Source organism: Brachybacterium sp. 107, from assembly GCF_052379725.1.
GTDB lineage: Bacteria > Actinomycetota > Actinomycetes > Actinomycetales > Dermabacteraceae > Brachybacterium.
Window position 1 is genome coordinate 171,607 of sequence record NZ_JBQSYW010000002.1, and the last position, 113,300, is coordinate 284,906.

Consider the following 113,300-nt stretch of genomic DNA (forward strand, 5'->3'; position numbering starts at 1 on the left):
CTCATGACGCACGACTTCACGATCCGCACCACGGACGGGGTCTACTACCGGGCCGCGGTCCGCACCGCCTCCACCCCCTCGAAGGGCGTGAAGGTGCTGTCCACACCGACGGTGACACCGCTGCCGCCGAGCGCCGTCACCGACTGGGAACCGGTCGAGCCAGTAGACGGCTGGGAGTCCACTACCGCGACCGCCTCCACAACAGACGCGATCACCTCATGGGCGCAGGCCCTGGCAGGCTCGCCGAACGAGCTCAAGCTCGCCACCCGCGACGAAGACCCTGGCCACGTGTACTCGACCCTCACCGGCGTCGACGTGGCCAGCGTGTCGGTGATCCAGGCGTTCTCGCCCGCCGGCCAGGACGGGGAGATGGATGCTTCGACCGTAGTCGCGACCGTCTCGGTCGAGCTGACCAATGCGGACGCGGCAGCTGAGGCGGGGGATGGGTCGACGACGGTGCAGTACGAAGTGCTCGTGCGCGGCGCCGACACTGCAGCCCCCTACGTCACCGCCTGGGGACCCACCGGGACCGGCACCACCCTCACCGATTACGAGAACGCGGTGGCTCTGAACGGCGAAGTCGACGCACCTGCCGCCGGGACACCTGGGGCGTCCGATGGTGGGGGAGAGACCGCGCAGCCGAGCACCGAGGGGGAGGAGTGACATGGGGACCGCAACTGTGAAGGATGTCCGGCTAGAGGACCATCGGGTGCCGAAGATGCCGACCGCCACGAAGATCCGCTACGGCGACGGCCGCGTGCTCCCCGTCGGCGGCGGACTGTGGCTGTACCGGAAGGCTCCGCTCGCCCCGGTGAAGGACGCGAAGACCCACGGCAAGGCCCTCGAGGTCGGGGACCCCATCGCCGCCGCGATCGAAGAGCTCGCCGCCGAAACCTCGTACACGACCGCGCGGCGCTCTATGGCACGGGCCCGCTACCGTCCCTTCCACCTGCTGCTGGTGAACCTGCCCCGAAGGTACTCGCCGCCAGAGGGTTCCCGCCACGGCGACACCCTGCAGAACTGGTTCGGGGACGAGCGCACCCAGGACCGGCTCCTGCTGATGGGCACGAAGCTCAACGATGTCGTCGGCGGTGCAGACCGGAGCATCGGGGACGTCATCGACTCAGTCGCGACCTCGATGACTACGTACGAGGTTCCGATGGGCGACTACCAGCAGGACCTCGAGGACGTCGGCGACATGCTGACCCGCTCCGGGTTCACGATCCCCACCCCGAGGGACTTTCACCTGGCCGAGTCCTGGTGGGCTGCCGGCGGATCCACCGGCGCGTCCCTCCTGCCCCACGCCGACCATCTCCACGTGTTCCGCACCGTCGCCGGATCCCAGACCGCCGCCCGCCACGACGTCGAGAACTGCGTCACCTGGCCCACCGGCATCGAAGGCCACCACGTCCTCCGCATGGGCTCCATCTACGGACTCGACCTCCCCTTCCAAAGTGCCGCGAACTCCCACAGCACCTGGGCATCAACCCTCCTGGACCGCGGAGCGGTGATGGTGTCGATCCGGGGTCTCATCGAGCCGAGCCCCATCACGCGGAAGGAGCTGCGCCGACAGCGAGACCGCTACCTCCGCGATATCCGCAACGCCAAAGCCCAGGGGAAGCTCGACGATCAGCAGCAGGAGGAGATGGTCCAGACCCTCGAGTCCGTTGAGGGTGCCTATTCGACGGGGAAGGCATTCCCGACCCTGGTGGAGACGAGCGTCGTCGCGGCGTTCACCGGCCAGGGGAAGAAGCGCCTCGACACTCTCGGGAACGGGGCGGCGTTCGAGGTCGCACCGATGGACAACCGCCAACCGCTCGCCCTCGCCGAGTCCTGGATGGGATCGCCGGTACGAGCGAACCCGAACCTGATGGATCTGCCGTCCTCGAGCGTGGCCTACTCGGGGTTCGCCTCGCTCGCAACGGTAGGCGACGCTACTGGTGCCAACGTCGGCTTCACCGTGAGCGACCGCCAAGAAGCACTGATGAGCGCGACAAAGTCCTCTGACCACGACATCTACCCGATCGGGGCCGTCGTCGGAAGCTCCGGCAGCGGGAAGACGATCAGCATGGCGTACCTGGCGCACCAGTACGCGCTCGAAGGCCGGCCCGTCATCCTCATCGACCCCAAGAAGGGCAGCGACCTCTCTGAGTCGTTCGGCGAACATGGCACGACGTTCTCGCTGGACTCCTTCGCCGGAGGTTCCGGGGGACTGGGTGGTGCCGGCGGTACGGGCGTGTTCGACCCGCTGCGGTTCTCGAAGACGCCCGGCGACGGGATCAACACCGCCGTCTCGATGCTTCACGCCGTGAACCTCTGGCCCCATTCGGCGCAGAACTTCGAAGCGGACCTGCAGGAGGCGCTCAAGTACGGCGTGACCCGGGGCGCGAAAGCCATCGGCACGGCGCTCGAGCTCGCGAAGAAGGATGGCAAGGCGACGCCGGAGCTCGTTGACCCGATCCTTCGCCAGTCCAGGAACGACCCCCTGTTCGGTGCCATGGTCGGCCTGCAGGACGATGGCGAGGTTCTCAGTGCTGCCGAGGGCATCACCTACATCAAGGTCGGCAACGCCAACCTCGAACTCCCGCCCATGGGCGTCGACCAGAGCACCCTGGGGCTCACGCAACGCCTGTCCGCGGCTCTGATCCGCATGATGGTGTTCGGATCCGCTGAAGCGCTCCGGGGCCGCCGCGGTGTACTGATGCTCGACGAGGCGTGGGTGTTCCTCGGCGCCGGTGCCGAAGAGATGGAGCGCCTCGGTCGGCTCGCCCGTTCCCTCGAGGTGTTCCCGATCCTGTTCACCCAGCGGATCCTGGATCTGATCCTGGCGAACCTGACCAACCACATAGCCCGCGGGATCATCCTTCACATGAAGGATCCCAAGGAGGCGGAGGCAGCGTTTCGACTGTTCGGTGTCGAGCCGACCCCGGAACGGCTCCGGTTCACGACCGCCCCGGAACGTATCGGGAAGGGCGGTGCGAACTTCGGCAGCCGCAAGCCGCTGTTCGAGTACGACGACAAGGACAACCGTGTCCGCCTGATCCGCGGAGCGATTGGCCTGTACTGCGACCTCGACGACCGCGCCGTGGACGTCGAGATCAAGATCCCGCCCGACTTCCTCGCCAAGTCCTCAACCAACGCCCTGGACCGCGCGCGTCGCGAGGGGCGCACTGTGATCTGAGGCGCTTACCGATCGAGCTCCATCGCCAGACGAGGATGTCGAGCAGCCGCACGTCGGTCAGCTGAGTCATGTCCCGGACGCACTTCTGGACCGCTGACTCACTGCTCTTGTACTTCGTCATGGCTATGCGAAGCTCTTCGATCGCGCCAGACGCGCGGGCCGCAAGGAGGTCGTCCCGCACGGCGAGCCATCGGAGCTGGCTCTGCCGGAGATCCGGATACTGGGTGGCGAGGGCTCGGGCACCGGGCTTGTACGACCTCCAGAGGCGGGAGTCGAGCAATGGGAACAGTGCCGGGTACTTCACGTGCAAGACCTTGTGGCGCTTCGCGAAGGCGATCCCTTTCGGAGCGCTCTCTGCGAAGTGCCAGTACAGGTCCGACATGTCGTCGAAGAGCTCGCCACGGACGTCTGGGTCCGCATCGGCAAGATCAGCATCCGCTGGGATCCACGGAGCGTCCGCAGCCTTCGCAATGAACCAGTCGCCATGGGCGTACGAGATTCGTGAGCTCACGTATCGGGTCCGCCTGATCTCCTCCAAAGTGATCGTTCCGAAGTCGCCCCGGGGCGGGTAGTCGAAGTTGAGTGGCGTTTTGCGCGGATAGCGGGAAAAGCGCTCGAGTGCCTGATCGAGGGTGAACTCGACGCCTGCGACCGTGAAAACAACGTTGGAGGCCATGCCTCGAATCGTAGCGACCAAACGGCTGGCTTATGACTGTTGAATCAGGTCGAGAGTCGCAGTTGATGAGGAGCCTTCGACGATCCGAGATTTCCAGCCCCCGAAATTCGGCCCGGGTAACACGATGCAGCGTGTGACGCTCGATGACGGAAGATTTCGTAGCTCTTGGCGCCCACCACAGCCGCTTCTATCGTCAGGATCATGACCACCACAGCGAGCATCCAGTCCGTCATCCCTGAAATCTCTGCCCAGGATCGCGCTACTCGCCTTACCGATGCCGGGGCTGCGTGGGCAGAGCGCATCGATGCCGATCGCTCGAAGGCACACCTGAACTACGCAGTCGATGCTGCTGGCGTCGGTTCCGTGGCAACAACGGTGCGCGCCGGAAAGCATTCCTTCATCGTCGACGAGCCCGCTGCGCTGGCCGGAGATGATGCCGGGACCAGCCCAGTCGAGTATGCCCTCGGCGCGCTGGTCGGTTGCCAGGTCGTTGTCTACCGCCTCTACGCCCAGCAGCTCGGCATCCCCTTCGACGACATCGTGATCAGGGCAGAAGCCGACCTCGACGCTGCGCGACTGTTCGGCGCCGATGAATCCGTCCGGGCCGGGTTCTCCGAGGTACGGCTCGACATCCAGCTGTCGGGACCTGAGTCGAACGAGCGGTACGACGAGCTCCGTGCGGCCGTCGACGCCCATTGCCCGGTGCTCGACATCTTCCAGAACCCGACCCCGGTCAAGACCACCGTCACCCGCGCCTGAACACCTTCTTGCCGGTCTGACCGCGGCGCCCGGGCGAGAGCTCGCGGTTCCGCGGCCGGGCCGGTGAAGGATCCAGCCGATCGGGGCCCCATCCATCTGGGCACGGCGGACCCTGCGCGAACGTCTTAGAAGGTCTCGGAGCTCTACTTGCGATCTGGGGCCCATCCCGTCCCATGAGGCAAATGGGTCGCCCACTACGGCGGCATGTCCCAGCGTGCCCAGGTTCTCGAGGCGGCCTCCAATCTTCTCGACGCGAGCGCCCGCCTGCTCGGGCATCAGCTCGAGGCCGGGACGCTGACGTGCGACGAAGCTGCAGCAAGGATCCTCTCGGCCGCCGTCGACAACGGAGTGATCTCGCTGATGTGCAGGCGGCACCATCGGCGGTTGGCTGCCGCGTGGGGGAGTGACGAGGTCACCAGCGCGGTCACGTCCATGGTGGTCCGCTACGCGCTCGGCGATGCGGAGAGTGACGGGCGCCTGGATCCGGGGCGCTTCGCCGGTGGTAGCGCATCGGCAGCGGGGTGGGTCGGTAAGGTCATCGGGTCGATGCGCACGACTCGGATACTGCGCGAGATGTCGATTGAGACTCGGGAACTCGCTGTCCCACTGGTGCTGGAGCAGGTGGCCGTCCCCAGCGCCGAGGACGACGTGATGGCCGCGGCCGCGCCCGTCGTCGAGGACTCCACGCGTGGTCTGCCGGCGACCAGCGCGACCATTCGAGTCGTGCATGCGTCCGCGCTCCACCAGCTCCTCGGAGTCCCGCCGCTGCGACGCTGGAATCTCGATCATGACCAGTCGCACGACCTGCGAAAGCTGCTTCAGCGCCAACCAGATGTGCTACGCCAGGTTCTCGTGGGGGAGATCGAGGGTGTGGATCCATCGGTGCGCGAGGCGATCAAGCTGCTTTGGGATGGGTGGAGCAGGGATGACGTGTCGGCGATGCTCGCGCTGTCGACACCTGACCGGGATGTTCCGCGCGTGCTGGCCAGCGCCGCGCTGCGACCCCTGCCGCGTCCGACTGCGTGCTCCCGCGAGATCGAGGGACTCCGTGCACGAGCCCGAGGTGGGGTCTCGGAGCCGGCGGTCGCCGCCGTGAGTGCAGTCTTCGAGTCGTTCCTGGACTGCGAGGTGGAGCGCTACACGGACTATGACCGGATTCGCCGCCGACCCACCGAAGCCGAGAGTGCCAGGCGTGAGGTCTCCCGTGAGAGGTTCCCCGCCTTGCTGCACGCAGCCGCGGAACGGCTAAGGGTCAGGGACTTGGATCTGCTGTCGGGGCTGATCGCACTGTTCATCGAGCCACTGCCCGTGGCTGATCCCGTCTACTTCACCCCGACCACCTGGAGGTTCCCCGCATGAGCGCAATACGAACTCCGGCCCGGCGTGCGGGATCGGTCGTGGCGACCACGCGTGAATACCTGCTGCCGTTCGCAGCCAGTGCTGGCGCGGCGGCCCTGTGGCTCACCGTGATCTCAGCGGTCACCGCAGCGACCGGAAGTTCCGTAATCGTGCTGGCCCTCGCGATCCTGCCCGGAGCACTGCTCATGGGCATCTCGAGCCGCGAACGGGCGCACTGGTTCGAGTACGTGCTTGTGTGGATCGGGTTCTTCACCGCTGTGCCCCTGTACGGGATCGGCCTCCTGATCGGCGGGTACGGGATCGTCGTGGCGCGGGCGTGGCGACGCCGTTGGCCCGCCAATCTCCAGAGCGTCGAGGGCTGACGTGCGCTTCGCAGCACTCGTCGGCGACCGGCACCGGCTTCGCCTGGAGTTCACAGTGCCTGTTGGGGGAGGTCTCGCGGCAAGTCTTGGGAATGTGGCTGGTATCGACGTCGACCAGAGCACTGGTCGATGCGACGCGACAGCGCCGACGACCGGGCTGCTCGAGGAGCTCGCGGAGCACGACATCGCGGTGGATGCCTTCGAATTCCCGGAGACTCTCGCCTCCCTGCAGCACCCGCTCATGGAAGCTGCGGGTGACGGGACGGTGCGCGTGTTCCCGCGCCTCGCCGACCGCGCCGAGGTCGCATACGAGCTCGGAGACGACGCGACCTTCGACCCCGATCGTGGTGCGTTCAGCGCCCCCGCATCGGCTGTCGCGGACTGGCCCGAACACCTGATCCCAGACGTCCTTCGAGGCCGCAGCGCCGACCACAGCGCCGAGGGCCTTGATGCGGCGCAACCCGAGCTCGACCTCCGCACCACTGGACTCATCGAGGACCCGCAGACGGTCGCCGACGCCGCGCACAACCTCGCTGGGGCACCTGGCACCGATGGCCGCGAGCGGGAGATCAAGCTACTCACGGACGCCGTTGGCGATGTGCCTGAGTGGTTCGGCATGACCCCGTACCCGTACCAGCGCATCGGTGCGCTATGCGTTGCCGCCGGCCGTCGACTCCTCGCGGACGTGCCGGGCCTCGGGAAGTCCGTCCAGGCCATCCTCGCCAGCGTGCTCCTCGGCGCCAGGCGATGGATCGTGGTGTGCCCACCCGTCGCGCAGACGAACTGGGCCACCGAGATCCAGCGCTGCCATGTACCAGAACACCTCGACGACGCACCGATCGAGCTGATCCGACCAGGCCGCAAGGCCCCTGATCTTCCGAAGACCGGGATCGTCATCGTCACCGACTCTCTGCTCGCCGCACCCACCAGGCGCCCCTTGCTCGAGGATCTGAAGGCTTGGGGCGCGGATGTGCTGATCTACGACGAAGGACACCGAGCGAAGAACTGGCACTCCCGACGCGCAAAGGCCATGCGAGAACTCGCCGCCACCGTCACGGATCGCATGGTCCTCACCGGCACCCCCGTCATGTCGAACCCCGCCGACCTCCCCTCGCTCCTCGCGATCACCGGCCAACTACAACCGATCTTCGGGTCGCGCACAGCGTTCATGAATCGCTACACCCGCACCTATGAGATCCCCGTCGGCCGGCAGACCATCGAGAAGGTCGTCCCGCACAAGAAGCTCCTGCCTGAGCTGGGACGGATCCTGCCTGAGCGAGTGTGGGTGCGGCGCACGAAGGATCAGGTGCTGTCGGACCTTCCGGAGAAGCAGTACTCGACCATGATCGTCGACGTCCCCACCACCGAATACCGCACCGCGACCCGCGACGTCCAGGCGAGAATCTCGGCCTACCTGGGTGAACGCACACGGGAGCTCGGAGAGGCACCATCGGAGAATGAGGTGCGTGCCTGGTGCTCGGACCAGATGGGCTGCGTATCGATGCTGCGCCGCGCCGCCGGGCTGGCGAAAATCCCCGCCGCCGCCGAATACATCGCCGACTGGGTTGAATCCACCAGCTCCTATGACGGAGATGAGGTGGTGTTCGACCGTCCGCTGATCGTCTGGGGGATCCACCAAGTCGTCATGGACACCCTCGATGCGCACCTCGACCAGCTCGGCGTCCCGCACGCGGTCATCAACGGCAGCACCTCCCTCACCCAGCGAGACCGCATCACCCGCGACTACCAAGACGGCAAGATCGCCGTGATCCTCGCGAACATCGTCGCCGCCGGCGTCGCCATCACCCTCACCCGCGGCTCCGATGCGCTCTTCGTCGAAACCGAATGGCTGCCCGACCTCGTCTCCCAAGCCGTGGACCGCCAGCACCGCATCGGCCAGAAACGCACCGTCATGGTCACAACCATGGTCGCCCCCGGCACCCTCGACCACACCATCCAGAAAGTGCAACGCTCCACCATCGACGTGCTCGACCAGCTCGTCGGCGGCACCGGACACCACGTCTCAGTCGAGGAGGATGACATGACCTCTCTCGCCATCGGGGACGTGATGTGGGAGCTCGCCGAACCACTTTGGCGTAGATGCCTTCGAAGCACAGGCAACAGGCACCGCACGGCGGCATGAGTTCAGGGTCAGCGGTCCTCGAGCAAGATGACGTGCTCGGCGAACCCCGGGGCAGTGAACGACAGCAACCCGTGACCGGCGATCTGGACGATTCCCTTGTCCAAGAGTGACTGCCGCACGGTACCCAGTGCCCCGCTCGTCACGCCGAGGGCCTTGGCGATGTCGGCTCGGACGACGTCCACGCTCCCGAGGTGGGCCATCGCCGAGAGAACCTCCCGCTCACGGGGTGACGCCTTCGACCATCGGGCGCGGTGCAGCGCTGACATGTCCTGGTTCACCGAGTTCTGGGCCTCATCGAGAAACTCGGCACCGATGACGCCCCCTCGATCTGGAGAGCCCGCAGCCTGCCACATCGCATCGCCCCACAGCTGCACTGCGTACGGGTAGCCCTGGGAGCGCCGTACGACTTCCTGGAGAGCGGGTGTCTCCCAGCGGATGCCAAGATCTGTCGCGGGCTGGGTGAGTGCCTCACGCACTTCGTGATCCTCCAGGTCGCGCATGGTGCGGAACTGGAAGCGTTCGGCGCTGGTGACTGCTGCCGTGACGACGTCGGCAGTGTGACTGAGCCCCGCGGCGACGAACACTGCTGGCGTCTTGCTGCCCTGGAGTTCCTGCCATGCATAGGCGATCGTGCGCAGGCTCTCTTCGTCGGCGTCCTGGAGCTCGTCGACGAGGACTGCGATGCCCTTCAAGCCCTGGTTCAGTGCTTCCTTCGACGTCTTCTCGAGGAGCTTGCGGAATGCTCTCGTCGCCTGGGGAGAGGACACACCTGGGCTGGTTTCCGCGGTGACTTGTGCGATCCCGGGTACGCCGAGGGTGACCGAGAGCCTGTCCAGCCAGTCGCTCGTGGCGCTCGGTGCTCCCCACTCGCCCACGAGCGTGCGGGCTTCATCGGCGATCACTGCGACCAGTGGGCCATTTCCGGCAGTGACGTAGAGCGGTGCGAGGCCGAGCAGGATGGCGTCTTCTTGGACGCGTCTCAGAAGGCTGGTCTTTCCGACGCCGCGGGGGCCGACGTCGACCCGGATTCGGCCGGAAAACCTTCCGTGCAGTGCGGGAAGGGTCAGCATTCCGCCGATCTGCTGCAGCTGTGCCTCACGGCCGGGGACCTCTCGGGCGACCTCGCCGGGGGTGTACGGACTCAGCTGCATCTCGACTCCTACATATGCCTACAGATAGCTTCAAGTGTAGGGAAGTGTCTGACGAGCGAAGAGCTCCCGGGATCTCTGTGGATACCCGGCAGTTACACGACCCTTGCGCAGCCTTCGCGGATGTCCCGCGGGCGCGGCGCCTCGCCCACTGGCTGCTCATGAGGACGAAAGCCGAGAAGGGCCGGGCCCGCCACCGCGACATCGTCTCGCGTTACGAGCGCAACGAGCCTGCCTGCCCGAGCGCTCGCCGAGCACCGAACGCCCTCGTGGTCCTGGTGCATCCCGAGCCGGAGGCGATCCGGTTTCGGGAGGTGAAGCAGGAGCGGGTTCATGATCGCGAGACGCTGCTGGGGGCGTGCCGGCGCGTGTTCGATCTGCAGGCCCGGGCGTGGGCGTACTCGAGCCGCCACCGCGAGGACCTCGTCCAGGACTCGTGCGTGATCGCGATGTCGAAGATCGTGCGCGCCGAAGCCGAATGCCCCGGGGCGGAGGCGCTGGTGCCGGAGGGCCTGGTGTACAACATCGTGCGTGGCGCGATGAGGCACCGTTCCGAGGGTGATGGCCGGTACATGGCTACCGAGTCCGGGCAGGGCCGCGAGATCCTGATGGGCCGGTGGGAGGATCACGTGAAGGCCGGCGGGATCGAGTCGATGAAGCGGTTCGAGGAGATGGCCGACCAGGTCCGGTCCGCCTTCCCGATCGGGCGCCGGCCGACCCGCGGCTACCACCTGGGCCGCCTCGAGCAAGCCCACGAGTACGCACGGGAGCTGGCCGAACTTCAAGCCCGCCGCGACCAGGACCCCGACCCCACCGCCACGGCCGCGTTCGCCCGCGACCCGGAGACCTGCCCGATCGACCTCACCGAGTCGATCGCACGGCTCGTCGAGAAGCGCGCCGCACGGGGACAGTCCGTCGGCCAGCTGGTGACGTTCGCGTACCGGCTGCCGACACCGCGCGGCAGGGCTGCGATCCGGCGTGCCCGCGAGGTCGCGGAATTCGTCCTCGAGCAGTACGGCGACCACGTGGACGCCCACGCAGCAGCCGCGCTATGGCGACACCGAAGCTGGTCACCCCTGGAGACCGTGTTCGCCATTCGCACCATCGAAGACCGAGACCTCGTGCTCACCGTGCTCGAGCGACTCGACAGCGACCAAGCCGATGCCTTCCTCCGCTCTGTGCTCGAGGACCTGTCTGCCGGGGTGACGTACCTGCGCCGTCCCTCTGCCGCGTGAGGAGTGAGGCCCCGCCCACTTGACGGGGACAGACCAGGGCGAGAACAGCGGATGGAGACAGGACGATGACGATCGCCAAGAAGGACACAGAGACGGCCGGGGCTTTACGAAAGGCCTCGGGTTCCGCACGGTACCGATCGGAGGGAGGAGGGCTGCGGAAGGATTCGAGTTTCGGGGGGAGCCGACCGGAGGGAGGAGCCCTCCGGAAGAAGGACACGGGGGAGCGGGGCAACGGCGGTCAGTTCGGTTCGCTGGCGCGGTCGGACGCCCACATCGCAGTGCTGACGCCCGATCCCGTCGAGGGGATGCGGTCGCAGGGCCGGTCCGGGAAGCTCATCGCCAACCTGTGCGACGAGATCGACACGGAACGGGACGGGTATGCCGGCGCGCTCGAGGTCGCGGCCGCGGACGGGCCCCGTGAGTACTACCTGCGCCCGGACGGGCCCGACAAGATCCACGTCGAATACCTCCACAACCAGGACAGCAACGACGGCACTCTGTCCCAGGCCTCGTTCGATCTGCGCACAGGGAAGGCCAACTTCATCTACGACTTCGAGCAGACCTACCCGGGCATCGGGAACGACGCCAGCACCGAGGCACGATTCGATCCCGACGGGGATCCCAAGCAGATCTCGCAGCTCATCCAGGAGTTCTCGATTGATGATGGGGGAGCCGAGGACCAGATCAAAGAGTCGTTCGAGGACCCCGATGAAGCGGCTCGCGACGCTTACCTCCGCGGCATCGGCGTGCGCCGGCACAGCTACGTGACCGCGCCTCGTCCGCTGCACTGGTGACCGGCCGGAACACCGCCACATCGCAGATCGGATCGGCCCCCGCGCACTGGGAAGGGGTATGACGACTTCAACGCCTCATCCTGTCCACATCGGCGACAACCTCGACGTCCTGCCGATACTGGAGGGCTCCTTCGATTTGATCTACCTCGACCCGCCCTACAACACCGGCGGACGGGTCGTCACCGGCTATACCGACCGGTTCGAGGACTGGAGCGGCTTCATGGCACCCCGCCTGGCCCACCTCCCGCGCCTGCTCGCCGAGCACGGGATCGTGATCGCCTCTATCGATGACCGGGAGACCCACCACCTCCGCGTACTCCTCGACGACGTCCTCGGCGCTCACAATCACGTCGGGACCGTCGTGTGGGACGGGTCGACCATCAACTCCTCCCACCTCCTCAGCGTCTCCCACGACTACCTCGTCATCTACGCGAAGAACCACGCCGCCCTCAAGGCCTCCGGGACGACGTGGCGCCAGCCCCGGGATGACGCCCAGGCCATGCTCGATGCCGCCGCGACAGCCTGGCGAACAGCCGCCGGCGACCGGGCCGTCGCGCAGCAGCGGTTCCGGGCCTGGCTGACACCACGACGCTCCAGCTTGCCCCGGGGCCTGACCGAGTACGACCGGATCGACGAGACCGGGGCGCTGTACCGAGTCGGCGACCCCGGCGCCCCCTCAGTACAGGCCAGCAGATCCTTCCGAGAGCTCACCCACCCGAGAACGGGGCGCCCATGTCCGGTGCCGAAGCGGGGGTGGCGGATGAACGACGCGTCGATGGACCGCATGCTCGAGGCCGGGCTGATCGAGTTCGGTCCCGACGACACCACCCAGCCGAAGCTCAAGCGGATGCTGGCCGACAACGCCACCGCTGTGCCCCGCTCCGTGTTCCGCCAGGAACGCGAAGGCGCCCGACACCTCGCCGGCATCGACGGCGTCGGCGCCTTCCCCTTCCCGAAGGACCGCGATGTGCTCGCCCGCTGGTTCGACACCGTCACCGGAACGGACGCACGGATCCTGGACCCGTTCCTCGGCTCCGGCACCAGCATCGAAGTTGCGATGGCGCTGAATGCCGCAGACGGCGGCACCCGGCAGGTCACCGGGATCGCCCTCGATGAGGGTGTGATCGTGACCGACGTGCTGGTCCCGCGCCTGCGCCACTGCGAAGCGACCTACGGCGAGCAGGTGGCACTGTCCCACGAGGTGATCGGCGCGCCCACTGCGGCCGCATGAACGATGTTCCTCCGAACGATGCCGTGTTCTCCATGAACGCGGCCCTGAACTCCGCCCTGCTCACCCTCCATGCCGGGCGGATCGACACCGCGCCAGGCCTTGAGCGGGACGGTGCCTACCTTTATGCCCGGGGCCTGCGACATGAGGTGCTGGCCAACAATCGCGGCATCTCCGAGCTCTTCGCGCCGTACCTGATCGCCGGGATTGTGTTCGCCGGACTCGAATCCCGCAGCATCCCCCACCACCCGCAGGAACTCCTGGCGACCATCGAGTTCGTCTGCCTCGAGGAGAACTCGTCCTGGCACCCGCGGCCCCTCTACGCCCGGATCCTCCAGCGCATGTCCGAGCCAGACCTGACCCGGGCCCTCGTGCTCGTGTGCGCGGGGATGCTGTCCGGGATCGCTGATGCCGTGCACACCACCCCAGAAGACCGTGCCCGCGAGCACCGGTGGGCCTTCAGCGAAGACATGGTCACCGGCGTCGACTGGGACGCGCTGCTCGGCAGGCAGCAGCCATGACCGGCTTCACCATCCAGTGGTCCCTCGAGGAGCACCTCACCGACCGTGCCCGCGCCGTCCAGCACGCCCTGATCATCCTGCAAGCAGCGAAGGTCGCTACCTGGGATGAGCTCGCCGAGATCCTCCGCACCGACCCAGCCCGTGCAGCCGAGATCCGGGCCGGCGTGAACCTACCGCTCCAGGACCTCGAGAACCTCGACGCCCACGAACAGACACTGCGGGGGCTCCGCCGACGAGTCGGCACCCGAGCCGCCGTCGTCACCACCATCCTCGAATGCGGCACCTGCCAGCGCTGGGCATACATCGCCGGGGGGTCCCCGCCCAAGAACTGCCCCTGGACCACCCGCTGTACCGGCAGCGTCGCGAAGATTGGCCCACCCGACTGTGTCCTGCGGGTCCGCTCCTGATCGCTCGAGCGTGAATTCGCCGCCCACTACCCCTCGTGACGGCACACGAGTGGGAGGGCGCGATGAGCAGCACCACGAACAGAGCACGCACCGACACGGGGCACCGGCCGAAGACCCCGCGGAAGGGTTCGGATCATCCAGGTGTCCTGCGGAAGAAGGACACGGGGGAGCGGGGCAACGGCGGCCAGTTCGGGACCCTCACCCGCGACGACGCCGACATCCGCGTCGTTTCGGACGATGGGCCGGAGATCCGCTACCTGACCGTCGGCTGGTACAACGAGAAGCTCGGCGACCACTTCGACGCCTCCGCACTCCTGACCCGTGCCGAAGTCGACGCCAACCGCGAACTGCTCGATGAAGAGGCCGTGTTCGAGCGGATCCGGCAGGACGCCGAGAAGCTGTGCCGGCGCCGCGGCGCGATCGAGCACACCGACGACGTCATCGGCGACACCGCCTACGACGTCATCAAGCGGATCCGCGACAGCGAAGACCGCGACGCCGGGATCCGGGCCGTCGCCACCGCCGCCCTGATCCGCCGCATCGTCCACGGCCACCTCGACCACCGCCTCAGCTCCGGCGAAGTCGAACGCTCCGAAGTCCGCTCCGGACAGGCACGGCTCGCCCGTCGCATCAGCCAGATGCAGCAGGAGAAGGGCCGCGAACTCTCCGGCCGGGAGATCGACCATCTCGCCGCCGAAGTCCGCGCAGGATTCCGGGCCAACAACCGTCCCCCGGAGGGCTTCCACATCTCCCGCAAGTCCCGCCACGTCCCGATCGACGCGCAGGAGAACCCCGGAAACCTGTTGTCCATCCCTGCTGACGAGACGGTCCTCGATGAGTCGAGGCGCAGCCCGTTCCCCGAAGCGATCGACCGCTCGAGGATGGACGCCGCCGAGATGCTCTACTTCGTCCACCACCGCGACCAGTCCCCGGTCCCGATCCACTCCCGCAGCACCGGCTCCACGATCTACAACACGATCGCCCAGTCCATGCGCGTCCCACCCGCGCAGCCGGACTCCATCTCCCACCGCCAGGCCCTGTCCGCCGGCCGCACCGTCCGCGCCCACGCTCGAGGCGTGCAAGGCGTGTGCGCCGACTACCTCAGCGGAATCCGGGACGAACGCACCGACGCCCTGTTCCTCCCCTTCGGCGACATCGACGAGGAGCGGCGTGAAGCGTTCGCGACCCGCTTCGAGGACAACGCCTACGCCGAAGAGATGTGGGGCTCAGCCCTGAAATGCGCCGACCCGCAGCTGAAGAACGTCGAATTCCCGACCCAACTGAACCAGCCGGCGTGAACACCCAAATGACTGTCGGCTTCAACGGTCCGTGGCGCGGAATCTTCAGCGCGCGGCGTGACGCATCGACAGGTCAGGCTCAGGCGGCGCAGCAGGAGAGTCTGGTGACGTCGGTGGTGAAGGACTGGGCGGTGAGCTTGAGGCCTTCAGCCATGGTCAGGTAGGGGCTCCAGAGGTTGGCGACCTGGTCGACGGTCATGCCGGCCTCAAGGATGTAGACACCGGCGGCGGCGAGGTCTCCGGCGTCCTGGGCGAGGGCGGTGATGCCGACGATAACGCCGGTGTCGGCGTCAGCGACGATCTTGATGAGCCCGCGGGTGCCCCTGTTCACGATCGCCCGCGGGACGTGCTCTAGGGGCAGGACGCGGCAGTCGCAGCGGATCCCGGCGGCGCGGGCCTGGTGGTCGGTCATCCCGACGGAGGCCAGGGCGGGACTGGTGAACACGACCCGGGGCAGGTGGCGGTAGTCGACCTCACGGCCGGCGCCGGTGAAGGCGTTATCGGCGACGAGGGTGCCGTGGGCGGCGGCGACGTACACGAACTGCGGGTGGGCGGTGACGTCTCCGGCCGCCCAGATGCGCGCGTTGGTGCTCCGCAGGTGGTCGTCGACGATCACCTCGCCGCGCTTACCGGCGCGCACGTCGACGGTGTCGAGACCGAGCGTGCCAGTGACCGGGCGGCGGCCGGTGGCGACGAGGACCTCGGCACCCCGGATCTCCTGTGAGCCGACGGCGGTGGTGGCGGTGACCGTGACCTCACCGCCGGCCGGGTCGCGGCGGACCGCGCTGGGCAACGCCCCGCGGATGATCTGGATGCCCTCATCGGCGAAGATTTCTTCCAGGGCGGTGGCGGCCTCAGGTTCCTCGTGCGAGGCCAGGCGTGAGCGGACCAGCATGGTGACCCGGGCACCGAGCCGGGCGAAGAGCTGGGCCTGCTCCATGGCGACGTAGCCACCGCCGATGACCAACAGCGATTCCGGGACGTAGTCCAGCTCCATCGCGGTCGTCGAGGTCAGGTAACCGGCCTCCTCGAGACCGGGGACCGGCGGCGCCCAGGGGGTGGAGCCGGTGGCGATGAGGAAGTGCGCGGCGCGGACCGTCTCCACCGTGCCGTCAGGGCCGGTGACGTGAAGTGCCGGCTCGGTCGGTGTGCCGACGAATGTGGCCTCCCCGGGGAGGAGGTCCCATCCGTACGCGGTAGCCAGGTCCAGGTACTTCTCGCGACGCAACGATCTGACGAGCTCATCCTTACCGGCGACCAGGACGGGCATGTCCACCGGTCCGACGTCGGGGAGCGCTAGGCCGGGGAACCGGGTGGCGTCGAGTGTGACGTGGCGGGCCTCGGCGGCCGCGAGTAGAGCCTTGGAGGGCACGCACCCGGTGTTCACGCAGGTACCGCCGACGGTGCCGCGCTCGATCATCACCACCCGCTTGCCCAGGTTGGAGGCGCGGATCGCGGCCGCGAACGCCGCCCCACCGGACCCGATCACCGCCAGGTCATACCACCTGCGCTTAGCCGCTGCACTCATGAGCTCCTCCTTCATCTCCCTCAGGATCGACCTTCCAGTGCACTGGAAGGTCAAGAGGGAGAATGAGTGGCATGCGGATCGGTGAGGTGGCCCAAGCGTCAGGCACGACAACCAAGACCCTGCGGTACTACGAGGAATTCGGACTGCTGCCGGCCGCGGACCGGACCCCGGCGGGTTACCGGGACTACGGCCCCGACGTGCTCGACCGGCTGGACTTCATTCGCCGGGGGCAAGCCGCCGGGCTGGCCCTGGCCCAGATCGGCCAGGTGCTGGGCATCCGTGACCGGGGGCAGGCCCCCTGCCAGCACGTCACCGACCTGCTCAACAGCCGCCTCGAGGTGATCGACCAGCAGATCACCCAACTCCAGCAACTGCGCACTACCGTCACCGCCCTGCGCGACGAGGCCGCATCTGCCGACCCGGCCACCTGCTCGCCCGGAGACGTCTGCCGCTACCTCTGACCCACTGACTCCCGATCCGGCTACGTGGCACCATCTCGGACATGACCGATGACAAGAGGTTGCGGTGCTCCTGCTGCGGACTGCTCCGGCCCCGCACGTCCCTTCACGCCCTCGGCAGTGAGCCCGCCTACATCTGCCGGCGCTGCGGACTCTGGGTCGCACTCCGGCTCCATAGCGACTACTGACAGCGCGTCACTTGCTCCGTGAACCGAACCAGGTCGGCTGCCGCTACCTTGCGGGCTCTCGATAGCCTGCTCCCTCGCGGCCTCGTCGAGCCGGTACCAAACAGGGGCACCCCAGCAAGCCAGTTACGTGCCGGTAGTTTACGGATGCCAATAGGGTGTGAATTCGTCTACCAAATGGCGGGGTTTTTCCACCGCTCCGTGGCGCCCTACCGCCGCGGTTCCGCGGAAAACAACTGAGTGCAAGCGTCGCGATCCGTACGGCAACGGGCGCGTCTGATCGAACCGTTGGCGCCCGTTGCTGCCCAATCAGAGACCGAAGGCTCCGCCGGTGACGAGGATGACGATGCCGAGGCCGATGAGAACGATGGGGAAGAGGATGTGCTCCCAGCGTTCGAGGACTTCGGCGATCGGTGGGCGGGTGGCGACGAACTTGGCCAGCACCACCAGGACCGCGACGAGTGCGAGGAAGACGATGCAGTATGCGACCACTGCGAGAGGCTCCACGCTCAGGAAGACCGGGGTGTAGACACCGATGTTGTCACCGCCGTTGGCGAGGGTGACGCCTGCGACTGTCCACACGCCGACCTTCTTGCCGGCAACCTTGGCCTCGTCATCATCGTCGTCATCGTCTCCGCGCCAGGCTTGCCACGCGGCCCAGAGACCGAGGCCCAGAGGGATGAGGCCGAAGTACGGGATGGCTGCCGATGGCAGGAACGCTCCGGCGCCGATGGTCACCAGAACAGCGGCACCGAGGATGCCGGCGAACCCGAGGTACTGCCCGGCGAGAATGCGGGCGGTGGTGCCGCGCTGGCCCGCGCCTCGGGCGAAGAAGAGGGAGAGCACGATGATGTCGTCGATGTTGGTCGCTACGAACAGGCCCACCGCCTGCAGGACCGAGGCGAGGATCACGCGCCCTCCCCAGCTGCGTCGCATCCGTAAACGGAGCAGGCAGGATCGATGCACGGGGCATCTTCGTCCACTGCCAGGGTGGCATCAACCAGCGCCGTCAGCGCCTGCGCCAGGTGCGAATCGGCGATCTCATACCGTGTCCGGCGACCCTCGGGCTCGGAGACGACGATCCCGCAATCGCGCAGGCATGCGAGATGGTTGGACACGTTGGGGCGCGTCAGATCCAGATCTCGGGCCAGTTCCGCCGGGTAAGCGGGCCCATCGAGCAGAGTCAGGATGATCCGGGACCGGGTCGGGTCGGCCAGTGCGCGACCCAGGCGGTTCATCACGTCGAGACGTGAAGCAATAGTCAGCATGCACTGAACTATACAGTGCGGCTTGAACAGTCGATGACCGGCGGCCTGGTGTTCTCGATCTCGTGACCCATTGCACGGCTATCGCAGCTGGAATCCTTCGGACAGTGAGGCGGCGACGTCGCCGGGGGTCAAGTATCGAGACGCTTCGGCAAAGCCCGTCCTCGGCGGCGCCCCATGATAAACGGGCTCGGGTGCGTCCCAAGAAGCTTCAGCTTTATGGGGCACGCGACTGGGCCCTTGTGGACTCGCCTCGAGCTGGGTCGATAGTGGGCCGGGATGTCTCGCGAAGCCGTCGCACCGTATTTCGTCTCAGATCTTCCGCGTGCTGGTGAGCCAGGCTGTCACTATCGGGTACACCCCAGCGCGACAGTCTGTGCCGAGGGGTGCCAGCCGTGTCAGTGAGGTCATGCTCGGCCCACTGCGACAGTTCTGCCCGAGGGTCTAAACACGGTGAAACCCTCCGGGCAGCGCGTGGCCCACGTATGTCGGCTTCAACGGTCCGGGGCGCGGAGTATTCGATGCTCCAGGGCCCGAGCTCTGGGCCGTGCGAGGCCTATCTGATCTATCCCTGGCACGTCCCATCGCCAGGGCCGCGCCCCGAGCGATCACCCCAATACTCGGCGACGAGTTGAGAAACCCCCGCCCACTACTCACGCCGAAAGGGCACCAGCCCGCAGCATCGACTTGTGAAGGAGGCAGCGGGAGACCGCGACTCGTATGGATGCAAGCTCCGTCGACCTCAGCGGCGCCTGGTCGCAGATCTGGGCCCGCATCGCCCCGGAACTGCAGGGCTTCGACCTGTTCCTCATCTTCCTCGCCGTGGCGGTCGCCGTCGTGGTGACCGTCAAGTACATCTACGACAGCCGACGCAAGGGCGGCGGTGACGTGCGCTCCGTGACCGTCGGACTGGTGATCGCCGCACTGCTCGCCGCACCCGGACTGATCATCCCGCTGCTGCTACTCATCGCGGATGGCCTCATCGCGATCTTCATCGCCATCATCGGCCTGATCGACATGTAGCCGAAAGGTCCAGGACAGCAGCAGAGGGAGGAGTCGCGGGTGAACGACGAGCAGACTGCCGACCGGGAGGTGTACCTGTACAACCTCACCGACATGACTGGCAAGAGCGCACAGGCCGAGCGCCGGTCCGTGCACTTCACTCTCGAGATGCGTCGCGGAACGCTGATCGCCAACGTCCTCGCCGTCCTCACCTCAGTCCTGGTCATGCTGATCGCATTCCCCGTCGTGCGCCTGCTCCCGCTCGTGCCGTTCTGGGCGGTCGTGATCCCGGGGTCGGCGGCTTACGTCGCGATCCTCGCCATCACGCTGCTCCGGCAGCGCCGGGGATTGCGGCTTTCGCAGTGGCGAGCGTTCTACGACAAGAAGCGCGCCCAGACTGGTGTGTTCATCCAGTGCGGCGCCGTCGTGGACCCGCTGTCCTCGACCGCCCTGCTGATCACGCCCTCGAGCACCTCGAACGAGCACCGCCCCGACTGGGACCCTGACCTGATCCTCGACGAGGTGAACGCCTGATGCCCACCACCACACACCGGCCACGGGCCTGGGCACGCATTCTCGCCCCACTGGCGATGATGATCGGAGCCTTCGCGCTCGTCCTCGGCCCCGCCTACGGTGACGACCTCACCGCGCCGGGAGAGACGATCACCTCGGCCCCGCAGACCGCGATCCTCCAGGCCGCCGGAGTCCAGCCTGCAGTACTGGACAGGGGCGCCCCGGTGGACAATATGCCCGCCTGTGCGAGCGTTGGTGGTGGCGAGGACCCCATCAAGTGCCTGCCCATCGTGCGCTGGGCGAACGCCATGCAGCTCGGCGACAGCGTCGAGTTCAACGTGACCCAGCCGCTGCGCAGCGTCGAGGTCAACATGATCGAGAAGACCAGCTTCACGGGAATCCTGGCCGTGGGGAACTTCGCCTGGCTCGCCGCAGCGCTGCTGGTCAACGCCGTCACCAACTTCGAAGTCAATGCACTGCTGGCCAAGCCCTTGAACGACTTCGCGGCCACGTTCGGCAGCTCGATCATTGAATCCGGAGCGATCTTCCTCATCCTCACCGTCGGCCTGCTCAGCCTGATCCTCGGAGCGGCCCGGGGCCAGTGCGGGCTGCGGCGCCTCGCGATGATGATCCTCAGCCTCGGCATCTTCACCGCCATGGTGATGGGGTCGATGAACGACCGCGGCCAAGGCACCACCTACGACCCCGGGACGTTCTCGCCCGCCTGGATGGTCCAAGAGCTCTCCGGAGCCTTCTCCGCAGCATCGGACACCATCGCGGCACCGATCTCGAACCGATCCTCCCAAGCCTCCACCGTCTTCTCCGCGGACGCCAAGGCCGACCCCACTTCGTGCAAGTCCTACATCGACACCCTGCACGCCCAGTACACCGGCTACTACGAGAAAACCGGCCAGACCGCCCCCGCCGCACTGGACGTCATGTCCCGCTGGTGGGAAGAGACCGCCTACCGCGCCTACGCAGACATCCAATACGGGGACCAGTCCAGCCTCGGCGCCGACTACTCCGCCTGCCAGCAACTGGAGACCAACACCAACATCGACCCCCACGACCGCGCGGCCATCCTGGAGGAGGCCTATTCCAGCGGCGAGGACGATTACTCCGCTGCCGTCCCGCCCGCCGGATCGCCCATGCTCAATGGCGGGTTCACCAATGAGGACCGCGCAGCCCGCCAGAACCAAGCCTGGGGCCTCTGCCAGGTCGACGCCTCCGGCAACTACACGCTCCGCTCCGACCTGCCCGCCGAAGGGATCAAGGGCGGCAAGATCGGCGGACCACTCACCCCCGAAGCCTGCGCCCAGATCTTCACCGGTGACGGCGTGAACAACGAGACCGGGGTCGTGTTCGCATTGCCCTTCGCCGACAAGGTCTCCCCGGACGTGACCGTCGGCAAGGTCAAGGACATCCAGTTCGCGGTCGTAGGCGACGCGAGCCTCCTGTCCAACCCCGAGAACGGGCTCGCCGAGCACCCCGAGGCGTACTCCTACGTCTCCAACTCCGCTGGCACGATCCGCACCTCGACCACGATGCTCGCCATCACCTACGCGATCAGCGCGCTCATCGGCGCCGCGGCCATGTCGATTCTCGCCGCAGTCTTGTTCATCATGAAGCTGCTCGCGCACGTAATGGCGTTCTTCCTCATCATCGCGGCACTGGCCGGTGTCATCTCCCAGGGGTTCGGCTCCGCCGCCAGCTTCTTCAAGGGCTGGATCGGCTACACCGCAATCACCTCCGTCACGACACTGCTGTTCGCCCTCGTCATGCTGATCGCCATGGCACTCATCCGCACCGGCGACGCGGTTCTGGGCGGCTGGGCCACGGCCATGATGCTGTGGATCGGGATCTGCCCCGCCATGTCGATCCTTCTGCTGAACTGGATGTTCAAGCGACTGTTCCGGACCCACAGCCCATTCACGCTCCGGGGGATGCAGGCCATGGCCGGTAATCCCCTGGCCGTCGCGGGCGCCGTCGGTGGCGGGGGAGCACTCACCAAGAACCTCCTTGAGCAAGGCCGCAGGAAGCTGACTGGTGCCGCCATGGACACCGCGAAGGGCCGACTCCTCGGACGCAAGGACACCGCCAACTCCAAGTCCGCCGCCGCCAACGAAGAACTCGTCGGCGACGCCACGAACACGCCCCAGGTCGACTCCGAGAAGTCGAAGCAGAAGGCGATCACCAGCGGCACCGAGGACGCCAAGGGCACCGTCACCGACGGAGCAAAGGACTCTGAGGATGCCCAGGCCGTCGAAGGTGACAGCGCCGCGAAGGTGACCGAGGGTTCGGACTCTTCGATCACCGATGCAGAGAGCGGGAATCGAGAGCAATCTGGAGTCGAGGTCAAGGGCGAAGTTGATAGCACGGGGCTGGTTGCCGATTCGCTCGACGGGCCCGACGATGAAGCGCAAGCTCCTATGTCCTTCGGCGCGCGCCTGGAGGCGTTCGAGGCCGACGGCCGCCACGATGACCGGATCGACGGCGCGACCAATCGCGCCGCCGGCATGGCGATTGCGGCCGGATCCGAGACGAAGTCCCTTGGCCGTCATGGTCGGCTCGCGATGCACCGGGTCCGCTCCGTCCCGGACAACGTGCGCCGACAGATCAGCGGCGGTGCCGGACTGCTCCAACAGAAGTGGACCGAGGGCAAGGCGACCCGCAGCGCGATCTGGAACAACAAGGCCCTGACCGCGCAGTACCTCGCCACCCGCGGCATCGGGGCAACCACCAAAGTCGTCGGCACCGCAGGCACCAAGCTCGCCGACGCCGCCACGAACCCCGCCACCTACAAGGCCGCAGTGAAGGGCGCCGCCCTGTACGGGGGTCTCGCGCTGGCCTCGGGCGGACTGGCCGTCCCTGCCGCAGTGATGGGCGGACGAGCCCTGCTGAAGCACCGCCGAAACATCGCCCACGGCACCGCCACGGCCGCCGGAACCGGAGTCGCAGCGCTGACCGGGCTGGCCAAGACCGCCTACCGGGCCGGCATCCCCGAGATGACGGCCTCTGACCGGCAGGAGGTGGTGGAGTCGATGGAGCTCGAGTCGCGTATCCGCGCCGACCAGTCCGAGAACACCCGCGCCCCGATCACCGAACTCGCCCACGGACTGCCCGTTGTTCAGGAGCGCCAGCTCGCCGCTGAGATGCGCGACGCCACGGCATCGTTCGATGCCTTCGAGGCCGAGAACGGTCGCACCCCGGACGCGAGTGAACGTGCCGCAATGGTCGACGGACTGCCGTTCTTCGAGTCGATGAACCAGGACGCCGAGTTGCGAGCACTGTTCGAGCAGAAGGTCGCCGCCGAGGCCGTGCAGGCGCAGGAGTTCTTCGACGACTACGCCGTTGAGCACGGCGCTGAGCTTCAGCCGGAGCGGATGCGGGAACTGACCAAGGAGCTGCCGTTCTATGCCCAGTCCATCCGGGGACTGGACCCGCGCCAGGGAACCCTCGAGCTCGCCGGCACGGGCAACGACTTCGCGCCCCGTCTTGACGCGGTGAACGAGCTCCGGTCGTATGACCCGCTGGCAGCATCAACGCCCGTCGCGGTGCCGATCCGTCAGGGGGCGTTCGACCTCGAGGGGAGCCGTGAGCAGCGATGACGACGCAACCTCGCGCCCCGTCCGGCAGCCCCGAGGGTGGCCGATTCGATACCATCTCCCGCCCCGATGCGCTGATGGATGCCACACTCGTGCCCATGAGCGAGAACGGAACGGACGGGTCGATCTACTTCCCCGAGCGCCTGCACAGCGCCGACGAGCACCTTTCGTGGTGGTCCACCGTGCCCGTTCCCGACGAAGTCCTCCAGTCCGTCATGGACGACTACACCAGTAGTCGTGCAGTCACTATCAACTCGATGGTTCCGGACTTCGAGAAGCCAGCGAAGCAACCCGGGTGGAGCCAGGCAGAACACGAGGCTCGCTCCCGCGATAAGGCTGAGGAGTACAACCAGAGCCTGCGTCGGTGGAAGGAGCACGTCCCCGAGAAGCTTGATCGGTTCGCCGTCCGCGACGCCGTTCGCACCCACCTTGCCTGGACCTACCGCTACACACTCCCCGCCGATGAGCAGACCAAGGTCGAACAGGCTCGGCTCACCGTCGGCGACTTCCGTGGCACACCGGCCGAGGTCTCCACGCACTTCGCGATGCCCGGGTTCGCCGCCCGGCACCCGGAAGCGTTCACGCGCCTGCCCGACGACAACACCGTTCTGCGCCGGCAGCTTGAGCAGCTCCGCGCCCAGGTCGACGCCGTCGACACGACCACCAAGAAAATGTACGTCAGCGACATGGTCGAGCAGGGCTACTCCTCCGACCAGATCGAAGCCGACCTGCGCGGTGAACGCCCCGGCGCCCCTGTCGGTGGCCGAAAGGCACTGAAGAGTTTCAAGAAGGACTGAGCTGGAGGTAGTCAGCCGTCGGTTCTGCTGACGTACGTGACACCTCGCCGATCGATCTCCACCTTAAAGATGCTTTCACCCTTGCCGGCGAAGATAACGCGCCAGCCTCCGTCGCGAAGCTCTTCCTCGCCAGTTTGCCGCAACGCAGAGCGTTCAATACTGTAGGTCGTGACGACGCGCGCGGAGGCCCTCTCGATTGCCTCCTTGCGGGTCAATAGGTCTTCGTCGTGTGACCCGAGTCGAGTTAAGATGCGCTCTATGTAGAAGCCGATGACAGCCGGAGTTATTACTTCGCTCACCTCAAGTATCAGCGCGATCGCATCGCCGGAAGCTCCCCAGTTGACGTGCGACTCTGTGATCTTGAGGTCGTGCATGTGAGGGACCGAAGGGTCCTCCTCACTCCGAATCATCTCCGAGAGCTCCGCGAGTAGAAGACTCTTGAATTCTTCGTCTGACTCGCCCGCATTCGGGGTGAACGAAAAGACTGATGCATCTATACGGGGTGAAATAGTGCTCGCTTTGCGTGCAATTGTCACCTCTGCCTGCATAAGGCGGCTGAGGCCTCGGGGGTTGAGGAAAACTTCATCGTGGGTTGGCACTATTTGTTATACCTGTGTTCTCTAATGTGACGATCTGCCATCCGGCAGCGTGAATGTCGGGTAGGAGTCAGGAAAAGGTTAGCGTCCGCGGGACTGAGCGTGCTGGCAGGACCGACCCGCTTTGGAGGCCTGCGCGGATCATCGCACGTGCCAGAGACAATAAAGGTCCAGGCAATGCAGCTGGAACCGAGAGGCGCTGACAAGCTTCAGCAACGAAGGGGCCGCAACGTCACGGTGCTCACGGTGAGCTCAGGTGCGGCCGCGCAGCTACGCAGCACCGGCCTCCCGGAAGGCTTCCAACATTTGCACCTTCTCCAGGGCCCTCATCTTCGCCTGCGCGGGCTCGCGGAGCTCGATGGGCTGGCCGGCGAGGCGCGAGACCATCGCGGCGATGACGACGGCGTCGGCGACGTCATTGCCGGTGATCTCGGCCTGCTTGTAGGTGGCGGCAGCGGTGACGAGAACGAGGTCCTTACCAGCGTTGCCCTTGCCTGTCGCGTACATCATTCGCGACGGGGGAGAGACCTCCACGACCGGGACGCTGCGGGCTTCGAGCTGCCCGACGATCCACCACCACAGCCCCGAGCGGTCATGGATCTTTCCGGCGTTCCGCATCCCGTAGGCCGGCGATTCGATCCCGACCACGTCGGCGTCATCGACGAGGTCCAGGATCTCCGCCGTGATCTTCTCCATGCGCTCGAAGCGGGTTCGGACGGTCTCCGTCCCCGGAGCGGGCGGCTTCGACGTCACGGTCGCGGTCTCTACACGTTCGGGAGAGCGGACCACGGCCACCCCCGTGCTGGTGAGGGACGGGTCGATTCCGGCGATGATCATGCCGCGTCCAGGTGCTCGTGGAGGCGCTGGCTGTGGGTGCGCAGGCGCCGGATCCCGCGCTGCAGGTCTGACTCCAGGTCGACAGCCTCGACATGGACGCCAGCGTGCCGGCAGGCGGTCTCGACCCGGGCGCGGAGCTCCTCGCCAACGGGGCTGAGGGTCTCATTGCCGTCGTACCGGTTGCGCATCATCGTGTCCGGGAGATTGCGAACGTTCACGCTCAGCGAGGGCCTGCCCTGGTCGATCGTGATGACGGGGATGTAGCTCGGGCCGGTCGGCAGCGACTGGTCCTGGCACTGCTCGGCGAAGGTCTGCAGGAGCTTGTCCTGTATCGCTCGCGCCTCATCGAGCGTCGCCGGCCTGGCACCAGTGCCGATGCGAGGGGTCGGGGGTTGTGGGTGTTGCTGCATCCATGCGCTCAGGGCGTGTTGCTGGGCTGCCGATTCGCACAGCGCCTCGGCCTCGTACAGGTCGTCATCGGCCATCCGATCGGCGATCGCGCGGGCGATCCGGCCGGCATTCGCGGGGTCGTGGGCGGCCAGGGCCGGGCTCAGTTCTGCGAGACGTGCCTCGGCTTCGGTGGGGGAGAGCTCGTGGGTCTCGTAGGCGAACTCCGCCAGGTGGCGATGGACGACGTAGGGGTGGTCCAGATCGCCGTTGATCAGAATCGTCGATCCGTCATCGAGGGTGACGTGCGTGAGGGTGCCGTCGTCGTCGTGGTGCTCGACCGTTCCATCGAGCAGGACCCGGTCGGCGATCGTCCCGTTCTCGTGGAACGTCGAGTCCGCATCGGAAGTCGGGTACTCCCAGGAGATCCCCGCATCCTCGTGATCCCAGTCCACCATCGGATCCAGCGGGTCCGCGGCGACGTCGATGTCGGCCTCTGCGCGGGTGGTGGTGGCGAACTCTCCCGGATTGCCCTGCTCGCCGGTGTCGCGCTTGCGGGGCTTCAGGGTGTGCTCCGACATGGTCCGCTCCTCGTCCTCGTCATCGGGTCTCACCGCGGGCAGTGGGCGAGCACGTTCCTTCGCGGGACGGCGGTTCAGCCCCACTTGTGCAGGAGCAGGTCATTGCGGAAGTCGCCGAGGGTGGCGCTGACCGTGGCGGAGAGGTCCTCGTCGGTGACGCCCTCGTAGCCGGTGTGGGTGAGTTCGAGTGTGCTCGAGGCCGAGTTCCACCTGGCCTCGCCGGGGAATCCCAGGTCGTCACCGAATGCTTCGGGGTCGTCGCTGTGCGTCTCGAGGTAGGCATCGACCTGATCGTCGGAGACCTCGTCGTCGCGGACTTCCCAGGGCACGAACCCTTCGCGGTACCCGGAGGTCGGCAGCTGATCTCGGTTGATCTGGATCGAGACGACGGTGCGCCCCTCGGCATCGAATCGAGCTTCGATGTGCTCGGTGAGGTGGCGGAGCGCGGAAGACACGACCACGTCCCGCCCAGGCGCCGGGGACTCGGGGAGCCGAACCGCGACGTCGTGCCGGGCAGTCACAGCGAACTGGCCGCCGTTGCCCTGCTCGCCGGTGTCGCGCTTGCGAAGCTTCGTCGTGGCCATGCCCGTGCCTCCTCGCTGAACGTCTCTTGCCCCGGGGAGTGGGCGAAGGCTCCACGTGGCGGGACGGCAGCCCGAGCAACGAAGGGCCCCTCGCCTACGCTGCGTGAGCGGGACGAGGGGCCGGCGGACGGTGACGTGCTGTCAGACAGCAGTAACCGTTCGGGTGCGGGTGCCGGCGAGGGTCTTCACCTTCTCGGGGCGAAAGCCCGACCAGTGATCCCTGTCGGTGACGACGACCGGGGCTTGGACGTAGCCCAGCGACTTGACCTTCGCCAGCGCCTCGGCATCCTCGGTGATGTCGACGACGTCGTAGGCGAGGCCCGCCTTGTTCAGCGCGCGCTTTGTCGCATCGCACTGCACACAGTGGGGTTTGGAGTACACAAGCGAGCAGAGATGCATTGGATGAATCAATGGTCTGGTTGTTGACTCGGCCTCACCGCGCACCGCGGGACCGGTTCGACGTGACTGAGCGGCTTCGCTGCCGCGTGGCTTTCGGCGGATCCAACCCTTTCTTTGCCTGGTCAAGAGCCCAATCGGGGCTTGCTGCATGCTGCGAACACCGCTCCGGAGGAAACCGTCCGATCGCAGACCTCTCGTTGCGCTGACAGACTCCATGATACGTTCACAGCATGTTTGATGCAGTAGAAGGAATCGTGAGGTGTGGGTGGTGACCCGTGAGGTCCGGTCCCTGGCTCCGGTGTTGCTGCTGGACCCGGCTCGCTCGACGTTCGATGAGATGCTGCGCCGGTACGCCGTGTCGATGCGTTCTCGCGGACTGTCAGAAGGCACGATCCGGGTGCATCAGTTTGGCGTGAAGCGGTTCTTCCGTTTCGCTGGGACCTATCCGTGGGAGTGGCGGCCGCAGGACGTCGAGGACTTCACCTCGTCGCTGCTGTCTCGCCCGGAGCCGTTGGCGCACTCCACGATCCGGGGCTACCACCAGATCTTGAAGGGCTTCTGCGGGTACGTCTCGCACCCGTCCTACGACTGGGCCGATGTCTGTCTAGAACGGTTCGGGGCCGCGCCAGCCCAGATCTGTCATCCGTGGAACACCTTCGCGCACCTGGCCGAGTTCGAAGCGCGGCCCACTCGACGGCCGTTCGGGTACGACGAGCTCGAGGCCTTCTTCGCTCAGGCCGATGAACGCGCCCACGACCTACTCGAGGGCCGCAAGAAGGGTGCGTTGCCCGCATTGCGTGACGCCCAGTTCTTCAAGACGGTCTACGCGTTCGGGCTCCGACGTCGCGAGGCGGTGATGCTCGATCTGAACGACCTCCGCCCCAATCCCTACGTTCCCGAGTGGGGCGCGTATGCGAAGGTGCAGGTTCGATACGGCAAGGCGATGAGGGGATCACCGCCTCGCCGCCGCACCGTGCTGGCGTGCCCGGAATTCGCGTGGGCGTCGGAAGGGCTTCGCTACTGGGTTGAGGAAGTCCGTCCGCGGCTCGCACCTGCGACTGATGCTCTGTGGGTCAGTGCGCGACGCACTCGCATGACAACCCGCACGGTGGACCACCGGTTCGCGCAGATCCGCGAGGCGGCGGGCTTGGATCCTGCGCTGACGTTGCACAGCCTCCGCCACTCCTACGTGACCCACCTGGTCGAGTTCGGCTACGCCGCCCAGTTCGTGCAGGAGCAGGTCGGACACAATCACTCGTCGACGACCGCGATTTACACGTCGGTCGGTGACGATTTCAAGAATCGGATCTTCCAAGAAGCGCTGCGGCGCGTGCTCGGAGAAGGAGAAACCGCATGACCCGGCAGTTCGATTGGCATCTTCGCCGCAAGCTTGCCGAGCGCGGCATCTACAAGACCACCGAGCTGGTGCCGCTGCTCGCCGAGCAGGGCGTGAAACTCTCACGCGAGCAGGTCTACCGCCTGGTGACATCCAACCCGCAACGACTGAATATCGAAGTCCTCGACGCGCTCTGCGTGATCCTCGACTGCACACCGAACGACCTGATCAGCTTCACCGTTGCGGCACGTGCGCAGCCAAAAGCCGCCGATGGCGGCACGGTCACCGACATCGGCACACTCAAGACTGTCCCGGCACGGATCACCCGGCCCGACAAATCGTGACCTCTCGATCATCTACCGCTCTTCTCGACAACACCGCCGCACTGCTCGCTCACGGTGATCCGTGGACGGCGGTCGGCGAGGCGGGGGTGCGTGCACTGCTCGAGCAGCTTGCCCCCACGCCACAGGGGCAGGCACATTTTCGACGTTTCCTTGCCAGGGTGGACGCGACCTGGATCAGCGACGCCGATCCGCACCTTCCCCGTCAGGCGCAACGTTTGCTGCGGATGCTCCGAGCCAGCGGGTTCCCGGTCGTACTGCCAGCATGCGGCGAATGCGGCGGGGGACAGCTACTCACGCAAACGCTCGAGGATGGGCGTAGAGTCTGCAACACGTGCCGGAAAGCTCGATACACCCGTCGCTGCGATGAGTGCGACAAGACCAGAGTGATCTCGCACCGCATCGAGGGGAAGAGCGTGTGCGGCACGTGCCGCCGCCGGCAGCCGGAGGCGAAGGAGGCGTGCATCCGATGCGGGCACGACCGGCTCGTCCAGAACAGAACAGCGGATGGCCCGATCTGCCCCCAGTGCGCGCCCGGCAAGATCGAGCCTTGCGTCCACTGCGGCAGGGAGCGGCGAGTCCGGGTCAAGTTCCTCGGCGGCGCGACTTGTGACCCCTGCTTCAGCATCATCCGCGGCACACGCCGCCCCTGCCCGCGCTGCGGCACGGTCGGCCTGGTCGCGTCGGTCGCCGACGACGGTACTCTGGCGTGCTCGGCATGCACCGGGGTGCGATCGCGGTTCATCTGCGCCGAGTGTGGCGTCGAGGACATCCGCAACGGGAAACGCTGCTACCCGTGCCTTGCACGCATCGCCATAGACGACCTGTTCGCCGCCGGAACGCCCGCCCGCCGTCGGGCGCTCGAACCGCTCCGGCAACGCCTCTTCGAACACCCTGAACCCAAGAGCATGGCACGCTGGCCCGGCCGCAGTGCATCCGCAGCGATCCTGTGTGAAATTCTCACCGAGGACATCGAGCTCACCCACGAAGCGTTGGACCGCCACCCCACGGTCCAGGCGGCGAGCCTGCTACGGCATTCGCTCGTCGACGTGGGCGCGCTCGAACCGCGGGACACCGCATCCGTGCAGTTCATGGCCTGGATCGACACGTTCCTCCAGGGCCGCCCCGAACACATCACGCGCACCCTCGGCCCGTTCTGCCGGTGGCACGTTCCTGCCCGCATCCGGCTATTCGTCCAACGCAACGGGATCACAGACGGCACGTTCGTTCGCGCCCGCCGCGTGTGCCGTATCGCCGCTGACTTTCTCGCCCACCTTGATACTGATGGGATCGAGCTGAAGACCGCCCCGCAAGACGCCGTGGAGTCTTATCTCGACCGGTACCCGCGCAACTTCGAACCGCTCGCTGTGTTCTTGCGCTGGGCGTCGCAGAGAGGCATCGCCGAACGGATCCACCCGGTCCCTTCTCCATATGCGATTCCCTATACCGCGTACCCAATCGATACCTACCGGGCGTGGATGCACCGATTCGCGACCGACGAAACAATCCGGCTCAGAACCCGCATCTGCGGGCTACTCGCCGGGATATCGGGCAGGCCAAGCACGACGATCGCAGGCCTGACCACCGCCAGCATCATCGATGACACCGACGGGATGCAGCTCCGGCTCGGGGCGACACCCTTCCAGCTGCCGCCGCCCTTGCCAGCGCTGATCCGACGGCAACTCGCCACCCCACGGCGATGGGACACGGAGTCAACGTGGATCTTCCCGTCGAAGCTGCGAGCTGGTGAACACGTGCACGCCAGCCGGTTCACCACCGAACTGCAACACCTCAACTGCGGCCTGGTCGAGCTCCGAGGAGCCGCACTGCTAAACCTCGCCGCCACCATGCCCGTCGCACCACTCTGCGACCTCACCGGAGCGTCACCGAACGTTGCTGCAAGATGGCAGACCGTCGCAGCATCCGCCTATGCGCAATACCCCGCGATCCGGCCTCGAGCCGAGCCCGACCACAGCATCTCTGTCCGAAGTCGCGCGAACGAGTAACCCGCGTGTTCGGGAACCTATGCAGGGGAGTAGGGACGCTCGGCGTACCGTACACATATCCACGCTCGCCCGTCACCGTCTTGTGACTCGGTACGCGCGCAGGTAGCGTGCCGCAGACGAACACTGTCGTTTATCAAATCACACTGAGGGGTAGATCACGATGGCGCGATCCACGCACGGGGGTAGAAGAGTATTCGGGGCGCTGACATCAGTCTTGCTCGCGGGAGCAATGGTTCTTGCGGGAACCGGTGTCGCTGTCGCGGAACAGCCAGCGTCAGAGACCGTTTCAGCGGAACGAGTCGAGGAATCTCTGCAGAACGTAGAGACGCATGATTCCGACTTGTTGGTCGCGCCGGTTTCGCCGGACGCCTATGGGGCTGATGGCTTGGGATACTCGGTTCCTATTGGTGGTGGGAGCGTTGGAGTTCCTAGCGACGCCTCGCAGGGCGTGACGTTCCAAGAAGCCGGAGGTGAAACCCTAGCCATTCAATTGCCGAATTCTGAAAAGGCTGACTCCGTGGAGTTGCTTGAGGACGGCACTTTTACATATCCAGATACGAGCAGCGCTAACGCCGTCGTGGTGACGGAGCGTGGCGTGCAGATGCTGACTGCCATCGCGAATGAGGAAGCCTCGACGAGCTACACCTACGAGCTCGACCTCGCTGAGGAGCAGAGTATCCAAGTGACTCCTAGCGGGGCAGCCATGGTGGTTGATGCTGCTGGTAATACGGTGCTGGTGTTCGGAGAGCCGTGGGCCTCGGATGCGGAGGGCAAGCCCGTCGATACCTGGTTCGAGGTAGACGGGCCGACTTTGACTCAGGTCGTGGACCACCAGGACACCGAGAACGTCGCTTACCCCGTCGTGTCTGATCCGATCTTCCTTGCACCGTGGATGGTCAAGTGCCTGGTTGGCATTGGCCTCAAGGGCCCCGACATCACGCGCATCGCACAGCTGGGTACTCCCTACTCAATCTTGGCCGCCTTCGGCCGTGGGGCCGTAGCTTGCATCTTCATGAAGTGATGTCGATGTTCAGACGCCGAAGCAGATCCGAGCTCGAAGCAGATCTCCTAGAAGTTGAGAGGCAGATCGGCGATAACCCTCTCGCATCAGAAAGAGTGGTGGCGGCTCAGAGCGTGGTGGAGCGCAACGAAGGGGAGGGTAAGGAGAAGATCTCTTCGATTCTGGCTGAGCGGGGGCTTCCCAGCCTCGAGGAACTAGGTCGAGTCCAGTTGCGAAACACGACGCGCTGGTGGCGGCTCCATCGCCAGAAGAAGCGCCTAACGCGGCAACTGGAGCGGTAACAACTATCAGCTAGCCTTCCATGAAGATCACGGAGGGCTGGCTGGCGTCTTGGACTTCGCGACTTTGCGAACCATTGATATGACCACACCGGGGTCAGTTAGTAGCTCGCGGCTCTCCGGATTGCGTATGAACTGATTCAGCATTCCTTGAGTGCTCAAGAGGCTCCGATACCAGTAGCCGCCGAAATGGTGTCGGCTAACCGGGAGAGAGATAGTAACGCCATCGACGTCCGTAATTGCAGTGCTTCCGTCTTTTGGGACGAAGCCTGGATCGTCGTACACTGCAGCGATCAGCGCTGCGTATGAGATCTGCGTTATCCATCCTGCAAGTGCGTGCCTGGAACTCTTCAAGTCTAGGTTAAGTAAGACAATCTCGGACCAATCGAACGCCGATCGCCATTCGTTCTGGACGAGGTGAACGACTCCCGGGGGTGTGAGCAGCAGAGCGTGGCGACGGGGGTCGCCGACAGCGAGGCCTTCCGCCACTTCTTCCAGCGGGCCGAATCGCTCCAATACTCCCACCTCCTAGCTATCGAAGTTCGACGGCCGTTTAACGGCTTCATGATCGGTGCCGCTGAGCTGCCGAGTGATCACAGCATGATACTCGTCTAATACGACGTGGGGCGCGACCATGCTCGTTCTCCCAATTTCCCCGGCAACCGCGCGCGGAGCCGCTTGGGCTCTCAGTTCCTAGCATCGGCAAAGGTGAAGGTGAACCAACATCGGCGCTGCCGGCCGTTGGGTGACCGTTCGCGGCGAGTTTCGTCTGCGGCGCGCGCGTCGCTACAGGGACTGTTGCTCAGGCCGAAGCTAATCGGGCTCGCCGTCACTATCTCAAAGATGGAGGGCATCGTCGGCGTGATCGTCGCGACGGCAACGAGTCGCCATGGGACGGCTGGACCGCGACCTCAACAGGAAGGGCAATCACACCGCAACTGCGAAGTCATTCGAGAGTTGCTCACTGCGATAGAGCACTTGCACCAGACGGTGATGGCCATCGGGGGAGTCCTCACTTTCGGCTGGGGCGGCACGCCGGTCTTTCCGGGGCCGCAGGTATGCGCCAGGTGAAGTGGGCGGAGGATTCTCGAGTCAGTGGCCCCGGGACTTGGCCGGGCGGCTCGGACCCGGGCATGTGCAGGAGGGCACCGAGGTCAGCCAAGGCCCTCCGTCAGCTGATGAGGTTCCGACGCACCTGGGTCATGGTGGCGGCATCTTCGACGCCTTCCTGGGCCTCGATCAAGCTGTGCCAGTCGCTGCCATGTACCCAGGTCAGATGGGTCATGTGGCGGGATGCCATCACGCACAGCCTGCCGAGGGCGAGGTGATGGTCGGAGACGGTCGTGGCCGACGCCAGGGGATCCAGGGCGATCACGGCGTGCCACTGCCCGCCTTGCAGGCGATCCGCAGTTCCGACGGTGATCCCGGGGTACGTGCCCATGGCGGAGAGGAAGCCGGCGATGCCGTTGACGGCTATGTTGTCGCCGGCCACGACGCAGACGTCGCTCGGGGTCAGCGGGCGGCTTCCGTCGTCGGTGACGACCTCCTGCCCGACATAGGCGGCAGCCAAGCGTGCGACCTCCGCGTACAGGTCCACCGGATATGCGCGGTCTACGCGGATGCTCTCGATCTCGTCGTGGCCGACGATGCGACGGTCCGGCCGGGAGGAGTCGAAAGGGAAGTCGTACAGCGGGGCGATCGCATCTACGGTGCGCTGCCCGAGCCGGAAAGAGGTCGGCAGATGCGCGACCATCGCGGACGGGTGATTGCGGAGCACGTCGGGGGCGCGGCCGTGCGGCGGGTAGGGGCTGTCCTCGAACACGGACGTGTCGGCGGTGATCACGGGTCCGATCTGGCCGGGGTCCCCGACCATCAGCACCTGCTCGGAACCCTTCGTCGCAGCCGTTAGGGACGCGAACGTGGACTGGTAGGCCTCGTCCACGATCAGCAGATCGCAGGTGGTGGACGTGCTCATCGCCATCGACGCCATGGTCCGCACGACGATATCCCCAGCCTGACCTTGGAATGCGCCGCTGCCGGGAGTGTGGATCGCAGAGGTCGAGGCCCTTTCCACACCATTCAGGGCCAGGACGACGGATGCCTGTTCGTGCACGTCGGCCAGTCGCTCAGCAACCGAGGTGGCCGCGGCGCGGGTCGGTGCGGCCACCGTGACGGTCAGGTCCGTGTTCGCACCGAGCCACAGGGCGGCGTTGACCAGCAGGGTGGTCTTCCCGGAGCCTGGCGGGGAATCGATGATCGTCACCCGCCGCCCCGACACGGTCTCGTACAGCGCCTGCGACAGCACTGACCCCGGCACCAGCGACTGCCACGACGGCACCTGCCGGGCAGAGGTGATCTCCTCGGGCGACGGCTCCACGCGGGGTGCCTTCGACGTGTCGATCCCCAGGGTGTTCAGGTCCGCCGCGCTCAGGGCCACGTCTCCTCCTCCATCAGGTGCTGCCGTCCCTCACCAAGTGGGCGAACCGGAGTACCTGCGGGACGCTCCGGCAGGTGTCACGGCTACCGATTCCGTTGGCGTCGCGGCTCCCGTGCCGCCCGTAAGGTGTCTGAGTCAGGCCGGCGCCCCAGCGACGGACACCGAGGGCATCCAGTCGGGCGTCGTGTCCGTGCCGTCGGAGGTGATCAGCGCGATCGTCGGGAACGCCGTCGCGGTCTCCGGCCAGTTCGTGCCGCCGTCGGTCGCGACGATCACCAGCTCAAGCTCCTTCTCGAACGTCTCCGGGATCGCGGCCAGTCCCAGGCGCATGTCCGTCCCGCCGCCGCCGGAGGCAGAGCGCAGCACGTCCTTCACGGATAGCGCGCGCGCTTTGTAGACCGCGGCGTCCACGTCCATGACGAGCACGCGGTCCGGATGCACACCGCAGCGTTGGGCGATCTCGAGGACTTCGCGACCGACCTCGCCGAGTTCCTGGTCGCTCACCGACCCGGACGTGTCGCGGATGACCACGATGGTGGGATCGGGGCGGAACGTGCCCGGCAGGATGATCTTGCGGCCCTTGGACCCATCCGGCATCCGCACCCGAACGCTCTGGCGGCGCGAAGCACGAGAAAACGTCTTGAACGTCCCCCGCGGCTTCCGGCGCACCGCCCGTCGCAAGTACCCGCCGATCACCGTCTGCCACGGGATCACGCTCGGCGCGGTCACTTCGACCGCCCAGCGGCCCAGCCGACCGGCATCGGCTCCCTTGTCCTTGAGAATCGCTGCGGCGACGTTCTGCACGGCGGCGACAACCTCGAAGTCCTCCGCCGGGGGAGCCAGCAGATCCAGGTCCTCCCAAGCGCGGGTGAGGAATGCCAGCGAGGCACGGTCCGCCAGGTCGGTCCCGAGCGTCACGGCCCCGTCGAACAGGTCCCCGGCCAGGTCGTCGAGAGAGAACACGTGCTCCATGTCGGAGGCGTGGGCGCGGCGGGCGAGATCGTCGTAGTACTCGATGACGCTCAGCCCCCGGTCCATGTCGATCTTCTCCGCCGTGGTGGAGACGGTCGAGGGGAAGGCGAGGCCTGCGTCCTCGAGGTCGTCGTTCACGGCGGCATCGGCGGCCATACGCCACAGGTCGGGGGAGAGGGTGCCATCAGCCTCGAGCTTCGTTACCGACAGCGCGTGATGGTCGAACATGACGTGGAACATGAGGTGGACCAGGACCTGTCCGCTCTCGTCGTCGCTAAAGTCGCGATCCATTGCGTCCACGTCGAGGAACACCCGCAGGTGGGGATCGACGGCGCCGAGGGTCTCGATGCCCGGCACGTTCACGTACCGGGAGGCGTACAGCAGCGCGGCGATGTACGGGGCGCGCTTCTCGGCGATCGCACGCCACACCGACAGTCGATCCTCCTGGTCGGTGGTGAGCTTCCGGGCGTGACCGGACATGATGTCCTCCTCGTGCTGGGGTACCCGTGAAGTGGGCGAACACCAGCCCCGAGAGGACGAGAGGACCCCGGAGCGCGCTGCTCTACCGGCGGCACTTCAGCACTGCCGGCGCGTCGTGATCCTGGCCGACTGTCACCCCGGCGCGTAGGCTGGTTCCATGACGTCGAGGCTGGAGAACTACATCGCCGAGGGCAGGACCCTCGATGCTGACGAGCGCGAAATCGCCGCCCTCTCCCTTCAGCAGATCGACGAGGATCGGCAGGCCGAGGTCGACGCCGCCTGGGTCGAGACCATCACCCGCCGACTCGATGAGCTGATGAGCGGGAAGGTCGAGCCAGTCAGCGGCCGTGCGACCCGAGCCAAGGCGCGCGAACTCCTCGCTCAGCGACGCAAGTGACCCTGGACTGGCACGAACACCCCGAAGCGAGCTCCGAGTATCTCGATGCTGTCGGCAAGTACGCGGACATCGACGACGGCAGGCTTGGTGACGAGTTCGCCGACGTGGCTGATGCCGCCTCCAACCTGATCCTGCAGTGGCCGGATTCGCCGCCCCCGTACATGGGGCGTCGACATGATCCCGTAGTGCGAAGCTGGCAGCTCGGCAAGTTCCCCTACCGCCTCATCTACGTTGTCCGTGCCGGCGAGATCGTCGTCCTGGCCTACGCCCACGAGTCGCGGGAGCCCGGATACTGGACGGACCGTCTCAACCGCTGATATTCGCACGGTTGAACTTCCCGGCGTGGATCCCGGAGCTCACCGCCACGCGCCGATACTTCGCAGCATCGGACCGAACGTCTCCTCCGCCGACGCAGGGATCTTCGCCCCCTTCGGCGCGCGGGACAGCAGCAGCCGGGCCGAGCGCAGGCAGACGTCCTTGCGTCCGGTGACCTCGGCGCAGTGCATCAGAACGGCGAGGGCGTCGCGCCAAACCTCCAGTGACCCCTGCTCGACGGCGAAGGTCGAGACCGCGCCGAGCACCGTGAGGGTCTTGCTCGGGTGGTGGTCGCTCCAGTCCTCGATGGTCGGATCGTCCAGGACGGCGCGGAGGTCAAAGTCTGCCGCCTCGATCCGCCACCGCATGAAGGCCTCCGCCGCCGCACGATCCACCAGGCCCCGCAGGGCAGCGGTCTGCACGTCGGTGGCGTCCTCGTCGATTCGGGAGAGGACGCGGATCGCGTTGTCCCATGAGCGCGGCGACGGCCAGGCTCCGCCCTCGCGTGCCGGGTCCGTCGGCTGGTCGTGAATGTAGGGACGGTGTGCGTCGAGGAAGGCGAGCACCAGAGACTTCTCCCGTGCGCTTCGGTCAGTCCGGGCATCGCCGTCATCGACGATCCGCTCGGTCGCCGTCGGCCAACCGGAGGCCATGCCGTCCAGCCACGCCTGCCGGTCCAGCTCCCAGTCCAGGTGAAGCAGCCGGTTGGCGATCTGGCTGGGCAGATCGCTCGAAGTCGCGTACCGCTCGGGCGGGTTGCCGTCCAGCACGATCGCGACCGATTCGGGCAGGTAGGTGTTCTCGCCGACCTGACGCTCCTGCAGCACGTTCATGCACGCCTGCTGGACATCGACCTCGCCCATGTTGAACTCGCTGAGCAACAGCAGCCCTTTGTCCGCTTCGACCAGGCGATGCCCCCAGCCGGGGACGGCGAACTCGGTCGTGGTGATCGTGCCCTCACAGATGGTGGGGATGCCGCCGATGTCGGACTTCTCCTTGTGGGCGAGCACGACCGATTCGAGGTGACGCTTCGAGGCGGTGGCATAGTCGTGGATGAAGGCGCTCTTGCCGATGCCGGAGTCGCCCTTCAGGAAGACGGGGACGTTCGCCGCGATGCTCGCGCGGAAGACTGCTTCTTGGGTGCTGACCATGCCTTCGAAGTGGGCGAGGCGCACCGTCCACGGGACGATCAGGCTGGTGCTGTGGCCATCGCTGCGTAGAGACACACCGAGCTTGAGCTGTTGGACGCCACCGGCTCGTGACAAGCTCAAGACCCGTGGCGCTGAGGATACCGAAACTCGTCATTCCGCTGGGCGTGCCGGCCGCGTGGTCTGCGCTGAACCAGCAGGCAGAGACACTGTGCTGGAATGCCTAGTGCGAGGCATCGAGCCCCCTACACCCCCGACAGCGATTCGCCGCCGGAGAGGAATCGTTCGATCACCTCATCCAGCACGGCCCATTCCGCCTCCGCATCGAACCCGCGCCCACCACCGACCTGCCCCGCGAATCCGTCGATCAACACCATGATCCATCGGGCGATGCGCTCGGGCGAGAGATCGCGACGAATCTGACCGTCGCGCTGAGCCGCACCGGTCCAGACTGTCACGGCACCATGCGCCTCTTGGTCGAGCCGCTGGAGCACGGCGACGACCTCGTCCCCCATCGCGGGACCGGCAACTGCGGCGATGAATCCCGCCGCCCGCGGATCCCGCAGATCGGACACCGCATGCGCGACGTAGTCACGTAGCACCGCCCGGGCATCGGTCCGACCCTCCTGGGCCTCGAAGAATTCACGAGTTTCCGCCTCGCCCTCACGCAGGATGGCGACCAGCAGTTGATCCTTGGTCGGGAAGTAGTGGAAGAAGGTTCCCGACCCGATTCCCGCTTCGCGGCAGATCGCGGCAGTGGTCGCCCCTGTATATCCGTGCCGGGCAAACGCGGTCAGTCCCGCATCGATGATCTGGAGTCTTCGAGCACGGTTCCGCTCGGGGTCAACGGGTCTTGCCATGCCCCTAGTCTAGTTTATGGAGTAGCCACTCTGCTAATGTGCGGTACATGCTCCCCCTGCCTCGTCGCCTGCTTCCGATCGTCGCGGTCCTTCTAGGCGCACCGATCACAGCAGAGATGCTGCAGGCGTACCTTCCGCTCACCGGGCAGTTGGCACAATCCCTGATCGCAATGGTCTTCTTGGCACCGCTGTACGGCGGCGCGGCCCTGTTGATCAGGGAGGTCACGGTGCGCTCCGGTCAGGGCTGGACCTGCACACTGCTGCTTGCAGCGGCATTCGGGCTCGCGATGCAGGGACTGATCGACCTGGCGATGGGCGGCCAGGAGAACCCCGCCATTCCGTACTGGTCCTCACTGCGGGATCCGACCCTGATCCCCGGCCTTGGAGTGAGCGTGTTCCCGACCTTGGCGTGGACGACCGGGCACCTCATGATGAGCGTGGGTGCGCCGCTCGCGCTAGTCCACGCCCTTGCTCCGGCGCACCGTGGTAGACCCCTACTGGGCCGACTCGGAATTCCGGCTGTGCTCCTCGCTGGTACGGTCATCGGGGTTCAGGTCCATATCGACGGTCGCCGGATATTCGACTACGTCCCGTCCTTCGGTCAGGTCGTCGGGGTGCTGGCGGTGATCACAGTGCTTGCCGGACTCGCACTGTCGCCACTGGGTAAGACGACACGGCACGTGCAACGCTCCGAGCAGGTCACGGCCGCACTCCACGCTCCTGATCCCCCAGCGCGCACCGTTTCCGCCGCACTCGTCGTGACAGCTGGGGCGACGGCTAAAGTAGCGATCGATCTCCTGCCGCCCACCTGGCTGGGGGTGGCAATTCTCCTGACGGTCGTCGCCGCGATGTCATTCGCACTGCGATGGTGCTCCAGTACCCGGCGTTGGGGGCCCAGGGAGGTCGGCATGCTCGGAGCGGGCGTGATCATCGGCGCCATTCTGATCGGGTTCCTCAGCCCGCTCCCGGCAGGGGTCACCCTCACCGAGAAGATCGTTCAGGGCATGGTTCTGCTCGGCGCGGCAGTCGCGGCGATGACCCTCGTGCTTCGTCGAACAGCACCGTCGGAGCCTCCCGCCCAGGGAACTCCAACCGGACACGCCCCCTGAACCGGCGGTCGCGTGCCGGGTAGACCGGAGAAAGCGAGCGTTACGCACTAATTAACTAAGTGAGTCCTCTACGGTTGACGTCTGCCGTTGTCTCGAAGGACCAGCATGGACACGTTGGCCGCGCTCGCGTACATGGAACACCGGTTCCTGGGTGCTGACCATGTCTTTGAAGTGGGCGAGGCTCCCCGTCCACGGGACGATCAGGCAGGCGTGGTTGCCATTCCGGCCAGTGCCAGTTCGGCGGGCACGATCCGCTGCACCGGGTCTACCGGCGGTACCCCGCCGTCCCAGGCCGAGGGTTCTTTGCGGGAGAAGCGCGGCGAGGCCCCGAACGGTGCCTCAACTAGGAAGATCTGCCGCCCGTACGCGGCGCGGAACGACCAGGTGCCTTTGGCGTCCGGGGTGACCTCGAGGACGAACTGTCCGTGGTCATACCCGAATCCGGCGACCTTCCCGCCGCGCAGGTCGGAGTCCGGGCTGCTGGGGTCAACCACCCACACGGTGGACGAGTTCCGGAACGGGATGGACCCCTCGGGGATGACCAGGCGCTCGACCGAAGTCTCACGGCTGGGCCGCTCGGGGATCGCAGCGATGGTGCGGCGGGAGGCGAGGCTGTAGGGCCTCAGGGTCTCGTCCACGGCGCACAGGGTCTTCCACTGGTCGCCGAGGGCTTCCATCGCCACGAACGCCTGGGCGTCATTAAGCGCCCCGGGGAAGGTTCGGGCGCGGGTGATGCGGTCGGTCGCGGCGGTGATGCGGGTGCAGAGGCTGCCGTGCGTGCTCGAGCCCCGGATCGCGAGCCGGTACACGTCTGACAAGCCGGTGGTCGAGCGGGGATCGGGGGTGCCGAGGGTGCGGGCCCATGCGGTGAGGTCGTCGGTGTCTTCGAACGGTGCCCAAAAACGGGCCGTGAGTGCCCTGGTGACGATGGTGAGCGAGGAGAACCACGGGGTCACCAGGGCGACGTCGAGGACGCGCCGCGCGGCGAGGACGGCGTTTCGCTGGTCGATGGTGGTGAACCGGGCCTTGGAGAACGCCCGGATGAGCAGGCGCAGGTCGCGGTGGGTGGGCATGACGATCTCGCGACGCGAGGCGGATTCGTTGTCCGTGTTCAGGAGCACCGCCGCGATCTCGTGGCCCTTCATCGGCCCGTCGGAGGTGAGGACTCGGCCCTTGTCGACCCACACGAACAGCTTCTCGCGCACATGCAGGCTGGGGAGCGTCTCGGACATCCGCGGGAGCGGCCGTCCGGTCCGGGTGGCGTCCTGGCGGCGCTGTGCGGCGTACTCGGCGGCCTTCATCGAGCCGGTGGTGTTCACTCCGTCTCCTCCGGGTCGACCAGCCATCCATCCGGGGTCAGGCAAGCCCCCACGATCGTGACGAGGACGCCGACGAGCGCGAGCAGGAACGAGGGCAGGCCGCTGTCCCAGAAGAGTGCCAAAGCAGCGCAGAGCACACCGAGCATCACGGCCATCTGCGCCGGGCGCCGATTCCAGCGTGCACGGGGCTGCTCTGGTGCGGTGGTCATGTCCTCTGCGTCCATGACCAGGCAGTGGGCGCGCCGGTTCCCTGATGGGACGGTCAGGACACCCTCGCCCTGCAGACATGGTCGGTGGCAGAGCCGTAGTAGCGGCCGCAGTCTCCGCACTGCACGGCGACGTCGATGCTGGTGTTCCCGGCCCGGCGCACGTACGTGTTGTAGGCCTTGCCCACCGATGACGAAGACGCGACGTGGCCCCACGTGTCGGGGTCCATGTCGTACACGTACGCGCCGGTGGGGTTCGCCTTCGAAGGCTGCATGACGATGGTCGCCTGCTGCGCCTCGGAGTTGTAGCCCATTTCCTTGATCCACGTCGACGCAGCACGACGCGTATCCACTCCGGTCCCGGCAGCGCGGTGACGGTACGTTGCCACGAGCTGGGCAGTGTGCTCCCGGGTCAGGGTCGGCCGACGAGACTCAAGCGTCGCCCGGACCGACTCGGAGACCTGGGCCTTCCGCTCCGGATCGAAGTCCGAGGGCATGGTCACCTCATAGGACCGACCTCGCTTCGAGACGCGGACCACGCTCATCACGGAGTCACCGTCGGGGCCGGTGTACTCGATCGGCATCTCGAAGGGTCGCGACTGATCGCCGGTGTGCTCGGCGACCTGGCCGGCGAACCGCCGCACCGAGGCGTGCGACGGCATCGTGAGCGCGTAGTCGTCCCCGATATAGGTGCGACGCTGGGGACGCCCATCCTCCCGACCCATCGTCGGCACCATGCCAGACGCATCGGTGAGCTGCACGGCGCGATCCCACCACCGTGTCGCCGACTGCTCGGCCCCATCGGTCCTTACGAACCGGGACTGCGGGACCGCCACCTCAGCCTCACCACGGGTCAGAGTGCCGAACTGTCCCGGGTTGCCCTGCTCGCCGGTATCGCGCTTGCGGATCTTCCTGTCCAGGCTCATGCCGTCTCCTCCTGATCGGTGTGCTCACCAGGCAGAAGTGGGCGGGGCTAACACCCCCTCGCTCTCGAGCTCATCGAGGATCACCTGCATCTCGACGGAAGACTCGCGCGTGCGAGTCCGGATGGTCTCCTGGAATCGCAGCTGGGCGAGCCGGTGGGTGGCGGACAGGGCCGAGGCGTAGTACTCGTCCCGTGCTGCAAGGATCCAGAGGGCGGATCGCTCCTCGGGCCGAAGGGAGCTGGGGGAGTCCAGCAGCGTCCGGCGCAGCGCCTCCATCGCGGGCCCGCCGCTGAGCTCGTCGGCGCTCAAGTACCGGAGGTCAGATGTCGGCATGTCACGCAGGGCGACGGCAGGATCGACGGGATAGCTCGCAGCCAGCCGCAGGCCCGGGTGGAGGAGCCCGAACAGCACCTGGCCGAAGCGACGCGGGGAGATGTTGCGAACCGCGTACGCCTGCAGCTCAGCGATCAGCCGGGACCGGAACTCAGGCGCCCGATCACCCGGAGGCACCAGTACCAGCAGGTCGGGCCCGCGCCGCCGGATCCGCACGCAGCAGTCACCAACGGCGGCGTCGTCGATGCGGTAAGGGGGAGAGTTCGAGGCGAAAGAAACGTGGATGTTGTCGCGGTACGGGCTCGTCATAGCCCGATGAAGTGGGCGGGGCGGAGAGTCACCGCTGGTCCGCCAGGGCGCCGGGGGCGAGGACTCCACATCTTTCGCTCGTCCGCTTGCGGCCTCTCACGGGCCGAGGGTTCGGACGCGGCGGATGGAGCGCAGGGCGTCGAGCTGGCGGATCGAGTCGCGGATGTCGCCGAGAGCCCGATGCGCCTCCGACGGCTCGAACCGGTCCCGCCACGCGGCGATCTGCCGGTCGTAGCCGTCGCGGATCATCTCCTGTTCGATGCCGGAGACGTCGATGGAGCGGTAGTGCAGGCGGGTGAAGGTCTGCGGTGCGTGCCGGGCGAGGAAGCCGCGGTCGTGGGTGATCGAGTTGCCGCCGAGCAGGAACGGACCGGTGTGTTCGGCGGTGAAGCGGTCGATGGTGCCGGCCACGAGGTGGTCCGCCACGCGGGGATGGTGTGCGTCAGCGCCGCGCATCGCCTCGATCAGCCTGTTGCTGGTGTGCATCTCGCGCACGAAGTCATCCATGCGCTCGATAGACGCGTCCACGCCGGCGCTCGGGGCGATGACGATGTCGAACGCGCCGATCTCGGTGAGGTCGTTGCGGGTGACGGCGACGGCGATCTCCAGCAGGTCATCGGTGGCGGGGTCGAGTCCAGTGGACTCGGTGTCGATCCAGACGATCAGGTCGGGGTTCGCGGCGGGCATGGGTTCCTCCTCGGGTGTCGTGCCGCGCAAGTGGGCGCGGAGTGCCTCCGGTGGGACGTCCCGCGGCAGGGGAACGTCGCCCACTGGCTGGGGCATCACCCCTGAACGGAGTCGCCATGACCACCACTCAGCTGACCACTCACTCCGAATGCGCCATCTGCGGCACCCCAATGCGGCGCACCTGGACGGAGAACCTCACCGACTTCACCTGGCGAGCCGTCGACGGGACGATCGTCGGCACCGTCGAGGACGTGCCGGCCGGCGCCCCGACCAACACCCCAGAGCTGCTCGAGCTGCTAGCGGCCCAGGGGGACATGCACTCGTACTCGACTGTGCTCGCTCGCTACCAGTTGGGGCACCTCGAGCTGCCCTGGGAACACCTTCACCGAGCCGTCGAGCCCGCCTCGATGATCGACCCGCAGGACGTACCCGAGTGCCATGGATGGCCGATGCGCGCCGCCCCTGGGGCCTGGATCTGCCGCGTCGACGGCACCATCACTCGCCGGGAACTCGCGGCCGGCGGCCAGCATCCGCAGCAAGGGTCAGGGCGGCGAAGATGAGCGCGATCATGGACGCCGCGTTTGAGACGTACCGGATGATGCGCGTCGACTTCGAGCTGTATCGGCACAGCAGGTTCCTGCGCGCCCACACGGAGCTCCGCGGTGAGCTGCTGAACGCCGCTGGCCGCGCCGCCCGGATCGACCCTGGGACTCTGTTCATGGGGCCGCGGTCTCGCGTGGAGCGGTACGCCTCTGAGGAGCTCAAAGCATGGTTCGCCCAGCACGGACGGCTCACCGTCGATGAGTTCGAGACTCAGTGGTGGAACGGACGCGGTAGCACCGCCGAGATCCACGGCATCGCGGCTCTGGCCGATATCGCCTGATCCACTCGCGCGTCGGTGCCGGGTGACATCGTGCCTCCGTAACTCCGTGAACTCCGAGACGACCGAGCGTCACGCCGAACATCAAGCCGCCGAGAACGGGCAGTGCACTCGGTGACGATCGGATACCGCCTCACTCTGTCCGGGGCGCCCCCGGTGGAGGTGATCTCATGGCACCAGGACCCCACCCTTGAGCACTACACCGTCCGCATTCTCGCCGGGGATGACGAGCTCACGCTGACCGTCACGGACTGGGGGACACGTACCGACGAGATCGGCCCCTTCCTACGCCAATGGATCCTCGAGCGCGTCCACCTAGAGCAGTCGAAGCTGAGGTCGAGGTCGCGCCGCCCGGACGCGTACTGGGTAGGCGCCTGGCGACGGGCACTTCCGTGGGGCTGAGACGCCGGTACGAGACGTGAATAGCCCCGCCGGAAGCCGATGACGACCAGCTGGCGGGGCCAGATGGAGAGGCGGATGGGCCAGACCCTCTCCGGACGACGATCCGAGTCGCTACGGTTCGCCGAGACCTGAAGCCGAGGAGTACACACCCGGAACCAGATCGCCTTGCCTCAGCAGTGGGCAAGGCCGGGCTCGCGTTGTACGCACTTGATAGAGCGCAACACCAGACCGGTGCGAGACATCGCAACGATCCATGCGCGGTCTCGCCAAGCTACCGCCCTTGGTGCATTCGCACTCCCTGGTCCCTTTTAGAGAGAGTCGCCGCCGTCATGAGCAAGTTTCATGCCCGGAGCCCGCCAGGGGGCTTCAGACGCGAGTGACCTGTAATGCCCTGCGGGGTTGCTGTCCTGCAACAACTTCCGGTCTTTGGCCAAGTCTTGCCCGTGCACGCTGAGATACTGGGCTCATGACGGTAACGATCCATGAGCTGCTCGACGACCTCCGTGCGACCGCCCTCGATGAACGCGCGAAGGGCGACAGGTTCGAACGGCTGATCAAGGCCTACCTTTCGACCGAGCCAGAGTGGACCGCTCGCTTCGAGCGCGTCTGGCTGTGGTCCGAATGGCCGGACCGCGGCGGGCGGAGCGACACGGGCATCGACCTGGTTGCTGAGCGCCGCGACGGCACGGGCTTAGCTGCGATCCAATGCAAGTTCTACGCAGCCGGGCACAAGGTAGCGAAGGCGGACATCGACTCATTCATCTCCGCCTCGGCCCGCAGCAAGTGGACCGAGCGCTACGTATTCGACACAGCCGCGGGGTGGACCGGAAACGCCGAGGAGACGCTTGAGGGCGTCGCCCAACGCATCGACATCGGTTTCCTCGACGACGCGCGCGTCGACTGGTCGAAGTACTCCTGGTCGAGGCCTGAGCAAATCGAACTCGCCTCGGCCCATCGGCCGCGTCGGCACCAGATGGCGGCTATCGACGATGTCCGTAACGGGCTCGCTGAGAACGACCGCGGTAAGCTCATTATGGCGTGCGGCACAGGCAAGACTTTTACCTCGCTGAAGATCGCCGAGGACCTTGTCGGAGTGGACGGCACAGTGCTGTTCCTCGTGCCTTCGCTCCAACTTCTGTCGCAGTCACTGCGGGAGTGGATGGCGCAATCAGAGGTGGACATCCGACCGTTCGCCGTGTGCTCTGACGTACGCGTGGGCCGGCGTATGGACGATTCCGGCGACCTGTCGACGATCGACCTCACAGAGAGCCCGACTACCGACCCACAGACGCTATTGAGGCAGATGAGCGTGGGTCGACGCGCCAAAGGCCGGATGACCGTGGTTTTCTCGACGTACCAGTCCATCGACGTCATCTCGCAAGCCCAGCAACTCGGCCTCGGTGGGTTCGACCTTGTCGTCTGCGATGAGGCGCACCGAACCACGGGCGTCACCCTAGCTAACCAAGACGAGTCGCATTTCCAGAAGGTCCATGACAACAGCTTCATTAAGGCCTCGAAGCGCCTGTATATGACCGCCACCCCACGGGTGTTTGACGATGCCGTGACGAAGAAGGCGATCGAAAACGACGCCGAGCTGGCCAGCATGAGCGACGAGACGAAGTACGGCCCCGAGCTCCACCGCCTCGGCTTCGGTCAGGCGGTGGAGCAAAACCTGCTCACCGACTACAAGGTCATCGTGCTGACCATTGACGAGTCCTACGTGGCCAGCCACTTCCAACGCACAATGGCGGAGAATGGGGAGATCCAGCTCAACGACGCCGCGAAGCTGCTGGGCTGCTGGCAGGGGTTGGCAAAGAACTACGGCAGCGACGGACGCGCCGACGACAACACCCCGATGCGGCGCGCCGTCGCGTTCGCGAAGGACATCAAATCCTCGAAGGCAGCAGCCACAGCCTTCCCGGCTCTGATTGAGCGTGCTCTGCAGGACGACTCCCGCATGGTCAACAATGACTTGCGCGTCAACGCTGTTCACGTTGACGGGACGATGGGCATCCATGAGCGCAACAAGCATCTGGACTGGTTGAAGCAGGACCACGGCGACGACAGGTGTCGGGTGCTCACGAATGCTCGCTGCCTTTCCGAGGGCGTCGACGTGCCTGCGCTCGATGCCGTCATGTTCTTGACCCCTCGCAGCTCACAGGTCGACGTCGTGCAGTCGGTGGGACGCGTGATGCGCAAGGACCCCGCGGGCGTGAAGAAGCTTGGCTACATAATTCTTCCTGTCGTCATCCCCTCGGATGTAAAGCCATCGGAGGCACTCAATGACAACCAGCGGTTCAAGGTCGTCTGGCAGGTCCTGCAGGCGCTTCGATCCCATGACGACCGGTTCAATGCGACGGTCAACCAGATCAATTTGAACAAGAAAAAGGATGAGGTCATCGATATCATCGATGGCACCCCTCCTCGCGAGGGCGACGGATCGGGCGACGGAGACGGAACGGATCCCCAGGGTCCGGAATCTGACCATGAGCAGCTCACCATCGACTTTGGATTCGAGAGCTTCCGCGACGCAATGTACGCCCGCATCGTGAAGAAGGTGGGTGAGCGAACGTATTGGGCCGACTGGGCGTCCGACGTCGCCGATATCGCGCAGCGGCACATCACGCGCATCACGGGCCTGCTGCGGGAGTCAACGCAAGCCAGAGAACAGTTCGAAACCTTCCTCAGCGGGCTACGCGCCAACCTGAACGAGTCGATTACTGAGGACCAGGCGATCGAGATGCTTGCCCAGCACCTCATCACGAGGCCCGTCTTCGAGGCGCTGTTCGCCGGTTACGACTTCACGGCCAACAACCCCGTCGCGCAGACTATGGAGGGGATGCTCGCGGTTCTTGACGAGCACGCTCTGGAGTCCGAGAACGCCACGCTAGAGGCCTTCTACGACTCTGTGCGCCGGCGTGTCAATGGGGTTGACAACGCGGAGGGTCGACAGAAGATCCTAGTGGATCTGTACAACAACTTCTTCGCGAAGGCCTTTAGGAGAACCGTCGACAAGCTTGGCATCGTCTATACGCCAGTCGAGATCGTTGATTTCATCCTCCGATCGGCTGACGAGGTACTCAGAAGCGAGTTCGGGCAGTCGCTATCCGATGAAGGGGTGCACATCCTCGACGGGTTCACTGGCACCGGCACATTCATCGTTCGACTATTGCAGCTCGGCCTGATAGATCCGCACGACCTGGCGCGCAAGTATGCCGAGGAGATCCACGCTAACGAGATATTGTTACTCGCGTACTACATCGCAGCCGTCAACATTGAGACGACCTATGCCGACCTGGCTGCCGAGCATGGCCAAGGCCCGGCGCCATTCCCCGGCCTAGTGCTCACGGACACATTCCAGTCCTACGAGGACGGTGACCGTCAGGATCTGGACATATTTCCTGAAAACAACGATCGCATCACCCGGCAGCGTGAACTCCCGATCACGGTGATCGTGGGGAATCCGCCGTACTCGGTTGGCCAAGATTCAACCAACGACGATAATGCAAATGAGACGTACGAGACGCTCGATGAACAGATTCGCAGAACTTATGCAGCGCAGTCCGCGGCAAAGTCTACCTGGAAGCTCTACGACTCATATATCCGTGCTATAAAGTGGGCGACCCTTCGCATTGACCAGGGGGCGGGCCGAGGTCTACTGGCCTACGTGACAAATGGCGGCTGGCTTGATGCCAATAGCACTGACGGAATGCGCAAGGCCCTCTCGGACGAGTTCTCGTCTATCTATGTCTTTAATCTTCGAGGTAATCAGCGCACGGCTGGAGAGCTGTCCCGCAAGGAGGGCGGCAAGGTGTTCGGCGGTGGAAGTCGCGCCACGGTCGCGATCACGATTCTCGTTAAGGACCCGGATCGAACGGGACCCGCAGCGATTTACTACACGGATGTGGGCGAGTATCTAAGCGCTGACGAGAAGCTGAAGAAGGTAGCCTCCGCGAGGTCAGTGTTCGGGCTTGAGGGAGTAATTCAGATAGCGCCGAATGAACATGGAGACTGGTTGAGTCACCGGCGTGAAGATTTCCCTACGTTTGCGCCATTGGTAGGCGAAGGTGGCATATTCGCCATGCAGACGCGCGGCGTCACCACGGGCCGAGATGCATGGGTTTATAATTTCTCCGAGCATAGGGTCGTGGATAACGTCAATACGTCCATTAGGGCGTACGATGAGAGCCTTGCTTCGGGCAGTCGCGTAAATGACAAAAATCGGATAGCCTGGAGTGGCTCCCTGGGTTCAGCTGTAGATGCCGGTAGAGAGTTGACACTGCACGAAAACTCCATATATCGCGCCATGTACCGCCCGTTCTGTGCCCAGAATGTTTATTTGCATCGATCTCTAATTGAGCGCAGCTCTCACATGAATTCTGCCTTCCCAACACCAAGTCATAAAAATATCCTGATATCGATGTCGGCGCCTGGGTCTAGCGCCCCGTTCACTTCGCTTGCTATCGATTCGGTCGCAGATATAGTTATTCCTGGGGCTGGGAACCCGAGTCACTTTGCGCCCCGCTGGCGGTATGATCCTATTGGGGTCGAAGATGGAACTTTTGATTTCTCAACTGGCTCGCAAGCGGAAGAGGTGGACGGCTTTCGAAAAGTCGACAACATTACGGACCAAGCTTTAATTGGTTTCCGGGAGACGCTTGCAGACGAAGCTGTCACCAAGGATGACATATTCTTCTATGTTTACGGTCTGCTGCATTCCCCTGAGTACCGTGAGACCTACTCCGCTGATCTGAGCAAATCGTTGCCACGTGTTCCGGTCGTGCCGGAGTTCTACCGTTTTGTAGAGGCGGGCCGTATGCTCGTGCGGGTTCACTTGGATTACGAATCGATTGAGCCTTTTCCGCTTAAGGGCCTGGATACGCAGCCGGCCAGTGGAGTTGACCCCTATACGTTCTACGCCGTTGGCGACAAGAAGATGAGGTTCGGTAAGCCGACTGCCGAGCAGAAAGCGGCTGGCGAAAAAAGGGATCTCTCTACGATAATCTTCAATGAGCACATCACCGTCTCGGGCATCCCTGAAGATGCGTTCCAGTACCAGCTCGGAGCACGGTCCGCGATCGAATGGATTATTGATCGGTACTACATCAAGACCGACAAGTCTTCGGGCTTGGTCAACGACCCCAACGACTGGTCGCGTGAGGTAGGCAACCCTCGCTACATCCTTGATCTCCTCGCTCGGGTTGTGACGTTGTCGGTGGAGACGATGAAGATTGTTGACGCTCTGCCCCCTCTCAACATTATTGAGCCCAGCGATGATTCAACCCGCAGACTCTGAACAGGATGGCACTTCCTTGGTGGTGCAGCACCGCCCCCGGGATGAGTCGATACTCGACTTGGCACAGTTGAGGACTTCACCAGATACGGAATAACGGTGGAGAGCGGTCGATGACCGCCACTCCCCCCCCCGATGCGTTGTTCACGGCAGCGAACCCACCCTGGTCGCCCCGCTCGCTTGTGTCGCGCTTGCACACCCGGGCACTACGAGCGGCCGCCTGTACTGCTGTCCGGTTGCCGAGGAGACTTTCCGCTCTCTGCCGGTTCTCACCCTGTGAAGGGGTCGGGGCGCCTAATTGACTCAGAAGTCGTAGTCATCGGCCGGTCCCGAGTCCGCGTCGGGGGTATCGGAGCCGGTGCCCTCGCTGGACTCTCCAACGGAAGCGGCGTCCGGATCGGCTTCCTTCGACCCCGCGTTCGTGGGCTTGACGGGCTCCTCGTCGCGGCTCTCGTCGATCTCGAGGGACTCATTGAAGTCCTCGCCGACGTCGCGGCGGATCAGACCGATCACGGCATCGAGCCGTTCCATGCGCTCCTCAAGTTCTTCCCGCTGCACGACCAGGTGCTCGAGCCGCATACGCGTGGACTCATCCTTGCCTTCGGTCGCGGGCGTGCCAGCGACGACACGCGTGGGGCACGGGTAGGGAACGTGCGCGAGCTCGGCCGTGTGGACCCAGCCCTCGCTGTCCGAACTGGCCTGCTCCAGCGCTTCGGTGCGCAGGCGGGTGCATTCGGGGCATATGACGTCGACGTCGTAACCGTTGTCGTGCTCGACGAGCGTCGGGCCGTGCAGCTTGCGGACGGACTCGATCAGCGAGGCCATGGATCCTCCTCCACGTGGGGCATGTCCCCGCACAGTGGGCGAAGTGGAGCCCCCGTAGGACGCGGCCTATCGGTGCGACGGTCCGGCCTGCAGCTTTCCGGCGCGCAGCAGTTCCAGCCGGGCGGTCAGCAGCCATTCGAGCTCTGCTTCGGTGCGGCGCTCAGACAGGTGGGTCCAGTGGTCCTTGCGCTGGTACTGCTTTGGGGTGGCCGGCAGGCCGATCAGCTCGACGCCTTCGTCGGCCTCCTCTGTGCACTCGGCGCCCTCGCGGCAGATCCGGCACGGCCACAGCACGGGGATCGGTGCCTGCGGGTGCAGTCGGGCCTCGGTGGTGACCTCGCACTGTCCGCACAGGTACGCGACGAACTGCGGGACGAGCGGCACGACCCGATCCGGGTTCTCGGCCGTCCTCGCGCGATGGGGCACCGTGGCGGAGACCATGGCTGGGGGCATCAGGCCACCGCCAGTTCGCCGTGCTCGAGGAGCTCGATGACCCCCAGGCCCTGCAGGGACTCCAGCATGGAGACGTCGTCGGTGGGGTCGACCCAGGCGATGTTCCCGATCGGCTGGTCCATTTCCGCGTACGGAGCGAACAGACTCGTCACCAACACCAGCGGGACCCGGTGTTCCCAGCGCACCCCGGGATCGACGGTCTCCCGCTCCGCCAGCAGCGCAGTCCAGACATCCTCCTCCGTGGTCTCATCCAGTTCGCGGCGTTGCACGGCCGCTGCCACGATCGACTCCTGGACCGCGGTCGCGATCACGATCGCCTGCTCGAGGCGCATCAGGAACAACACCTCGGGGTCGGACTCCTCGATGTACTCAGATCCGATGACGGCTGCGAGCAGCTCGTCGTTGCGGTCCGCCCGTACGGTGCGGTCTCCGATGCGGAGGCACAACCCGCCGTCCCCATCCTCGGGAAAGGCGGAGGAGAGGGTCGTGTGGGGGCTGGAGGTGCTCATGGGTGCTTCCTCAGTCGCAGGGATGCCAGATACGCAGCCTCACCAGTGGGCGGCGATCTTGCGGGCTGCTATGAACAACGGACAGCGCTCGTCGAAATCATTAAGAGGACGTTCCTTGTGGCACTCCCGGCCATTACCGCCCCAAGGCACCTAAGCTCTTCTCATGGACTGGACCAACGCGGCCGTAGCAGCCCTTGTCAGCGCGGCTATCAGCGGAGCTGTCGGAGTCTTCTTCTCTTCTAGGACGGCAGTCGCCGAGATGCGGGCCCGAGAGCGCGAAGATGCGCGTCGACAGGTCGTCATCCTCGCTCAGGACCTGCAGCGCCGAATCCTCGCACACCAGGATTCGGGCAACCCACGAGGGCGCAGGATCGGGACGCGGATCGAGATTGACGACCTCTCGACAGCTTGGCAGGTCGTTCAACCTATCCGGACTCTTGGCCGGTTCCGGCGCAGGCACGCGATGAACCTCGCCCGACGCATTTTCGGCGTCTGGGTCGTCAACCGGGTGAGAGTCATGAAAGATGACTCTGGTGAGTCTGCGTTCTCCGCGTGGGTACGCGATGCGGTTCGGCTCGGTGACGCACCCATCGTGACGGGTTCATGGCACAAGGCGCTCTCGGCCCCTGCCAACTCACCGGAGCTCACGCTTTGTCTGAGGGATCTTCGACGACTGGAACGCGTGTGAAGTCGATGTTTATTCAGGTTCCGTCACTTGCCGATTCGTTGCCCAACAGACGCGCAGTCTGGGCAGGCTGCTCGTACAGCTGCTCGATGAACTGGCGCATGATCGCCAGTACCTGTTTCGCTTGTTTCTCGGTTGGATTTGTTTTTACGAAGTCCCCGTGCGCCATTTCGTTGCCAAGCTCCCGCACCGCATGTGCAGCCATCTGGAGAGCCTTCGTGATGTGGTCGGCGTCTTTCATGGCATCGATCTTGTGGAAGAGGCTTCCCGAGGAGATACCATGGTCCTTGCAGATCCCTTCCAGGACTGCGCGGGCCATGAGAATCGCCGCTCGGTACGCATCATGGTCCCAGGCGGTAAACGCTTCGAGCGCGGGCTCAGAGATCTCCGGAGGCGTATCGCCGAAACTTGGAGCCGAAGAGACCGGAGGGATCCATTTGATCTCCACTCGACCATTGGTCATCGCGTCGTAGGGGTCATGCCTATCGTCCCGTGTGATGAGTGAGTGGCCGATATTTACCGCTCCACAGTGACTGCACGCGAACGGCGCTCCGAATATCCAGTCCTGCGTGTGCGGGTAGGGCGTCGGTAGGTGGCTCCCGTCATCGGTGATCTTCTCCAACCGTGACGTACGCTCCAGGCCCCTCATCTCGGACCTCACACGACACCGCCAGCAAATTCTCGCAACCATGAGAAGATCGTACGCGTTGGCCTGGACAAATGAAGTGCGCGAGAAGAAATGGGTCGATCCTAAGACTGTTCCGTCTCGACGGCGGAAGAGCGGACGCTCCCCGGCGCCACTGCAGTGAAGTGTCGCCCGGCCGACAGCGCGAATTTCCACGAATCGATCAGGTTGATTGATCGTGCGACCGGTAGGCCCAATGGCTCCGCGCCATCCGGTAGCCCTGGTCACGTGCGGTTCCCCTCCAGAACCTGCACGACGGCGAGGGCCCGACAACACTGCACCATCGCGATTCGGCGGCGTACCCTGGCTCCTGCTCCGGACTGCTTCACACTCCGGCGTTCTTCGCGGCCCGCGCCGCCGCAGCCGCGCCCCGGAGTTCGGTCCCCTCCTCGCTGTAGACGCGATCTGTCTCAGCCTTGGGGACTCGGCGTCCGTTCCAGGGGTCGTCATCCCCGAGCTGGCCGGCGCCGTCGTCGAGGTCGTCCATGCCGGTGTGCTCGGCGATCTCCGCCCGGGTTGGCTCTGGACGATCGGTGCGGCGAACGGTGCTGGATTCGGCGAGGTGCTCGGCGAATGTGGCAGTCGGGGCGAAGTAGCCCTTGAACACTCTGGAGGGCTGGCCTTCGGTCTCGGTGACGCCGACGCCCTTGGACACCCCGGCGGTGGTCTTCACGTTCTCAGGAACCTCTGCAACGGAGTCCGGGGCGGAGAACGCGTTGGCGCGCTGATTGTCCGACGCGTTCGGGCCCATCAGGAACCTGTTGCCGCAGGCGGCCTTCAGCGCCGTGGACACGCCGGTCTTGGTGTTGCCGAGCTGGGTGGAGACGAACACGTGCACGCCCACGAACCGCATCTCCAGCGCGATCTTCTGGATGAACGTGGCGACCATGTCCTTGAACCCGTTGGTCGCCTCGGCCTCCACCCGCATCGGGTGATCCCTCGGCAGCGCTTTCGGGACGCGTTCGGGGGTCATGAGCCCGGTGTACTCGTCGGCAATCAGGACGATCGGGCGGAACGAGGGATCATCCGTGATGGAGAACCAGTTGTTGATCCCGCGGCGCTTGAGGACGGCGGCGCGGCGCTTGCCCTCGGCGTAGACCATCCCGCAGGTGGCGACCATCGCCTCGTAGCTCTCACACCCCCACCCGCCGTCGCGGACGAAGGGCTTGATCCATTCGAAGTCGACGGCCTTGTCGGGGGTGTCGACGATGGCGAGCTCGGCACCGACCTGGAGCATCCAGTACGCGAACGCGTTGATGTTCACGCTCTTGCCAGACATCGGCAGACCCTGCAGCAGCGTGTGAGAGGCGCTGGCGAGATCGACCCTGAACTCCGGCCCGGTGACGTCTCCTGGACGCCCCAGAGCACAGCCCAGCGGTGCCTGTGTCCAAGCGGTGTCGGCGGGGGACGTGAACGTGGGGATGTCGCGGTCGAACGGGTAGGGGATCATCGCCGGGAACGTCGGGGGCTGGGCGGGGATGATCTGCGCCGTGAGCGCTTTGGCGTCGATGTCGACGTACCAGCCGGGCCGGCCGATCACGTTCTCCGCGACCTCGGTGAGTTTCCCGTCATGCCGGGAGGGGACGTAGCTGGTCGGGAGGTCAAGGACGAACCCTCCACCGCGGCGGCGGGCGACTTGGACCTGCCAGGGCTTGACCGCGAGGACGACGGCAACTGCTCCTCGGCAGCGGATCGCGTCCTCCGGCAGCTTCTCGAGCACGGCATGGCTCAGGTGCGGTTCGAATCGGGTCATCGTGTAGCCGGGGTTCTGGTTCTCCAGCCGAATCGCCTCCCGCTCCCCGTCCGACGGCTTCGCGCCGGTGCGGAGGCTCGCGATCAGCCGGGTGGTGCCCTTCTCGGCGGCGACCTCGGTCACGGCCCTCGTGCGTTCGAACGTGACCATCTGCGTCTCGGGATCGAAGCCGACGACCCGGAACCCGGTGCCGGCCTCGTCGTTGAGCTTCGCCTCGACCGCGGCGACGTGGGCGTCGTTGTGCGGGTCGAACCCGGGCACCCGGTGGCGGGTCCGCTGCACCTGCGCTGTACTCGCGCTCATCGGCCCTCCGTCCCGGTGTCGGCGAGGTTGTCCTCGGTGAAGCTATCGAGGACCTCGACAAGCACAGACTCGTAGGCGGTCCAGAGGCCCTGCGCGATCTCGGACAGCTGCGGGATGATCTCGTCGACCAGCCGCGGCCCGTCGGCGCCGGGAGAGTCGCATTGAGCCTGGAGGTGGGCCAGCAACGCGGAGACGTCGCCGTTCGAGGTGAAGCGGGTGCGGGCGATGCGGACCAGGGAGCTGACAGCTCGGGCAGGGTCGCTGGTGCCGAGCGGGGTCAGGTCCCCGTCGGTGACGAGTTCGCACAGCGCGACGGTGTCCACGGCCGACAGCGCCATCGAGGCCTTGTCGAACGAGTCCACGAGCGCCAGGGACGCGATCGAGGCCCAGTCGGAATCCTCCTCGGTCTCCGGGACCAGAGCGCCGGATAGGTCGATGGCGTCGAGGGTTTCGTCGTCGGCGCCGTCCCACCACGCCTGGATGCGCTGCTGGGTTGCGGGGTCCTCGGCGTCGAGGTCGTACAGGGCGAGCACGTCGAGCCAGCCGGCGGTCTCGATGTCGTACAGGCGGCTGCCCCACATCTCGAACACGACCCTGAGTGCCCAGGCGTTGTCGCTCTCGAGCGAGATTGTTTCGCCGGTGTCGATCTCGAAACGTTCTCGCAGCGGGGCGGGGAGCCACATGAACGGGAACCGCAGCGCGTCCGGTCGGACACCGGGGGTGCCGCGCAGGGGGAGCCCGCCGGTGTATCGCGGCAGCGGGATCGCGACGGCGGGGGAGGTGAGGATCCGTGCGTCGTCGATGCCGAGGATGGTGCGGGCGAGTCCTAGGCGGAGGACTTGCGGGACGGTCCGCTCGGGCAGTGTGAGTGGCTCGCCGGGCTGCAGCAGGTACCGCACTCGTCGGGTGTGCATCGTGGGCCTCCAGGGTCGAAAAGTGCTCTCACCCAACCCATATGCGAAGGAGCTCGTTGCGACCCCGGGGTGCCAACGCTGAGGGGTAGCGCCAACATGCGCCAACGGAGCGTTCACGCAGGTCATCTACACTTTCGGCGATTTTCTCCACCCCAACGCCAACGCGCTCCACCCACGAAACCTGCAGGTCAGTCTGCGTTTACCCCCATATCCCACATCTCCCACTATAACCTTTATAGAGAAGTAGGTAGTAGTAGTAAGAGGAGATATGAAACCAGATCCCCTATACGTATGCAGTTTCCGGCGCGCAATGTGGGATTTGGTGTCAAACGGGGTCTGACCTGCACGAATACCGACCTTCGAGCGTTGGCACTCCGTTGGCACTGTTGGCAAACCCAGGCTGACCTGCAGTTTTGCAGGGACGCTCGTTGGCGCTGCGCCAACGTGCACACCTCGACAGGCAGGATCCCCGCCCAGTGAGCGGGTCGAGCCGCCTCAGGGTCATCAATCATCCGTGCAGGTCAATCCGGGTTTGCCAACGAGGTGCCAACATGTGTTGCGCTTGCCGGATCAGCTCGTTCGTGCAGGTCGGGACTCGTTTCCGCCGCTCTTCCAGCGAAGGCGGTGCCATCGTGGTGCCAACGCATAACGTGCTGGTCAGGCCGGGTTTGCGTACATATCCCACGCTCCCCGGTATGACCTTATAGGGGAAATGTCTATCGGCCCCCGAAAACTGCCCCTCACGGACGGGGCCGCCGTTCTCGCAGGTCATCCCACGTTCGCCAACGGAGTGCCACCATTTTCAGTTCGCGCGAGATTTGCATGTTTCAGCAGGTCGGAGCGCGCTTTCGTCGCTCTGCGCACGAGGTCAGTGCCACCGTGGTGCCAACGTAAAAAGCGCAGGTCAGGCCGGGTTCGCGTACATATCCCACGTTCCCCGGTATGACCTTATAAGGGAAATGTCTATCGGTTCCGGACCGGGGAGTGCCACGGCGCCGGATCTGTGAACTATCGACCTGCCGGGCTCGTCCCGCGAGGGGGCCGCCGCGCCCACTGCGTAGTGGCACGGGAACGGCGTCGAAAGGGATCTCGGTGAGCACTGCTGGCTTCGTCCACCTCCACACCCACTCGGAGTACTCCGACTTCGACGGCCTGTCCTCCGTGACCCGCCTCGTGGACGCCGCAGCCGCCGACGGACAGACCGCCCTGGCGATCACCGACCACGGCCGACTCGCCTCCCTCTGGGCACTGCGCACCGCCTGCACGAAGTCCGGCAAGGTCGCGCCGATCCCGGGGATCGAGGCGTACATCGTCGTTTCAGGCACCCGGCATGATCCGGGCACGATCCAGGTTGCCGCGGACTCCGACGACCTCGACTCAGGCGGCTCCTCAGCCTCGAGCACTCGGGCGGCGACGAAGACGAAGCGCTACGAGCACCTGACGATCCTCGCCTCCACCCGGGCCGGCCTGCAGTACCTGATCGAGATGTCCAACCGCTCCCAGGTGTCCAGGTCCGGCAAGTACCCGCTGATCGACTACGAGCTCCTCGCTGAGCACGCCGACGGTCTGATTGTGCTGACCGGATGCGTCGGCGGCCCCATCGCCGGACCCCTCTCTCGCATCACCGGCGCCGACCCCGCAGCCGACGCGGCAGAAGCTGACCGCGCCCAGGCGAACCTCGACCAGCTCATCGGCGCGGTCGGTCACGAGAACGTGTACGTCGAGCTCGCCGATCATGGTCAGGCAGCCCAGGAGCGAGCTCTCACCGGCCTGTACGAGATCGCGGCCCGTAATGATCTGCCGGTGGTGGTCACCAACGACTCGCACTACGTCGCAGAAGACGAGCAACCGGTCCACGAGGCCCACATTGCGCTCGGTCAGTCGGGCCGCACCATCAATGATCCTGACCGGTACCGGTTCAGCGGCTCCGGCCAGTTCTTCCGTACCGAGGGACAGATGCGCGCCCTGCGACCGGATGATGAGATCTGGCAGCGGGGCTGCGACGAGACCGTGCGCATCGCCGCCCGGATCGAGGCAGACATCTTCCCCGAGACGCGACTGCGGGTGCCGAGCTTCCCGATCCCGGCCTGGTTCACCACCGGACTCGAAAACGGCGCGTACAAGCGCTACTCGGTCCCGTCCTCGGCCGCCGACGGCACAGACCCCGTCACCTTCAGCTACTTCATGCACCGTGTCCACGCCGGCGCCAAGCAACGCTGGGGCGAAGACCTGCCCGCCGAGGTCTCTGCTCGGCTGAAGTTCGAGCTGTCGGTGATCTGTCGCCTCGGCGTCATGGACTACTTCCTGCTGGTCGAAGACCTCATCGCCTGGGCTCGCTCCGACTGGACCGCCGCCGACTGGGTGACACGCCACGACCAGGACATCGAGGACCCTGGGCGGGCACGGAAGGATCCGATCCACGTCGGCCCCGGCCGCGGATCAGCACCCGGCTCCGCCGTCTCGTACAGCCTGCAGATCGTAGGTATCGATCCGATCGAGGGTGGGCTGCTGTTCGAGCGGTTCCTGGACCTCGAGCGCACCGAGATGCCCGACATCGATGTCGACTTCGAGAAGGAACGCCGCGGTGAGGTGATCGAATACCTCTCCGTCCGCTACGGCCACGACAACGTGTGCCGCCTCGGCATGCACGGCACCAACAAGGCCAAGCGCGCCATCGACTCCGCCGGCCGCTACCTCGAGATCCCCGTCAGCACCGTCGCCGACGTCAAGAAGCAGCTCCCCACCGACTGCGCGGATCTCGCGATGCTCCTGCGCGAAAACCCGCCGGACACCACCGGAATGAGTGCGAAGGACGCCGCCGCACTGGGGGACCGCTACGAGACTGGCCAGACCCTCCGCGACCACCTCGCGTCGCAGGACGGCGATGACCTCCCGAACCCGGGTTCCAGGCGCCGGGCCCGCTACGGCGTGGCGACGATGATGGAGTACGCCGCCGTTCTTGAAGGAGTCGTCGTCAGCCCCGGCACGCATCCCTGCGGGGTCGTCGTCTCCGACGAGAACCTCACCCCACTGGTCCCGATGCGCCTGGCCGAGGGCGAGTGGATCACGGAATGGGACGGCGCCGACATCGCCGACTTCGGTTTGCTGAAGATGGATGTCCTCGGGCTGCGGAACCTCGACATCGTCAAGGCCACCGAACAAAACGTCCTTGCCACCCACGGTGAGATCGACTTCGACCTGCTCGAGCTGCGCACCGACGGTCCGCGCGCCCAGGCCGCCTGGGAACTGCTCGGCCGCGGCGACTCCACCGGCGTGTTCCAGCTCGAATCCGCCGGGATGCGTGACCTGCTGACCACCGCGCGCCCGCGCACGCTCGATGACCTCGCGGCGCTGATCGCCGCCTACCGGCCCGGCCCGATGAGCGCCGGCATGCACACCGAATGGGCAGAGCGCACCGGCGGCAAGGCACCCGTCTCCTACGACTCCCTGTCCACTGATCCCGCGGAGCAGGAGGTGATCGCTTCCGTGCTGGGCCAGTCCCAGGGCGTGATCCTGTTCCAGGAGCAGATGATGCGGCTCGGCAAGATCGTTGGGAAGTTCGACGCGGTACGGGCGAACAACCTGCGTCGCGCGATCTCGAAGAAGAAGCAGGACCTGATCGACTCGCTGAAGCCCGACTTCATCGCCGGAGCTCAGCGAGCGGGCGTCGCCGAGGACGGAGTGACCCCAGTCCCAGCGTTCTCGGCAGAGACCGCGGAGAGACTGTGGGTCGCGTTCGAGGGCTCGGGTCGATTCTCGTTCAATAAGTCGCACACCCTGGCTTATGGGGCGCTTGCGTTCCAGACTGCGTACTTGAAGGCGAACTGGCCGGCGGAGTTCGGGGCTGCCGTGCTGCGGTTCACGGGCTCCGGCAAGGACAAGGCCCACCTCAGGGTCGCGACGATCCGGTCCCTGCGCGCCGAGGGCGTCACAGTCCAGGCACCCGACATCAACACCTCCGACGAGCACACCATCGCCCGCGACGGCGCAGTCTGGCTCGGCCTGGGCGAGATCAAGGGCGTCGGAGCGATCGCAGCCGAGATCGTCGCCGAACGTGACCGGGGAGGGAAGTTCGCCTCGATGGCCGATGTCGCCACCCGCGTGATCGTGCCCGCCGCCGACGACGGGAAGAAGAAGTCCGTCACCAGCGCCCAGTTGGCTGCTCTTGCCCAGGCCGGAGCGTTCGATCACGTCGGCGACGGATACCGCCTCGGGCACGTGATCGCTTCCCGCGCTGTCGCGAAGGACGCCGATATCCGTGTTCCGCAGATGGAGTACTCGGTGCTGGAGAAAGCGTCTCGGCAGCGGGCCAGCATCCTCGCGATCACTGGCACCCATCCCACGAAGGCCCTCGCTCGTCAGATCGCAGGCCTCTACCAGGCAGGTGCAGGCGATGATGCGGCGCCGAAGCCACCCGTGGGGCTTCACCGGTTGCCGGGCTCGGACGGTGCCAGGGTCCACACCGGTGGGGTTGTCTCCGCGTTCACGGAGCGGCTCACCCGCAAGGGCACGTGGATGGTGACGATGGAGCTGGAGAACGCCCACACCTCGATCCAGACCGTCGGGTTCGCCGACGTCCACGCCGCCCTGAAAGAGATGGGGATGCCGGAGGTCGGGGACTTGGTCGAGATCCGCGGCGCGGTCCGCATCCGAGAGGTCGAGCGCGAGATCACTGACGAAGTGACGGGTGAGTCCAGCACCGAGACCACGCTCGAGCACTCGATCGTGCTGTGCCAGGTGGAGTTCATGGCCGTGTATGACCCCGATCGCGATGCCGAAGGGGACCCGGTGCTGGCCGTCGGGCGGACGCTCGCCGACAGGAACCCACGGCACCAGGCCACCTTGAGCTCAGCGCCCGAGTCCTCGAACGATGTCGAGGAGGACACCGCCCCGGGCGTGGAACTCGGACCGGGCGCCGAGGTCGCCGCCCCGCCGGTCGAACCCGTACCAGGGGAGAGGTCGACGGACGTCACGGAGCCGGCGCCAGATCCGGAGACGTCCGAGCCTGATGCCGCCGACGAGGACCTTGGAATCCAGGACATCGTCAGCACGTTCGAGTGGCGGCAGCTGCAGGAGGCCCTGACTGAGGTCAGTGGGGAGGGGTTCGAGCTTGCGATGCCCCGAGCTGGTCGAGGCATGGGAACTCATCTGCGGCTCGAGACGGGGACCGGCCCTGTGCGGGTCCCTGCGACCGCGCAGCGGCGGCTGACGGAGCTCCTCGCCGCGGGCAGACTCCCGGCCCTCGTGTCGACGCCGGCACTCTGCTGCGTCGTGATCGACAGCCGGGACTGGCGCGGCCAACTGCGGGCGATGTCCGATGCGATCAACTCCGGAGCGATCGACCCGGCAACGGTCTCGGTCGACGGACTCGGACCGTATGTCGCCGCACGCTCCAACTGACGCACGCCAGTTCCGGCACGTCCTGTGAGGTGTTGGCTTCGCCCACTGGTGCGGTGTGCGGGATCGTCCCGCCGCGGCCCCAAAGGGGTTGCAGCCATGTGGCAGAGCATCAGCGATGTCACGCATACCAAAGAGGAGAGTTCACATGGCTCTGGACAACATCGTCACGGTCGTCGGTCAGCTCACGGCCGACCCCGAGCTGCGCCACACCAAGAAGAACATCCCGGTCGCCTCGTTCTCCGTCGCGCACAACGACCGGACCTTCGACAAGGAGACCGAGGAATGGGTGGACGGCGAGCCGACGTTCGTGCGGGCTTCCTACTGGCGTGAGTCCGGTGAGAACTTCGCTGAGTCGCACGAGAAGGGCGACCGCGTGATCCTCGTCGGCAAGCTCAAGCAGAACGACTTCACCGACAAGGAAGGCAACGAGCGCTCCACCCTCGAGCTGAACGTCGAGGAGGCCGGCCCCTCGAACAAGTTCGCCACGACCACGGCCACCCGCCGCAAGGGCAACGGCAACCGGACCGCCTCGAAGCCAAAGGCGAAGGCCAGCGCCTCCGTCAAGGCCGACGCCGGCGACGGCGGCTCGGACGACGACTTCGACTTCTGACCCGACCCGGTCATTGCGGGCCGTCGACGCATCCCACTACGGGTGAGTCGGCGGCCCGCCCTACATTCAGCGAGGAGTGCCCTACGAGATGACCAGCGCATCGATGCTCCACGGTGCACTGCACGTGCTCGAGACAGTTCTTGGCGTGATCGTCCAGCACCCGTGGTTGCTGGCGCCCGTGGCCGTCGCACTAATCGCCTGCGCGGTGCTGGCATCCCCGGCCGGTAGAACCTGCACCTCACGAGACCCCCGCCGCGGCTTCACGGTCGCTGAGCGTCGGGCGGCATTCGAGCGCGCCGGGCACCGGTGTGAGCACAAGGCGATCCTGTGGCATCGCTGTACGAACACCCCCACCCAGGGTGACCACATCTTCCCGTGGTCACGCGGAGGCCGCACCGCCATGAGCAATCAGCAGGCCCTGTGCCCCTTCCACAACGGTCGAAAGTCCGGATCGGTGCCGACGCGGCTGTACATCTTGCGGCTGCTGCGGCGGCGTCGCCGGTACTTCCCTGATGGGGAGTCACCGCGGATCGAGTGGAGAGCCGGAGCTGCGTCGTGATCGCGGGTCGCGACGTGCCCTCGGGCAGGCGATAGTGCCGGCGGGGATCTGAATGAACTGGCTGTCGATGTCACCAGGTGTTTGTACAGTGCGTTCATACACACGGTGACGCGGCGATGCGCACCGACCACCCAGGAGGTCAGAATGATGGAAGCGCGTCAGAAGCCCTATCGAGCCACGCTGCACTGGGATCCCACGCGGGAAGGTGCGTGGACTGGGTTCGGTGTGGATCTCAATCCCGCCTGTGGGCAGAGCGAGTTCATTACCGTGACCAGTGTGGAGCTAGCGGTTGACTGCATGAAGTGTCGGAGCGCAATGGAGAATCAGAAGTCGTGATCCCAGACCACGCTGACATGTCCACCCCTGGGATGCTGACTCTTCTTCGTAAGCGCGAAGGCTGGGCCGATGCCGTTGTGAAGCTCAAGGGCCTCGCAGACGAGAAGGGCGACGAGGCGCGAGCTGCCGCCCGGACCTACGCAAACGTCTACAAGGGACGACGCGGGGCGATGGTGTTCGATGTCGTGGCGTCGCGCCAGCGCAAGTACGCGACAAGGGTTCGTCCTAGCGTCGCCCAGTGGGAAGGCGCCGTCTCAGCACCCACCCTCAGCGTGCTGGCCTCGACGCGGCTTGACCCGAAAGACTACGGTCTGAGGGAAGACGAGCCAGCGACGATGCAAACGGTCGCAGCGAATCTGCTGGACTTCGCCGACGAGTCGGGCCTCTCCGATGACGAAGCGTGCCGCCGCTGGGCAGAAGGTGTCGATGGACTTCAGCACGCACATGCGCTCGACCCGGTGGTCGGATCCGTCTCTGGAATCGGACCGGCACTGTTCGCGTACATGCGGATGCGATGCGGTGCGAATGCGCTGAAGCCTGATGTGCGGGTGGCCAAATCACTCAACGGGCTTGGCTTCACAACGCCGGGAGACTCGCACTCGGTCCTTACAATCGCCCAAGGTGCCGCTGCCGAGATCGACGTCGATCTTCTGACCCTCGACCAGCTGTTGTGGGAGTGGAAGGGATGATTGGCTGGCAACACCTGGCGCCGGGCAGTCCTGGATTTCCGATTTCCACATCCTGACGGCTACTCCTCGTTGTTGCTGCTCTCCGTCGGTGCTGTCTCACCGACGCTGAGGACGATGAATTTGCCGCTGTTCTCTCTCGTGATCGTGGTGGTCAGTGCCCAGGAGCCGTTGTACGTGGGGTCGTAGGGGTCGACCCAGGTGCCGGTGTAGGTGATGGTGATCGGGCCGCCGGGCTCGGTGCTGTAGGCCTGGGAGAGGATCTCGGTGGTCATGGCGTAGCGGCCGCTGCGGGATATCGGGGGGTTCACGTCGGTCGGCTTGACCATCAACTCGTCCAGGCGTGCCTGCCGCTGCTCGGTGCTCTCGTTGCGGTCGACCGTGAGGACCTGGGCGATGACGCCAGTGCGGGTCCGGGTGATCAGTTCGCTGCGCTGCTCGGCGCTGAGCGGTGCGGGCTTGCCTACGGCTGAACCTGGTGCATTCTCGTGGTCGAGCATGTTCGGGGCCCAATCGAAGGATTGGACCTGAAAGGACAGGTCGTTCTCGGCCGAGCTTCCACCTTCACCGGGCTCTGCGGGGCGGGCCACGACGATCGAGTAGACGGGCACCCTTTCGCCTCGGTACGTGCCGGAGACGGTGAATGCGTACTGCTCGTAGTCCTCGTCTACGGCTTGGTCGGCGCGCTCGAGGGTCAGGTCGGTGACCTGGTCCAGCAGTGCTGCGTCGACTCCTTCGAGGGAGGCGAGGAACGTCGGATCTCCGAGGGACCGGACATTGCCTGGGTACGTGGTCATGAACTTGCGCGCTACCCGTTCTGCGTCTGTGCGATCATCCGCCGGCTCCGAGGCGTTCTGCGCCTCTGGCGCGGCAGGTTCGGCGGTCTCCACGGGGGCGTCCGCTCCTCCGTCAGACGGCAGCACAGCGACACCAGTGGTTGGGTCTAGCGAAGGCTCATCGGTTTCGCGATCGGGGGTTGGGAGAATCCAGATCACTGCTGCGAGGACGATCAGCACGACCGCCCCGTACGTGAGCCCTCGGACCACCTTCCTCTCCATGCGGGTCATCCTTCGTGGACGTCGATGTTGCGGCCGCGGTCGAGGCCGGAGGGGATGAACTCGATGTGCCAGAACTCCTCGTCGTGGATGTACATGCCGTGCTTCAGCCCGAGCTCGCGGACCTTCTGCCACCGCTGCAGATCGGCGCCCGTGCCCGGGTAGGAGCAGGCGAGTTCGGGGGTCTGGGTGGTTCCGCAGTTGTGGCGCGAGTAGGGGGCGGGGAAGCCGCCGATGTCGAAGGCCATCCCGAACTCGTGGTTCGACCATCCGGGACGGGCAGCTCCGCCGGGGGAGTTCGCGTACAGCGACTGCTGCTTGGCGTGGGACCGGTAGGAGGACGTGATCGTCAGATCGAGGCCCTGTGCTTCGGCTTCGGTCCAGAACTTCACGAACTCGGGGGCGATCGTCGCGTTCATGACGATCGGGCGGCCATTGAGGTCGGTGACGCCCTCGAGCGCGCAGAGCCGGATCGGCTTGCCCTGGCCCTGGTAGTAGGCGGTGGTGGTGCCGTTGTCTGTCGTGCCCGCTGGGCAGGAGAGCGAGGCCGATGGCTGGATCAGCGCGGCGATGTTCACGCAGCCGGACGTCCCGCTGGGGCAGGGAGTGACGGACCCGGTCTTAGTTCCGGGAGCGATTGACGTGCCTGTGCAGTCGCCGCCCGTGTCGTTGGCGGGCGGGGCTGGTGCGTCGGTGCTCGGGGTGTTCTCGATGCCTCCGGCGTCGGGGGTCGCGGTGCCGGTGTACTGGTCGTAGAACGCTTGGGCGTTGGCGATGCGTTCGTCGATCGCCATGACTCCCGATCGTTCGTATTTCGCTTCGAACGATCGGGTGGCCTCTTCGACGGTGGTGGTCGAGGCGAGATGGTCGCCGGCGGCCTTCTCCACACCCTCGAGCTCTCCGATGATGTACCGCATCTGGAACAGCACCATTTGGTCGACGTCGTCGTCGGACATGACCGGGGGCAACTGCTGCATGGTGGGTGCGGCGATGTAGTACTCGGTGCCGAGCTCGTCGATCACGGCGTCGCGGATCTCGGCGTGGCGGCTGCCAGTCCACTGCACAAGTCCCCAGCCGGAACCGATCGACGGGGTGCTCGCTTCGCCTTGGGCGATGAACGGGTTGAAGCTGCTCTCGCGTTCGATGTTCCCCATGACCCCGGCGGTCTGCTCTTCGCTGTACCCGGCGCCGCGGAGGTAGTTCCACACCTTCTCCTCGATGTCCCCACCGGCCACGTCACCCGGGATCGCTCCACCGTTATTGCCCGTGTCGTTGCAGGTGTCGGACTGCATGGCTGCTTGGCTGACGGAGGGTAGGACGGCGCTGACGATCGCGGCAGTGACCCCGGAGATGAGCACGGTCTGCAGCACCAAGGTGACGACGACGAGCGCTGCGATGCCGGCGAAGAGGTAGCGGAAGGCCTTGGTCTGGAAGATGGTGGTGACGGCCGATCCGGCGAGTCCCGCGACGGGCGCTCCGGCTCCGGTGCCTGCGATGGCTGCGGTGGTGAGTGCTCCGGCTCCGGAGGCAGCGACGTCTTGGGCACCGCCGATCATGTCGCCACTACGGGCCTTCTGCGCTCCCCGCAGGGCGCTGACGGCAACGTCGGACCCGGTCGCCTTCTTCACCCCCGCCTCGACGCCACGCTGAGCGAGCGCCTTGCCCGCCGAGGTGGCTGTCGCGGCCGCACCGCCGTCGGTGCCGGATCCGAGGTCACCGCTTCCCGGTGCGTCCAGCGAGGTGTCTTCGGGCAGGGGAGTGTCCCCGGTGTTGGGACCGTGGGTGTCGGCGTGATCCGCCATGGGTGACCTCCTCGGCTGCGCCAGTGGGCGGGAGGTCGAGGCTGGCGAGGTCAGAGTCCGCCGCGGACCATCGGAGGGGCCTCGAAGGTGAAGTCGAAGCCGTCGTCCTCATCGAGCGACTCTTTGGTCTCCGGTGCTGGTGGCGCAGCGGGGGAGTCGGCCGGGGCCGGCGCGACCTCTGGCAAGTCTTCGGCTGAGGTATCGGTGACGGGGGTGGCGGTATCACTTAGCTCAGCGCCCACGTCGACGGCGAGCTCGGTGATCAGCTCCCGGTAGGTGGCGCCGACCTCCGACTCGGCATCCAGACCTTCGACGTCGACGACGATCTCCGTGACCGGCTCCTGCTCGATGACGGACTGCAAGGTCTCCAGGAGCTCGAAGTGGCTGTTCGACTCGAGCTCGGACAGAGCCACGCTCCGCTCAGCAGAGGATGCCTCGCCTTCGGGATCGTGAGTGGTGTCTCCGAGCAGGGAGCCGAGGTCGAAGCTGATGTTCAGGTCGAGCTCCTCCACCGCCGGCGCTTCCTGCTCCGTGATGGTCTCCTCGACCACGTCGACGAAGTCCTCCAGCGGTTCGACCGCGAACCGCGGATCCGACGGGTCCAGCAGGTGCTCCGGGCCGGGCTGCGGGATGTCGTTCTCGTCCAGCTTCGCGTGGAGGGTGGTGTTCTCCTCGTACCAGACCTGCATGAGGCGTGGATGCGGGGCAGTCAGCGGCTCGAACAGGCCACGCCCGACCCGGGGTGCGGCGATGGTGTCGGCCTCCATGGGGTTCCGGAATGCGCTCATCCGCTCACCCTGGGTCATGTTCCCCAGGCCCATGCGAGCGAGGTTCGTCTTTATGTCCGATCCACCCGGCATGGTTTCGAGGATTTTGGAGTTCAGCTTCTGGGTGCCGAGCAGCAGGTGGATCCCGACGGAGCGTGCTTCCCGGCCGAGTTTGCCGATGATGTTCCCGATGATCGCTCGAGCGTTGTTCTCGGCTTCGGCCTCGAGCCGGGCATGGTCAGCGGCCGGGTCATCGGATCTGGGAGGCAATGAGGACTTGCCGATCAGGGACGTGAATTCGTCGACCACCACGATCAGATGCGGCGGGCGGGCGTCGTCGGGCAGCTTGTCGATGTTCACCACGCCGTACTTGCCGTTGATGGCCTTGCGGCGCTCGAGCTCACCGTAGAGGGCCTTCATGGTCGAGGCGGCCTGGTAGGCGTCTGCGGCGAACGGGGCGATCGCCCAGTCCTTGGCGAACAGGAAGTCGTACCCTCCCTTGGTCGGGTCGATGATGACGGGGAGGTAGCCGCAGCGGATCAGGTCGAACAGCATGGTGCTGATCGCCGCCGACTTCCCCGATCCGGTGCCACCGACCACCAGGAGATGGGGGTTCTCGATCGGGTCGTAGATGGTTGGTTCTCCGAGTGCACTTACCCCGAAGGCCGCGGGGGTGTCGCCGAGCCGGTCGAAGGGGATGCCGACGCGTTCCGGCAGTGGATCGTGTTCGGCCATGAACAGTTGGATCCCGGAGGCGCCGTGGCGGCGCACGTCCAGGAACTCCACGTTCAGGTTCGAGCGCAGCTTCTCCCGGTTTCCCTTGACCTTGGCGATATCCACGCCGGCGGGCAGGTCGAAGTCCAGTACCTCCACTTGGTCGTTCGAGGCGAGGGTCTCGAGCTTCGTCAGGGTCGGGACCGCGCCGGAGAGGTTCGCGATGTTCGAGTCGACGAACGCCTGGTCGAAGTCGACCCTCCGCACCTCGACCTCGGCGCCGCGACACAGTTTCGCCCCGGGCCCCGGGTCCCCGATGTACAGGGTGACTTCGCCGTCGCGCGGACTGGACAGGCGCATCCAGGGGCAGGCGAGTTGAGAACGGATCGCGTCGGCCTTCTTCCGCACGTCGACGAGCGTCGTCCCGCCGTGCAGGCGGAGCGTGATCTTCCAGGCGTGCTTCGAGCTCGCCGGGAGCGTGAGTGGCTCGGCCTCGACGAGTTCCGGCTTGGGCAGCTTTACGGCCGCGGTCCGGAAGGCGCTGTTGATCAGGTGCGCGAGGATCCATGCGGAGGCGCTGGTGGCGACGGGGGTCGCGCGCTCGGGTGATGCGACGTCTTGTGGGGTGGTCGGTACAGGATCGGTGGTCCAGCGGACCAGGAACAGGTGCGGGTGGCGGGAGCCTTGGCCTTCCTTCTCGCTGGGCCAGCCGACGATCGAGACCATCTGCGCGCCGGTGATCGAGGTGCGCATCCCCTTCTCGAAGTCTTTGCCGCGGGGGTCGATGTATGTCTCGCCCGCGTCCAGGCCGGTCTTGGTGGCGAACAACTGCTCGTACAGCACGAGACCGTCGCGGGAAAACCGCTGTGTCAGCTCAGCGTCTCGGGTGATCTCGAACCGGGTCGTCGGCGGCTGCGCACCCTGGGGAAGCGTCTGCTCCCACCGCTTCTCCCACTCGATCTCCACCTGCACGTTCTGGACCTGCTCCACGGTCAGTCCCGAGTCCTCCGCGTACTCCGCACCGTCGGAGAGGGGGTCGCCGACGAGAATGTAGCCGCTTCGCCGATCGACCACGACATCGACATCGATCGGTTCGCCCTCGATGACGGTGGAGCAGGCGGCGGCGATCGTGCCGTACTCGGACTGGATTGTGTGCCACGGGGGAGTGGGAATGCCCGGCATCGCCCAGGTCGTCTTCCAAATCGCGAGCGGAGAATCCTCCGGAGTCACCGGCGCCGGTCCCGGCACGCCACGTAGCCAGCGCCACGCTGACGCGGCGCGGGAAGTCGTCGGAAGCTCGACAGGCTCGGCCAGAGACTGCTCCAAACGCGCGACCTCGTCGGGGTCCTCGTCTCCGAGCTTCTCGATCTGCTCGCGGATGCGACGGTCTCGCTTCACGGTGAGCTCTGCCAGGCGAGAATCGATCTTCGTGGGCAGGTCCGCGACCTGCACTGCCTCCAGAAGCGCCATCCGGTTCACGCCGATCCCGTCCAGTGCTCGGGCCAGGGCTGATTCCAGGGCGAGGTCGCGCGAGAACCCATCGAGGTCCGGGTCCAGCAGGTTCGGGAAGGACCCTTCCGGCCACTGGATGATTCGCACGCGCAGCTGGTGCGCGGTACCGGGAATCTGCTGCCCGGAGGCATCGAGGTTCGGGCTGGAGAGCACATCGATCTGCGTGGACGGATCCCCGTAGAACGCTGAGATCGCGTCTGCCCGCTCCTGCAGTCCTGTGGCCATGAGCTTCGGCGGCGCGTCCATCACGTCGACGATGGCTCCGCACGGTGCGACGGTCCGGTCCACGAGCCGCGGGCGGCCTTCCTTCTCGGTGAACAGTTCGGCGAATCGCGGAGCCCACTCCTCCGTAGCTGCCTGGAGGCGTCGCCACTGCTCCAGACATACCCGCAAGATCGGCCCGCAGAGGAGTGCGATGACGACGAGCACCGCCGCGCCGACCATCCCGACAGCCCGCCACGTCGATGACTCCTGCCCCGCCATCGAAAGCCCGGTAGCGGCAGCCCACGCACCGAGCACAGCGGCCAAAGGTGCAGCGAGTATGAGTGGACGCGCCCGTGAGTTCCACAGCTGCCGGAGCACCGCGGGACCAATGGAGACGACCGGCTGTTCCCGGAGCCTTCGTCGGCGGGCCAGCAGAGAGACGATCACGTGATGTGTCAGCAGCCCCGAACTCACCGCGACCCACCACGGCAATGCCACGACGGGCGTTTCCATACCGAGGAGAGCTCCGAGGCGCTCGAGCAGCGCCGTGGGGAGCTGACCGGACAGCGGCAGTGACGCTACGAGGGTTCCGGTCGCGGCCGAGGCGATGAACGAGAGGCGAGGCGGGATCCCGGGCCACAACGACTCCAAGCCCCACACGCTCCCGAACAGCAAAGATGTGCGCGTATCCAGCCACGCCCGATGCCGGCGGACCAAATGCTCCTCCCGCGGATTGGCTGGCGTCTCCTTCGGCCCCGTCAGCATCGGCGCAGGGTTCAGCCACGCTACGGCCAGCACCCCGGTAAACAGCACCCACCCCACGGGCAGCCCGAACAGCAGCGCAGCACCGGCGAGCAGCAGAGTCAGCACCATCAGGGGGATGGTGAGGTTCAAGGCTGGCTTGTCGTACTTCTGCGCCATGGATTCTCCTCAGCTGGTGCGGAGCAGGGGATACAGGGCCGCGACGAGATCCGGATCGGTCGGCTCATCAGGTACCAGGGCACGGACGCGCCGGGGGAGGGCACTGGCCCGGATCGCATCTGCACCAGGGACGTGCAGGAACGTCACGCTCATGGCCCCGGGGCGGGAGGTCTCGATCGACACCAGCGGCCGGCGGACCAGGGCGCGGGGGATGTGGGCGCTGATGCGCTGCTGGATCATCGCCATCGTGCGACGGTCGGCGTGCTCCACCTTCGACAGCCATCGGTACGACGTGTCCTCGAGCGTCCAGTAGAAGCCGGGCCGCCACCGCTTCGAGTCGACTATCAGCACGACGGTGCCGCCGGTGACGATGTGGTCGATGTTCGCGGAGATGCCTCGGGCGGGAACATCAAGGTCATGCCACACATCTCGCCGGGACTCCACCGCGATCCGGTCCAGCGCCCGCCCAGTGCTTTCCTCACCTGCGCGACCGACCTTCGCAGCATTCGTGCCGAGTTCCTCGACAGTCCCGCCCGCGATCCCGAACACGGATCCGCTCACGAGAACACCCCGACCAGCAGAGACAGGACGAAGATCGCCACCAGCACGAACAACCCGACCTTTACCGCGCCACCACTTAGGGAGTTCGCGAGGTCGTCGGAGTCCTTCTCGTACCGCGGTCCACGTCCCAGTTCCATGTCGCCCACCTTCGCCAGAGAGATCCGTTGATTCGGCCAGTGGGCGGGAACGCGACCTCACGGGACCCGCAGATTCTGGTGCGGGCGTGCAGTGAGACATTGGAAGCCGACTTCGTTGCTGCAGGGCGCGTGGTCGAGGGTGACGTTCTCTCGGCCGACGATGTGCGAGCCGGACTCATGGAGGCTGCCGTGTCCGATCCGCACGTCGCCGCCGATGGCGCTGCTGTCCTGGAGCACCATCTGTGCAGTGCCTCTGTCACTGACGGACACCCCCTGGCCACAACGGCACGCTTACCCCGAGCAACATCGCTACCGAGGCTCGTGACTGGACCGGCGACAGGCTTCTCGGCCGGTGCCACTCGAGCTCCGGTACGCATAGGGGTCGCACGCAAGGGAGGCCCGGGCTACGGTGAGGCGCATGACGAGCGCACACACCGACCACGCTCTCGCGAGGGCGGGCCGTCCTGTGAGTACTGATGGACCCAGGCGACCGGCCCTGCTGATCTTTGACGTCAACGAGACGCTTTCGGACATGTCGTCGATGGGCCAGTGGTTCGAGGAGGTCGGCGCACCGGCTCACCTGGCGAAGACCTGGTTCGCGGGACTTCTCCGTGATGGCTTCGCCTTGACCACTGTCGGTGTCAGTGAGCCCTTCGCCCGCATCGCGGCGGAGGCACTGCGCGCCAACCTCCATGGGCTCCCGCTGAACCGCGACACCGAGGACGCGGTCGAACACATCATGGCCGGGTTCACCGGTCTGCCAGTGCATGCAGACGTCCCAAAGGGTACTGAGGCCTTGAGCGGGCTAGGGATCCGGTTGGTGACGCTGAGCAACGGGTCTGCATCCGTCGCCGAGTCGCTGCTCGACCGGGCCGGAATCCGCGGCCACTTCGAGGCCCTCCTGTCCGTCGAACAGGCGGGCATCTGGAAACCCGGGGCAGGCGCGTACGCCTACGCTCTCGAGCAGTGCGGCGTCGACCCGATGGACGCCATGCTGGTCGCCGTGCATCCCTGGGACATCGACGGCGCGGCGCGCGCGGGTCTCGGCGCCGCCTGGATCAACCGGGACGACGGCGTCTACCCTGCGTACTTCAAGTTCCCCGATTTGCGGGCACGGTCTCTGATCCAACTGGCCGAGCAGCTCACGTGAGATGCGTACTGCCGAGCGTCCACGGCCGGTGAAATAGCTGAACCGAAGCGGCTCCAACTCCGCAATCTCGGGGTCGGAGCGCAGGAGCGACCGGGAGGTCAAGGCCGGTCTGCACGAAGTGATTCGTGTTTTCAGTCTTCGGGGTTCGGTTCCGGCGCCGCGCGCGGGTGGTCGATCGTGACGTGCTCACCGTCTCCGATGCGCGAGTCAGGAAGGACCATGAAGTCGGGGGAGACGCGGACGTTGTCGCCGATGGTGCAGCGGTAGCCGACCAACGCGTCCTCGCCGAGCTCGACGTCGCGGCCGAGCGTGGACGCGTGACCAACAGAGGACCAGTCCTTCATCACGGTCCTATGCCCGATGGTGGAGCGTCCGGTGACGTGGGCGTGCCGACCGATGTACACGTCGGGCCCGATCTCGGTGTCAGAGCCGATGTTCGCTCCCGCAGAGATCTTCGTGCGCTCTCCGATCCGCGCCCGTGTGGAAATGGAGGCGCTCGGTCCGATGCGGACGCCTTCGCCGATGTGGGAGCCGCCGCCGACCTTCGCGCTCGCACCGACCTGAACGCCGGCGTCGAGTCGTGCTCCGGCGCCGGCGAAGGAGTGGTGGCCCATCTTCACACCCTCGCCGATCGTCACGTCCTCCTGGATCCGCACCATGTTCCGGATCGTCGCCGACGAGCTGATCATTGCGGAGCTGTCGATCCTGGCCGAGCGGTCGATGCTCCCGCCCGAGTCGGAGTGCTCGACCTGGACGTCCGCATCGCTCCGGGTGACTGACCCGAACTCACCCCCGTTGCCCTGCTCGCCCGTGTTCTTCTTCCGCCTGTTTTCCATGGCGCCCAGCCCTTCATCTCGATTGTGACGCGGTCATGCCGTGAAGTGGGCGGATCCACCCGGACGCCGTTTCCACGATGTCCGCCTCTGTCGATACTCTGCGTGAATGGTCTACTCACCCGCTGCTGCCGATGCCGTCTCCCCTGGGGGACGAGATCTAGTCGAGGCGCGCAAGATCGTCTTGCAGTTGCTGTCGGGGCTTCCGTCGAGCTCAAACGGTGACATTTACAAGGCCGTCTTGGACGCGCATGGGTTGACCAGCGAGAGCGCGCGGGAGCCGCTCAAGGTAGATACACCTCATGGCCGCCAGGTAGAGGACGTTGACCCCTCACACCCGGCAGTTTGGTCACGGCGCCTTAGATTCGCGACCGACCACGTGCTTCACGAGCTGTACACCAATGGCGTTATCTCCCCGGCGTCCGGCGATAGCTACAGGGCGAGCGGCGACTCGATCCCTGTCCGCGGTAACTCCTGGAACGGAAGCGTCCAGTACGAGCATCACCACACGCCTCCTCCTCCATACGGCAGGTGGAAGATGGCCGGAGTCCCGTCGCTCCGTGCCGAACTGGCGAGGGAGGATCTGCCCGAGAGGTACCTAGAGCTGTTGGGCGTTCGTGGCTCACAAGTGCTTCGAGAAGGCATCGGTGCGTTCCAGCGAGGACTGTTCATCGCAGCGGTCGATTTGCTCGGTGCAGCTAGCGAAGCCGCCTGGTTCGGGCTCGGCGCCCACCTCACCGACGACGTAAAGCTGCAGCGTCTGGTGGCTGCGGGCGACAACGCTGCCGAAGTCATTGACCGTTCGGCCGAGGGCGTGGCGCGTCGAAGCGCGTGGAATAAGCGAGGGCTCAAAGACTTGCGATCGCAAGCGGCGCATCTCCGTGACTTGCGGAACTACGGTCTACATCCAACGGGAGCAACTGACGACGATCTTGAACCCGCTTTCACGGAGGCTGGCTGCGCTGTACTCTACATGGCCGCTCCCCGATACTTTCGCCAGCTAGATCAGATCAGGCGAGGCCTGCAGGACGAAGAGCCTGAGGAGGCCTGAGCCGCCTGCTTCCCTGGAAGTGGACGGATGAACTCGCCTATTAGGTGCGCGGTTCGAGACCGGATCCGGGCGAGCCGGACTCAAAGCGTTGGCTATCGAATTCTGGAGCGCGGCCATCCCGAGCGGACGGTCCCAGCCGAACCAGACCCCGCCACTTCCGCCCTGCGACCTGCTGCGTAAATCCGGGGCCGGTCATGCGGTCGGGTACCGACGGGTCTATGAGCGTATCGATACCGTAGGCGCCGACCTGCGCTAGTAAGTACTCGTCGGTGCGTTGCACCGTGCCGGGGCGCAGCCAATGCGGGGTGCCAGCTAGCAGCCGGGCGTTCCTCGGGATCATCTCGCCAGCATCCGTCGAGCCTTCGCGATACGGAAGGTCCTGCTCGTTCAGCAGCCGCACGGGTCGCCAGCCGTCTTCACCACCGTTGGTGCCGCGGGCGAGAAACGAGGCGGTCAGTCCGTCGAAGGCGTCGGAGACCTGGTGCGGGCCGGGGAACCAGTCGGTCCACGAGACGACGCCGAGCCGTGTGGAGGTCCGATTCAGTGCCGTGCCGGGGTAGTCGCGGACGGCTTCGCGGATCGCGGCTTGGATTTCGGCGTGGGCGGTGTTCTTCGCGGAGGCGCTGGTTGCCTGCGACGGCGTGGACACGTCCACCACGAGGACGACGAGGGGGAGTTCGTAGGTGGGGTGGCGTTGGAGGATCTGCGCCCACTTGGCCATCTTCCGCCGGAATGCGTGACCGACCGATGCCGTGGTCTCGAGCGCGATCACCAGGCCGTCGCGGCGCACGATCCCGGCGTCCGCCCGGCGGCCCAGATCCGCCAGCTGCGCCTGGAGCCCCGAGGCGGCGAGCATGGACTGCAGCGAGATCTGCTTCTCGCCGAGCACGGTGGCGACGTCGCAGAATTCGGCGACGCGCAGTGCGAGCTCGGTGGTGAGGACGTTGTGGCGGTCGAAGCGGTGCTCGCTGTTCCAGTCCTGGCCGCCGGTGATGGCGATGTGCTCGGCGAAGGTGAGGGACTTGCGGTACTGGGCGTAGGCGTCGATCTGGTCGCCGACGGTCCACATGCTCATCCGCTGGGCGCCGGGGGCGAGGCGGTTCATGCCGGCCGAGACGTAGCCGTGGGCGAGCAGGCCCGCACTGAAGGGTGTAGATAGCGCGGCGGGGTAGGTGTTCCCCATGACTCGTGATCCGGCGATGCAGGCGAGCTGCTCGCGGGTGACGGTGCGCCAGGAGGAGACGGCGCCGAGCGCGGCGAGGATAGAGGGGCGGTGACGGTTGGTGCGCATCTCCTTCAGAGCCTCGTCCTGGCTGGTGACGTAGCACGGCGGGATGCCCGACCAGCGCATCTGGGATGCGGGGGCACGGCGGTGCTGGGATGCACTGACCCAGCCGTCGGAGCTGCCGGTCGCGAACATCCCCTCCCAGTACGGGTCCACACGTTCCGCGGCACGGAACGGGACCGACGCGATGGGACTGGGCAGGTCTGCGAGGTGCCGAGAGTTCATCGGGACCGGTCCTCCGTCTCGGCCGGGTAGACGACATCGCGGAACGAGTCACGGTCGTCCTCGAAAGGGTGGACCTTCGCAGTGAACACGTTCTGGCGCTGCTGCTCGAGCACGGTGCGCACAAGGGTCATGTACCGCGGCAGATCCATCACTTCTTTGGGGTGGACGACCTCGAAGCCCTCGCTCGCGCCGCCGGTGAAGTCCTTCGCGATCTGGGTGGCGACGTCCGAATTCTCCTGGGCGTAGGAGATGACCGTCGACAGGGAGAACATGGTGCGTCGGACCGCGTCGGGTAGCTGGTCGGGTTCCTGGGTGGCGTAGATCGGGATGACGCCGAAGGAGCGGCCCTGCATGCGGGTCCACTCGATGACCTCGGGGGAGTTCGTCGCGACCCGGGCGAGCTCGTCGCAGATGATCGCGACGTACCGGCCTTGCTCTTCCCAGCCGGCGCACACGTCCTGGATTGCTTCCTTCAGCGAGTACAGGAGCATGCCGCTGAGCGCGTTGCCGACGGCGGCTGGGAGGCGGAGGTTGTCGCGGCTGGCACCAGTGCGAGTGGAGGTCGCACCGGAGTTGATCACCACGCGTAGGTGGCGGCGCAGGATCTCTTCGATGGTGGTGACGCGGCCCTCTGGTCGCCACCAGTGCGGGGCGAGCATCAGCACCTCGAGTTTCGATGAAGGTGCCTTCTGCAGCGCGGCGCGACCGGCTGGCTTCACCGCCGCGCTATAGAGCTCGGAGAGTCCTCCGACCGCGATTTCGAGCGACTCCTTCTCGCCCTCCGCACGGCCTGCTTTCACGTCCGCGAGTCGGCGACGGATCGTCTCGGCCAGATGCACACCGAACTCTTCGCCGAACCCGCCGAGCAAGGCGTGCGCGATCGACATCGGAGTCGCGACGGGTGGTGGGGTCGGCGCCTCCGGATGCGTCCCGATCGCTTCGTCCAGAACGTCGGTCGGGATGCCGAGGGCGGTGGTGAACACTCCGCGGAGTGTCTTCGCTGAGGCGGCGCCGATGGAATCTGGGCCCCAGTGGTAGATCATCTTCTCGACGAACTTCGCGGCGCTGTCGAGGATGCCGTCGCCGCCGGAGAACATGTCGATGCGGGCACCGTCCGGGTCGGCCAGGTCGAACACGTGGACCTTGCGGCTGCCGAGGCTCGTTGCCCATGCCTGGTACTCGGCAGCGTCTTTCCCAGACTTCGATTCGAACGCGACGATCGCGCCCTGGTCGCCGAGCATCGACGTCGACTGCTCCGGTGACGTGGCATCGTCGCGGGGGAGTGGCTGCTGGTCCATCAGCAAGAACGCGAACAACGACCGCAGCAGATAGGACTTGCCGGAACGCGGCTTGCCGAACACCGCGATCCCGGCCCACAGGTCCAGGGCGGACAGGCGCACCATCCGGCCAATCGCGTCCAGGCCGATCACGGGCCCGATGCGGCGCAGCAGAGACGCCGGCGCCCCGCGGTCACCGGTCTCGGACGTGCCCGACGCTGCACCAGATGCTGGAGCGAGGGCGCCGACGGGGAGGATTGCTCCGAGCTTGAACGCTCCACGGTTCAGCGGATAGTCGCCCGGGTCAACGGAACGCTTGGACGATCCGCTCTGGAAGTCCTGCGCTGACTCGGCCCGACCTTGATCGTTGCCCTGCATCGGTGGCCGGGTGCGCAGCGCCCAGCGCCTGGGCGGCAACGGGAATCGCCCAGTGCGGAACCGCTTCTCGTACCAGCGTCCCCACAGCACGTAGCCGGCCATCGCGAGCAGAGGCAACATCGCGGGGGCGAACAGCGTGGTGGTGATAATCGAGGTGACTGGGCCGGGCACGAGCGTCGCGATGCTCGGTGCGGCAAGCTGCATGCCGATGCCAGCGGTCACGATCGCGAGCGTGACAGTGATCAGCTGCGCGAGTACCCAAGGGCGGGGGAAGCGGACCGTGCGGGTCTCGAGGTCGAAGCCGTGCATGTCACCAGAGACCTGACGCAGCAGAGAGTCGACACTCGACCGGGACGTGGACGCTGCGGCGACGTGCGCGATCACGCCGTTCGGCTCGAGCGAATGATGGGTGCCGCCGACGATGCGGCCCTTGATCCACCGATCCCACAACCGGTCCTCATGCAGCAGCAGTCCGCGGTGCGGGGCCCGCATCGTGATCGCCACCCACGACCCGACCGGCATGTCCGCAAGCGACGCCGCCATCGAGAACGGATCCCGACCACTCTGCGTCGTCGAAGACCGAGTCCCACCAGGACGGAAGAACAGATGACCGACCTCGCGGGCAGTATGGAGATTCGGCAGGGCGTCGGCGTAGGAGAGACGGCCGGTGACCGCGTGCGCAGCGGATAGAGCAGCCTTGTTCATGCTGTCGGTGTCCGGAGAGATGAGGTAGTTCTCCAGCCCGTCGTCGGTCATGATCGCGAGGAACGTAGCCGCGGTGCGGGGGCTGAGCGACGAGGCGAACGAGCGCATCCGGGTGGCGACGAGCTCGGGACTGTTTTGCCCACCGGATGCTCGGGCCACCCGGCGGATCACGACGGAAGTACTCATGCCCCCTCATATGCGAAGGAGCACCGGATTCTCACCCAGACCAGCGCGTCTCATGAGGTGGCCGTCGAATCTCAAGTTTTGGACTCCACCTGACCTTGAAGAATCAACCGCGCCGCCCAGGACGAGTCCCCGCCCTGTACGCGCTGTGTCCACGATGCGGCTTCGCCGCGAGGGATCGTGGTGCGTCCAGTCGTATGACCTCGTCCGTGTATCGACCCCTGTGTTCCTTCGGCTTCGCCTTCCGGGGTGGTCGATTCAGCGTTCCTTGTGAGTTCATCCGATCCGGCGGGGACGACTCGCGCTCCGCACTTCGTCACGCTGCGCGACTGCTCGTACTTCGTACTTCGCATCGGGCTGCGCCCGGCAGCTCGCGCTGCGCGCTTCGCAACGGACTGCGTCCAGCAATCGCCCCGAGAGCAGGCATCTTGCCCATTACGCAACGATCACTGCGTTACGCGCAACAAGTCGAGTCGCGAAGACCCAGTCCATGCCGTCCTGCACCGCCCATGCCGCACATCGCGTCTCGCGCAACATCACAAGCGCGTAGCGCATGCACCGCGCAGCGGGAATCCGACCACACCGTGAGCGCATCCGAGGATCCCGGATCCCCTCCGACGGGATGGATGCTCTGTGAAGTGGGCGGGGACGCGAAGCGTTGCGAAGTGCGAAGCACGAGCAGACGCACCGACACCGCGACGAGCTCGAGACGCAGTCCGTTGCGAAGTACGAAGTACGAGCAGACGCAGCGCCACGGCCAGCCCGACGCACGCAGTGCGGAACGCATGGCCCAGAGGATCCACAGAGCACGAGGAGATCACGGGGCAAGAGCGTGCATGATCAGCGCTGCGCGCAGCGCCGGGCTGACGCGATGAGAGCGTAGCGAGGGCCGCATCCCGTAGACGTAATAGTTGCGCACCGCGGACCCCGACCAGACGGCGTACAGGATGCGTACCGAGGTGCAGCGACCAGTGGGCGCGACGGCTGCGACACGCGCGCGCAGCGCACCGACACCGCAACGATGCCGCACAACGAGCACCACCGAGGGGCGAAGCTCCGACAGGGAGCGAACCGACCGGACCGGACAGCGAGCACCAAGGACGGACGAGCGCCAGCGAGGACAACCGCCGGAGCGAGCAGGCAGGGGAGGGAAGGCTGAGCGACCTCTTCCTATGGCGCTCAGTTCCGTTCGGGTCCTCGGCTCGTTCAATCCGAAGCGTCTACCGGCCCACCCCTCGGGCTGTCGCCCAGGCCCCACATCAACACCGCCTCCAGGCACGCCGCGCGCACCAGCTTGAGATGGGGCAGGTGCCCGGGACTACGAGCCTCACTCATTGGGGAATAGTGCATAGGCGCACGGTGCCGCCCCGATGCCCGGGGCACTCTGATGCGACGTTTCTCCGAGGGTCGGTCAGGGGGCTGCCCAACGTGCAGGGCCGTGATCGCGAACGCGTCGCCGGCAAGCGCGTCATGGTGACGGGCGCTGGCCACTCGGCCGCCTGCTGGACCTCGCAGGACTGGACGATGCCACCCCGATCATCTGGGCCGTCCGCACCGCAGACTTCACTCGCGTCTACGGCGGCGGAGAGCAGGACGAACTCGCAGCACGCGGGGCACTCGGCACCCGACTGCGCACGCTGGTCGACACCGGACGCATCGAAGTCCTCACCTCGTTCACCATCACCCACTTCACCGGCGAGGACGCGTTGACTGTTCACGCGGTGACCCCGGACGGGGAACGAGAAGCGAGTGTCGATGTGCTGGTGCCGGCCACCGGGTTTCGCCCAGAGCTCGCCATGCTCTCCGAGCTCCGCCTGAACCTGGACCCGGCCGTCGAGGCACCCGCAAAGCTGGGCCCGCTCATCGACCCCGAGTTCCACGCCTGTGGATCCGTCGAACCCCACCGGTGAGCTCGTCCTGGCCCACCCGGAGAAGAACTTCTACATCGTCGGCATGAAGAGCTACGGCCGTGCCCCCACCTTCCTCATGGACACCGGCTACGAGCAAGTCCGCTCCATCGCGGCAGCACTGGCCGGCGACCGCGAAGCAGGAGACGCCGTCCATTTGGAACTGCCCGAGACCGGCGTGTGCACCACCGACCTCGGCGGCAGCTGCAACGCCCCCGCGCCAGCCGGCGACGCCTGCTGTAGCAGCCCGCAACTGATCGAAGTTTCTACCGGGCGATGACTCACCAGCCGAACGGCGATTGTCGATCGTCCCGCTGAGAGCAGGTCCTTATCGTCCTTGGCCGTGTCAACCAGGTCCGAACCCGCCCGAGCCCGCCGTGGCTCCGCTGGATAGACGGCGCTGCTTTCGGGCTGTGCGTAGCAGTTGTCGGTAACGCCGAGTATGAGGGCACGTTGGGCGGGTTCCTTCCTGGATCGACCGATCACGCTTGCTGACCACGAAGTCGCAGCCAGGACAAGACGCTCGAGTGCTCGCCGGAGCCCATGACGTTCGGCGTGGCGGAACGGGGCCTCGATCGTCGGGGAAGCGGGTTCGGGCTCACCTGGCCGCCAGCGTCACACTGTTCAGTAGTTGGTATATAGTTCAGTGCATGCTGACTATTGCTTCCCGTCTCGACGTGATGAACCGGCTGGGTCGCGCGCTGGCCGACCCGACCCGGTCCCGGATCATCCTGACTCTGCTCGTGGGTCCCGCTTACCCGGCGGAGCTGGCCCGAGATCTGGATCTGACCCGGCCCAACGTGTCCAATCACCTCGCGTGCCTTCGGGATTGCGGGATCGTGGTCGCCGAGCCCGAGGGTCGTCGGACGCGTTATGAGATTGCCGATTCCCACCTGGCGCAGGCCCTGACGGCACTGGTCGATGCGACCCTCGCGGTGGACGAACACGCCCCCTGCATCGATTCTGCCTGCTCCGTTCCCGGATGCGATGCAGCAGGGGAGCGCGCATGATCCTCGCCTCGGTGCTGCAGGCGATGGGTCTGTTCGTAGCGACCAACATCGACGACATCATCGTGCTTTCCCTCTTCTTCGCCCGAGGTGCGGGCCAGCGCGGCACCACCGCCCGCATTCTGGTCGGGCAGTACCTCGGGTTCGTCGGCATCCTCGGTGCTGCTGTTCTGGTGACCATCGGCGCCGGAGCGTTCCTGCCGTCGGCCGCCATCCCGTACTTCGGACTCATCCCTCTGGGCCTCGGTCTCTGGGCCGCGTGGCAGGCATGGCGCGGAGGCGATGACGACGATGACGACGACGCCAAGGTTGCCGGCAAGAAGGTCGGCGCTTTGACGGTCGCAGGCGTCACCTTCGCCAACGGCGGTGACAACATCGGTGTCTACACCCCGGTCTTCCTGAGCGTGGAGCCTCTCGCGGTGGCCGCCTACTGCATCGTCTTCCTTGCACTCGTTGCAGTCTTGGTGGTGCTGGCCAGATTCGTCGCCACCCGTCCACCGATCGCCGAAGTCCTCGAACGCTGGGAGCACATCCTCTTCCCCATCGTTCTCATCGGTCTCGGCATCGTCATCCTCGTCAGCGGTGGAGCCTTCGGCCTCTGACTCAGCCCAAGCGAACACAGGTCCCGGGCTCGACAGATCAGTGTCGGATCTTGGACTCGGGACGCTTCGTCACGTCGGCGTCTTCTGAGCGTGGACAGGCTCTGCGTCCCGCCGAACTCCTGCCGTTCACTCGGGGAGGGCTTGCTCATGGTGAGCGCGTCTGAGTTCCAGGGCGCGCCGGTCGATGGCTAGCCTGGCCGGGGCTAGTGGAGTAGCTGGCGCAACGGTGAACGGGAGACTGGAAGCATGTTGATGATCGGTACGTATCCGAGGGCTTCCCGTGCGGTGAACAGAATGGCAGACGACGATGCCGGGACGGTCGTCTCGCCGGTTCGCGCAGCGGTTCCCGGGATTCGATGCGGGGCGACCTGGTGAGTGCGATGCGGACCAGGGCCCTGGTCGTTTGTGCGGCGGCGCCGTGGGCTGTTCTGTGGACGGTGATCGCGGCCGCCATGGCGGGAGCGCCGGTCTCGATGGAGCTCGTCGATGCGGGCCCGGTGGTGCGGTGGGGGTTGCCGATCGTCGACGCTATTGGTGATGTGGTCGGCGCCGTCACCATTGCGTGCCTCGTGTTGGCGCTCGTCGTGCTGCCCCGCCGTGTGGAGCCGTCCGCGCCGGAGGCTGATCAGGGTCATGCCGGCGTTTCTCGGTTCCATCCGGCGTACGAGCGGGCGCTCGACATCGGCATGGGCCTGGGAATGGTGTGGTCAACGCTGCTGGTCTTGCGGCTGGTCCTTGGCTACGCCCTGGCGGCGGGCCAGGCACCATTCTCTCCGCGCTTCGGTTCCGATCTCCTGATGGCCCACAAGCGGCGTGATCTCTGACAATAGCATCTTGCCGGAGCGGTGTTCGTTGCTGCCGCCTCGACGATGCTGATCGTCGTGAGGTCCCGAACAGGCCTCCTGATCGCGCTGAGTCTGGTGTTCGCGGCGTTGGTGACGAAGTCGATGACGGGGCACGCCTCGGGTCAGACCTCTCATGAGGCGGCCACGAGCGCGATGATCGTGCACCTTGTGGCTGCCGGAGTGTGGCTGGGTGGGCTGGCGCTGCTCGTGCTGATTGCGGGCCGGCTCGGCGCACGTCTCGGGGATGCCGCCGAACGGTTCAGCGTCCTGGCGCTTGCTTGTTATGGAGCGTTGGCCGCCAGCGGTATCGCCTCTGCCTTGGTTCGGCTCTCCGCGCCTCTGGATCTTGTGACCACGGCGTACGGGTGGATGCTCGTGCTGAAGACGATGCTGCTGGTGCTGCTGGGTGGTGCGGGCTGGTGGCAGCGCCGACGGGTGCTGGTCCGGTTGCGGGACTCGGATCGCCGGAGAGACTTTCTGTGGCTCGCCGCGGGGGAAGTCTTCCTGATCGCGGCGGCGACCGGGATCGCTGCCGCGCTGTCGAACACGGCGCCTCCGGTGCCGGACGAGCCCGAACCGGTCGCCTCGACGGCTGAGGCGCTGACCGACTACCCCCTGCCTGCTCCGCCTGAGCTGACGACGCTGCTGACGACCTGGCGTGTGGACGTCGCGGGGATGGCGCTCGCCCTCGGTCTCGCGGTCATCTACCTCTGGGTGAGGGTGCTTCGCCCGGTGACGGGCAGGGGCGGGCGACGCTGGCCCGTGGGCAGGACATCGGCGTGGGTCGCGGGGTGCGCGGTCATCGTCTGGGTGACGAGCGGAGCACCGGGGGTGTATGCGCCGGTGCAGTTCTCCGTGCACCTGGGCCAGCACGCGCTGCTTGCTCTGGTGGCAGTGCCTCTGCTGGTCGCCGGTCGTTTCGGTGACCTTGTGCGGGAGCGGATCGCTCCTCGGTCGGATGGTTCTGCGGGGCTGCGCGAGCTCGTCGACTGGAAGCCTCGCTCCCGTGCGGGTCAGTGGATCGTGCATCCGGTGGTGTTGGCGCTGCTCGGCGCGGTGGGATTTGCGGCGATCTACCTGACCCCGGCTCTCGGTGCGGGCCTGCAGACCGCGCCGGGCCGACTGATCGTACTTGCTGCCGCTGTGGTGGCCGGTGCTGCTGTGGCGCTGCCGATCCAGGGCAGGGCGCTGGGTGGTGGCACGGTTGCTCGGGCGGAGCGCTGGGTGGCCCTGGCTGTGGGGACCGGGGTTCTTGCTGGCGTGGCGCTGCTGTTCGCGCTGGCGCTCCCGGTCGTGGAGCCCGACTGGTTCGCGGTCATGGGGCGGACCTGGGGCGCCGATGCGCTCGGGGATCAAAGACTAGGTGGCTGGGTCCTGCTTGCGCTGGTCCTGGTGCTGGCAGTCCTGCACGGCGCGGTCATCTCGCGGTCGCGGCGGAGCAGCGAAGGACTCACCGTACGTCGTTCCGCCTCAGCGCGGCACTGAGCCGGTTCTGTTGCTCGCCCCGGCGTGCGTCACGTGCCGTCGTGATCGGGTTCGTGATGGTCAGTCGGTGTTGTTCCCGGAACTGCGGCGCATACGAACGATGATCGCGCCGATGGCGGCGAGCAGCAGGAGCAGGGCGACGCCGCCGAGGAGCATGCCGAGGGGTAAGCCGCCCTCGCTCTGCGGGGCATCTGCCTGTTCGGCAGCGGTGGCTTCCGTGCTCGGTTCGTCCGTCCCGGCGGTCGGCTCCTCGCTCTCCGTAGGCTCCTCCGCTCCGGAGTCTGCTGCGGCCGAGGCCGTGGTCTCGGCACCGACTGTGACGGTGAAGTCGACTGTGCCCTCGATCGGGTGGCCGTCGGAGGAGACGACACGCCATAGGACCTGATAGTCATCGGCGGGCAGCGGCGGCAGGTCGATCGTGGCCGTGTTGCCGGACACGGTGGGCGTCTCGGTGAAGATCTCCTCGCCGGCGGAGGTGGTCAGTCGCACGGCCGGGGAGAGGTTGAGGACCTCGTCGCTGTAGGTGAGCTCAAGCGCCTCGGGCGCCTGCTTGAGGCTTTCGCCTGCTGCCGGGTTCGAAGAGGTCAAGGTGTCGTGTGCTGACGCTGCGGGCAACAGTGCTGGGATCGCCAGCGGCATCAGCACGGCGGTGAGCAGCCCGGCCAGGCTGGTCAACATGATCCGCACCGCAGCCCCGGTGGTTGCGCGAGCAGCCGTCGTGTCCGCCGTCATGAACTTCTCCTCCTCGGGTGGCCCTCGTGCGGGCGGGTGTGTCTCCGTGACTGGGGCGCATCGAGCGTAGCGGCGTGCCACGAGCAAACTCTTCGCTCTTCTCCCAGGATCGACTCGCCCCGCCACGCCCCCTTTACAGAACCCCATACGGCGATATCATCGCCACATGACGATTGATGCGATCCCGGCCGAGCCCCAGTTCGAGGTGGCAGACAGTCATGCCGCGCTCTTCCACGCTCTCGCCGAACCCACACGCTTGGCTCTCCTCCAGCATCTCTCGACCGGTGAGCACCGAGTCCGCGAGCTTGTCGAACACATGCACCTTGCCCAGTCGACCGTCAGCAAGCATCTCGCGTGCCTGCGCGACTGCGGCCTGGTCACCGCACGCACCGAAGGCCGCGCCTCCTGGTTCGCCCTCACCGATCTGCGCCGACTGAGCGACCTGCTCGAGGCGGCGGACGACCTGCTCGACATCTCCGGGACCACCCTGTCCCTGAAGAACCACCGCGATCACGAGAACCTCGAGGACGGGGACCTCTGATGAACTCAGGACACGACCATTCGCACGGTGGCAGCGGACGGAGCACCGCCCGGACGCGACTGGCCATCGCGTTCGCCATCACCACCGTCATCGTGCTCGCGCAAGCGATCGGGAGCGTCGTCACCGGCAGTCTTGCTCTGCTCACGGACACGGCGCATGCCCTTGTCGACGCCTCCGGGCTGCTGGTCGCGCTGATCGCGGCGACCATGATGCTGCGCCCAGCCAACAGCAGCCGAACCTGGGGATTCGCTCGCGTCGAGGTACTGGCAGCCTTGGCCCAGGCCACGCTCCTGATCGTGGTCGGCACCTACACCGCCGTCGAGGGCATCTCGCGACTGACAGACCCCCCGGACGTCCCCTCGGGAGAGCTGCTCGTTTTCGGTGTGATCGGGCTGGTCGCGAACGTCACCGCGATCCTCATCCTGGCCGGAGGCAAGAACTCGAGCCTCAACATGCGTGCCGCGTTCCTCGAGGTGCTCAATGACGCTCTCGGTTCGCTCGGCGTGATCACGGCCGCGATCGTCATCCAGCTGACCGGATTTCAGCAGGCCGATGCACTGGCCGGTCTATTCATTGCCGCGCTGATCGTGCCTCGGGCGTTCCGGATCTTGGCCGAGACGCTGCGGATCCTCATGGAGTACACCCCGAAGGGAGTGGATCTCGATCAGGTGCGCGAGCACATCCTCGCGCTCGACCACGTCCAGGACGTCCACGACCTGCACGCCTCAGCGATCGGGAGCAATCTGCCGATCATCTCGGCGCACGTCGTCGTCGGGGAGGAGTGCTTCGAATCGGCCCACGCCCTGCGGATCCTCGAAGAGGTCCATGTCTGCGTCAGGACGCACTTCCCGATAGCGTTCGAGCACGCCACGATCCAGCTGGAGAGCCCGTCCGTGCATCGAGGGGAATCCGAACGTCTCTTGCACACCTAGCACCCACGGATCCGCACGTCTCCTGGCCGCGAGGTGACGAAACGGCGCGCACCCCACTCGATGGTGGAGTGCGCGCCGCGGGTCGTCGCTGGACTCAGCGGAAGGAGACGAAGGTGGGGTTGCCCCAGATGGTCCGTTCCTTGACGGAGCCAGCGCTGTTGCCGGCGTCGATGACCGTGTCGCCACCCGCGTAGATGCCGAGGTGGCCGGGCCACACCACGAGGTCGCCGGGCTGGGCCTCGGACTTCGAGATCGTGGTGCCGGCCGCCTCCTGCTGCGACGAGGTGCGAGGCAGGTCGATGCCGACCTGCGCGTACGCGTAGGCGCTCAGGCCCGAGCAGTCGAAGCTGACGCCCGGCTTGGAGGTACCCCACGAGTACGTGACGCCAACCTGGCTGCGCGCGGCATCGACGATCGCCTGCCCCGAGCTGCTCGTGGAGGATGCGGGCGCAGGAGCTGACGCACCGCCACCGCCACCGCCTGCAGCCGAACCGTTCAGGGAGCCGCGTGTCTCAGGGCCCACGACGCCATCGACCTGCAGGCCCTTGGCCTGCTGGTAGTCCTTCACCGCGCCATGGGTGCGCGGGCCGAACTTTCCGTCGACGGTCAGTGAGGAACCCTCATCATTCAGTGCGGACTGGAGCTGCTCGACCGAGGCTCCCTGGGATCCCCAGCGAAGCTTCTCGGAGGAGGACAGAGCCTGCGCCGGCGCCGGAGCAGTAGGTGCAGCGGCCTGCGTGGCCGTGGACGGTGCGGTTGCCGGGGCGGCGGGTGCTGCCTGTGCTGCACCACCGGCGAAGGCGGATCCGAGGAGGACGGTGCCGAGGACGGCGGCGCCTCCGGTGCCGCGCAGGGCGCGTCCACTGTGGCGAAGGGGGGTGATTGCGCGGCCGGCCGCGCGATGGGAATTGCTCGTGGCCATGAATGTTCTCCGTGAATATCCCCGCGTGTATCCACGGGGTCGTCTGGCATTTGGTCGCGGCAACGTCGACAGCAGAGTTAACGTCGGGAGGGAATCTTGCACCTCGTCACCGGTGGAACCAACGTACCGACCGAAACGGCCTCGCCATAGCGTCATGAGCGACCCCGACCGACGATTTCTCCTTCTCTTGAACACTCTCCCCCCACGGGCCCCGGGGTCAGACCCTCTCTTTACCAAACGCCGATGTCGCAATGGGGCCGAGGTCACGTATCCCGATGGAGGCGGCGGTGCCTCGTCGGTCGCATGGGAGCGAGTCGGCAGGGGAGGGCTCTTGCGTGAGGTTCACACAACGGGTTGGAACGTGGCGATGGATCCTTGCAGCTGATCCATCCATGAGGCCCACATTCCCGTGAGCAGCAGCACGCCGATCGCGATGAGCAATGCCCCGGATAGGACTCCGATGAGTCGGCGATGTCGCGCGAGTGCCCTGCTCATTCCCATCGCTCTGTCGAGCAGCAGGGCGCTGAGGACGAAAGGGATGCCCAATCCGAGCGAGTACGCCAGTGCCAGGATCGCGCCCCGGGGCGCAGATCCTCCGTCGGCGCCGGCGTCGAGGGACAGCGCGATGATCGCGGCGTAGGTGGGTCCGATGCAGGGGGTCCAGCTCAGCCCGAAGACGAAGCCCATCAATGGAGCTCCGAGAAGGCCAGCGTCAGGGCGTTTCCTGGACACCTGGATATTTCCTGTCAATCGAGGGAACACGCCCATGAAAATGAGTCCCATGAACACGACGATGAGGCCCGCGACTCGATTGATCCATACTGCGTGCGCCTGGAGGAGATATCCCATCGCGCCAGCAAATCCGCCCAGCGCCATGAATACCACCGCGAAGCCCGCGACGAACAGCAAGCTTCCCCCCATCATTCTCCCAGTTCCCTCACGGAATAGGGTCGCCGACCGTCGCGCCTTCCCAGTGCTCCCAGGCGCTTGCCCGGTTGACTTGGTGGTCTTCAGCCCTTGTCCTGCGAGCCCGGAGACGTAACCGAGGTAGCCCGGCACGATGGGCAGCACGCATGGTGAGAGGAACGCGATCAGGCCTGCGATCGCGGCGACGGTGATGGCCAGCAGAAGGGACCCGGACAGGGCGATCGACTGGAAGGTCTCTGCGAGGCCGGTGATGCTCACGCGGCTCCTTCGGCGAGAACGGCGTCGAGCATCGATCTCAGGATGGAGGGGTCGATCGCTCCGGAGATCCGGCCTGCGACTCGGCCGTCCTGGTCGAGGACGAGCGTGGTGGGTACCGCGTTGGGCGCGACTTGACCGCGCAGCTGGTACATGATCTCTGCGTCCGAGTCCGGCAGCGACGGGTAGGTGATGCCGTAGGACTCCTCGAAGGCCGCGGCGGGTCCTGCGGGGTCACGGACGTTGATCCCGATGAACGAGACGCCCTGGTCGGCGTACTCCTCGTGGATCGCTTGCAGTTCCGGGGCCTCCACCCGGCAGGGCGGGCAGGAGGCGTACCAGACGTTGACCACCAGCACCGATCCCCAGTGGTCTGTGGAGTCGAAGGGTTCGCCGTCGTAGCTGGTCCCGGTGAACTCGACGGGTTCTAAGCGATCGGCGGGAGCGATCTCTGTGGTCACACCGTTGCCGGAGACGTATCCGGCTTCCTCGGAGCCGTAGCGATCCCCGGTGTCAGCGCTGCCGCAGGCAGTGAACAGACCGGTAGCGGCCAAGAAACCGGTGGCGTACAGAATCCGTCGCCGGGAGTGGGCGCGCATGTGCTCGCTCCTTCAAGATGTTCGAGGGGGGACAGCGGAGGGGCCGGAGGTGAGCTCGTCCGGGCCTAGATCAGCGTGGACCAGTAGTCCCAGAACCTCACGGCGATGAGGGCCAGGATCACGAGATACCAGGCCACAAGCACTGGGACGCGGAACTCGATCACGAGATCGGTGGCCCGCCGCACGGCCGGGGTGGAGCTGTCTGCCACGGCGCGGAGATGGTGCAGGGTCGTGAACAAGAACAGCGGGATGGTCACTGCCCACACGACCATGCAGTAGGGGCACAGTGCCCCGATCTCGTACAGGCTCTGCCCGATCAGCCACTGCGCGAAGAGCACCGCGAAGGTCACGCCCGCCTGGATGAGCACACTCATCCAGCGCGCCACACGGGCCCCGGCGAGGAACGTGACTCCGAGCGCGAGAACGGCCGCGAAGCCGGCGATGCCGAAAATCGGATTCGGGATACCGAAAGCTGAAGCCTGCGGGGTGTCCATCACGGAGCCGCAGGAAAGCACTGGATTGAGGCTGCACGAGGGGACGTAGCTGGGATCCTCGATCAGAGCGATCTTCTCGACCAGCAGCACAACAGCCATGACCAGGCCGATTGCGCCGGTGACGGTGAAGAGCATCCCCAGACCGCGCGGCTTCCTCGACTCCCGAGGCGTCCCGGCGGCCAGGCCGTCAGCCTTCAAGTGCGGCATCGAGAGGGTCCGTGAGGTCCTCGACGCGGGTGGGCTCCAGGCGCTCCCCGTCGACGAAGAAAGTAGGAGTGCTCGTCACACCGAGCGCCTCGGCGTCCGCAGCGCTCTGCTCGATGCGCTCGAGGGTGGCCGGATCGTCGTAGACCTGCTCGAAGCGTTCCATGTCGAGTCCGAGCTTCTCGGCGTACCCGAAGAATGCCTCTCGCTGGGAGGTCTCCTGATGACTCCACTTGTCCGCGTTGTCGAACAGCGCCTTGTACATGGCTTCGAACTCACCCTGTGCGCCGGCGGCCTCGGCCGCCTTGGCGGCTTCGACGGAGTTTCCGTGCAAAGGCAGGTAGCGGACCACGAAGGTCACCTGGTCGCCATACTCGGCGCGGATCTCCTCGATCGAGGGGTACAGCGCCAGGCAGGCCTCGCATTCGAAGTCGAGGTACTCCACGAAGACGACGTCGCCACCGTCGGACAACCGAGGACTGTCTTCGCGCACGAGCTGGGCTGAGGTGGAACCCGACGCCTCAGCCGGTTCCGTCTGCTTCTCCTTGGGGTCGAGGAAGATGACGAACCCGGCGAGGACCAGCGCAGCTGCTGCGATCAGCCCCAGGGTGAATTTCATGCTCCTGCTCATGCGGCGCGTCCTCCCACGCTTGATGTCTCACGCAGATCCTGCCGGACCGGACTGGACGGCACCTGCGCGCCCACCCCTCGAGTGCGTGCGGCCCGCATGCCGTTGGCGATCACCACAACCTCGGCGACCTCATGGACGAGCACCACCGCGGCCAGACCCAGCACCCCGAACAGCGCCAGCGGGAACAGCACCACGATGATCGCCAGCGCGAGGGCGATGTTTCCGGTCATGATGCGGCGGCCCCGGCGAGCATGTGCCAGAGCGGCAGGAATCTGTCGCAGATCGGTGCCGGTGAAGGCGACGTCGGCCGACTCCACAGCGGCTGCCGTGCCGGTCGCGCCCATCGCGATGCCCACGGTCGCTGACGCGAGGGCCGGCGCATCGTTGATGCCATCTCCGATCATCGCGGTCGGGGCCTGCTCCGAGAGGCGACGGACGTGGGCGGCCTTGTCGGCGGGCAGCTGCTCGGCATGGACCTCCTCGATACCGGCCTCTGCCGCGATCGCACGAGCGGTCAGGGCGTTGTCACCGGTGAGCATGACCGTGCGGATGCCCTGGGCGTGCAGCGCCGCGACCGTCGCGGCAGCCTCCGGGCGGAGCTCGTCGCGGATGCCGACAGCGCCGATCACCCGGCCGTCCTCTTCGATCATGACGACGCTCATTCCCCGTGACGCCATCTCCTGGGTACGGTTCTCGAGCTGGCCGGGGGAGATCCAGCGGGGACTTCCTACCCGCATCAGCCGGCCATCGATGGTGCCGGTGATGCCGTGTCCGGGAGTTTCCTGGACATCGTCGGCGTCCACCGTGGTCTCTGTCGCGGCGAGGATGGCGGCGGCGAGGGGGTGGGCGCTGGCGGATTCGAGAGCAGCGGCCGCTGCGAGGACGTCCTCACGGCTGCGGCCTTCGCTTGTGGCGACGTCCACGACGCGGGGTTCGTTGCGCGTGAGTGTCCCGGTCTTGTCCAGAGCGACAGTGCGGATAGTTCCTAGCTGCTCGAAGGCGGCGCCTGACTTGATGACGACGCCGAGCTTGCTCGCGGAGCCGATCGAGGAGATCACGGTCACCGGCACAGCGATGGCCATCGCGCAGGGCGACGCGGCGACGAGCACCACCAGGGCGCGCTCGATCCAGATCGCCGGTTCTCCGGTGAGGACGCCGATCAGTGCGACCAGTGCGGCGACGATCAGCACCACGGGGACGAGGGGACGGGCGATGCGATCAGCGAGGCGTGCGCGTTCGCCCTTGGCGGCGTGAGCCTGCTCGACCAGGCGCACGATCTGAGTCAGCGAGTTGTCTCGACCGTCAGCAGTAGCACGCAGCGATAGCGAGCCCGAGCCGTTGACCGAACCCGCATGCACCTCATCCCCAAGGCCGACCTCGACCGGTATCGACTCGCCCGTGATCGCGGAGGTATCCATCCAGGAGCGTCCAGAGACGATGACCCCATCCGTGGCGACCTTGTCTCCCGCGCCGAGCAGGAGCACGTCGTCGGTGCGGACATCCGCAGCCGCGATGGTCTGAGGCCCTTCCGGGCGTGAGACGCGAGCAGTCTCAGGGATGAGGGCGAGCAGTGCCCGCAGGCCCTGCTTCGCACGATCCATCGACCGGTCCTCGAGCGCCTCTGCGAGGGAGAACAGGAACGCCAAGGCGGCGGCTTCACCGATATGTCCCAGCAGCACCGCACCGAGCGCGGCAATGGTCATCAACAGACCGACGCCAAGCCGACCACGTCCACGGCCCTGCACAAGGCGACGCAAAGTACCGGGGACGAAGGTCCAGGCCCCAGCCAGCAGGGCGAGAACGTGGGCCGCGAGACCGATCGCGTCGAGCCCCGCCCAACCGATCAAGAGCCCCACCACCCACAAGGCACCGGATGCGACCGGCAGTAGCAGTGCGCGATCGCGCCACCACGGTGTCAGCTCTTCTAGCTCGAGCTTCTCCGACGGATCTGCCGGACCGCTGCTTCCGCAGCATGCATCCTCCACCACGGGGATTACGGGCTCCCCGGGGCCGCAGCACTCGTCGCTCATCGCGTACCCGCCTCGGATGGCACCTCAACGGAGGCGTCGCAGCACAGTGGGACATAACAGTCCTCGTCCGTGCACGGAAGGCCGTCATCAACCGCGAGCACGGTATCGACCAGGACCGAGAGCGCCTTGGTCAGGTGCGCATCGGCGATCTCGTAGCGTGTGCGTCGACCCTCGGGGGACGCGACCACGATGCCGCAGCCACGCAGGCAGGAGAGGTGATTGGACACGTTGGTACGCGTCAGCGACAGGTCCTCCGCCAGGACGGCTGGATAGCCGGGACGCTCGAGGAGCGATAGCAGGATGCGGGACCGGGTGGGGTCGGCCATGGCGCGGCCGAGACGATTCATGACCTCAAGGCGCGAAGCTTTAGTCAGCATGCACTGACCATACAGCACACGATGACCAGTTGCGGAACCAGCAGTCGCCCGACGGGCGAAAGCTCGTGCCACTTTGGAAGAGCGAGCATCGCTCCCCGGTTCGAACCGTGAAGCGAACCCTGAATTTTGTTCCGAGGGAGGAGGTGCCCATCCCTGGAGCGGCTACTCGACCGCCGCACCTCTCGTGCGCCGAGAGGTGGACTGCACCGGCCGAGTCGCGGGTCGCAGGTCGTGGCATCCGAGGAGCCAGTGCAGCCACGTTGCCCCGCGACCGAGCGCGACCGAGAGCGTCTCCATCGGCACGCCATCGTCGACGACAGTTCGGCACGCCTCTGCCAGGGCTCGCCCTTCGGCGCCGCGGACTGCTCGCGATCCTTCGCGGTTACGCGGCGCCTGTGGGCACGCCTCGTAGAGTCCGCGCAGTTCAGCGATCTCGTCCGCGGTGGGATCTCGACGCTGAGACAGACGCGGGTAGCGGGTCACTGGGGCGGACTGCGCGGTCTCGCGGGCGGTGCGGATTGCCTGGCGGGAGCAACCGAGATCTTCGGCGATCTGATCGAGGGTCTGCCCGTCGTCCCTTCGCCTGGCTACCTCGTCGACGTCCGCGAGCGGTTGCTGACCCCAGCGGCGGAAGCGGATGTCGTGGCGGGCGACCGTTAACCGACGAACGTAGGTGGATGTCAGTCCGTAGCTCTCAGCGATCATGGCCCACGTCTCGCCAGCCCGGTACCGAGTGGCCGCGTCAGCGGCGACGGCAGCGCGCTGCTCGTCGGTGAACTTCATCCGGGTACCTCCCGCCTTCGCTGGTGGGTGTCGAGACGAGAATACGGCGGTCGCGTGGGTCCGTTGCCACGTCGTGAATGCTTGCATCCGAGACTGACTCCGAGGGGCGACATGTCCTCACCGGGGTGGGCTGTCGGGCCCGTCCGGCATGCTGGTCGAAATCGACGAAGGGACCCCCCGATGAACGCCCCCGCACTGGACGATGCCGAGGTCGAGACCATCCGCCTCGCCCTGAGCTCTTGCGCCGACGACCTGACGTCCACTCCGTCCGACGGATTGGCGCCTGAGTACATTCACGCGGTGGAAAACATCGCCAAGGGCTCCGTGGCGGAGTGGCCGTACACCGAGACCCTGGGGCGCGAGCTCATGAGCGTAGGGTCGCGGCTTGCACCGGGAGAGTCACGGTTTCCCGAGTCGATCGAGCCGTACTTGCGACCACTCGCGGCTTCTGCGCTGCAGCGTTATGCGATGGCGATCGAGCAGGAGTCAGGCGAAGACTTCGATGGGGTGAGCGCGGAAGCTGTTGAGGTGGAAAGGGCTGAACGTCTGGCGAAATTGCTGCTTGGACTGACGGTCCGCGTTGATGCTCGGCGATGGAGTGGGGGCTGGGAGCTGTACGCCCTCGGCAACGAAGACCTCGTGACGCAGGTCGAGAACATCGATGGCGCTCCGGCGATGGTGCGGGACCTGCTCGAAACAGAGTTCCCCGGCGCGGACTTCAGCAAGGTGGTCTTCGACGTGCGCACGGTTGACTGATTCCGCTCGTCCCGCGACGGCTACGGGGCGCCCACTTCCTCGGGTACAGGAGCGTCTCGAGGAGGCAGGCGATGGGCGGCATCACGCGTAAGAGGGACACCGGTGAGGCGGGCAATGCAGGGGAGTTCGGCTCCGTGGCGCGCCAGGAAGTGGACGTCGAAGTGAGTCCACGCCTCGGTGAGCACAGCTCCGATGACGTGGCTCTGGTGGAGCGGTTCGGGTTCCATGTGCGCTCTGCTGATCCAGTCGAGTTCGATGAGCATGCCGCGGAGGTCGACCAGGCTCTCGCAACTACCCGGTCTCGCCTGCGCAGTCGTTTCGACAAGCTGCACCGGGCCGTCGGGGATCGGCGCAGCCCACGTGAAGGCTGGGCTAGGACTGATGAGCAGGTGCTCACGGCGGCCCGCGACTGGGTGATCCTCGCCGATGGCGGTGCCGCATCTGAGGCGACCGGGTTGCAGATCCGCGGGCCCCTGCGTGATGTTGAGGCTGCCCAGGCGGAGGTGGATCGGGCCCGGGAGCAGGTCGACGGGCTCGAGGAGGCGTTCCGGATCCGTGGCGGCTGGAACCGCGCATTCCTTGTCGCGAACGGCAACGGTCACGTGCATTCGAGCATGGGCTGTTCGACGTGCCGGCCCACGACTCAGTACGCGTGGCTGACTGACTATTCCGGCGCCGATGAGGATGCGATCGTCACGGCTGCTGGCCACCGCGCCTGCACCACCTGCTACCCCTCGGCGCCCGTGGGTGACGCGACGTCGCTGCCGACGAAGATGTACACGCCGGATGAGCTCGCGGCTCAGCGGGATCGGGAGCGGCGGGAGGCGTGGGCGACGCTGACCCCAGCGGAGAAGCGGGCACGAAAGCGGGCGGAGAAGCTCGCGGCCGCCGTGTCGAAGGATGGGAAGCCGCTGCGGTTCGAGGAGGACCTGGGCGATGCCGGGAAGGTGCGGGAGGTGATCTCCACCGAACGGGACGCGGAGACCGCCTGGGCCCGTGGCATGGGCGACGCCATCAACCTCAGGAGGACGACGGGGAAAACATTGCCCGAGTTCGCCGAGTACCGCCGGGACCAAGAAGCGCGGGCAGACTGGCGGGCCAGGATGCGTCCCGTGATCGCCAGTACCCTCGCCGAGAAGCACGGCACCACAGCGCTCGAGGAAAAGCACCGCCTCGACGAAATGACCAGGACCTCATACGAAGAGAAGCACCCCGAGCTCGCCGAGCATTTCGAGGCCGATGCGGATGAGGACTACCTGAACCAGTGAGGGCGCGTCCCACGAGGCGCAGCTGTCGCCCACTGGGGCGGACATGAGCAGCAGGAACCCTCAGTCCCGCTTCTCGCGCGCCCGCACAGTATTAGTCGGCCTGCTCGCGATCAGCCTCGTTGCGCTGTACGGGTACCACCACCGCACCGAGCTCGGACAGATATTTGACGAGCTTCGGGCCGCGATCCCGTTTGCCAGCCGTGGCGAGGCTGATCTGCCCGGTACGGGGCTCGAGTCCGACAGTCCCTGAACCCCGGCACGCAGAACTCTGCCCGGGTTACGGGTTGACGGCGAGGAGGAACCCCATGATGGCTACGAAGGCCCGGACGGCAAGCAGTTTCAGCTCGAAGGTGCGGAAGCGAGATACCGGCGAGCAGGGAAACTGGGGTGAGTTCGCTGCCATGTCCCGCGGCGAGGCGGACATCCCGATCCCGGCACCACACGCCGAGGCCCGCCCGATCATCGGGGAAGATTCCCAGATCGCGGCCAGTGCCCAGATCGAAGAGGGCGTGCGCATCGGCGACGGGGCCCGCATCGGGGAAGACGTCACGATCGGTGCCGGCGTGAGTATCGGGGAGGGGGTGGTGATCCGGGATGGGGCTCGGTTCGGGGCCAGCACGAGCATCGAGGATGATGCCTCGATCGGGGAAGGAGCCAGCGTGGGGGAGAGGGTCACGATTCGTCAGGGCGTGGTCTTGCAGGCCAGCTCCGTGCTCGGCGACGGGGTTGTGCTCGACGAGGAGGTCTCGGTGGGTGAGGGCGCGCGGCTCGGTCGGAACGTGCGAGTCGAGCAGTCAGCGCGCATCGGTGCTCAGGTGACGATCGATGAGGATGCTGTGCTCGGGGAGGACAGCGTGCTCGAGGACCGCTCGTCCATCCGACATTCGAGCCGGGTCGGTGATTCGGTCATGATCGGGAAGAGCACGGAGATCCATGCCGGTTCGATTGTGGGTAGCGGGGCGCGGATCGGCAGCCGCAGCCGAATCGAGGGGACGTTCGGTGACGAACTCGAGGTCGGCCCTCGCTCAAGGCTGCTCGGCGGCAGCACCTGGGGAGACCGCGTCCAGATCGGCGACGGAGTGAAGGTGGATGTCGGTGCCAGCTCACGGTTCGCGGACGACACGCAGCTCGGCGACAAGACCACCCTCACCGCGGCCGAAGTTGCCGGGGAGCTCTCCACTGGGGAGGGAGTCACGATCAAGGGCGCGGACGGAGCCAGCGAGCTGAACGAAACCATCGCGATCGGCGCTGGCTCGACGCTCGACGGGACGATCACGCTCCGGGACGGGACGGAGATCGGAGAGTCCGTCCAGGTCCACGGGCCTAGCGGCGCCCACTCCGATGAGGTCGTCACCCAGATCGACGGCGATTGCGAGGTCCTGGACCGCGCCATCATCCGCTCGGGCGCGAGGCTCGGTGAGCGCACCCTGGTCGGCTCGGCGGCAGAAATCGGCCGGGCAGTGGTCACCGGAGCGGGCACGGACATCTGCGATCGGGCGCGAATCGGCGACTTCTCCGTCATCAACGGTTCGATGATCGGTGAAGGTGTGACGGTCGGGCACGGTGCCCAGACGGGCTACGGCGCGGAGCTGGGGGAACGGTCTGTCATCGAGGACAACGCGGTCATCGAGCCGTACGCCCGCGTCGAAGACGATGGCTACGTCCCCCGCGGGGCGGTCGTGACGGAGACTCCTCGTTGATCGTCCCGTGACGGCAGGGGAGCGCCCACTGGGCGGGCATGACCACCACGGCGCCGCACCGCACGCTCAAGGCGACTCCGCTATCGGTCCCGCCCCGGCGCGCGGACACCCTGTTCGGACAGACACCGACAGTCACCTCCGAGGGGACCTCGTGCGACCGCTGCCCGTCCGCGTTGGCCAAGGTGAAGGCGATCTACCTGACTTGCCAGATCTACCTGTGCGGGCACCACGCCCGCCAGTCTTGGCGCGCGTTCGAACGCACCGCGCTCCGCATCCGCGCAGACATCCCGAACGGCTCGTACTACCTGCCCATGTCACCCCGCTAACCGAACCCAGGACGAAGGAGAACCCGCCATGATGACGCCGACTCTTGCTCCGTTCGAGCAGCTGCACGAGGACATCGAGCTGCTCGATGCCGCCGGCTGGCCGATGGAACGCGTGCGAGCCGAGCTGTCCCATGAGCAGATCGAAGAGATGATCGATGCCTACCTCGCCCGAAGCGACGACGCCGTCGCGGGAGCGCTGAGTAGCACTCTTGGCAGGTGAGGATTAATGCTGCGCCGCGGTGAGACGCCTCGTAGCCCTGGCACTACGGCGGTACGTGGCCGCCAAAACGGTGATCAGCTGGAGGTCCTCTCGGCGACTCCGTCGCGGAGGGAGAGTGCGTGAAAGAGTCGGATACGACGAATCAGTGGTGACGTCACCTCGTCGTAGCGCCGAGACGATCGAATCCGGATCGTAGTTTCCGTCGACGACCACGCGGACTGTGCAGATGGCGTCGGCGATCTCGACGTAGGCCCGTTGAAGCCTTGCCGGCGCGGAGAAACTCTGCACCGGTAGGTGGAAATCTTGGTCCGACAGCTCAATCATGCGGCGCCAGAGGGGACCGAGGCGTGTGAGCTGGTATCGGGACATCAGCTCGTCGTACAACCTTTCTCCGACACCTAACATCGTCGCACCGGCAACGCAGATCCCCAAGCTCAGTGGCGAAAGGGCAAGGGCCCCTTCGCTTTCCGATGCCCGACCAGTGTTCATGTAGATCGCCGAGGTGGCGTTGGTCCAGATGAAGCCACCGCAACCGAGCGCGATCAGGAACAGCGCAATCGTATTGATCGGCCGACGTTTGATGTCTCGGGGAAATCTATAGATACTTAAAGCGATTACCTGAGACAAAGCCCAAATGGTATACGCAGGGAAAACTAGAAGGGTGACCGCGGAGGCAAAGTCATGTTCCGAGAATTTGGACACACCTATCGAGGCTCCGTGCGCTGTTCCTAGAGGCCAAGCAACCAAGATGAGAGTGACAACGAAGCTTGAACGGGCAACAATCCGCCGAGTCGCCCTAGACGAAACGATTTCCGATCGAAGGGTGGCGATAAGCACCTCGAGCGCGCCCAGTATGACCACAGCTGAGCAATGCCACGCGAGGCGCCCAATGTTGAAAAAATGTTCCGTTCTGTCAGCCGTACCGTACGCGAGTGCACCGACACCGATGGCGAAGAGCGCAACGATGATTGCCCTTTGAGTGAGCGAAATTGGCTCGCCTCGCAGGCGCCACGAGCGCTCCATCCCAAGGATGCCTGCGCAAAGACCGAGTACAGCGAACGCCCAGTTCATCCTGTGGGGTCACCACCAGAGCTCGTCATAGTATGTGTGCCCGCCGCGCATGACCCTCCGTCGGAGCTGGATTGAAATGTGCGTAGCTACCGTCTCTGCATCGAGTTCCGTGGTGTGAGCGTAGGCATGTCGACCTGCGACGACCGAGCGAACCAGATCCGGGTTGAGCCCCTGAAGTAGGCCTGATTCGATGAGACCAGACGACAACGACCGGTTGCCGTCATGTCCCAACAGTAGGTGCGCCACTTCGTGACAGACGATCGCGACCTGGCGCTCCGGAGATGCCTCGTCGCCGACCACGACATAGTCAGCCTTGCCAGTGGAAATCAGCAGGCCCGACAGAGGCGATGCCAGGGACGCAATCAGGATGGAGATTCGACGATCGCGAGTCTGGGACATGTTTGTGAGGAGGTCTTCGACATCGCCGCTTCGCGGCATCATGGAGTCCGCCATGCGAATCGCATCCCGCACCTGCATCGAAAATCTGCGACCCATGCTTAAACACTCCTACAGCGCCGTGACAGTCTCACGGACGGCGTCGACGATTGCCTGCCTGGCGCGTTTCCCTTCGGGCGTCGGGAGCAGCGGGTACACATGAATGTGTCCAGGTTGTTCGTGATACTCGACCTCTGCTCCGGCCTCTGAGCTGCGAGCGACGAAGAGGCGAGTGTCGGGGTTCAAAAGGTCTCGAGTACCGCTGAAGATGACGAGTCGGCCAGCTCCGCGGACGTCGCCCAAGAACGGGTTGAGGATGGGGTCTTCTCCGTGCTCACCGATCCACATTTCGGTCAACATCAGCTGACCCTTCTTCACGAGCCAGGGATCTCGGGGTTGAACTTCATCGATCTCGGGGTTCTCCATCCGCATGTCGAGCGCGGGGGAGATCAGGAGCGTGAGATCGGCCGGGCGCCCGCGTTCCTTCAGTAGGAGGCTGGTGGACAATGCGATGGTGCCACCAGCCGAGTCGCCCATCAGCACCAATGGGCCCTGTTCGTTCGTGCTGAGTTCCGCAACGATAGGCACGACGGACTCGGCGGTACCTCCGGTGTGGACCAACGGATAGACCGGCATCAGCACGGTGGTGCCGGCTTCGGCGGCGATCTGTTGGACTAGCCACCAGTGTTGCTGTGCGGCCTCATCGATCCACCCGCCGCCGTGGAGGTAGACGACGACTCCCTGAGGTTCGATATCGGTGGGTGTGATGGTGTGGATCGTCCAGCCGTGGTGATCTTGAGCGTCGACTCGAACTCCGCGGCGCAACCGCTTAGGCGGGTCGTACGACTGCGGCTGCTCTGTCAGCTCCGCCAGGTGTCTGCGCACATGGTCTCGTGTCAGGTGGTTCCGATTGGATCGCCGTAGACGCATGATGCTTGGCATCAGGCGACCCATGAGGCTCAGCTTCGTCGGGGAGTCAGTCATTTTCACCTGGACGGTCGTTGCTGGCGTCCAGCCCTTCAATGCGGCGGATCTGATCGAGTAGTGCGAGAACCGGTCCTAGGCTTTCAGCGGAGACGCCATGAGCTCTCATCATGAGCTGTTGTACACCGGTATCCCGCATGGCGACCACCGTTTTCAATGACTCCTGGATCTCGGCCGAGACGGAGTCGTTGACGAAGTAGTCGAGGGGCACCTGGAAGATGTCGGCGAGACCCGCGAGGAGCCGAAACGAAGGGTTTCGTCGACGTCCGGTACGTAGGGCTCGGATGTGGTTCGGCGTCACGGAGATGTTTTTCCGCTCGAGCTCCTCGGCAACGGAGGCAGAGGTGTGAAGCTGGGAGCTTCCATGGTCTCGGGGAACCGTCCGGAACAGCAGGTCAAGTCGTTCGGCCAGGCCTGGAACATCGTCGCCAGCTGGCTCTTTGGACTGCGGCTCGTTGGGCATTGCGGCCTCAGCTCCCCGTTCCGGTGGACATGGCGGGCGAGCGGCTCCTGCTTCCCGCCTCGCGCCGACCGTACCGCACGTGAATCAGTCGGGCAATCCATAGATGCGCTCGTGTCGCCTTCCCGCATCTGAAGGTTGTCATCCATGGATGCGTGTGTGAACCTGGGCGCATCTACAGATTCGCTCCAGCGTCGACTGAACTTCGATGGTCGTCTTCGGTCAGCGGTGGGGCCGAGTCCGAGCGGGTCGGGCAGTCTCGCTCGATGTGAACGACTGCCTTCAGCTTGTCGGCCAGGTCAGGAACCAACAATGACGCCTCAGTCCAATGGCCCCACGGATGCTGTAGACCAAAAGCGATTCTCGAGGGTTGGCGCCTACCGGCACTACCTGGCGCATTGGCACTTCGGCTACCGACACCCATCCTCGATCGGAAGATCTTGCTGACGATGATCCAGGCCCGAGCTACAGCGACCATGCGCCTCGCGCAGCATCATGCCTGGTGCGAGTGCGATCGGGACACGCTCGACACGCCCTGGAAGGCAGAGCTGTGCACGGTGTTGCATGCGGCCAGCGACACGGAGATGCTGTTGCTGTTGGACGAGTTCCTCGAGGCGCAGATGCTTGAAGTCCACTGCGTACTCGGGCGCGTCAAGCGGTTCGCGCGCTTGCAGCGGGACGACGACGACCTGGCTCTGTCGTACTTCGGCCAGGCGCTGCTACGGATGGTGACTCAGCGGTGGCGGGCCAAGGACGGCCCCGGCACCAGCCCGGTGTTCAACTACACCGCGAACCTCCCGATGATCCTGGAGTCCGAGGCGAGGTCCTGCATCCGTGACGATCGGCGACAGGGGCTGCTGGACGGCACTGCAGGCGTTCCCGGCGGCAGTGCGCAGGACCGCAAGTCGACCCACGTCAGCAAGTCCCGTCAGCTATTTGAGGTCGAGCACGGCTGTCCACCGTCTGACGAGGAACTCGTGGTCTTCCACAACGATCGTATGCGCGCCACTCGCAAGGACGCAGCACGTCAGGGGGTGCTGATCTGGCGGAGTGACCTGCACGCGGCGCAGGCCGTGCCGCTTGACGATGCCACCGTGGAGAACGATGTACGAATGGCGACCAGGGCGCCAGCGGACGCGGGGCCGTTGAACTGGTCGGATCGGATCAGAGCCGTGATCTTCCGGTGCGAGCAACTGGACCGGGCGCGGGAACAGTCGCGAACTCGGCGACTGAAGCGCGAACCGGTCAGGTCGGCCGACGTTGCGCGCGCGTACTTCGCTCATCACGCGATTGGAGAGTTCCCCACTCGGCGCGAGCTTCTTGAGCGCCTCGAGATTTCGGAGCCCGCCGCGCGGCGCGAGCTCACCGCACGCCTACAGGAAGCGCTGTCTGTGGCCCGCGACTTCTTCGACGACTATCAACGCACCACGTGACGCGCCTCAGCGAGTCGCTGCCGCGCTCGTGGGAGGCGCCGCCTTGAGCTGACTGCGGTTCATGACTATGAGCGACCCTTGGGGCCGTCCTGGGTGGTCAAGGGGAGGCGGAGGGCGCCGAGTTGACTCACCAGCGCCGCAACTAACGCGTCGTCGGCTGTGCTCGCGGCGTTCATGATTAGTGCATCTTCGTCGGTCGGTGGCTCGAAGCTTGAGCGATGCTCTTGCAGGACAGCATCCGTGACGTCGGGGCGCTCGTGGGACTGTCTGTTCGCGCGAATGCGTTGGTTTTGCAGGTCGACATCGATCTGCACCCAGACGACTGCGAAGGGGGCGCCGGCTCTCTCCGCGACATCCCGCCAGTCGTCCCGGATGAAACGAGGCGAGCCGGTGTCATCCACGACGACGTGGTGCCCTGCCTCGAGAAGAGCTTGGCCACGTTCGTGTGCCATCTGGTTCGTCCGAGACCACTCTTCCACTGGAATGCCCTGGCCCCCGTATAGGCCGCGCTCCTCGTTGATGAGATCGAGGCTGATCACGCTTGCGGGTAGACCCTCCGCTAAGCGGGCCGCTAGGGTGCTCTTGCCGGAGAAGGAGAGTCCGCACATCAGCGTCAGAGTCATTTCTGCAACCTACCGCTGACTCAGCCTTCCGTCGCCTTGAATAGGGCAGCCATTGACGGCCACGAGCGGGCCAACGACCGCGCCCCGTTCCCTCAGACCAACAGGGACATGGACTCCAGCGCCCGGTGACGAAACAGCGCGTTAGGTCGTTCGAGGCTCGAGCCGGTATCGGTGCCAACAGCATCGATCACCTGGGTGAGTGAACCGAACGAGATCCCATCGACCGCCTGAACCGCCAGCGGAATGGTCGAGAGCTGCGTCGGTATGACGTAGCCGTGGACGTCGGTGCCTCGGCCGTATCGCGCGCGGAGGGCCTGCACTTCGTCGCGGACGACGTTGCGATGCACCTGGCCGTCGCTGATCACTTCGGACCCGGAGATCTCCAGGCCTTCGGCGCCGAGTGGCGGGATCGCGACCAGGTGCATGGACCGGCCGACGACAACGGCGACCTGCGACCGCACCTTGGATACGCCGCCCTTCGGCGTTACGCGATCGGGCAGCAGGATGACGCGCACCCCGTCACGGTGACCGAATGCACCGGTCAGGGCGCCGAGGAGTCGCTCGACGTCAGCGTTCCGCGGACCAAGCGAAGTGGCGCCGACCTGGGTGATGAACGAGGAGTCGATGATGCTCTCGTCCCGGGAGCCGCGGGCCAGCACGACGCCGAACGACGCATAGGTCGTCAGCGAAGTCGCGACGAGGCACAGGGCGCTGCCGAGCATGGGGAGGGGAGTGCCGGCGTCGAGGTAGATGAACACGGCACCTGCTGCTGCGACGAGTAGAGCCGCGAAGATTCCCCACCGGTGGAGCAGGCTTCGCGTGATTACGAGCAGCGACCAGAGCAGATGCGCACCCGCGCCGCACAGGAGCGCCACCAATGTCGAGACCAGCCCGATGCGAGCCAGTGGCAAACCGAGAGTTGTCGCGGCAGCCGTACCGGCCAGGGTCCAGGCCAGGAAGGCGATCACGAGCAAGATCCTGCGTCCATGCCGGCGGGGCGGCGATTTCTTGTCCGGTCGAGCTGCAGCCTCCTCGGCGGGGACGTGCCAGTCCCACTGGGAGGGATCGACATCCAGCATCGACGCGGCCGCGGTCCCGGCGTCGGAGTGGAACACGCGCCGCCGCGCGGTCGTCGAGGCTGGCGCAGGCTCGGGTGCGGAAGCAGGGGCATCGGGTGCGAGCGTGCGGTCGTAGGTGGCCCGCCGGGACGCATTGGACAGGACGTTGTATGCGGAGCTGACGTGCTTGGCGAGCTCGTCGTCCCCGCCGGCATCACCATGTAAGGCCCGCATCTGTGACCGGAACGCAGCAGTGATGTCGGCTCTTGAAGCGTCCCTGGGTACGCCGAGGGTCTCGTAGTGCGTCAGCGCCACGTCGCCACCTCCGTCCGTCCACCCCTGTGCTTCGCGCCAGTGGGCGAAGTCGTGCTCTGGCGGGACGATCACGCTATCGCGGACAGTCGCCGCACCCTTGCTTCACTGTGGCGATGGTGTGCGAGCCGAACGGGGCGCCGTTGTGTTTATGGTGTTTAGCGGTAGAATGGCGACATGACCACCAATGACTGGCTGACCACCGGCGAGACGGCGACCATGCTCGGCGTCTCGCGTCAGCATGTTGTCGACCTGTGCGATCGCGGGGAGCTGCCCTGCACCCGCGCCGGTACCCACCGACGGATCCGACGTTCCGACGTCGAGCGCATGATCACGCCTTTGCTCACGCGCGAGCAGGAGAAGAGCCTGTGGCTGCACCGCGCGCTGCTCGGCCACCTCATGATCGAGCCCGCGTCCGTGCTCGACACGGCGAGGTCGAACCTGAGCAGCTGGAAGTCCATCCACCGTGAGGACGGGATGGCGACTAGCTACCTCCAGCGGTGGGAGCAGGTCATCGAAGGCGGCGTGGACTCTGTCGTTCCGGTGCTCGTCGGCACCGATGAGGTCTCCAGCGAACTTCGTCAGAACAGTCCCTTTGCGGGAGTGCTCTCCGATATCGAACGACGCCAGGTGCTGCGGTCCTTCCGTGAGCACTGGGATGGCGAGCACGCAGCCGCGTGAGACGCACCGATCTCGCCCACCTCCTGCGCGCCGCGTGCGACGTGGCTGGCGATCGCGACGTCCTGGTCATCGGCTCCCAGTCCATCCTGGGTACCTACGATGAGGACGAGCTTCCGGCCGCCGCCACCGCGTCCATCGAGGCCGACATCGGGTTCCTCGACGATCCTGACCGCGCCAAGGCAGATGACGTCGAAGCCGTGATCGGCGAGATGTCCCAGTTTCACCAGGCCAATGGCGTCTACGCGGAAGGCGTGCACGTCGACACTGCAACTTACCTGCCATCAGGCTGGCGCGACCGGCTGATCAGCTGGCCGCTGCGATCATCTGACCCAGCCGATCCTCACTTCTTGGAGCCGCACGATCTCACGATCGCCAAGCTCGGAGCGCACCGCCCGAAAGATCTGGCCTTCGTCGACGCACTCCTCCAAGCAGACATGCTGGAACTCCCAATACTCCAGGCGCGATGCGATTTGTTGCCCGATCAGCATGCGCTCGTGAAGAACCGGATTCGCGGCTTCTTGAGCAGCTACGAGACCTAAGACGAGTCAGCGGACGGTTCGAGCAGCCGAGCGCGATCTACCGTCTCTTCCCTGTTCCCCAGCCCTGCATTGTCACGAAACGGAAGTATCGCCCGCGCCGAGACGCTGAGTGACGGTCTCTGTGGTGGCCGGAGGAGCGGACGGGTGCTCCGCCAGGTAGTGCAGGGTCTCCGGGGAGGCGTTCGGGGCGCTGGAGGCGTGGAAGATCGCGTTGCGGTCGGTGAGCCGGCGGGCGATCCGGTCGATGAACGCGGGGGAGAGGTCGCAGCGGCGCGTGACGGGGAAGGTGAGCCACCGCTGGTCGAGGTCGATCAGATGCTCGAGCGTGGCCTCGGACGTCGCCGGGTTGTGCGCGATCTTCCGCAGCACCTCGCCGGGAACCTCGGAGTGGGCGAGCTGATCGAGGGCTTCCACGTCGTCGCTGAACTCGGCGGTGCGCAGGCGCGACTGCACGGTCCGCGGGTTCCCGAGACGCTGGGGCTCGGCGTGCTGGGCGATGGTGGTCATGGCGGCTCCTGCTCCTCGTGGCCCGGCTCGTCCGGATACTCGTGCAGTGGGCGCGAGGACGACCTGGCAGGACAGGAGGCGTTAGGACTTCAGGGGCAGCACTGCGCCACCGGTGCCGACTCGGGCGCACCGGCCGAGCCACCGAGCATCCTCGACCGCCTTCGTAGGCCGAGAGGTGAGAACGCCCAGTCGGTGAGTGATGCGGACGGAGACTGTGCGTCCGGTGATGTCGCGACCTCGTCGATCGGAGACCAGCTGGATCGGATCTCCCAGTTCCTCGAGGGTCCCCGTGGCGATGACGAACGAGCGCACGCACAGCAGCACGTCGCGGCCGAGCGAGGACCCGGGGAGACGATGGGGTCCTTGGGCGCTCTGGGAGAGCTCGTCCTCGCTCATGTCCACGATCCGCTGCACGGCGGGGTTGACATCCAGGCGGATGACGAGAGGGCTCGGCGAGTCGGAGCTCTTCGCCACGACCTCGCCACTGGTGGCCAACGCTCGTACGGCGTCGACGTCGAGGCGGGGCACGAGCCCGTGATCAACCAGGTGCGCCAGGGAGGAGCGATCGATGCCGACGATGCGCGCGGCGAGAGCGACCGGGATCTGCTCGTCGGGATTTGGCTTGGTGCTGCGGACTATGGGCATCAACAAAGCATTCCATACCCGAATCGCCAATTCGAGCAGCAGACACTTCCTGCGTGATGGCCTCGAAGTGAGTGTGCCGCAGAATGTGACCGTCGCACCACGTAGGGTCGAGGTCAGAAAGTGTGGAATCCACGCCGGCAGACTCTTCAGGATCATTCAATGTCCGGTAACAGCCATTATCGGACGTTGAGTTCACGTGTCAAACGAAATTTATCAACAGAGGGCCGGACACCTCTTCAGCAATCAGCTGGAGGAGCCTGACGCATAGAACTTGAGCACTCCGCAGATCGTGCCCGCACGGCCAAATATGCGTTTCGGTGCAGCGGGATGGCTTCCCACCGCGACGTGGGTCCAGCTCGCCCTGACGGGTAGCCGCGGTGCAGGGGCACTTCGAGGTGTACGTGAGAGGTGACCCAGTGGATGACCCGTGAGGGCGCAGCGCTATCGATGCCCCGGCAGCCGAGAGTGGCCGCGCCGACACTGCCGCAGTTATTCCCCACGTGCGAGCTCCGACGGGAAGGGCAGCCTTGCGACGGGCGAGACGGCCTGCCTGGTCTTGAGTCGCGGCAACGAGAGGACATGGGGGAGACTCTGGCCCTGGCCTCGAGCCGGCCCCGTTCTGTGCTCGCCCCGCGTGCCCCTGGTCCAGGTGCGGCACTCGAAGGTCGATCGCCGTCGTGATGGTGACCCCGAGGCTCGTGCGGTCTCCAGCCGGCGCGACTCTAGCGGTCACTCTAGCGGTCACATCGCCGCTAAGAAAGACAACGCCCTGGCGAGAAACTTGTTCTCACCAGGGCATTTGTCGGGCTGACAGGATTTGAACCTGCGACCCCCTGACCCCCAGTCAGGTGCGCTACCAAGCTGCGCCACAGCCCGAAACCCTCCGTCACCGGAGGACCGTGGATAACCCTACCCCGCCCCATGCCCCGGGAGCCAATCGAGACGGGCGTGACCTGCGGCACTCCGCCGAACCGGCTCGGAATCCCATGCTGTCGCGAGCCTGGGCGGGGGAGCGCGTGGCAGAGTGGGGCGGTGACCGGCACCACATCGTTGCCGTGCCGGCGCCGTGGCCGAGTTTCCCGCATCGAAGGAGGGGACCGATGTCCGAGGATCCGACGGGGCAGCGCGACCGCGAGGTTCCCGGCGAGCAGGAGCTCCCGTGGAGCTGGATCACGCTGGTGGGGAACCTCGCCCCGATGTCGGACCGGGTCCTCGACCTCGGGACCGGGGATGGGGAGACCCTCGCGACGCTGGCCGATGTGCTGCCCGAGGGCACCGTCGCCACGGTGGGCCGTCGGTCTCACCTCCCCGTTGCTCGGGATCGCCTGGCTACGCTGGGGATCGAGGTCCACGACCACGGCTTCGACCGTCACGGCTCCCGCCTCCCGTTCCCCTCGGACAGCGTCGATCTGGTGCTGTGCCGACAGGAGTCCTACGACCCCCGGGAGGTGGCCCGGGTGCTCGCCCCCGGCGGCACCTTCCTCACCCAGCAGGTCGGCGGGGATGATCTGTGCGAGCTCGACGGCGCCTTCGTCGCCGAGCCGCCGTACCCCGGGGCCACCTTGGAGCGCGCGGTGCACGACCTCACGCGGGCCGGCCTGACCGTGGAGCGCTCCGATGCCTTCCACGGCACCGTCCGGTTCGACGACGTGGAGAGCCTGCTCGGCTACCTCCGTCGCGTCGCGTGGCAGGAGCCCGACGGCTCCGACGGGCTCGATCCGGACCATCGTCGACGCGAGCTCGAGGCGCTCGCCCAGGAGCTGCCTGCCGCGCCGCTCTCCCTGAGCATCAGCAGATTCCTCGTCCTCGCCCGGGCCCCGAGCGCTCCCGACGTCGGCCGCACCGATTTCGCCGACCTCCTGCGACGAGCCGACCTGATGCCCGAGATCCCGCGGGTCTGAGCGCGGCCCGGGACTTCCGGCACTACCCTGCTGATATGCGTGCTCCGCGGCGGTCGACACCCCACGGCGAGACCCCCTACTCGCCGACCTCGCTCCTGCGCGCCCTGACCGCGAACCCCTACGACGTGGACACCCTGCGCGACGAGGACCCGTCCTGGGCGGAAGAGGCGCCGCCGGACAACCGGATCACCCGCACCATCACGGTTCTGCTCGCCCTCCTGCTCGGCTTCGCGGTCGCCGTGGCCGTCACGGACCTGCGGCGGGACGCCGCCGCGGACGACAATCCGCGTGCGCTCCTCAAGCAGGAGGTGCTCGACAGCCGTGGGGACATCGACACGCTGGAAGCACGGCAGGGAAGTCTCGAGAGTGACATCGCCGCAGCCCAGGAGACCGTCCTGGACGGCACCGACTCCGAGGCCGCGCAGCGGCTGCGGGCGCACGAGGTGGCCGCGGCCGGGACCGCGCTCAGCGGCACCGGGGTGGTGCTCTCCCTCGACGACTCCGCCCCGCTGCCCGCGAGCCCCGGGGTGAAGGAGGGGACGATCAATCATGTGACCGACGGGGATCTGCAGATCGCCGTGAACGGGCTGTGGGCCGCGGGCGCCGAGGCGGTGTCCATCAACGGTCAGCGGCTGAGCGCCACCAGTGCGATCCGTACCGCCGGCTCCGCGGTGCTCGTCGACTTCCGGCCCCTGTCCCCGCCCTACGAGATCACCGCGCTCGGGGACCCCGAGGCCCTGCAGTCCGGTGTCGAGGCGGCGGAGAGCGGGGACTACCTCCCCGAGCTCTCCACCCGCTTCGGCATCCGCACCTCGTGGGCTCCCGGTGCGGAGCTCAGCGTCCCCGCCCGCGCGCTGGGCACGCTGCGCGAGGCCTCCCCGCTCGATCCCATCGACCCAGCAGACGGCACGGCCTCGCAGGACGGCGCCCGGAAGGACTCCGAATGAAGGACTACGAATGATCGCCATCATCGGCCTCGTCGTGGGCGTCGTCCTGGGCATCGTCGTCCAGCCCGACGTCCCGGTCGTGCTGCAGCCCTATCTCCCGATCGCGGTGGTCGCCGCGCTGGACACCCTCGCCGGGGGCCTGCGGGCGAGCCTCGACGGAGCCTTCGACGCGCACGTCTTCATCACCTCGTTCCTGTTCAACGTCGCGATCGCGGCATTCCTCGTCTTCCTCGGCGATCAGCTGGGTGTCGGAGCACAGCTGTCCACCGCGGTGATCGTGGTGCTCGGGATCCGAATCTTCTCCAACGCGGCCGCGATCCGTCGGCTGCTGTTCCGCTCATGAGCGACGGCACCCGCATCCCGGAGAGCCCGGAGCAGCAGAAGGCCGTCTGGCACCGCCTGCGGGACACCCTGCGCCCGCAGGCCACCTGGTCCCAGCTGATCGTGGGTCTGCTGTGCGTGCTGCTCGGGCTCGCGATCGCCGCCCAGCTGCGGCAGACGGACGACTCGCTCGAGGGTGCGTCCCAGCAGGAGCTGGTGCGGCTCCTGGACGAGTCGGGACGGCATGCGGCGGGCCTCGAGGTGGAGAACGCCGAGCTGGACCGCACCTTGGAATCGCTGCGCTCGGGCCAGGGCGACGACGCCGCGGCGCGGGCCGCCGCCGAGGAGCGCCTGGCCAATCTCGAGATCATCGCGGGCACCTCCCCGGCGCACGGGCGCGGCATCGTCGTGTCGATCGCGGACCCGGGCAGCGGGGTGCGCGCGTCCACGCTCCTGGGAGTGATCCAGGAGCTCCGCAACGCCGGGGCGGAGGTGATCCAGCTGGGCTCGGTGCGGGTGGTGGCGTCGACCTCGATCACGACGGACCCCACCGGGCGTCTCCTGGTCGACGGCACCGTCATCGCCGCTCCGTACACCGTGCGCGTGATCGGCGATCCGGAGGTCATGGAACCGGCACTGCGGATCCCCGGGGGCGCCGCCGACTCCGTCGCGGCCGACGGCGGCACCCTGGCGATCGCCACCGAGCAGGACGTGGAGGTCACGGCGACGGCCGAGCTGAAGGAGCCGGAACACTCGGAGGTGGTCAAGTGATCGTCAAATCCTCGCCTGTGCGGTGTGGATACGCGTTTCGGACGTGTCGAGCATGCGAGGATGGGCGGGCTGGATCCTGATCGTCAGAGACCTGGGTCCACCGCTGGCCAGGAAGGGGTGCGGAGTGTCCGGTAACACCGCGTGGAACGACGAGAATCTCGACCACACATCGAAGCTGAGTGCGATCTCGCCCAGTGATCCGGTGGAGGACCGCGAGCCCGGACTCTCCTCACAGGATCGTCGGGCGATCGAGAATCTGCCCCCGCGCAGCGCTCTGCTCATCGTGCGGAAGGGCCCCAACCTCGGGGCCCGCTTCCTGCTGGACTCCGAGACCACCCTCGCCGGGCGGCACCCCAACAGCGAGATCTTCCTCGACGACGTCACCGTCTCCCGCAAGCATGCGGCGTTCGTCCGCGAGGGCGAGGGCTTCCTCGTGCGGGATCTGGGATCCCTCAACGGCACCTACGTGGGCAAGGATCGGGTCGACGAGGTGCTCCTCCAGCCCGGCCAGGACGTGCAGATCGGCAAGTACCGCCTCACCTACCACCCCTTCCACGGGACGGCCTGACCAGATGGCGGCCTCCGCAGAGCGCAGGCCGAACTCGTCCGGGATCGCACGGCTGAGCATCGGTCAGGTGCTCGCCTCCCTGCAGGACGAGTTCCCGGACCTCGCGCACTCCAAACTGCATTACCTCGAGTCCGAGGGGCTGATCACCCCGGAGCGCACCCCGGCGGGGTATCGCAAGTACACCCGAGACGATGTCGATCGGCTGATGTTCGTGCTCCGCGCCCAGCGCGACCGCTTCTGGCCGCTCAAGGTCATCAAGGAGCATCTGCTCGAGCACGGCGTCGATTCCGAGGTCACCTCGATCGCCTCCCGGCCGGGACCGACCTCGGCGATCCAGGCCGTGCGGCTCGATCGACGGGGGCTCGCACGCCGGGCCGCTGTGGAGGAAGGTTTCCTCGAGGAGCTCGAGCAGTACGGGCTCCTCGCGGAAGGTCTGCTGTTCTACGGTTCCACGGAGCTCGAGATCGTCACCTCGGCGCGCGACCTCGCGGAGGAGGGACTCCATCCGCGCCACCTCGTGATGCTGCGGACCTCGGCGGAGCGTGAGGCGCACATGATCGGCTCGGTGGCCAAGCCGCGAACGCGGGCAGGAGATTCTGCCGCTCGAGGGGAGGCCGAGGACTTCGCGCGGGATCTCGGCGAGTCGATGATCTCCCTGCACAGCGCCGTTCTGCGCACGAAGCTCCGGGATTCCTGACCAGGAACAGCAGCAGGCCCCGCCGGTGGGGCGCAATCTATCCGTGACCTCCGGGCGGCGCGTTGCTGCCGACCGGCGGCAGGGACACGCTACTGTGGGGGGAGTGCTCTCACCTTCCCCCTCGGAGAGCCGGAACCCGGAGGTAGCTGTGAACGTCTCACCTGGTGAGGATCGCACTGGACAATCGACCGTGCCCGCTGAACCCGTGCAGGGTGTTCTCTTCGACGATGTCGTGGACACCCCCGGCGAGCTCGGCTACCGCGGTCCTGCTGCCTGCAAGGCCGCCGGCATCACCTACCGCCAGCTGGACTACTGGGCCCGGACCGGCCTGGTGGAGCCCGGAGTGCGGGCGGCATCCGGCTCCGGCAGCCAGCGCCTCTACGGCTTCCGCGACATCCTCGTGCTGAAGGTGGTCAAGCGCCT

Annotated in this window: 106 protein-coding genes, 1 tRNA gene and 1 pseudogene (2 of these 108 only partly in view); 57 read left to right on the forward strand and 51 right to left on the reverse strand. The window is 66.1% G+C overall.

The window, feature by feature from the left end; all coding sequences use genetic code 11:
* On the forward strand, positions 1–663 hold the 3' portion of the coding sequence (locus ACT3UL_RS03250) for a hypothetical protein (RefSeq protein ID WP_444576706.1). It extends 378 nt beyond the left edge of the window; only the last 663 of its 1,041 coding nucleotides appear in the window; its start codon lies beyond the left edge, outside the window; it ends in the stop codon at positions 661–663.
* A 1-nt stretch (position 664) separates the two neighbouring features.
* Positions 665–3,181, forward strand: coding sequence for an ATP-binding protein (locus tag ACT3UL_RS03255; RefSeq protein ID WP_444576708.1), 2,517 nt, complete (start codon positions 665–667; stop codon positions 3,179–3,181).
* On the opposite strand, the gene ACT3UL_RS03260 is transcribed toward ACT3UL_RS03255, so the two are convergent.
* Positions 3,099–3,857 carry a DUF6308 family protein gene (locus ACT3UL_RS03260; RefSeq protein WP_444576709.1) on the reverse strand — a complete coding sequence of 253 codons (759 nt, stop codon included), beginning with the start codon at positions 3,855–3,857 and terminating at the stop codon, positions 3,099–3,101. The two genes, ACT3UL_RS03255 and ACT3UL_RS03260, sit on opposite strands and share 83 nt — an antisense overlap.
* Before the next feature lie 201 nt (positions 3,858–4,058).
* Between ACT3UL_RS03260 and ACT3UL_RS03265 the strand changes: the two genes are divergently transcribed.
* The 4 genes from ACT3UL_RS03265 to ACT3UL_RS03280 all read left to right on the forward strand — a co-directional run bounded on the left by ACT3UL_RS03265 (position 4,059) and on the right by ACT3UL_RS03280 (position 8,480).
* Positions 4,059–4,616, forward strand: a complete 558-nt coding sequence (locus ACT3UL_RS03265; RefSeq protein ID WP_444576710.1) for an OsmC family protein — start codon at positions 4,059–4,061, stop codon at positions 4,614–4,616.
* Positions 4,617–4,964: 348 nt separating this feature from the next.
* The gene (locus ACT3UL_RS03270) at positions 4,965–5,975 is read left to right on the forward strand and encodes a hypothetical protein (protein ID WP_444576711.1); all 1,011 of its coding nucleotides are present in this window, start codon (positions 4,965–4,967) and stop codon (positions 5,973–5,975) included.
* Entirely contained in the window at positions 5,972–6,337 is a 366-nt protein-coding gene (locus ACT3UL_RS03275) for a hypothetical protein (RefSeq protein WP_444576713.1), read from the forward strand. The genes ACT3UL_RS03270 and ACT3UL_RS03275 overlap by 4 nt, the downstream gene beginning before the upstream one ends.
* A 94-nt stretch (positions 6,338–6,431) precedes the next feature.
* Positions 6,432–8,480 carry a DEAD/DEAH box helicase gene (locus tag ACT3UL_RS03280; RefSeq protein ID WP_444576715.1) on the forward strand — a complete coding sequence of 683 codons (2,049 nt, stop codon included), beginning with the start codon at positions 6,432–6,434 and terminating at the stop codon, positions 8,478–8,480.
* An 8-nt stretch (positions 8,481–8,488) separates the two neighbouring features.
* Here ACT3UL_RS03280 and ACT3UL_RS03285 read toward each other — a convergent pair whose 3' ends face one another.
* Positions 8,489–9,631 (reverse strand): AAA family ATPase, encoded by a 1,143-nt coding sequence (locus ACT3UL_RS03285; RefSeq protein WP_444576717.1) that lies wholly within the window; start codon positions 9,629–9,631, stop codon positions 8,489–8,491.
* Between the two features lie 158 nt (positions 9,632–9,789).
* Between ACT3UL_RS03285 and ACT3UL_RS03290 the strand changes: the two genes are divergently transcribed.
* The 6 genes from ACT3UL_RS03290 to ACT3UL_RS03315 all read left to right on the forward strand — a co-directional run bounded on the left by ACT3UL_RS03290 (position 9,790) and on the right by ACT3UL_RS03315 (position 15,111).
* Complete coding sequence (locus tag ACT3UL_RS03290) at positions 9,790–10,863, forward strand: hypothetical protein (protein ID WP_444576718.1); 1,074 nt, start codon at positions 9,790–9,792, stop codon at positions 10,861–10,863.
* A gap of 305 nt (positions 10,864–11,168) precedes the next feature.
* The gene (locus ACT3UL_RS03295) at positions 11,169–11,657 is read left to right on the forward strand and encodes a hypothetical protein (protein WP_444576719.1); all 489 of its coding nucleotides are present in this window, start codon (positions 11,169–11,171) and stop codon (positions 11,655–11,657) included.
* A 58-nt stretch (positions 11,658–11,715) separates the two neighbouring features.
* Complete coding sequence (locus ACT3UL_RS03300; RefSeq protein ID WP_444576721.1) at positions 11,716–12,888, forward strand: site-specific DNA-methyltransferase; 1,173 nt, start codon at positions 11,716–11,718, stop codon at positions 12,886–12,888.
* A complete protein-coding gene (locus ACT3UL_RS03305; RefSeq protein ID WP_444576722.1) occupies positions 12,885–13,406 on the forward strand; it encodes a hypothetical protein in 522 nt (173 codons plus the stop codon). The genes ACT3UL_RS03300 and ACT3UL_RS03305 overlap by 4 nt, the downstream gene beginning before the upstream one ends.
* Positions 13,403–13,813 carry a hypothetical protein gene (locus ACT3UL_RS03310; protein ID WP_444576723.1) on the forward strand — a complete coding sequence of 137 codons (411 nt, stop codon included), beginning with the start codon at positions 13,403–13,405 and terminating at the stop codon, positions 13,811–13,813. Before ACT3UL_RS03305 ends, ACT3UL_RS03310 begins: the two co-directional genes overlap by 4 nt.
* A 62-nt stretch (positions 13,814–13,875) precedes the next feature.
* Positions 13,876–15,111, forward strand: coding sequence for a hypothetical protein (locus ACT3UL_RS03315; protein ID WP_444576724.1), 1,236 nt, complete (start codon positions 13,876–13,878; stop codon positions 15,109–15,111).
* A 79-nt stretch (positions 15,112–15,190) separates the two neighbouring features.
* Here the strand turns inward: ACT3UL_RS03315 and merA are convergent, their stop codons facing one another.
* On the reverse strand, positions 15,191–16,639 hold the full coding sequence (merA, locus tag ACT3UL_RS03320) for a mercury(II) reductase (protein ID WP_444576726.1): 1,449 nt from the start codon (positions 16,637–16,639) through the stop codon (positions 15,191–15,193).
* Between the two features lie 71 nt (positions 16,640–16,710).
* Here merA and ACT3UL_RS03325 point away from each other — a divergent pair, with 71 nt between their 5' ends.
* Entirely contained in the window at positions 16,711–17,100 is a 390-nt protein-coding gene (locus ACT3UL_RS03325; RefSeq protein ID WP_209905287.1) for a heavy metal-responsive transcriptional regulator, read from the forward strand.
* Positions 17,101–17,591: 491 nt separating this feature from the next.
* Here the strand turns inward: ACT3UL_RS03325 and ACT3UL_RS03330 are convergent, their stop codons facing one another.
* A complete protein-coding gene (locus ACT3UL_RS03330) occupies positions 17,592–18,194 on the reverse strand; it encodes a cadmium resistance transporter (RefSeq protein WP_444576728.1) in 603 nt (200 codons plus the stop codon).
* Positions 18,191–18,550 (reverse strand): Cd(II)/Pb(II)-sensing metalloregulatory transcriptional regulator CmtR, encoded by a 360-nt coding sequence (cmtR, locus tag ACT3UL_RS03335; RefSeq protein ID WP_209905289.1) that lies wholly within the window; start codon positions 18,548–18,550, stop codon positions 18,191–18,193. The genes ACT3UL_RS03330 and cmtR (ACT3UL_RS03335) overlap by 4 nt, the downstream gene beginning before the upstream one ends.
* Before the next feature lie 717 nt (positions 18,551–19,267).
* Between cmtR (ACT3UL_RS03335) and ACT3UL_RS03340 the strand changes: the two genes are divergently transcribed.
* The 4 genes from ACT3UL_RS03340 to ACT3UL_RS03355 all read left to right on the forward strand — a co-directional run bounded on the left by ACT3UL_RS03340 (position 19,268) and on the right by ACT3UL_RS03355 (position 24,464).
* Positions 19,268–19,570: a hypothetical protein gene (locus ACT3UL_RS03340; protein WP_209905290.1), complete on the forward strand. Its 303-nt coding sequence runs from the start codon at positions 19,268–19,270 to the stop codon at positions 19,568–19,570.
* Between the two features lie 39 nt (positions 19,571–19,609).
* Positions 19,610–20,083, forward strand: a complete 474-nt coding sequence (locus tag ACT3UL_RS03345) for a hypothetical protein (protein WP_444576730.1) — start codon at positions 19,610–19,612, stop codon at positions 20,081–20,083.
* A complete protein-coding gene (locus ACT3UL_RS03350; protein ID WP_444576732.1) occupies positions 20,083–23,670 on the forward strand; it encodes a hypothetical protein in 3,588 nt (1,195 codons plus the stop codon). The genes ACT3UL_RS03345 and ACT3UL_RS03350 overlap by 1 nt, the downstream gene beginning before the upstream one ends.
* A 95-nt stretch (positions 23,671–23,765) precedes the next feature.
* On the forward strand, positions 23,766–24,464 hold the full coding sequence (locus ACT3UL_RS03355) for a hypothetical protein (RefSeq protein WP_444576734.1): 699 nt from the start codon (positions 23,766–23,768) through the stop codon (positions 24,462–24,464).
* Between the two features lie 11 nt (positions 24,465–24,475).
* On the opposite strand, the gene ACT3UL_RS03360 is transcribed toward ACT3UL_RS03355, so the two are convergent.
* The 5 genes from ACT3UL_RS03360 to nrdH form a co-directional block, all read right to left on the reverse strand.
* On the reverse strand, positions 24,476–25,000 hold the full coding sequence (locus ACT3UL_RS03360; protein WP_444576736.1) for a hypothetical protein: 525 nt from the start codon (positions 24,998–25,000) through the stop codon (positions 24,476–24,478).
* Positions 25,001–25,330: 330 nt separating this feature from the next.
* Positions 25,331–25,897 carry a crossover junction endodeoxyribonuclease RuvC gene (locus ACT3UL_RS03365; RefSeq protein WP_444576738.1) on the reverse strand — a complete coding sequence of 189 codons (567 nt, stop codon included), beginning with the start codon at positions 25,895–25,897 and terminating at the stop codon, positions 25,331–25,333.
* Positions 25,894–26,865, reverse strand: coding sequence for a hypothetical protein (locus ACT3UL_RS03370; protein ID WP_444576739.1), 972 nt, complete (start codon positions 26,863–26,865; stop codon positions 25,894–25,896). Before ACT3UL_RS03370 ends, ACT3UL_RS03365 begins: the two co-directional genes overlap by 4 nt.
* A 74-nt stretch (positions 26,866–26,939) precedes the next feature.
* Positions 26,940–27,449 carry a hypothetical protein gene (locus ACT3UL_RS03375; RefSeq protein WP_444576741.1) on the reverse strand — a complete coding sequence of 170 codons (510 nt, stop codon included), beginning with the start codon at positions 27,447–27,449 and terminating at the stop codon, positions 26,940–26,942.
* 141 nt (positions 27,450–27,590) lie between these two features.
* Positions 27,591–27,848, reverse strand: coding sequence for a glutaredoxin-like protein NrdH (gene nrdH / locus ACT3UL_RS03380; protein WP_444576742.1), 258 nt, complete (start codon positions 27,846–27,848; stop codon positions 27,591–27,593).
* 268 nt (positions 27,849–28,116) lie between these two features.
* On the opposite strand from nrdH, the gene ACT3UL_RS03385 reads away from it, so the two are divergent.
* The 4 genes from ACT3UL_RS03385 (at position 28,117) to ACT3UL_RS03400 (ending at position 32,552) form a co-directional block, all read left to right on the forward strand.
* Positions 28,117–29,205: a tyrosine-type recombinase/integrase gene (locus tag ACT3UL_RS03385; protein ID WP_257007931.1), complete on the forward strand. Its 1,089-nt coding sequence runs from the start codon at positions 28,117–28,119 to the stop codon at positions 29,203–29,205.
* Positions 29,202–29,528 carry a helix-turn-helix domain-containing protein gene (locus tag ACT3UL_RS03390; RefSeq protein ID WP_193106592.1) on the forward strand — a complete coding sequence of 109 codons (327 nt, stop codon included), beginning with the start codon at positions 29,202–29,204 and terminating at the stop codon, positions 29,526–29,528. Before ACT3UL_RS03385 ends, ACT3UL_RS03390 begins: the two co-directional genes overlap by 4 nt.
* A complete protein-coding gene (locus ACT3UL_RS03395; protein WP_193119535.1) occupies positions 29,525–31,531 on the forward strand; it encodes a hypothetical protein in 2,007 nt (668 codons plus the stop codon). The genes ACT3UL_RS03390 and ACT3UL_RS03395 overlap by 4 nt, the downstream gene beginning before the upstream one ends.
* Before the next feature lie 160 nt (positions 31,532–31,691).
* A complete protein-coding gene (locus ACT3UL_RS03400) occupies positions 31,692–32,552 on the forward strand; it encodes a hypothetical protein (RefSeq protein ID WP_193106593.1) in 861 nt (286 codons plus the stop codon).
* A 1,449-nt stretch (positions 32,553–34,001) separates the two neighbouring features.
* Here ACT3UL_RS03400 and ACT3UL_RS03405 read toward each other — a convergent pair.
* Together ACT3UL_RS03405 and ACT3UL_RS03410 are read right to left on the reverse strand one after the other, a co-directional pair.
* Positions 34,002–35,267, reverse strand: a complete 1,266-nt coding sequence (locus tag ACT3UL_RS03405) for an AAA domain-containing protein (RefSeq protein ID WP_444576743.1) — start codon at positions 35,265–35,267, stop codon at positions 34,002–34,004.
* 135 nt (positions 35,268–35,402) lie between these two features.
* Positions 35,403–36,719, reverse strand: a complete 1,317-nt coding sequence (locus ACT3UL_RS03410) for a vWA domain-containing protein (protein WP_444576744.1) — start codon at positions 36,717–36,719, stop codon at positions 35,403–35,405.
* A gap of 157 nt (positions 36,720–36,876) precedes the next feature.
* Here ACT3UL_RS03410 and ACT3UL_RS03415 point away from each other — a divergent pair, with 157 nt between their 5' ends.
* Together ACT3UL_RS03415 and ACT3UL_RS03420 are read left to right on the forward strand one after the other, a co-directional pair.
* Positions 36,877–37,116, forward strand: a complete 240-nt coding sequence (locus ACT3UL_RS03415) for an addiction module protein (RefSeq protein ID WP_444576745.1) — start codon at positions 36,877–36,879, stop codon at positions 37,114–37,116.
* Positions 37,113–37,433, forward strand: coding sequence for a hypothetical protein (locus ACT3UL_RS03420; protein ID WP_444576746.1), 321 nt, complete (start codon positions 37,113–37,115; stop codon positions 37,431–37,433). Before ACT3UL_RS03415 ends, ACT3UL_RS03420 begins: the two co-directional genes overlap by 4 nt.
* A 39-nt stretch (positions 37,434–37,472) precedes the next feature.
* Here the strand turns inward: ACT3UL_RS03420 and ACT3UL_RS03425 are convergent, their stop codons facing one another.
* Complete coding sequence (locus ACT3UL_RS03425) at positions 37,473–38,702, reverse strand: sigma 54-interacting transcriptional regulator (RefSeq protein WP_444576747.1); 1,230 nt, start codon at positions 38,700–38,702, stop codon at positions 37,473–37,475.
* Between the two features lie 122 nt (positions 38,703–38,824).
* Entirely contained in the window at positions 38,825–39,439 is a 615-nt protein-coding gene (locus tag ACT3UL_RS03430; RefSeq protein ID WP_444576749.1) for a TetR/AcrR family transcriptional regulator, read from the reverse strand.
* Positions 39,440–39,486: 47 nt separating this feature from the next.
* Here ACT3UL_RS03430 and ACT3UL_RS03435 point away from each other — a divergent pair, with 47 nt between their 5' ends.
* Complete coding sequence (locus ACT3UL_RS03435; protein WP_444576750.1) at positions 39,487–40,548, forward strand: hypothetical protein; 1,062 nt, start codon at positions 39,487–39,489, stop codon at positions 40,546–40,548.
* Between the two features lie 200 nt (positions 40,549–40,748).
* Here the strand turns inward: ACT3UL_RS03435 and ACT3UL_RS03440 are convergent, their stop codons facing one another.
* From ACT3UL_RS03440 to orn, 5 genes are all read right to left on the reverse strand, one after another.
* A complete protein-coding gene (locus ACT3UL_RS03440; protein ID WP_444576752.1) occupies positions 40,749–41,867 on the reverse strand; it encodes a hypothetical protein in 1,119 nt (372 codons plus the stop codon).
* Positions 41,864–42,076 (reverse strand): hypothetical protein, encoded by a 213-nt coding sequence (locus ACT3UL_RS03445; protein ID WP_444576754.1) that lies wholly within the window; start codon positions 42,074–42,076, stop codon positions 41,864–41,866. Before ACT3UL_RS03445 ends, ACT3UL_RS03440 begins: the two co-directional genes overlap by 4 nt.
* Positions 42,077–42,129: 53 nt before the next feature.
* Positions 42,130–42,999 (reverse strand): hypothetical protein, encoded by an 870-nt coding sequence (locus ACT3UL_RS03450; RefSeq protein WP_444576755.1) that lies wholly within the window; start codon positions 42,997–42,999, stop codon positions 42,130–42,132.
* A gap of 24 nt (positions 43,000–43,023) precedes the next feature.
* Positions 43,024–43,641: a hypothetical protein gene (locus ACT3UL_RS03455; RefSeq protein WP_444576757.1), complete on the reverse strand. Its 618-nt coding sequence runs from the start codon at positions 43,639–43,641 to the stop codon at positions 43,024–43,026.
* Between the two features lie 96 nt (positions 43,642–43,737).
* Positions 43,738–44,328 (reverse strand): oligoribonuclease, encoded by a 591-nt coding sequence (gene orn / locus ACT3UL_RS03460; protein WP_444576759.1) that lies wholly within the window; start codon positions 44,326–44,328, stop codon positions 43,738–43,740.
* A 116-nt stretch (positions 44,329–44,444) separates the two neighbouring features.
* On the opposite strand from orn, the gene ACT3UL_RS03465 reads away from it, so the two are divergent.
* The 3 genes from ACT3UL_RS03465 to ACT3UL_RS03475 all read left to right on the forward strand — a co-directional run bounded on the left by ACT3UL_RS03465 (position 44,445) and on the right by ACT3UL_RS03475 (position 50,906).
* Positions 44,445–44,888, forward strand: coding sequence for a hypothetical protein (locus ACT3UL_RS03465; RefSeq protein WP_444576761.1), 444 nt, complete (start codon positions 44,445–44,447; stop codon positions 44,886–44,888).
* Between the two features lie 8 nt (positions 44,889–44,896).
* Positions 44,897–45,211 (forward strand): hypothetical protein, encoded by a 315-nt coding sequence (locus ACT3UL_RS03470; protein WP_444576762.1) that lies wholly within the window; start codon positions 44,897–44,899, stop codon positions 45,209–45,211.
* 865 nt (positions 45,212–46,076) lie between these two features.
* Positions 46,077–50,906, forward strand: a complete 4,830-nt coding sequence (locus tag ACT3UL_RS03475) for a DEAD/DEAH box helicase (protein ID WP_444576763.1) — start codon at positions 46,077–46,079, stop codon at positions 50,904–50,906.
* A 300-nt stretch (positions 50,907–51,206) separates the two neighbouring features.
* Here ACT3UL_RS03475 and ACT3UL_RS03480 read toward each other — a convergent pair whose 3' ends face one another.
* The 3 genes from ACT3UL_RS03480 to ACT3UL_RS03490 all read right to left on the reverse strand — a co-directional run bounded on the left by ACT3UL_RS03480 (position 51,207) and on the right by ACT3UL_RS03490 (position 52,690).
* Positions 51,207–51,728 (reverse strand): hypothetical protein, encoded by a 522-nt coding sequence (locus ACT3UL_RS03480; RefSeq protein WP_444576764.1) that lies wholly within the window; start codon positions 51,726–51,728, stop codon positions 51,207–51,209.
* A gap of 66 nt (positions 51,729–51,794) precedes the next feature.
* On the reverse strand, positions 51,795–52,181 hold the full coding sequence (locus ACT3UL_RS03485; RefSeq protein WP_444576766.1) for an RNA polymerase-binding protein RbpA: 387 nt from the start codon (positions 52,179–52,181) through the stop codon (positions 51,795–51,797).
* On the reverse strand, positions 52,181–52,690 hold the full coding sequence (locus ACT3UL_RS03490) for a hypothetical protein (RefSeq protein ID WP_444576768.1): 510 nt from the start codon (positions 52,688–52,690) through the stop codon (positions 52,181–52,183). The genes ACT3UL_RS03485 and ACT3UL_RS03490 overlap by 1 nt, the downstream gene beginning before the upstream one ends.
* 163 nt (positions 52,691–52,853) lie before the next feature.
* On the opposite strand from ACT3UL_RS03490, the gene ACT3UL_RS03495 reads away from it, so the two are divergent.
* Entirely contained in the window at positions 52,854–53,378 is a 525-nt protein-coding gene (locus ACT3UL_RS03495) for a hypothetical protein (RefSeq protein WP_444576770.1), read from the forward strand.
* Positions 53,379–53,391: 13 nt separating this feature from the next.
* Here the strand turns inward: ACT3UL_RS03495 and ACT3UL_RS03500 are convergent, their stop codons facing one another.
* From ACT3UL_RS03500 to ACT3UL_RS03510, 3 genes are all read right to left on the reverse strand, one after another.
* Positions 53,392–53,997 carry a DUF4145 domain-containing protein gene (locus ACT3UL_RS03500; protein WP_444576772.1) on the reverse strand — a complete coding sequence of 202 codons (606 nt, stop codon included), beginning with the start codon at positions 53,995–53,997 and terminating at the stop codon, positions 53,392–53,394.
* A gap of 388 nt (positions 53,998–54,385) precedes the next feature.
* The gene (locus tag ACT3UL_RS03505; protein WP_444576774.1) at positions 54,386–56,116 is read right to left on the reverse strand and encodes a hypothetical protein; all 1,731 of its coding nucleotides are present in this window, start codon (positions 56,114–56,116) and stop codon (positions 54,386–54,388) included.
* Entirely contained in the window at positions 56,113–57,030 is a 918-nt protein-coding gene (locus ACT3UL_RS03510) for a hypothetical protein (protein ID WP_444576775.1), read from the reverse strand. The genes ACT3UL_RS03505 and ACT3UL_RS03510 overlap by 4 nt, the downstream gene beginning before the upstream one ends.
* A 1,092-nt stretch (positions 57,031–58,122) precedes the next feature.
* Here ACT3UL_RS03510 and dnaE point away from each other — a divergent pair.
* The 4 genes from dnaE to ACT3UL_RS03530 all read left to right on the forward strand — a co-directional run bounded on the left by dnaE (position 58,123) and on the right by ACT3UL_RS03530 (position 64,624).
* The gene (dnaE, locus tag ACT3UL_RS03515) at positions 58,123–62,430 is read left to right on the forward strand and encodes a DNA polymerase III subunit alpha (protein WP_444576776.1); all 4,308 of its coding nucleotides are present in this window, start codon (positions 58,123–58,125) and stop codon (positions 62,428–62,430) included.
* A 145-nt stretch (positions 62,431–62,575) separates the two neighbouring features.
* Complete coding sequence (ssb, locus tag ACT3UL_RS03520; protein WP_444576777.1) at positions 62,576–63,040, forward strand: single-stranded DNA-binding protein; 465 nt, start codon at positions 62,576–62,578, stop codon at positions 63,038–63,040.
* 88 nt (positions 63,041–63,128) lie between these two features.
* Entirely contained in the window at positions 63,129–63,599 is a 471-nt protein-coding gene (locus ACT3UL_RS03525) for an HNH endonuclease (RefSeq protein WP_444576779.1), read from the forward strand.
* 353 nt (positions 63,600–63,952) lie between these two features.
* Positions 63,953–64,624 (forward strand): hypothetical protein, encoded by a 672-nt coding sequence (locus ACT3UL_RS03530; protein WP_444576781.1) that lies wholly within the window; start codon positions 63,953–63,955, stop codon positions 64,622–64,624.
* A gap of 59 nt (positions 64,625–64,683) precedes the next feature.
* Here the strand turns inward: ACT3UL_RS03530 and ACT3UL_RS03535 are convergent, their stop codons facing one another.
* From ACT3UL_RS03535 to ACT3UL_RS03555, 5 genes are all read right to left on the reverse strand, one after another.
* A complete protein-coding gene (locus tag ACT3UL_RS03535) occupies positions 64,684–65,418 on the reverse strand; it encodes a hypothetical protein (protein ID WP_444576782.1) in 735 nt (244 codons plus the stop codon).
* A 266-nt stretch (positions 65,419–65,684) separates the two neighbouring features.
* On the reverse strand, positions 65,685–67,478 hold the full coding sequence (locus ACT3UL_RS03540; protein WP_444576783.1) for a phage tail tip lysozyme: 1,794 nt from the start codon (positions 67,476–67,478) through the stop codon (positions 65,685–65,687).
* Between the two features lie 50 nt (positions 67,479–67,528).
* Entirely contained in the window at positions 67,529–71,596 is a 4,068-nt protein-coding gene (locus tag ACT3UL_RS03545; RefSeq protein ID WP_444576785.1) for an FtsK/SpoIIIE domain-containing protein, read from the reverse strand.
* 9 nt (positions 71,597–71,605) lie between these two features.
* Positions 71,606–72,157: a nuclease-related domain-containing protein gene (locus tag ACT3UL_RS03550; protein ID WP_444576787.1), complete on the reverse strand. Its 552-nt coding sequence runs from the start codon at positions 72,155–72,157 to the stop codon at positions 71,606–71,608.
* A complete protein-coding gene (locus ACT3UL_RS03555; protein WP_444576789.1) occupies positions 72,154–72,294 on the reverse strand; it encodes a hypothetical protein in 141 nt (46 codons plus the stop codon). The genes ACT3UL_RS03550 and ACT3UL_RS03555 overlap by 4 nt, the downstream gene beginning before the upstream one ends.
* A 418-nt stretch (positions 72,295–72,712) precedes the next feature.
* Between ACT3UL_RS03555 and ACT3UL_RS03560 the strand changes: the two genes are divergently transcribed.
* A complete protein-coding gene (locus tag ACT3UL_RS03560; protein ID WP_444576791.1) occupies positions 72,713–73,444 on the forward strand; it encodes a haloacid dehalogenase type II in 732 nt (243 codons plus the stop codon).
* A gap of 131 nt (positions 73,445–73,575) precedes the next feature.
* Here ACT3UL_RS03560 and ACT3UL_RS03565 read toward each other — a convergent pair whose 3' ends face one another.
* Complete coding sequence (locus ACT3UL_RS03565) at positions 73,576–74,280, reverse strand: hypothetical protein (protein WP_444576793.1); 705 nt, start codon at positions 74,278–74,280, stop codon at positions 73,576–73,578.
* Between the two features lie 106 nt (positions 74,281–74,386).
* Between ACT3UL_RS03565 and ACT3UL_RS03570 the strand changes: the two genes are divergently transcribed.
* Positions 74,387–75,328 (forward strand): hypothetical protein, encoded by a 942-nt coding sequence (locus tag ACT3UL_RS03570; protein WP_444576795.1) that lies wholly within the window; start codon positions 74,387–74,389, stop codon positions 75,326–75,328.
* Between the two features lie 40 nt (positions 75,329–75,368).
* Here the strand turns inward: ACT3UL_RS03570 and ACT3UL_RS03575 are convergent, their stop codons facing one another.
* Complete coding sequence (locus ACT3UL_RS03575) at positions 75,369–76,838, reverse strand: hypothetical protein (RefSeq protein ID WP_444576797.1); 1,470 nt, start codon at positions 76,836–76,838, stop codon at positions 75,369–75,371.
* Positions 76,835–79,384: a hypothetical protein gene (locus ACT3UL_RS03580; protein WP_444576799.1), complete on the reverse strand. Its 2,550-nt coding sequence runs from the start codon at positions 79,382–79,384 to the stop codon at positions 76,835–76,837. The genes ACT3UL_RS03575 and ACT3UL_RS03580 overlap by 4 nt, the downstream gene beginning before the upstream one ends.
* A 1,416-nt stretch (positions 79,385–80,800) precedes the next feature.
* Here ACT3UL_RS03580 and ACT3UL_RS03585 point away from each other — a divergent pair.
* The 5 genes and pseudogenes from ACT3UL_RS03585 to ACT3UL_RS03605 form a co-directional block, all read left to right on the forward strand.
* Positions 80,801–81,568 (forward strand): annotated as a pseudogene (locus tag ACT3UL_RS03585) (flavoprotein); the annotation flags it as partial.
* 370 nt (positions 81,569–81,938) lie between these two features.
* Positions 81,939–82,298, forward strand: a complete 360-nt coding sequence (gene cmtR, locus ACT3UL_RS03590) for a Cd(II)/Pb(II)-sensing metalloregulatory transcriptional regulator CmtR (protein WP_076806514.1) — start codon at positions 81,939–81,941, stop codon at positions 82,296–82,298.
* Positions 82,295–82,897 (forward strand): cadmium resistance transporter, encoded by a 603-nt coding sequence (locus ACT3UL_RS03595; RefSeq protein ID WP_443401175.1) that lies wholly within the window; start codon positions 82,295–82,297, stop codon positions 82,895–82,897. Before cmtR (ACT3UL_RS03590) ends, ACT3UL_RS03595 begins: the two co-directional genes overlap by 4 nt.
* A 380-nt stretch (positions 82,898–83,277) precedes the next feature.
* Positions 83,278–83,721: a hypothetical protein gene (locus tag ACT3UL_RS03600; RefSeq protein ID WP_444576801.1), complete on the forward strand. Its 444-nt coding sequence runs from the start codon at positions 83,278–83,280 to the stop codon at positions 83,719–83,721.
* A gap of 21 nt (positions 83,722–83,742) precedes the next feature.
* Positions 83,743–85,227: a cytochrome c oxidase assembly protein gene (locus ACT3UL_RS03605; RefSeq protein ID WP_444576802.1), complete on the forward strand. Its 1,485-nt coding sequence runs from the start codon at positions 83,743–83,745 to the stop codon at positions 85,225–85,227.
* 60 nt (positions 85,228–85,287) lie between these two features.
* Here the strand turns inward: ACT3UL_RS03605 and ACT3UL_RS03610 are convergent, their stop codons facing one another.
* Positions 85,288–85,959, reverse strand: coding sequence for a copper resistance CopC family protein (locus tag ACT3UL_RS03610; protein ID WP_443401177.1), 672 nt, complete (start codon positions 85,957–85,959; stop codon positions 85,288–85,290).
* A 166-nt stretch (positions 85,960–86,125) separates the two neighbouring features.
* On the opposite strand from ACT3UL_RS03610, the gene ACT3UL_RS03615 reads away from it, so the two are divergent.
* On the forward strand, positions 86,126–86,500 hold the full coding sequence (locus ACT3UL_RS03615; protein ID WP_443401178.1) for an ArsR/SmtB family transcription factor: 375 nt from the start codon (positions 86,126–86,128) through the stop codon (positions 86,498–86,500).
* The gene (locus tag ACT3UL_RS03620; RefSeq protein WP_444576803.1) at positions 86,500–87,432 is read left to right on the forward strand and encodes a cation diffusion facilitator family transporter; all 933 of its coding nucleotides are present in this window, start codon (positions 86,500–86,502) and stop codon (positions 87,430–87,432) included. The genes ACT3UL_RS03615 and ACT3UL_RS03620 overlap by 1 nt, the downstream gene beginning before the upstream one ends.
* Before the next feature lie 94 nt (positions 87,433–87,526).
* On the opposite strand, the gene ACT3UL_RS03625 is transcribed toward ACT3UL_RS03620, so the two are convergent.
* The 8 genes from ACT3UL_RS03625 to ACT3UL_RS03660 all read right to left on the reverse strand — a co-directional run bounded on the left by ACT3UL_RS03625 (position 87,527) and on the right by ACT3UL_RS03660 (position 94,654).
* Positions 87,527–88,354 carry a C40 family peptidase gene (locus tag ACT3UL_RS03625; protein ID WP_444576804.1) on the reverse strand — a complete coding sequence of 276 codons (828 nt, stop codon included), beginning with the start codon at positions 88,352–88,354 and terminating at the stop codon, positions 87,527–87,529.
* Between the two features lie 342 nt (positions 88,355–88,696).
* Positions 88,697–89,539, reverse strand: a complete 843-nt coding sequence (locus ACT3UL_RS03630) for a cytochrome c biogenesis CcdA family protein (protein WP_443344084.1) — start codon at positions 89,537–89,539, stop codon at positions 88,697–88,699.
* Positions 89,536–90,135 (reverse strand): TlpA family protein disulfide reductase, encoded by a 600-nt coding sequence (locus tag ACT3UL_RS03635; RefSeq protein WP_443344086.1) that lies wholly within the window; start codon positions 90,133–90,135, stop codon positions 89,536–89,538. The genes ACT3UL_RS03630 and ACT3UL_RS03635 overlap by 4 nt, the downstream gene beginning before the upstream one ends.
* A gap of 65 nt (positions 90,136–90,200) precedes the next feature.
* Positions 90,201–90,836: a vitamin K epoxide reductase family protein gene (locus tag ACT3UL_RS03640; protein ID WP_444576805.1), complete on the reverse strand. Its 636-nt coding sequence runs from the start codon at positions 90,834–90,836 to the stop codon at positions 90,201–90,203.
* Positions 90,817–91,464 carry a DsbA family protein gene (locus ACT3UL_RS03645; protein WP_443401180.1) on the reverse strand — a complete coding sequence of 216 codons (648 nt, stop codon included), beginning with the start codon at positions 91,462–91,464 and terminating at the stop codon, positions 90,817–90,819. The genes ACT3UL_RS03640 and ACT3UL_RS03645 overlap by 20 nt, the downstream gene beginning before the upstream one ends.
* Complete coding sequence (locus ACT3UL_RS03650; protein ID WP_444576806.1) at positions 91,461–93,494, reverse strand: heavy metal translocating P-type ATPase; 2,034 nt, start codon at positions 93,492–93,494, stop codon at positions 91,461–91,463. The genes ACT3UL_RS03645 and ACT3UL_RS03650 overlap by 4 nt, the downstream gene beginning before the upstream one ends.
* Positions 93,491–93,871: a Cd(II)/Pb(II)-sensing metalloregulatory transcriptional regulator CmtR gene (cmtR, locus tag ACT3UL_RS03655; protein ID WP_444576978.1), complete on the reverse strand. Its 381-nt coding sequence runs from the start codon at positions 93,869–93,871 to the stop codon at positions 93,491–93,493. The genes ACT3UL_RS03650 and cmtR (ACT3UL_RS03655) overlap by 4 nt, the downstream gene beginning before the upstream one ends.
* 162 nt (positions 93,872–94,033) lie before the next feature.
* Positions 94,034–94,654, reverse strand: a complete 621-nt coding sequence (locus tag ACT3UL_RS03660; RefSeq protein ID WP_443401182.1) for a hypothetical protein — start codon at positions 94,652–94,654, stop codon at positions 94,034–94,036.
* Between the two features lie 180 nt (positions 94,655–94,834).
* Here ACT3UL_RS03660 and ACT3UL_RS03665 point away from each other — a divergent pair, with 180 nt between their 5' ends.
* From ACT3UL_RS03665 to ACT3UL_RS03690, 6 genes are all read left to right on the forward strand, one after another.
* A complete protein-coding gene (locus tag ACT3UL_RS03665) occupies positions 94,835–95,410 on the forward strand; it encodes a hypothetical protein (protein ID WP_443344098.1) in 576 nt (191 codons plus the stop codon).
* A 71-nt stretch (positions 95,411–95,481) separates the two neighbouring features.
* Complete coding sequence (locus tag ACT3UL_RS03670; protein WP_443344100.1) at positions 95,482–96,678, forward strand: hypothetical protein; 1,197 nt, start codon at positions 95,482–95,484, stop codon at positions 96,676–96,678.
* Between the two features lie 43 nt (positions 96,679–96,721).
* Positions 96,722–96,928 carry a hypothetical protein gene (locus ACT3UL_RS03675; RefSeq protein ID WP_443344102.1) on the forward strand — a complete coding sequence of 69 codons (207 nt, stop codon included), beginning with the start codon at positions 96,722–96,724 and terminating at the stop codon, positions 96,926–96,928.
* A gap of 55 nt (positions 96,929–96,983) precedes the next feature.
* Complete coding sequence (locus ACT3UL_RS03680; RefSeq protein WP_444576807.1) at positions 96,984–98,378, forward strand: DapH/DapD/GlmU-related protein; 1,395 nt, start codon at positions 96,984–96,986, stop codon at positions 98,376–98,378.
* Positions 98,379–98,416: 38 nt separating this feature from the next.
* Complete coding sequence (locus tag ACT3UL_RS03685; protein WP_443344105.1) at positions 98,417–98,704, forward strand: DUF7455 domain-containing protein; 288 nt, start codon at positions 98,417–98,419, stop codon at positions 98,702–98,704.
* 28 nt (positions 98,705–98,732) lie between these two features.
* Complete coding sequence (locus ACT3UL_RS03690) at positions 98,733–98,924, forward strand: hypothetical protein (protein ID WP_443344107.1); 192 nt, start codon at positions 98,733–98,735, stop codon at positions 98,922–98,924.
* A 3-nt stretch (positions 98,925–98,927) separates the two neighbouring features.
* Here ACT3UL_RS03690 and ACT3UL_RS03695 read toward each other — a convergent pair whose 3' ends face one another.
* The 4 genes from ACT3UL_RS03695 to ACT3UL_RS03710 all read right to left on the reverse strand — a co-directional run bounded on the left by ACT3UL_RS03695 (position 98,928) and on the right by ACT3UL_RS03710 (position 101,877).
* On the reverse strand, positions 98,928–99,551 hold the full coding sequence (locus tag ACT3UL_RS03695; RefSeq protein ID WP_444576808.1) for a hypothetical protein: 624 nt from the start codon (positions 99,549–99,551) through the stop codon (positions 98,928–98,930).
* Positions 99,552–100,004: 453 nt separating this feature from the next.
* Complete coding sequence (locus ACT3UL_RS03700) at positions 100,005–100,490, reverse strand: hypothetical protein (protein WP_443344111.1); 486 nt, start codon at positions 100,488–100,490, stop codon at positions 100,005–100,007.
* 12 nt (positions 100,491–100,502) lie between these two features.
* Complete coding sequence (locus ACT3UL_RS03705) at positions 100,503–101,414, reverse strand: alpha/beta hydrolase fold domain-containing protein (RefSeq protein ID WP_443344113.1); 912 nt, start codon at positions 101,412–101,414, stop codon at positions 100,503–100,505.
* A complete protein-coding gene (locus ACT3UL_RS03710; RefSeq protein WP_443344115.1) occupies positions 101,407–101,877 on the reverse strand; it encodes a hypothetical protein in 471 nt (156 codons plus the stop codon). Before ACT3UL_RS03710 ends, ACT3UL_RS03705 begins: the two co-directional genes overlap by 8 nt.
* 446 nt (positions 101,878–102,323) lie before the next feature.
* On the opposite strand from ACT3UL_RS03710, the gene ACT3UL_RS03715 reads away from it, so the two are divergent.
* Positions 102,324–103,307 (forward strand): hypothetical protein, encoded by a 984-nt coding sequence (locus ACT3UL_RS03715; RefSeq protein WP_443344116.1) that lies wholly within the window; start codon positions 102,324–102,326, stop codon positions 103,305–103,307.
* 65 nt (positions 103,308–103,372) lie between these two features.
* Here the strand turns inward: ACT3UL_RS03715 and ACT3UL_RS03720 are convergent, their stop codons facing one another.
* Both ACT3UL_RS03720 and ACT3UL_RS03725 read right to left on the reverse strand, forming a co-directional pair.
* Positions 103,373–103,930 (reverse strand): AAA family ATPase, encoded by a 558-nt coding sequence (locus tag ACT3UL_RS03720; RefSeq protein ID WP_443344118.1) that lies wholly within the window; start codon positions 103,928–103,930, stop codon positions 103,373–103,375.
* A gap of 92 nt (positions 103,931–104,022) precedes the next feature.
* Positions 104,023–105,303, reverse strand: a complete 1,281-nt coding sequence (locus ACT3UL_RS03725; RefSeq protein ID WP_444576809.1) for a J domain-containing protein — start codon at positions 105,301–105,303, stop codon at positions 104,023–104,025.
* Positions 105,304–105,477: 174 nt separating this feature from the next.
* On the opposite strand from ACT3UL_RS03725, the gene ACT3UL_RS03730 reads away from it, so the two are divergent.
* Both ACT3UL_RS03730 and ACT3UL_RS03735 read left to right on the forward strand, forming a co-directional pair.
* A complete protein-coding gene (locus ACT3UL_RS03730; RefSeq protein WP_096166822.1) occupies positions 105,478–105,981 on the forward strand; it encodes a helix-turn-helix domain-containing protein in 504 nt (167 codons plus the stop codon).
* Positions 105,978–106,520 carry a DUF6036 family nucleotidyltransferase gene (locus ACT3UL_RS03735; protein WP_096166823.1) on the forward strand — a complete coding sequence of 181 codons (543 nt, stop codon included), beginning with the start codon at positions 105,978–105,980 and terminating at the stop codon, positions 106,518–106,520. Before ACT3UL_RS03730 ends, ACT3UL_RS03735 begins: the two co-directional genes overlap by 4 nt.
* A gap of 72 nt (positions 106,521–106,592) precedes the next feature.
* Here the strand turns inward: ACT3UL_RS03735 and ACT3UL_RS03740 are convergent, their stop codons facing one another.
* From ACT3UL_RS03740 to ACT3UL_RS03750, 3 genes are all read right to left on the reverse strand, one after another.
* On the reverse strand, positions 106,593–107,027 hold the full coding sequence (locus ACT3UL_RS03740) for a hypothetical protein (protein ID WP_193117193.1): 435 nt from the start codon (positions 107,025–107,027) through the stop codon (positions 106,593–106,595).
* An 81-nt stretch (positions 107,028–107,108) separates the two neighbouring features.
* Positions 107,109–107,672 carry a hypothetical protein gene (locus tag ACT3UL_RS03745; protein WP_193117192.1) on the reverse strand — a complete coding sequence of 188 codons (564 nt, stop codon included), beginning with the start codon at positions 107,670–107,672 and terminating at the stop codon, positions 107,109–107,111.
* Positions 107,673–108,474: 802 nt separating this feature from the next.
* Positions 108,475–108,548: transfer RNA gene (locus ACT3UL_RS03750), tRNA-Pro, on the reverse strand.
* Between the two features lie 224 nt (positions 108,549–108,772).
* Here ACT3UL_RS03750 and ACT3UL_RS03755 point away from each other — a divergent pair.
* The 7 genes from ACT3UL_RS03755 to ACT3UL_RS03785 all read left to right on the forward strand — a co-directional run.
* Positions 108,773–109,573 (forward strand): class I SAM-dependent methyltransferase, encoded by an 801-nt coding sequence (locus tag ACT3UL_RS03755; RefSeq protein ID WP_444576810.1) that lies wholly within the window; start codon positions 108,773–108,775, stop codon positions 109,571–109,573.
* 35 nt (positions 109,574–109,608) lie between these two features.
* Positions 109,609–110,520: a DUF881 domain-containing protein gene (locus ACT3UL_RS03760; protein WP_444576811.1), complete on the forward strand. Its 912-nt coding sequence runs from the start codon at positions 109,609–109,611 to the stop codon at positions 110,518–110,520.
* A 10-nt stretch (positions 110,521–110,530) separates the two neighbouring features.
* The gene (locus ACT3UL_RS03765; protein ID WP_444576812.1) at positions 110,531–110,863 is read left to right on the forward strand and encodes a small basic family protein; all 333 of its coding nucleotides are present in this window, start codon (positions 110,531–110,533) and stop codon (positions 110,861–110,863) included.
* Positions 110,860–111,612 (forward strand): DUF881 domain-containing protein, encoded by a 753-nt coding sequence (locus ACT3UL_RS03770; protein WP_444576813.1) that lies wholly within the window; start codon positions 110,860–110,862, stop codon positions 111,610–111,612. Before ACT3UL_RS03765 ends, ACT3UL_RS03770 begins: the two co-directional genes overlap by 4 nt.
* A 124-nt stretch (positions 111,613–111,736) precedes the next feature.
* Positions 111,737–112,180: an FHA domain-containing protein gene (locus ACT3UL_RS03775; RefSeq protein WP_444576814.1), complete on the forward strand. Its 444-nt coding sequence runs from the start codon at positions 111,737–111,739 to the stop codon at positions 112,178–112,180.
* A 4-nt stretch (positions 112,181–112,184) separates the two neighbouring features.
* Positions 112,185–112,877: a transcriptional regulator FtsR gene (gene ftsR / locus ACT3UL_RS03780; RefSeq protein WP_444576815.1), complete on the forward strand. Its 693-nt coding sequence runs from the start codon at positions 112,185–112,187 to the stop codon at positions 112,875–112,877.
* Positions 112,878–113,025: 148 nt separating this feature from the next.
* Positions 113,026–113,300, forward strand: partial view of a MerR family transcriptional regulator gene (locus ACT3UL_RS03785; protein WP_444576816.1) — the beginning only. The gene runs 310 nt beyond the window's last position; only the first 275 of its 585 coding nucleotides appear in the window; its start codon is at positions 113,026–113,028; its stop codon lies off the right edge, out of view.

Excerpts from the sequence above, each read along its gene's own strand:
- ACT3UL_RS03255 (WP_444576708.1), top strand. The coding sequence starts at position 665 with ATGGGGACCGCAACTGTGAAGGATGTCCGGCTAGAGGACCATCGGGTG.
- ACT3UL_RS03260 (WP_444576709.1), bottom strand. The coding sequence starts at position 3,857 with ATGGCCTCCAACGTTGTTTTCACGGTCGCAGGCGTCGAGTTCACCCTC.
- ACT3UL_RS03265 (WP_444576710.1), top strand. The coding sequence starts at position 4,059 with ATGACCACCACAGCGAGCATCCAGTCCGTCATCCCTGAAATCTCTGCC.
- ACT3UL_RS03275 (WP_444576713.1), top strand. The coding sequence starts at position 5,972 with ATGAGCGCAATACGAACTCCGGCCCGGCGTGCGGGATCGGTCGTGGCG.
- ACT3UL_RS03285 (WP_444576717.1), bottom strand. The coding sequence starts at position 9,631 with ATGCAGCTGAGTCCGTACACCCCCGGCGAGGTCGCCCGAGAGGTCCCC.
- ACT3UL_RS03290 (WP_444576718.1), top strand. The coding sequence starts at position 9,790 with ATGAGGACGAAAGCCGAGAAGGGCCGGGCCCGCCACCGCGACATCGTC.
- ACT3UL_RS03295 (WP_444576719.1), top strand. The coding sequence starts at position 11,169 with ATGCGGTCGCAGGGCCGGTCCGGGAAGCTCATCGCCAACCTGTGCGAC.
- ACT3UL_RS03300 (WP_444576721.1), top strand. The coding sequence starts at position 11,716 with ATGACGACTTCAACGCCTCATCCTGTCCACATCGGCGACAACCTCGAC.
- ACT3UL_RS03305 (WP_444576722.1), top strand. The coding sequence starts at position 12,885 with ATGAACGATGTTCCTCCGAACGATGCCGTGTTCTCCATGAACGCGGCC.
- ACT3UL_RS03310 (WP_444576723.1), top strand. The coding sequence starts at position 13,403 with ATGACCGGCTTCACCATCCAGTGGTCCCTCGAGGAGCACCTCACCGAC.
- ACT3UL_RS03315 (WP_444576724.1), top strand. The coding sequence starts at position 13,876 with ATGAGCAGCACCACGAACAGAGCACGCACCGACACGGGGCACCGGCCG.
- merA (WP_444576726.1), bottom strand. The coding sequence starts at position 16,639 with ATGAGTGCAGCGGCTAAGCGCAGGTGGTATGACCTGGCGGTGATCGGG.
- ACT3UL_RS03325 (WP_209905287.1), top strand. The coding sequence starts at position 16,711 with ATGCGGATCGGTGAGGTGGCCCAAGCGTCAGGCACGACAACCAAGACC.
- cmtR (WP_209905289.1), bottom strand. The coding sequence starts at position 18,550 with ATGCTGACTATTGCTTCACGTCTCGACGTGATGAACCGCCTGGGTCGC.
- ACT3UL_RS03340 (WP_209905290.1), top strand. The coding sequence starts at position 19,268 with ATGGATGCAAGCTCCGTCGACCTCAGCGGCGCCTGGTCGCAGATCTGG.
- ACT3UL_RS03350 (WP_444576732.1), top strand. The coding sequence starts at position 20,083 with ATGCCCACCACCACACACCGGCCACGGGCCTGGGCACGCATTCTCGCC.
- ACT3UL_RS03355 (WP_444576734.1), top strand. The coding sequence starts at position 23,766 with ATGAGCGAGAACGGAACGGACGGGTCGATCTACTTCCCCGAGCGCCTG.
- ACT3UL_RS03365 (WP_444576738.1), bottom strand. The coding sequence starts at position 25,897 with ATGATCATCGCCGGAATCGACCCGTCCCTCACCAGCACGGGGGTGGCC.
- ACT3UL_RS03370 (WP_444576739.1), bottom strand. The coding sequence starts at position 26,865 with ATGTCGGAGCACACCCTGAAGCCCCGCAAGCGCGACACCGGCGAGCAG.
- ACT3UL_RS03375 (WP_444576741.1), bottom strand. The coding sequence starts at position 27,449 with ATGGCCACGACGAAGCTTCGCAAGCGCGACACCGGCGAGCAGGGCAAC.
- nrdH (WP_444576742.1), bottom strand. The coding sequence starts at position 27,848 with ATGCATCTCTGCTCGCTTGTGTACTCCAAACCCCACTGTGTGCAGTGC.
- ACT3UL_RS03390 (WP_193106592.1), top strand. The coding sequence starts at position 29,202 with ATGACCCGGCAGTTCGATTGGCATCTTCGCCGCAAGCTTGCCGAGCGC.
- ACT3UL_RS03400 (WP_193106593.1), top strand. The coding sequence starts at position 31,692 with ATGGCGCGATCCACGCACGGGGGTAGAAGAGTATTCGGGGCGCTGACA.
- ACT3UL_RS03410 (WP_444576744.1), bottom strand. The coding sequence starts at position 36,719 with ATGTCCGGTCACGCCCGGAAGCTCACCACCGACCAGGAGGATCGACTG.
- ACT3UL_RS03415 (WP_444576745.1), top strand. The coding sequence starts at position 36,877 with ATGACGTCGAGGCTGGAGAACTACATCGCCGAGGGCAGGACCCTCGAT.
- ACT3UL_RS03430 (WP_444576749.1), bottom strand. The coding sequence starts at position 39,439 with ATGGCAAGACCCGTTGACCCCGAGCGGAACCGTGCTCGAAGACTCCAG.
- ACT3UL_RS03435 (WP_444576750.1), top strand. The coding sequence starts at position 39,487 with ATGCTCCCCCTGCCTCGTCGCCTGCTTCCGATCGTCGCGGTCCTTCTA.
- ACT3UL_RS03445 (WP_444576754.1), bottom strand. The coding sequence starts at position 42,076 with ATGACCACCGCACCAGAGCAGCCCCGTGCACGCTGGAATCGGCGCCCG.
- ACT3UL_RS03450 (WP_444576755.1), bottom strand. The coding sequence starts at position 42,999 with ATGAGCCTGGACAGGAAGATCCGCAAGCGCGATACCGGCGAGCAGGGC.
- ACT3UL_RS03455 (WP_444576757.1), bottom strand. The coding sequence starts at position 43,641 with ATGACGAGCCCGTACCGCGACAACATCCACGTTTCTTTCGCCTCGAAC.
- orn (WP_444576759.1), bottom strand. The coding sequence starts at position 44,328 with ATGCCCGCCGCGAACCCCGACCTGATCGTCTGGATCGACACCGAGTCC.
- ACT3UL_RS03465 (WP_444576761.1), top strand. The coding sequence starts at position 44,445 with ATGACCACCACTCAGCTGACCACTCACTCCGAATGCGCCATCTGCGGC.
- ACT3UL_RS03470 (WP_444576762.1), top strand. The coding sequence starts at position 44,897 with ATGGACGCCGCGTTTGAGACGTACCGGATGATGCGCGTCGACTTCGAG.
- ACT3UL_RS03475 (WP_444576763.1), top strand. The coding sequence starts at position 46,077 with ATGACGGTAACGATCCATGAGCTGCTCGACGACCTCCGTGCGACCGCC.
- ACT3UL_RS03480 (WP_444576764.1), bottom strand. The coding sequence starts at position 51,728 with ATGGCCTCGCTGATCGAGTCCGTCCGCAAGCTGCACGGCCCGACGCTC.
- ACT3UL_RS03485 (WP_444576766.1), bottom strand. The coding sequence starts at position 52,181 with ATGCCCCCAGCCATGGTCTCCGCCACGGTGCCCCATCGCGCGAGGACG.
- ACT3UL_RS03490 (WP_444576768.1), bottom strand. The coding sequence starts at position 52,690 with ATGAGCACCTCCAGCCCCCACACGACCCTCTCCTCCGCCTTTCCCGAG.
- ACT3UL_RS03495 (WP_444576770.1), top strand. The coding sequence starts at position 52,854 with ATGGACTGGACCAACGCGGCCGTAGCAGCCCTTGTCAGCGCGGCTATC.
- ACT3UL_RS03505 (WP_444576774.1), bottom strand. The coding sequence starts at position 56,116 with ATGAGCGCGAGTACAGCGCAGGTGCAGCGGACCCGCCACCGGGTGCCC.
- ACT3UL_RS03510 (WP_444576775.1), bottom strand. The coding sequence starts at position 57,030 with ATGCACACCCGACGAGTGCGGTACCTGCTGCAGCCCGGCGAGCCACTC.
- ssb (WP_444576777.1), top strand. The coding sequence starts at position 62,576 with ATGGCTCTGGACAACATCGTCACGGTCGTCGGTCAGCTCACGGCCGAC.
- ACT3UL_RS03525 (WP_444576779.1), top strand. The coding sequence starts at position 63,129 with ATGACCAGCGCATCGATGCTCCACGGTGCACTGCACGTGCTCGAGACA.
- ACT3UL_RS03530 (WP_444576781.1), top strand. The coding sequence starts at position 63,953 with ATGTCCACCCCTGGGATGCTGACTCTTCTTCGTAAGCGCGAAGGCTGG.
- ACT3UL_RS03535 (WP_444576782.1), bottom strand. The coding sequence starts at position 65,418 with ATGACCACGTACCCAGGCAATGTCCGGTCCCTCGGAGATCCGACGTTC.
- ACT3UL_RS03540 (WP_444576783.1), bottom strand. The coding sequence starts at position 67,478 with ATGGCGGATCACGCCGACACCCACGGTCCCAACACCGGGGACACTCCC.
- ACT3UL_RS03545 (WP_444576785.1), bottom strand. The coding sequence starts at position 71,596 with ATGGCGCAGAAGTACGACAAGCCAGCCTTGAACCTCACCATCCCCCTG.
- ACT3UL_RS03555 (WP_444576789.1), bottom strand. The coding sequence starts at position 72,294 with ATGGAACTGGGACGTGGACCGCGGTACGAGAAGGACTCCGACGACCTC.
- ACT3UL_RS03560 (WP_444576791.1), top strand. The coding sequence starts at position 72,713 with ATGACGAGCGCACACACCGACCACGCTCTCGCGAGGGCGGGCCGTCCT.
- ACT3UL_RS03565 (WP_444576793.1), bottom strand. The coding sequence starts at position 74,280 with ATGGAAAACAGGCGGAAGAAGAACACGGGCGAGCAGGGCAACGGGGGT.
- ACT3UL_RS03570 (WP_444576795.1), top strand. The coding sequence starts at position 74,387 with ATGGTCTACTCACCCGCTGCTGCCGATGCCGTCTCCCCTGGGGGACGA.
- ACT3UL_RS03575 (WP_444576797.1), bottom strand. The coding sequence starts at position 76,838 with ATGAACTCTCGGCACCTCGCAGACCTGCCCAGTCCCATCGCGTCGGTC.
- ACT3UL_RS03580 (WP_444576799.1), bottom strand. The coding sequence starts at position 79,384 with ATGAGTACTTCCGTCGTGATCCGCCGGGTGGCCCGAGCATCCGGTGGG.
- cmtR (WP_076806514.1), top strand. The coding sequence starts at position 81,939 with ATGCTGACTATTGCTTCCCGTCTCGACGTGATGAACCGGCTGGGTCGC.
- ACT3UL_RS03595 (WP_443401175.1), top strand. The coding sequence starts at position 82,295 with ATGATCCTCGCCTCGGTGCTGCAGGCGATGGGTCTGTTCGTAGCGACC.
- ACT3UL_RS03600 (WP_444576801.1), top strand. The coding sequence starts at position 83,278 with ATGCGGACCAGGGCCCTGGTCGTTTGTGCGGCGGCGCCGTGGGCTGTT.
- ACT3UL_RS03610 (WP_443401177.1), bottom strand. The coding sequence starts at position 85,959 with ATGACGGCGGACACGACGGCTGCTCGCGCAACCACCGGGGCTGCGGTG.
- ACT3UL_RS03615 (WP_443401178.1), top strand. The coding sequence starts at position 86,126 with ATGACGATTGATGCGATCCCGGCCGAGCCCCAGTTCGAGGTGGCAGAC.
- ACT3UL_RS03620 (WP_444576803.1), top strand. The coding sequence starts at position 86,500 with ATGAACTCAGGACACGACCATTCGCACGGTGGCAGCGGACGGAGCACC.
- ACT3UL_RS03625 (WP_444576804.1), bottom strand. The coding sequence starts at position 88,354 with ATGGCCACGAGCAATTCCCATCGCGCGGCCGGCCGCGCAATCACCCCC.
- ACT3UL_RS03635 (WP_443344086.1), bottom strand. The coding sequence starts at position 90,135 with ATGCGCGCCCACTCCCGGCGACGGATTCTGTACGCCACCGGTTTCTTG.
- ACT3UL_RS03640 (WP_444576805.1), bottom strand. The coding sequence starts at position 90,836 with ATGCCGCACTTGAAGGCTGACGGCCTGGCCGCCGGGACGCCTCGGGAG.
- ACT3UL_RS03645 (WP_443401180.1), bottom strand. The coding sequence starts at position 91,464 with ATGAGCAGGAGCATGAAATTCACCCTGGGGCTGATCGCAGCAGCTGCG.
- ACT3UL_RS03650 (WP_444576806.1), bottom strand. The coding sequence starts at position 93,494 with ATGAGCGACGAGTGCTGCGGCCCCGGGGAGCCCGTAATCCCCGTGGTG.
- cmtR (WP_444576978.1), bottom strand. The coding sequence starts at position 93,871 with ATGCTGACTAAAGCTTCGCGCCTTGAGGTCATGAATCGTCTCGGCCGC.
- ACT3UL_RS03660 (WP_443401182.1), bottom strand. The coding sequence starts at position 94,654 with ATGAAGTTCACCGACGAGCAGCGCGCTGCCGTCGCCGCTGACGCGGCC.
- ACT3UL_RS03665 (WP_443344098.1), top strand. The coding sequence starts at position 94,835 with ATGAACGCCCCCGCACTGGACGATGCCGAGGTCGAGACCATCCGCCTC.
- ACT3UL_RS03670 (WP_443344100.1), top strand. The coding sequence starts at position 95,482 with ATGGGCGGCATCACGCGTAAGAGGGACACCGGTGAGGCGGGCAATGCA.
- ACT3UL_RS03675 (WP_443344102.1), top strand. The coding sequence starts at position 96,722 with ATGAGCAGCAGGAACCCTCAGTCCCGCTTCTCGCGCGCCCGCACAGTA.
- ACT3UL_RS03680 (WP_444576807.1), top strand. The coding sequence starts at position 96,984 with ATGATGGCTACGAAGGCCCGGACGGCAAGCAGTTTCAGCTCGAAGGTG.
- ACT3UL_RS03685 (WP_443344105.1), top strand. The coding sequence starts at position 98,417 with ATGACCACCACGGCGCCGCACCGCACGCTCAAGGCGACTCCGCTATCG.
- ACT3UL_RS03690 (WP_443344107.1), top strand. The coding sequence starts at position 98,733 with ATGATGACGCCGACTCTTGCTCCGTTCGAGCAGCTGCACGAGGACATC.
- ACT3UL_RS03700 (WP_443344111.1), bottom strand. The coding sequence starts at position 100,490 with ATGGGTCGCAGATTTTCGATGCAGGTGCGGGATGCGATTCGCATGGCG.
- ACT3UL_RS03705 (WP_443344113.1), bottom strand. The coding sequence starts at position 101,414 with ATGACTGACTCCCCGACGAAGCTGAGCCTCATGGGTCGCCTGATGCCA.
- ACT3UL_RS03710 (WP_443344115.1), bottom strand. The coding sequence starts at position 101,877 with ATGCCCAACGAGCCGCAGTCCAAAGAGCCAGCTGGCGACGATGTTCCA.
- ACT3UL_RS03715 (WP_443344116.1), top strand. The coding sequence starts at position 102,324 with ATGATCCAGGCCCGAGCTACAGCGACCATGCGCCTCGCGCAGCATCAT.
- ACT3UL_RS03720 (WP_443344118.1), bottom strand. The coding sequence starts at position 103,930 with ATGACTCTGACGCTGATGTGCGGACTCTCCTTCTCCGGCAAGAGCACC.
- ACT3UL_RS03730 (WP_096166822.1), top strand. The coding sequence starts at position 105,478 with ATGACCACCAATGACTGGCTGACCACCGGCGAGACGGCGACCATGCTC.
- ACT3UL_RS03740 (WP_193117193.1), bottom strand. The coding sequence starts at position 107,027 with ATGACCACCATCGCCCAGCACGCCGAGCCCCAGCGTCTCGGGAACCCG.
- ACT3UL_RS03745 (WP_193117192.1), bottom strand. The coding sequence starts at position 107,672 with ATGCCCATAGTCCGCAGCACCAAGCCAAATCCCGACGAGCAGATCCCG.
- ACT3UL_RS03755 (WP_444576810.1), top strand. The coding sequence starts at position 108,773 with ATGTCCGAGGATCCGACGGGGCAGCGCGACCGCGAGGTTCCCGGCGAG.
- ACT3UL_RS03760 (WP_444576811.1), top strand. The coding sequence starts at position 109,609 with ATGCGTGCTCCGCGGCGGTCGACACCCCACGGCGAGACCCCCTACTCG.
- ACT3UL_RS03765 (WP_444576812.1), top strand. The coding sequence starts at position 110,531 with ATGATCGCCATCATCGGCCTCGTCGTGGGCGTCGTCCTGGGCATCGTC.
- ACT3UL_RS03770 (WP_444576813.1), top strand. The coding sequence starts at position 110,860 with ATGAGCGACGGCACCCGCATCCCGGAGAGCCCGGAGCAGCAGAAGGCC.
- ftsR (WP_444576815.1), top strand. The coding sequence starts at position 112,185 with ATGGCGGCCTCCGCAGAGCGCAGGCCGAACTCGTCCGGGATCGCACGG.